Raw genomic sequence first — 115,343 nt, forward strand, 5'->3', positions numbered from 1 at the left:
ACAACGGTGCCGGCGTGCTCCCCGGCGTGCGCTGGCATTACGGCACCCACACCAACGAAAACACCCTGATGTTCGCCCACGGCGCCGGTGCCGAATATTTCTACGACATGGTCATCGGGACGGACGCGGGCCTTCGGGACATCATCGGCTTCAGCGACGGCCGCTACATCGACAATTCAGCCGTACACCGGGTGATCTCCCGCGCCCTGAATCTGGAAATCACCACGCCCTGATGCCGGGCGCGGCCACGGACAGGCCCAAGGGGATGCGGCTTTTGTCGCATCCCCTTTTTTTTCATCTCTTCATGTGGAGGCGGTGCCAGGAGCATGCGAGAAAAATCCTGGAATTAAAACGCGCCTTCCCCTGAACGCGGTCTCACTTGAGTCCCAGGGAAAATCGATCAGCTCGGCGTGATGCAGTCTCTCACCACCTCGATACGATCCCGACCACTGTGCTTGGCCCGATAGAGGGCATCGTCGGCGCAGATGTAGAGCCGATCAAAGGAAGTACCAACCGAGGCAAGGGCAATGCCGAAAGAGGCCGTGACCCGCAGTCCGGGATGACCATCCCTGCGCACGGCACGAATGGCGTCGGCAATGCAGCCGGCGCATCCCAGCGCACTCACGGCAATCCGGTCGGGCAAAATCACCGCAAACTCCTCCCCTCCCAGCCGGCCGCACAGACCATCCTCGGGAGCATGGATGCACATGGCTGCGGCCACGTCCCTCAGGATCTGATCCCCCACCGGATGTCCATAGCGGTCGTTGACCTGCTTGAAATGGTCGATGTCAAGCAGGATCAGGGACATGCCCTGTACCGCCAGCAAGGCCTCGGCTTCGTTGATGAGGGTCTCCCGATTGAGCAGGCCGGTGAGTCCGTCGTGCCGGTTCCGGTAGGCCAGGTTGCGGGTCAGTTCCGTGAGACGCCGGTTGGCGCGGCTCAGCTCCCGCTCAGTGCGATCGGCATGGTTGATGAGACGACGCATGTCCCGGATCACCCGGTCGAACTCCCGGATCAGTTCCCCCAGGGCGTGGCGGTGTTCCTGATGATCTCCGCTGTCCATGGCCCGGCATGCACTCTCCAGGGCCCGAATTTCGGCGTCGAAGAGGTCCGGCTCCGGCAACTGCACGCGCCTTGCCCTGCCGTCATCCGGAAGGTTCGCGGAAGTGAAGGTGCTCATGTGTTTTCGACGGGGATCGCCCGGAAGTGGATCTCCGGAAAGTCATCCGCCAGTTCCTGGCCAAACTCCAGCATGGTGTCGTCCTCCGGGTCGTGGTACCAATCAAGGGTGATCGAGTTGCCGGCCCTGGCGGCAGTGTTGAGTTCGTCCACCAGGTTGAACAGCATCTTGGTGCTGGAACTGTTGAAATACCGGAGTTCAATGACCACGTGTATCTCATCCTCTTCCAGGCCCCCCAGGAAATCCCGGGTACGCTGCAGGATCTCGTGATAGAAACCGACCGCGCTCTCGGGATAGGACTCTCCCCTGAGGCACAGGCGGCGGGCGGCAAAATCGAAGTCCACCTCGGGCGTATTGGGAGAAGGCGGAATATAGAGTCTGGTTTCCATGCGATCGCTCCTGCGAATCGGGACCTTAGAGGGTAGCCTTGAGGGTGAACAGCACATCCCCCCGGGGATCGGGTTCCAGGGCGTACTCGATGGGGCCGCTGCTGTCACGGGCGATGGTCAGAAGCCCAAGTCCCGCGCCCTTGCTGTGCTCTGGTGCCTCCCGACGCAACTGCTCCCGGTAGGACTGCCGTATCTGGTCCACGGACATGACCCTCAGTGCCTCCAGTTCCTGGCGCAGCTGCTGCGCCCACTCGGTGGTCACCGGGTTCTTGCAGATGATCAGAAAGCGTCCCGACTCCTGGGTGATGCACACCGAACCTGCCCGCATCTCATGGTCATGGTCCGTTTCCGGGGTGAGCTGGTCACTGGAGTAGTGGACGATGTTCTGCGCCATTTCGATGAAGATGGAAAAGATTTTCCGGCGCAGGCCACCCGGGGTCTCGGAACATTCCAGCCGCAGGCGCACTGCATCACCGATGGCGTTGATGATGTTCTGGGAAAAGTAGCCGACGTAGTAAAACACCAGTCCCTGGTTGCGGATAATGCAGGCCCGGTGTTCGTCACAGTCCGAGAGATACTGGTTCATGGGGATCATCCGGTCAGGTAGTAGCGGGCCATTGCAGTGCCAGCAGGGTGAGGTCGTCCCGCTGCGCCTGCTGGCCGCGATAATCAGTGAAGCAGCGTGCGAAGGCGTCTTTCTGACCGGCCATGTCCAGAGCCCGGGTATCCAGCAGACACTGGACAAGCCGCGACTTGCCGAAAGCGATCCGCCGAGGACCGCCGATCTGGTCGATCACCCCATCGCTGACCAGATAGAGGCGCTGCCCGGGCATCAGATCCAGCCGCTGGTTTTGCCACCGCTGATCCACCGGTGTAGCTGCGTAACCCACCCCGCGGCGCTCCGAACGAATCACCTGGCCATGGCCCTCGCCTTCCGGGCGAATGTGGATCAGGGGCATCCCGGCTCCCGCATGGATGACATGACCGGCATGGAGGAAACCTCGCAGGATCACCCCCTCCAGGCCGTCGTCGGAGTTGTCCGGAAGCGCCTGAGTCTGGCAGGACGCACCATGCTGGCTGAGGGTCTGCTTGATGTACCGGTTCATGGAGGCCAGTAGTGCCGACGGATCATCATGGCCATGGCGGGCGATGGCCCGTTCCAGGGCGGCACCGGCGATCAGTGTCATGAAGGCCCCGGGCACACCGTGACCGGTGCAGTCAAACACAGCCACAAGAAAGCCATCCGCCAGGTTGATGCACTGGAAGATGTCGCCACCCACCGTGTCCCGCGGCTGCCACAACACCCAGTGGGCATCCGGAAAACCGTGGGCCAGAGCCTGTCGGGAAGACTTGAGCAGGGAGGACTGAATGAGGCTGGCGTAGTCGATGCTGTCCACCAGTTGCCGGTGCTGACGTGCCAGGAGGTCGTTCATGGCCCGCATCAGGTCCATCACCTGCCCCACTCCCTGGTAACGGCCGCCCTCCACCAGAATGAAACCATCGGCGAACACCTTTTCCCCGGTCTGCACCGCCAGCACGGTCAGGGTGTCGATGGGGGTATCCGCTTCCACCACCAGGGGATTCTTGTCCATGAAGGCGATACAGCTCTGGCGGCTGTAAAGCTCCGGGTAGTAGGGCCTGGCCATCATGTTGTGGAACAGGCTGCGGTTGATCAGCCCCATGGGCCGCTCTCCATGGACCACGGGCAGGTTCTGCACTTGGCGTTTGAGGCTGAAAATGCGGGCTATCTGCTCGTTGGTATGGTTTGGGGTCACAGGATCCACAGGGATCAGCAAGTCCCGGGCAGATGCCATGGGTTGACGGGGCAGATCCTCCGGGACAGGGGACCGTAAGGATTGAGTGATCATGACAGAAACACCAGGGGCCGCTTTGTGGTTCTTCGTGGGCCCGTGCCGGTCCAGGCGGGATCCCAGGTGGTGCGCCGGTCCACGAACAGGGCATTCCCTGTCTCGGCCTTGGCCCGGCACTTGACTTCTGAGGCCCGCTGGGAGAGTTCCAGATGGGAGCGGAATACCCCTGGCCGCGCCAGCACGGCGCCGATGGAAAGGCTCAGCAACGGGAAAAATCGGCGGTTTCCCTGGCGATCCACCGACTGGATTCCGCCGGCCCGGCGTTCCGCCTCATCGTAGAATCCAACCACGGACCGGGAGAAGCGTTCCAGGATCTGCCGGCACTGGGTGCGCCAGCCATCACCGGCCAGGACAAGAATGAAGTCATCACCGCCCACATGCCCCAGGAAGTCCTCGGCGTCATCCAGCGCGTCACGCAGTACCTCGCCCAGGGCACAGATCACCTGATCCCCCCTGGCATAGCCGTAGTAGTCGTTGAATGGCTTGAAATGATCCAGATCGCAATAGGCCATGATGAAGGGGCGCTGCAGCTCGATGAGGCGGTCCACGTGTTCATTCACGGGGACACTGCCGGGAAGCTGGGTCAGCGGATTGGCGTAGCGCGCGTAACGCACCTGCAGGGCGGTGATCCGGCGCAACAACTCCAGCAGTCGACCCACCCCCATATAACGCCCCTCCCCATCGATGATGATGAACTCATCATCGATGGTTTCCCGCGCGGTGAGGGTTTCGCTCAGATGCTCCAGCGGCTGGTCCTGATGGACCAGCAAGGGATCCCGTTTCATGAAAAAACGGATGGGGCTGCGATCATGGAGTTCGCGGCTGAACCGCTGTGAATACAATGCGAGCATGTCATGGCGACGGACGATGCCAACGGGACGGCCGTCGTGAATGACCGGCAGACAATACAGACCGGGTTCCATCTGGAAGCGACTGACCGTGTCCCCCAGAGGCTGATCAGGGGGCACGGTCGGATTGGCCTGGGCCAGCACCGCGACAGTCTCTCCCCGATGACGCAATCGGGATACCTCGCCGCGCTGGCGCAGAGCAAGGCGAGGCAGTTCCCTTGGTGGGTTGGCTGCCGGCCTGGCAAAGTGATAACCCTGTCCGAAAGGAATCTCCAGGCCATGCACCACTTCGTACTCGGCCTCGGTTTCAATGCCCTCGGCGATCAGCCGGGTCCCCAGGCTGATCGCCATCTCCTTAATGGAATGAAGGAAGTGTCGCTTGACCGGATCGTTGTGCACATTCTGCACAAAGTGCATGTCAATCTTCACATATTCCGGTCGCAGTTCCGACCAGTGGCGCAGGCTGCTGTAACCGGCCCCCAGATCATCCAGTGCAATGGCAAAGCCCATTTCCCGGTAATGGTGTACCGCCTCCCGCATGATGTCGTATTCATGGATGGGCTGCTGCTCGGTCAGCTCGATCACCACTTGTTCGGGAGCAATCCCGTATTCCTTCAAGAGCTGCAACGTCATGCCGTGAACCGCATTGCGATCCGCCAGCACATCCGGATTGACGTTCAGGAAGAGATGGCCCTGAAGCCCCAGTTCGGCAAAACGCGCCAGGATCACCCGACGACAGAGCAGATCCAGTTCGAACAGGCACCCGGCCCTGGCCGCCTCGGCCAGCAACTTCTGAGGGGCGTGCAAAGGGCTGTCGGAGGGGCCACGGATAAGGCCTTCGTACCCCATGATGCCGCCTTGCCGCAGGGCAACCACCGGCTGGAACAAGGCATGAAGATCACCACGGGCAAGAATGCAGTCTATGGTCTGGCAGGTCGTCACGTTGCAGGTCCGGAACGAAAGTGATTCGCCCGATCCCGGGGCGCTGTGTCCATATCAGCTTAACCCGGCGCTGTGACATGCTGTTGACAGGGATGTTCTAGACCTGCTCCGGAAGTTCGTCCACCTGGCCGGGAAACCGGCCGGCCGACGGCAGGGACAGCGGCCGCTCGATGATGTCGGACAGGGTCGCCGGCCGTCCGAACAGATATCCCTGCATCATGGGGCAACCCAGACTGCGCAGATAATCCATCTGCACCAGGGTTTCCACGCCTTCCGTGACCACGCCCATCTGCAATCCCTTGGCCATGGAAACGATGGCATTCACCAGGCAGGCTTCATCTTCCCGGGCACTGATTCCCTGGGTGAAGCTGCGATCAATTTTCAGTGTATGAACCGGAAGTTTCTGCAGATAACTCAGGGAGGAATAGCCGGTCCCGAAATCGTCAATGGCAAAACGTATCCCGAGGCTACTCAAGGCGCCAAGCTTTTCCACTGTGGCACGACCATCGGACATGAGCAGACTTTCGGTGATTTCCAGCTCCAGCAGATGGGGAGGAAAGCCACTGTCGGCAATGGATTGCTTGACCCGGTCAACGAAATCATCGTGCTCCACCACGATAGGCGAGAGATTCACGGCCAGCCTCATGCCGGCATGTCCGTTGAGATGACACCTGCCCACTTCCTCCAGTGCCGTGCGTAGCGTCAGGTGATCCAGCTCAAGGATCAGGCGGGTCTCTTCGGCAAGCGGGATGAAATCGACAGGTCCGAGCACCCCATGGACCGGATGAGGCCAGCGAACCAGGGCTTCCACGCCTGCCAGACGGCATTGCGCCGTATCCACCTGGGGCTGGTACACCAGCTGGAACTCCCGACGCTCCAGGGCCCGCCGGAAATCCTGCTCCAATTGCAACGGTATGGCATCACTGCCCATCTCGGGGTTGAAAACCCTGAAACCATTCTTTCGTGAGCGTTTTTCCCGGTACATGGCGATATCGGCATGCCTGATCAATTCATCCAGTCCCTGCCCCTGCTCCGGATAGATGGCAATACCGATACTGGCCCCCACATAGAGCTCATGGACACCGATCTGGAAGGGCCGACTCAGACTGTCCAGAAGCTTCTGGGCAACCTGCCCGGCAGCCTCGGCATCCTGTACTTCGGGCAACAACAGGGTGAACTCGTCGCCGCCGAAACGAGACAGGGTGTCACCCTGGCGAATGGTGGCCAGCAGACGCTGGCTCACCGATTGCAGCAGACGGTCCCCGATGGCATGACCCAGGGAATCATTGATGATCTTGAATCGGTTGAGGTCGATGAACATGACGGCCAGCCGGGTCCCCCGGCGGCGTGCATGGGCAATGGCCAGACTGACCCTGTCCTTGAAAAGGGCCCGATTGGGAAGCCGGGTCAGCAGATCATGATAGGCCTGGAAGGTGATGAAGGCTTCGGACTCCTTGCGTTCGGTGATATCCCGTGCCGTCCCGTAAATCGAATGGGTCATGTCGCCGAAGGGGGTCTCCTCATGTTCCTCCTGCTGAGGCCAGACTGCCACCTCGAAATGGCGCCGGCAGTGAACCCGTCCGGAGGGACGCAGAATCAACTCGACCGAACGGACATCCCGGTGACGGCGCATCACCTGCCCCAGGAAATAGGCCGCCTTTTCCCGGTCCTCATCGTCCACCAGCGCCAGCAGTGGGCTACCAAGCAGAGATTCCCGCTCATACCCCAACAGATCAGTGACCCGGGAATTGATGAAGCTGAAATGTCCTGCCTTATCCAGAATGAAAACGATATCGGGAGAATTGTTCACGATCATGCGATGCAGACGCTCGGATCGTTCCAGCCTGCCCCGCATGCAGCAATTCATGTCCTCCAGATGCTTTCGGCGCAGGGCGTTGTTGACGGTTGCCAGGAGTTCTTCCGGGACGTAGGGCTTTCTGAGGTAATCATAGGCGCCATCCCGAAGCGCTGCGGTCATGTCCTGTACCGAGCCGTTGGCACTGACGACCACGGTGATACAGGACATTTGCTCGGTGGCCATGAAACGCAGCACATCCCTGCCCCCCACCTCGGGCATGCCCAGATCAAGCAGTACGAGGTCATAGCTGCGCTCCCTGAGCTTTTCCATGGCCGCACGGCCACCTCCCGCAGTGTCGGCCCTGAAATCATGCAACTCCAGAAGGTGACGCAGACTCTCAAGCAGACGGAGATCATCATCCACCAGCAGGATACGGGCCGTCGCCGGATCTTTCTGTTCAAAACCAGGAAGTTGGGCATTCATCAGTCTGGGTCCGGGAAATATTCATGTCGGAATCATCCCTGACCGCCAAATGGAAACAGAATCTGGAAACGGGTACCTTCGGGTCCACTGGCACAGACGATATTCCCACCCATCCTGTCGATGAGACCCCGTGTAATGCTCAGCCCCAGCCCCGCATGCCCTTCCCCCTTGGTTGAAGCCACGGGAGAAAACAGCTGCGCCTGGATGGCCTCCGGAATGCCGGGGCCGTTGTCCTGAACCGTCAGCTCCACATGCCGACACCCATTGAGATTCACTGGCGCACGAGTGGCAACATGTATCTCTCCTCCCCTGTCCAGCGCCTCGGTGGCATTCTTCAGGAGATTGGTGAGAACCTGCCGCAGGTAATCAGCGTGGCCCAATGTACCCGTACTCCCTGCGGAAAGGCTCAGGGAAAGCCGGATATCGCGGGTCTGGCACAAGGACCCCCTGAAGATCTCGGCCACCTGCCCCACCAGCTCATCCAGCAACAGCCCTTCCGTCTCGCCGGCGGCCGGGGCTTCCCTGAGCCTGAGCAGAATGCGCCCCACCCGCTCGATCTCGTCACGGATCAGGTCCAGATCCTTCCGGGCTTCATGGGTTTCCCCGAGCTTGACGCGCAGCATGGCCAGATAGTTCTGGATGATGGCAAGGGGATTCCCTGCCTCATGCAACGTTTCACTGATACGGCGCTCCAGATCCGGCATGCTGTCCACATCGGGTTGCCGCTGCCGCCCCAAAGCCTGGGCAATCTCCCTGGCCAGGGTCATGACAAAGTCCCGACGGGCCTCCAGCCGCGCCGCCAGCTCTTCGGAGAGCCCCAGGATCAGCACGCCTGACCGGCAGCCTTTTCCCGCAAGGGGCAACACCCATAGCACCCGGGCACGGCAGAGACCGAAAAGCTGGCGGTCCACTACGGGCAGATCCTCCCCTCCGGACAGGGACAACACCTGAAGACGGGCATCCAGAAGGGCATCGATAACAGCACTTCTCCCCCGTTCCAGGGGCAGCATGAAGGCGGGAGCCTCACTGGGGGCATGCCATGCACTGACCAGGCAGTTGGCATCAGTCAGGAAGAGCAGGCTGTGTTCAACGCCCAGGGTCAGAAAAAGCACTTTGCGCAGAACCAGACATCGTTGTTCAAAATCCCCGGCAGATGTCAGTTCCCCCTGTACCTTTTCCAGTTCGGTGACATCGGAGAGGCATTGCGCCAGTCGCCGCTCGGCCCGAAGGTCGGAGACTACCCGGTCCTTGTCCTCGAACTCGATTTCCAGTGCCGCGGCCAGGCGCCGGGTATCTTCCTGGACTCCGAGCCTCAATTCCGTGCTCAGCCCCTCGTTGAGACCGAACAGACTGTCCGCCGCCTCCAGCGCGACCTCGCTGACGTGATCACCATGACCCAGCGCATACGCCAGATTCAGCAATTTCACGAGGTGATGGGCGTCCCTCACGCGGGCCACCTCTGCCTGGTGGTAACGGACCGCATCCGACAGCAGGGAAGACAATCCCCAGTGCTCCATCAGGCGAGCCGCCTCATCGCAATGACTGCCACCATAGGCGCTGATTTCCCGGCGCAATAGATCCTGATCATCTTCGGTTGTGTCCAGCATATCGGGATAGCGGGTATTATCCTGAGCCAGACGTGCCAAGCGTCCGAGATTCACCATCAATCCGCAGAGGTAGGCTTCTTCAGGGCGGGGGTAACGGGTGAGCGTCGCCAGAACCTGAGCCAGCGATGCCGTGATCAGGGTGCTGCGCCAGATATCCTTGAGGTAACGGCGGTGACGCCGCCCCAGTTCATCAAAAACCTGTTGCATCGCGGCCGTCATCACGATGTTCTTTACCGTGCGTTGCCCAAGAACCATGATGGCGCGGACGATGGAATGGCATCCCCCGGATCTGGCAAAGTGAGCGGAATTGGAAACCGCAATCAGACGTGCGGTCATGGCGGGATCCTGCAGGATGATCTCGCCCAGGGTGGGCGGGTCAACCTGATCATCCTGAATGGCAGCCAGAATTTGCAGCAGGATCTGGGGCAAACTGGGCATCCCGTCGGGAAGAGGTTTTGCCTGGCTCATGTTCAAAACATGGCCTGACCGGCATCGTCTTTCATACCATTATTTCCTTTTTTGTTGACTGACCACGGGGATTTCACGGCGGAAAGATTCAATATTCCCACTTACTGAAACCCAAATATAGATTGAATTCTGAGATAAAGTACGCTTATCGGCAAACTCCCGTGAGGGAAAGATATCTCGTACGGTCTATCGGTACACATCCGGATGCCCGGTCACCACGCCATGGCAACCTAGAAAAGCTGAAGTGGACCATGCCCAGCCCTGTCAATCCAGAAACCATCTCCCGAAACTTGCAGGATTCCCCGCCGGAACCCGCCGCGGTCAGGGCGCCCCAGGTCATTGCCATCACCAGCGGCAAGGGCGGTGTCGGGAAATCCAGCATCGCGGTCAACCTGGGGATCTGTCTCTCCATGCGTGGACACAAGGTCTGCATCCTGGATGCGGATACGGGCCTTGCCAACGTCAGCCTGCTGCTGGGCATGAGGCCGGAGTACAGCCTGGAGCACGTGATCTCTGGAGAGCAGTCCATTGAAGCGGTGCTTCAGACCGGACCTCACGGCCTGAAACTGATTCCAGGCGCCAACGGCATCGCCGAGTGCGTGGATCTTGCCCCCCATCAGCGGCAACACCTGGCGAAAGAATTGTCCCGTGTCGAAAGCGAATTTGATTTCCTGCTACTGGATACTTCCGCGGGAATTTCCGATACCACGCTGGCTTTCATCGGCGCTTCCCATCACATGCTTCTGGTGCTGACACCAGAACCCACCTCGCTGACGGACGCTTATTCGCTGCTGCGTCTGGCCCTGCGTCAGGGGACGGTAAATTGCCAGGTTCTGGTCAACATGGTGGGCGACGTACATGAAGCAAGGGACGTGTTTCAGCGTTTCAGCGGGGCGGTGGAAAAGTACCTGAAGGCCCGCGTGCACTTCCTCAGCTTCATCCAGCGGGATGAAAGCCTGCGCAACGCGGTCATGCTGCAATATCCGGTGGTCCTGTTCCCTGAACACGACCCTTCTCACAGGGCATTCCAGCGGGTGGCGGATGCCCTGGAAAACACGCCCCACGAGGCAAATCCCGTGCGCCTTTTCAGTCAGTGCTGGCTCAAGCCGACGGGAGCCGACGAAGGATCCGGCGACGCCAGCCTCCACGCCTCCGGATCCGATGACGGATCACCCGCCGAAACACCACCCTCGCACACTCCGCGCTCGGAAACCCTGTTCAGCCGCGACGACTCCATCAGGACGGACGACCCAGGCCGGGTGCTACCGGCCAGTCATCATGCCTATGATGAAGCCCGTTTCGGCCCTCAACAGCAACTCACCGATCAGCTCAGGCAACTGGGGCGACAAGGAATCAGCCTGATGGACCGCCTGAGGCGACTGCAGAAATCGACTTGAATGAACCCGTGCCGACTTTACCGGCAAGGATCATCTGATGAAATAACCACTCACTTTCCAGGTGCCGTTTTCCCGTCGGGGGGTCACGGTTTCCACCGCCTGCTGCTTGTTTTCGAACCGGGCATGGAAGCTCAGGACGATGTATTCACCATCCGGCGCACCCGGAAGGGATGTCTCTCGCCGGGCGTCCACAAGCTTCCTGTCGATGACCGAACCCATTCCTCCGCGGGCGGCCTGAATGGCCTTCGCCAAGGCATCGGGACTTGCGATCTCCTGCATAAGTGGTGACGACAAGTGCCACGCCTCAAGGATATCTCCCCTGTCAATGGCCTCAATCCATGCAAGCGCCGCTGCCTCGGCATGCTCCACATCCATGTCCGCATGTACCGGCAGGCACAGCAGCAAGACAAGAAACAGTGGGAAAATTCGCATGGTTTTCATCATTGCCTCCTTACACTGGGATTATTCCTTCAAGACATTCTGCATCGTCATTACCAAGTAGTCGAGCATCCCGTCACGGACGGAAAACCCCGGACTCCCGTCTTCGCGGCAGTGACGGCGGGAGCCCGGTCCAGCATTTCAGCCGGCCCTAACGGGTCCGCCCTGCTCACTCAGCCAGCAAACGTCCTTCCAGTGCGTGTGTCACCGGTGAATGCCGTTCAAACTGCTCCACCAGGGCATCCAGCATCAACAGGAAGGTGTCCTCGCAGAAATTACCCTCCCGGGCACATGCCTGCTGTAAAGGCAGATAGAAATCACCGCCGCCGGCCAGAAAATCGTTGGTCACCACCCGGTAGGTGGCATCGTAATCCAGCGGCTCGCCCCCCATCTCCACCGATCGCACCACCCCCCCGCTGCGCAGGGCACCATCACAGTCCCGCGGCGGCAGGGTGCCCGCCTGGATATCCGCCACCGTGCCCTGGCAGAAACGCACCACCATGCCGGCCACATGGGGCCAGGCCCCGCTGGAACGCACGCTGTTGTCGGAAGGGTTGTAGGCCCAGGTGAGTCCGTTGTCCAGAGCCGCCACCAACTCCTCGCCCGTCACGTCCACCACCTGCAGGGTGTTGCCAAAAGGCAATACCGCCAGGACATCCCCGAAGCTCACATCTCCCTGGTTGATGGAGGCGCGGATGCCACCACCATTGGTCAGGGCCACCTGCACATTCAGGCCATCCAGCTGAGGGTAGGAGAGCATGGCATCCGTCACCAGATTCCCCAGGGGCATCTCGGTGGAACGCACTCCGGGAATCCGGGCGCCATCAAAAAACAGCCCGGCGGAACCAATGATGACGTTGGCGAATTCATCCACCGGCGCCCGGTATGCCGCCACCCTCCCCACCAGGTCGGCATCCTCCGCCACCGACAGATCGGCGACAATGGGCCCACCCGACCAGCCGGAAACCCGACCCTCGTCATCGAAGGTCACGTCCAGGCGCCCCAGCACCCGAGTCCACTCCCAGGCACTGACCACCAGGGTAGTGCCCCCGTCCCGATCGGTGACCACCGCCGGATAGGGGCCCCGGATCTGATCATGGCTCCACTCCGGGAGTTCCTGCGGGTCTCCCAGCAGCACATGATCATGCCCGGACACAATGATATCCACCCCGGACAACCGGGCGGCCAGAGCCACATCGAGACTGTGATTCACGTGGGAGAGGAGGATGAAATGTTCAATGCCCTCTTCCTGTCGCAGCCGGTCCACTTCCGCCTGGACGCTGCTCACATAGTCCCGGAAGATCACACCGGGTCCGGGACTGGAGATGTTACTGGTGGTGTCGGTCAGCAGGCCAAGAATACCGAAGCGTACCCCGGCGCGTTCTATGATGGCGGAGGGCTGAACCTGCATGGCCAGCCCCGGCTCCCCGCTCAGATCCAGATTGGTAGCCACCACCGGCAACCGGATGGACTCCGTGGCCCGGTCCACACCGGCGATGGTCACTGGCTGGCCGGTGAAACGGTCGGTCAGATTGTCCGGTCCCAGATTGAACTCGTGGTTACCCAGGGTGATGGCATCGTAGCCGATGGCGTTGAGAAACATCACCGCCTCCGCCCCCTTCCAGGCATTCCAGAAGATGGTGCCCTGGGAATAATCACCGGCGTCCACCAACAGTACATTGTCCGCGCCCCGTTCGGCACGCACCTGCTCCACCAGGGTCTTGATCCTGGCCACGCCGCCCAACTCCGGTGCGCCTCCCGAAGCGGCAATGGGTTCCAGTCGGGCATGGATGTCGTTGGTATGGAGCAAGGTCAGGCTGACCTCGGGAAAACGAGCATCAGGCCTGGCGTTCCCGGAATCCGATCCGGAATTGCAGGCACTGAACAGCAAGGAAACCACGACACTCAGGGCAATCAATGCAGGGCGTTGCATGGGGGGCTCCCGTCAGCATGATATTTCACTCCAAGGTTGCCCCAGCAATATGACCACGGCGTGATGATTCGGACAGTGATCCATGACAGTCCACACCATTGCAGAATGATGCCTGGATTGAATATCTTCATGCATCATTACCCACACACCGAACCATCCCTCACCCTCCCTGGAGGTCCCCATGACCAGCCTGACCCCATCCACATCACGAGGCAACGCCACCCTGACCCTGGACGGGCAGACCATCAGCCTCCCCGTGGTGGAGGGCAGCGAGGGCGAACGCGCCATCGACATCTCCAGCCTGCGCGGCCAGACCAACCACATCACCCTGGACCCCGGCTACGGCAATACCGGCAGTTGCGAAAGCGGCATCACCTTCATCGACGGCGACAAGGGCATCCTGCGTTACCGGGGCATTCCCATCGAGGAATTCGCCGACAGCTCTTCCTTCATCGAAGTGGCCATGCTGCTGATCAACGGCACCCTGCCCACGGCAGAGGAATATGCCTCCTTCTCGGCGGACCTGACCCGCTTTGCCAACATCGACGAAGGCATGAAGTATCACTTCCAGGGTTTCCCCCGGGCCGCGCCGCCCATGGCCATCCTGTCCGCCATGATCAACGCCCTCTCCTGCTTCTATCCGGAACTCCATGAACTGGAGGACGAGCGGCAATTCCGCCAGGCCTCGGCCCGCCTCATCAGCAAGGTTCGCACCATCGCGGCCTACGCCTACCGGCACTCCAAGGGCCTGCCCTACATGTATCCCCATCCGGCGATGCGGTACGTGCCCAATTTCCTGCACATGCTGTTCTCCCAGCCCTATGAACAGTACGTCTGTCCGGAGATCGTCAGCAAGGCCCTGAACCTGATCCTGATCCTGCACGCGGATCATGAGCAGAACTGTTCCACCTCCACCGTGCGCATGGTGGGTTCCAGCGGCGCCAACCTGTTCGCCTCCTGCGCCGCCGGGGTCTGCGCCCTGTGGGGGCCGCTGCACGGCGGCGCCAACGTGGAAGTGCTCAACATGCTGGAACAGATCCATCAGGGCAACATCACGCCCGAGGAATACGTCAAGCTGGCCAAGGACAAGGACAGCAAGGTGCGGCTGATGGGCTTTGGCCACCGGGTCTACAAGAACTTCGATCCCCGCGCCCAGATGCTGCAGAAGATCGCCCAGGAACTGGTGCCGGTACTCAACCGCAACGATCCCCTGCTGGATATTGCCCGCCGGCTGGAGGAGATCGCCCTGTCGGACCCCTACTTCGTGGATCGCAAGCTCTACCCCAACGTGGACTTCTACAGCGGCATCATCCTGCGGGCCATGGGCATTCCCACCAACATGTTCACGGTGATCTTCGCCATCGGACGGCTACCCGGCTGGATCGCCCACTGGTGGGAACAGCACCAGGCGCCGGGTAGCCGGATTGCGCGGCCACGGCAGATCTACACGGGGACCACCGATGCCCATTACCTGCCCATGGAGGAGCGGGTCCGTCAGGGCGAATGATCCGTCCCGCGCTTACTCCGCCCAGGGGAACCGCAGCGCCGCAAGCTTCCAGGAGAAGGTCCCCTGGCGCACCAGCACCAGATCCACTTGCTGCAGGGGATCATGCTCACTTTGCATGGTGACCACGAACCGGTCCAGACCCGAGTACCCCATGCGGGTCCGGGTCTGGCCCTGGGAAGTGAAACTCATGCCACGGCCATCGGGCTCGGGGATATACCCCTCCATGATGGTGGATATCCCGGCAGGAGACACCACCGCATCCACCAGCGGCTTGAGCAGCGCCCCCGCCACGGCCACGCCGAGTCCCCCGAAGGGGTTGTCCCGACGAAAATCAGCCAGTTCCTGGGCAAGAACCTGATTGAGTGTCTGCCGCACGTCTTCCCGCAGGGCCGGGAAATTCACATGACGGGCCAGCTTATCGGCATCCCGGGATTCCACTGCCGCCTGCATCTGGGACACGGTGTGGTAAGGGGCGTAGTAGTACCAGCCACCGAGTGCGAGCAAACCTGCAATGACCAGGGGTTTGATAAGCATTTTCATAGAAGCATGACCGTATGAGCTGAACTGGAATGGCCGGGAATCAGTGCCCGGCCCCCGTCGTCGACGGGTGAAATCGGGAAAATCGCTGATATCCTAGCGGAATGCGCAGCTTTCAGCATGGGGACATGGGGGTGGCGGCAGGCAGGGCTCACTGAAAGACCGGAAATCCCACCGACCTTTTCAGGGGCGACTCCGGACACATCACGAATCCAAAGACACCCGACGGGTTCGACGGGCAGCGCTTCAAGTACCTGTACGATACCGCCGAAGGATTACCCGGTACCTGATGCGGAACCTGCCGACCAGCGGAGATCCTGGTGCACACAACCGCCGGACAGGGCCAGCACACGGGGTGCGACCCTTTCCCGAAAGGCGGCATCGTGGCTGACCAGCAGGATGGTCTGAGGAAGGCTCAGCAGGATATCCACCAGGCGGGCTTCGTTCTCGGGGTCCAGCGCATTCGTCGGCTCATCCAGCAGCAGCACCTCCGGATCCATGGCCAGGACGGAGGCAAGGGCGACCAGCCGCTTTTCGCCGCCGGACAGCCGGTGGGTGACGCGGTCGCGCAAATGCGTGAGGTGCATCGCCTCAAGCACGCGTTGGACGATGGCCAGCGCCTCCGAAGGGGTCTTGCCAAGGTTCAGCGGACCGAAGGCGATGTCTTCGACCACCGTGGGGCAGAAGAGCTGATCGTCGGCATCCTGAAATACGAGACCCACGCGGCGGCGCACCTCGTGGAAGTCCGACTCCTCGCGCCGGACCCGACCGAAAACCGCCACGGTGCCCCGCTGCGGACGCCGCAACCCGAGCACAATCTTCAGCAACGTGGATTTGCCCGAGCCATTCGCCCCCACCAGTGACACGCGTGCACCAGGCTCCAGTGTCAGCGAGGCGCCACACAGCACCGGCGCCTCACCAGGATAGGAGAAATGGATATTTTCCAATTTTATCAATGCCATACAGAATCAAAGCCGAGAAGCCCCCCACAGACCGCCAGGAGGCCCACGGCAAAGGCTGCATCCGCTGCCGTCAGGTGAAAAGGATGGGGTAGTAAAAGACGGCCCGAAAAGCCCCGGCACTTCATCGCCTCAAGGATGCGCTCCGCGCGGTCGATCGCCCGGACCAGCATCATGCCCACCAGATAGCCAAGGCTTCGGTAGCTGTGCCAGTTGCTGGCCGGCCGGAACCCCCGCACCTTCATCGCCTCCCGCAGGCGCAGGTATTCGCCCTGCAGCACATGGATGTAACGAATGGTGAACATGAGCAGATGGATCAATGTTGTCGGGCAACGCAAGGCGTGCAGTGCATGGCCGAGGGTCGCCGGCGCCATCGAGCCCACCAGCGTCATCAGGGCCAGAATCACGGCATTGGCCGTCAACGCGATCTCGACGGCACGGAACACCCCCTCCCGGGACGCCGTCAGCCCCCACAGTTCAAAGGCAGGCTCACCCGGCACGGTGAACGGCAGCAGGACCAGCATGAACAGGATGAATCCGTCCATCATGGCCACGCGCCTCAAGGTTCGCCATGGCGGCTGCCGCGACAGGAACAGGAAGGCCAGAGACACGGCGCACGCAAGACAAAGCGCAACAAGGCTGGAGAGCCCGACCACCGTCACGGCGAAACATAGCGTGGCCACGATGCGCAGGCGTGGATCGAGCCTCCCGATGACGCTGCCGGCGGCGGTGGCGCCGTCCGGCTCCGGCAGGCCGGTAAAACGCAGATGTCCCATCCGTCAGGCGTTGAATCGACGTCGCGCCGCGACGTAGAAGCCCACGCCGAAGATCCCCAGAATGTAGCCGATCCCGCCAAGGATGCTCTGCAGACCATGGTGCTCGCGGAGCGCCGTGATCTCGCGGCGCAGCGGGCGCAACTCGTCACGCACGATCTCGGCGATCAGGGCCCGTTGCGCCTCGCTTGATCCGCAACCGGGCAAGGGCAGCGCATCCACCTCCAGGGGCTGGGAGGTGGCCCCCTGCGCGGTAGCCCCCGGCGTGGGCGTGGGCGTGGCCGCTCCCACGCCGATGACCCTGGCCACCTCCTCGGCGGACATGGTCACCCTGGCGACATGCCCGGCACCAAGATCGGCATGAAAGGTATGTGCGACGGGTTCGGTCGGTGTGAAGACGAAAAAACCCTCCTCGTCGGTGATGACCTCGCCCAATACCCCTCCATCGGGACCGGTGATGATGACCGTCTCGCCCACAGCCATCTTGCCATTGGAGAAGCCGATCTCCCCCTCAATGGCGCCACCGGAGGGAAAGACCGAGGCGAGGACACGGTGGGCGTGGACGGAGGAGGAAATCAGCGACAGGAAAACCAGCAGCAACAGTGCTCTCATGGGCGCACACCTCCCGGGGCAAAGAGTTCGGGCTTGGCCTGCCGCACCAGCAGCACGGCGAAGGCGGTCAGGATGCCTTCGACGACCATGACCGGGATATGGGCAAAAAACACGAATCCGACGGCAGGCAGATATTCCTCTCCCGTCAGGGCCAGTGACAGGCCGACGAAACCCGCCGTCGCGGCGATGGCGAAGGCTCCGCCAATCCCTGCCCAGACGGCGCCTCTGACCACGGAACCGGAAGCGATCAGGCGCCCGAAAATAATGCCTGTAAGGACCGCCGGCATGGCAATGTTGAAAGTGTTGACGCCCAGCACGGTGAGCCCGCCGAAACCGAAAAAGACGGCCTGCAGAACCAGCCCCACGAAAAGGGCCGGAAACGCGGCCCAGCCCAGCAGGAGACCGGCCAGACCGTTGAGGATCAGATGCACCGACGATGGCCCGATGGGGACGTGGATCAGCGACGCCACGAAGAAGGCCGCCGACAGGACTCCCGCCGTTGGAATACGCTCCAGTGTCAGCGTTCGAAGTCCCATGGCGATGCCACCGGCGGTGGCCACGGCACCGGCAATGACGACGGGACTGGACAAGGCACCATCGACGATGTGCATGATTCCAGGCCCTATGGGAGATCGTGAGGACGGCGCCCGTCTTCACGCTGGGGGAGGTTGCCCGGCCCGGTAGCGACCAGGGACCGGAGCCCATCACCGAAGCGCCGACGGAACGCCCGCGGCAGGAAAGAACGGCCAGAGGCCGGCAGAGGATTTTTCATGGCTTTTTTCATTTCCGTCCACGCGCCACACCCGGCACGCTGTCAGTCTGGACGGGGATCGGGGCATGGCCGGGGGCAGGACAAAAGCGCATGAATCTGCCAATCCAGGCCAGACGCCCATCCCGGCATCCGGTGGCACTCCCTGCGGGAGCGTGTCCGGCAGGTCTCCTGGCTCGCGGTTCATCGCCCGTGGCCGGCCTTCCCGGAAGTCTCCAGTGGCATTCCCGGCCCGGCTCGCCGCTTACAGTTGCGGGGGCAGCTGCAGAATGGGTGCCATGCACCGCACTGCATTCCCTCTTTCACCCGACGCCGGAGCGTCAGGACCGGTCACGACCGGCATTAGACATGGGATATCGACGCGGCGTCAACTCTTGGTGATTCGGCGTCGTTCATCGTCGAAGACCTGCAAAGAAAGGCTGGATGCCACCCCGGGTTCAAGGGCTGCCTCATTCGCGCTCGCCGACGAGGGGCCTCTCGCTTGCCCTGCCCCGGAACCGGGGCACCACGACCTCCCATTGCGTACATTGAGTCATGGCACGAAACACCTGTCCGGAATCTTCCCTGTAACGGGTCACAATCCCCGCAACCTCGCAGGCCTCGGGGTCGAACAGGCGATGGAATGCTTTCGCGGTACGACCCACCTGCTGGCCATGGCGATCCAATAGCGCGTAGCGATCACCATCCGGACACCATTGGAGCGGATCACCCGGTTCGAGCCTGCGTATCGCTTCGTGCACCGGCGCATCCGGCCCCTGTCGACCGGCAAAGCCGATGTCGACATCCCCCAGGGCCAGTGTCTGGTAACGGACATCCAGGGTCGGGTCATGGCGCCCCTCGAAGCGGAAGGAACGCACGCACTCGCCAAGGGATGCTGTGAAGGGATTGCCGGGTCCGAAATCGCACAACGTCAGTGTTTGCTCTGCCCGGGTCATGCCCACGTAGTAAAGCCGACGGGCCTCCTCCATCTGTTCGCGCGACACGTCCCAGCATCCATCGAGCAGGACCACATGCCGGAACTCAAGCCCCTTGGCCGAATGGACCGTGCCAAGAAACAGCCCGGGCCGTACTTGCTGCCGGATCTCGCGGGCATAGTTGTAGAGCCAGTCGATCACGGTTGAGGGGGCAAGCTGACAATCCCCGTACTCGCCGACCAATTGCTCGAAAGCCGTATCGAAAAACCTGCCCCAGACCGGATCAAAAGTCAGTGTCCGGACCCGATCCCCCAGCGCCGCGGCAGTCAGCCAGGGCTCGGTGACAGCACGCAAATGGTCCACGAGGGCCACGAACGGGCGCAAGCGTACCAGCGGCAACGCGCCCTGCTTGTCCGCCGCCATGAAACACGCAATTCCATTGCGCTCACACAACGCCTGTACAGGCCACAGGTAACGGTGGCTGCGCGCAAGCACGGCAAGCCCACGCCAATCGCTGCGCCGCTCCAGCGCCTGGAGTCGCGCCAGTTCCGCGATGGCCGCCTGGGCCTGCAGATTGCCGCACAAACGGTCTGACACGGGAAGTGTGATGCGCAGGACGCGGCCGTGCCGCTGCGCATCCATCCCTTCCCATTTCCCTCCTGCGGGCTCATCGGCACGGGCCTGGTTGATGCGGATCGGATGCTCGGCCTTGAGACGGGAAGCATTGGCCCCGATCAAGCGATTGGCTGCAAGAATGATGGCACCGCTGGATCGGTAGTTTTCCACCAGATAGCTGACCTTCGCGCCGTATTCTTTGCAAAAGCTTTCGATATGCCGGTTGCTGCCGCCGCGCCACTGGTAGATGTTCTGATCGTCGTCGCCCACGGCCAGAATACACAAGTCACCGTCATGATCTTCATGCCGCCTGGATAGCGCACTCACCAGCCGGTATTGGCGCTCGTCGATATCCTGATACTCATCCACGAGGATGTAGCGATAGCCCTGCAGCAAGCGTTCGCGCAAATCATCCTCACCCTCAACGCAGGCACACCCCTCCAGCAGGTCCGCCGCGCGATCCAGGATGGCTTCGAGTTCGCCCGCCTCCACCGTGTCCCGCCGGTCAAAGCTTGAACCGGTGAGTCGCATCGCCATGGCGTGATAGGTGAGCACGGTGAGCCCAATGGCATCGTTCCCCACCAGAGCAAGCAGACGCTGGCGAATCTCGTTGGCCGCATGCCGGTTGAAAGTGAGGGCAATGATGGCCGTGGCGGGCACACGCCGCACCCGCAGCAGATAGGCGATACGATGAACAACCAACCGCGTCTTGCCCGAGCCCGGCCCCGCCAGGACCAGCCGGTTGTGATCCTGGTGGTCGGTGACGATGGCCTTCTGGGTGGCGTTGAGCGTATCAGTGATCGCTTTCCAGGAGGACTCGCTGGTGGAAAGCGACAGGATCTCGTCCTTGCCCTCGAAATACTTCCGCAAAAAATCCTCCTTGGTCTGCGTGAAGTAATGCATCACCAGACGCAGTGCATCGGCCATCTCCTTCAGGGCGACCTCGGCATACTCTCGCATCACATGAACCTGGATGCGGCGCTCACGATAGTGTTCGTCCAGCCACCGATAGTCGTCCTTCAGATAGCGCTGCCCCTGTTTTTCCGGATTGATGACAATGGTCATCGCCCTGCGCATCACCGTCATGCCGTGGTTGAGGGTCAGCACTTCCTGGTTGTGCAGGTACAGCAGGACGTGCTCTATGGCCTTGCGACGCTGCTCCGGCTTGATGGTGGCGGCCAGTTCCAGGTCGTCCGTGAACAGCCGCATCAGTTCACCAAAGGTGGTCTGGACCAGTAAATCCTTGCCGCGCTGCCCGGGTGGCAACTTGGCGAGCACAAAAGGCAGCAGTACCGACGCGACGCGGTGACGCCTTTCACCCAGCCCCTCGATCTGTGACCAGCGATATCCTCCGCGGATGCGCAGCTTGAGATGATCACGGTTGAATTGCTTGAGTTCGAAATTGCTACGTTGCTGGCTGTCGCCGTCACGGTCGAGGGCCAGACTGTGCAACAGGCGGGTAACGTGCAACGGTAATAAATCAGGCTGGTCACAGCGCTCGCGCAACATTGTCGTCAGCGAGGGCAGATTCAGATCCTGCCAACTGCCGTCGTCCCCGTCCGGTGCCAGCTCCCGCAGGGCCTTGAACACCCCCTTTTCCAGGGCGAAGGCATTCCTGAGGCGTTCGCTGGACGCCCCCGCGACACCATGGCGTAGATAGAGGGTGAGTTGCGAGTCGTTCTCCAGCAGACCCAGTGCCTCAAGCTGCCTGAGCGCGCCACTCACTTCCTCGTTCGTCTGCCCGGTGAGCATCATCAAACGATCGGTATCGATGCGCTCATCGGCGGCGGCCGAGTACAGATATCGCAGGATCGCGCGAAACTCCGCCAGCCTCCGTTGCGGCAATTGCGCATCGCACAGCCGCTTTTCGGCTTCCTCCTCGGTCAGGCACAGCCTGGCGGGAAAGACCCTCGTATGGTTTTCCTCGCGGCGGAGAAACTGCCTGCGTTCCAGCCAGGCAATGGCGGTGATTACCTTGGTCTCGGCGTCGCGGTCATCGGCCTCGAAGCTGGTATGCACACCTTCGTCCTGCAGAATCTCACCCGCGGTGATCACCACGAGGCCACCCTTGCGCCTGGCCGCCTCATGGCGGAGCTTCTTGAGGATTTGCTGAATGTCCTTGTAGCCGAGCCGCGAGCGCTCACTGAGCCCGAACTGGGTTTCGATATCCCGCGGGTTGTAGAGCAGCACGCAGCGAGCCCTTGCCTGGTCCCGCCCGGCCCGACCGGCCTCCTGCAGATAATTTTCCAGCGAGCCGGGGATGTCTGCATGGATCACCAGCCGCACATCCGATTTGTCGACCCCCATCCCGAAGGCGTTGGTGGCCACGATCACCCGCAGGTGACCCCGGATGAAACTCTCCTGGATGTCCTTCTTTTCATGGGGTTGCAGGCCGGCATGAAAGGATTTGCAGGTCCAGTCCTGTCCAATCAGGAAGTCGGCCAGTGTTTCTGCCCTTTTCCGGCTGGAGACAAAGACCACCGCGCCGCCGTCGTGACCTTCGAGTTCATCGGTGAGCAATTGATGGGTGAGCGCAAACTTTTCACCCGCTTGCACCGGCAAGACCTCGAAATACAGATTGGGGCGCTCGGGCGTGCCGATGAACGACGTGAAGCGCACGCCAAGCTCATCAAGGAAATGCTTGCGGATGTCATCCAGCACATCCAGCTTGGCGGTGGCGGTGAAACACCCGATCGGCGCAAGCTCGCCGTCCCCGGTAAATTCCCGAATGAAGCGCGCCACGTACAGGTAATCCGGCCGAAAGTCATTGCCCCACTTGGAAAAACAGTGTGCCTCGTCGAAAATCCAGGCACCGACCTGCCGATTCGCGATGGCCTTGCGAAAGGCCGTGTTGCGGAATTGCTCGGGTGACACCAGCAACATGCCAACGTCACCCAGCTGGATCTTCTCCAGCACGTCCGAGCGCTCCGGCATGGTCAGCAGCCCGTTCAACGCCGCGGCACACTGCACGTTGCGGCCGAGCAGGCCGTCCACCTGATCCTTCATCAGCGATTGCAACGGTGAGACGATGACCGTCAGGCTGCCGTTGCGATGGTAGCGATTGAGTGCCGGCAGTTGGTAGCAGAGGGACTTCCCACCGCCGGTGGCCAGCACCGCCAGCACCGACTGGCCACGCATGCCGGCCAGTACGATGTCATGTTGCATGCTCTGGCCAGGCGCCTCGTTGCGAAAATCATCGAAACCGAAGTAGTGCCGCAGCACCCGCCGAGGATCATGGGTGGTGCGACAGTAGCTGCAGGCCGGATCATCGCAGGGTTGGTCCCGCAACTGGGCTATCAGCTGCCCCACGGCGGGAAATTGATGCCGCACCCAGGGCGCGAGCACCGAATTGCCACCCGACACCCGCAGCCAGGCCAGCACATAGGCGATCGGACAGTGGCATTCCTGTCGTCGCAGATCCTGCTCCATGAGAGCCGTCAGCCGAACACGACAGACCTTGAGTTCCCGGCCCAGCCCCCCGTCGGTCTCCGCCAGCAGCGACGGCAGACACCTGGCCACCGACTCGATGGACATCGGCGCCTGCCGGGTCAGGGAAAACAGAAAATTGCCCAGACCAGGCCCGGGCTGCGGTGCGATCAGGGCCTGATAGCAACGCAATTCTTCGGCATTGACCTCGTAAAGCCGTTCAAAGGCGACTTTCTGGTCCCCGAAGAGCGTGAGCGTGGAACGGCAATCCGCCAGGGGCGAGTTCAGGCTGTCGCGGATCAGCTTGTAGTCCTTGATCAGCCGGTGGTAGGGGTTCTGCGGGAATGCCAACGGCGACAGGTACAGCGTGTCGATGACCGGTAGCTGCATCAGCCCGGAATCCGGGGCCACCGCCTGCAGCAATGGTATGTCATGGGCCTGGATGTTGTGACCGAGAACGAAACTGGCCCCGTCACACATCGCTTCGAGTTGCGCGAGCGAGGCTTCGAGCCGGGGGCCCGTGTTCACCTCCAGCGTTGCGCCGGTATCGGGTCGCAGGGCACCGATCTTGATGATTTCCGGGCCATCACCGCCCTTGCGCGGAACGGTTTCCAGATCGAAGATCAGGCATTTGGGTTGCGGCGTCTGTGCCATCCGGTGGTCTTTCGCGCGCGCTTCATTCGGGCTTGACGGCCATGGCCACCGTGTATTCCCGCCCCTGCTTGACCTTGTCGTAGTTGCCGAAGACCTCCTTGAAGGCCCGCTCGATGAATCGCCGCAACCCGGTGATGGTCACCACATAGATCCGGCCGCCGGGGTGCATGTGGTTCAGGGCGTCATACAGGTACAGGTACAGCATTTCCTTGCCCACCTTGGCCGGCAGATTGGAGGTCACCAGATGGAAGCGGCGATCGCCGACGGTGGAAAAGCCGTTGCTCAGGAAGGCCTCGGTGTTGGTGATGCCGTTCAGGCGGGCATTCCTTGCCGCATACTCCACCGCGACGAAGTCCTTGTCCACCAGGCAGGTATGCCCCCGGGGCGCCAGGCGGGCCAGGGTCAGGCCGATGGGGCCGTAGCCGCAACCCAGGTCCAGGCAGTCATCGGCCTCGTTCACCTCGATGAAGTCCAGCAGCAGACGGGTGCCGGCATCAATACCCCGGGGCGAAAACAGCCCCCAGGTGGTGTGGAAATTCAGGGGCTGGCCCCGCAGGGTGTCGGCAAAGACGATGTCTTCCCGCAGGGAGCGGATGTAGGTATCACGTTCCATGGGTCAGCACCCCGGTTCCAGCGCGGCAAACAGGATCTCGGCATCGGCGATGGCCTTTTCCGGATCATCGTCCAGCACACAGTAATGGCCCATCTTGCGGCCGGGCCGGGCCTCGTTCTTGCCGTAGAGGTGCAGTTTGACGCCAGGATGGTCCAGCAATTCCGCCCAGCGGGGCTCCCCCCCGGCCCACAGGTCGCCCAGCAGATTCACCATCACCACCGGTGACAGCAACCGGGTACCGCCGAAGGGTAGCCCGCAGACCGCCCTCACCTGCTGCTCGAACTGGGAGGTGACACAGGCGTCCAGGGTGTAATGGCCACTGTTATGGGGACGGGGCGCGATCTCGTTCACCCGCAGCTCGCCGGCCGTGGTGATGAAGAACTCCACCGCCATTACACCGCAGTAATCCAGGGCATCGGCCAGATGGGTGGCGGCGCAGCGGGCCGCCTCGGCCATTTCTTCGGAGATGCGCGCCGGCACGATGCTCATGTGCAGGATGCCGTGCCGGTGGATATTCTCGGCCACGGGGTAGCAGAGGGTTTCGCCCTCGGCACTGCGGGCCAGCACCACGGAGATCTCCCGCTCCAGATCAAGACGGCGCTCCAGCACACAGGGCACCTGCCCCATCTGCTCGAAGGCATCACGGGCCGCCTGCGCCGAATTCACGCCGATCTGGCCCTTGCCGTCATACCCCAGCGCAGCACGCTTGAGGATGGCCGGTCCACCCACGGCCGCAAAGGCCGGCTCGACCTCGTCCAGGGCCGTCACCACCCGGAAAGGGGCCGTATCCAGGCCACAGGACTGGATCATGGTCTTTTCCCGCGCCCGATCCTGGGTACGCTCCAAGGCCTCGGCACCGGGACGCACCGGAATGAAACCGGCCAGGGTGCGCAGGGTGTCCGCCGGGATGTTCTCGAACTCGGTGGTGACGACGGCACAGCGGGTGGCCATCTGCTCCAGCGCCCAGGCATCCCCGTAGGCGGCATGCAGATGCTCGTCGGCCATGCGGCCGGCGGGGCTGCCGGTGTCCGGGTCCAGCACCAGCACCCGGTAACCCAGGGTACGGGCGGCTACGGTGAACATGCGGCCCAACTGGCCGCCTCCCAGCATTCCCAGTGTATTACCCGGCAGGATCATGACGGTTCAGACAGGCTCATGGCCAGCACCGAGTCGCGCTGGCGACAACGGAACTGCTCCAGTTGATCGGCAAGGGCAGGGTTCTGGTTGGCCAGCATGGCCACCGCGAACAGACCCGCGTTGGCGGCCCCGGCCTCGCCGATGGCGAAGGTGGCCACGGGAATGCCCTTGGGCATCTGCACAATGGACAGCAGCGAATCCTGTCCATTGAGATACCGGGACGGCACGGGCACGCCCAGCACCGGCAGGGTAGTCTTGGACGCCAGCATGCCCGGCAGGTGAGCGGCACCGCCGGCGCCGGCGATGATGCAGCGGATACCCCGCGCAGCCGCCTGTTCGGCATACTCGAACAACAGGTCAGGAGTGCGGTGGGCCGAGACCACGCGGGCCTCGAAGGGCACACCGAAGTCTTCCAGTTGCGCGGCGGCGTGCTGCATCACGGGCCAGTCGCTCTGACTGCCCATGACCACGCCTACGAGAGGGGATTGATTTTTCATCGGCGAAGCTTAAGTGAAGCGGCCATGGGGGACAAGTTCACAGGGTGTGAAAGCCCCTGTCTATAGTAGAATGGCCGATTGTTCAGCCATTTTTCGGTAGCCTGCCATGACCGCCGCCCTCTTTGAAAGCCAGATCAAGAGCCTGCCCCTGATCCATCGGGGCAAGGTGCGGGATATCTATGCCGTGGACGAGCAGCACATGCTCATCGTCACCACAGACCGGCTCTCGGCCTTCGACGTGATCCTGCCCACCCCCATCCCGGACAAGGGGCGGGTCCTGACGCAGATCTCCCAGTTCTGGTTCGAGCGGCTGGCCCATGTGGTGCCCAACCAGCTCTGCGACCTGACTCTGGCCGACGTGATCCCCGATCCGGTGGAGCGGGCACCGCTGGAGGGTCGCAGCATCGTGGTCAAACGCCTCAAGGCCCTGCCGGTGGAAGCCGTGGTGCGAGGCTATCTGATCGGCTCCGGCTGGAAGAGCTACCAGGCCGACGGCAGTGTCTGCGGCATCGCCCTGCCCCCGGGCCTGTGCATGGCCGATCGCCTGCCGGAACCCATCTACACCCCCTCCACCAAGGCCGCCGTGGGCGAACACGACGAAAACGTGGACTTTGCCCATACCGAGCGCACGCTGGGTCCGGCGGTGGCGGCTCAGGTCAGGGATACGGCCCTGCGCCTGTACCAGGAGGCCGCCGCCTACGCCCTGGAGCGGGGCATCATCATCGCCGATACCAAGTTCGAGTTCGGCCTGGACGAGCACGGCGTCCTGCACCTGATCGACGAGGCGCTGACCCCGGACTCCTCCCGCTTCTGGCCGGCGGACACCTACGCCCCTGGGATGAGCCCACCCTCCTTCGACAAGCAGTACCTGCGGGATTACCTGGAGACCCTTGACTGGGGCAAGACCGACCCCGGCCCGGAACTGCCGGAAGAGGTGGTCAAGCAAGTGGCGGATAGATACCGTGAGGCCCTGGAACGCCTCACCGGCTCGGGCCTGAACTGATGTCCGCGCCGCTGCCCGGCGGCCTGTTCATCACGGGAACAGACACCGGCGTCGGCAAGACCGTGGTGGCATGCGCCCTGGCCCGCGCCCTGGTGCGGCAGGGCAGAACGGTGATTGCGCGCAAACCTGCCGAATCCGGCTGTGAGCGGCAGGAAGGGTTGCTGTGGCCCGCTGACGGGGCCCGTCTGATGGCGGCGACCGGCCAGCGGGGACTATTGGAACGGATCACACCCTACCGGTTCGAGCACGCGCTGGCCCCGGACCGGGCAGCCCGGCTGGCGGGCAGCCCCCTGTTCCTGGCGGACTTGATCGGAGCCTGCCACGCTCCAGACAGGGATGGGGATGATGGGGGTTTTCTGCTGGTGGAAGGTGCCGGGGGATTCTACTCACCCCTCACCGAGGATGGGCTTAACGCCGACCTGGCACAGGCACTGGGGTTGCCCGTGGTGCTGGTGGCGCCGGATCGTCTCGGGGTAATAAACCATGTACTTCTGATCGCGGAAGCCATCCGGCACAGGCATCTGGCCCTTGCGGCGGTGGTGCTCAACCACTGCGCCGGGGAAATGCCCCCGGCCATGGACAATCCGGCCGATATCGCCAGGCGACTGGAGGTGCCCGTCCTGCGCTTTCCCGAAGAAGGACTGCCGTCGGCCAACACTTCTGCCGACGACATCCTGCAAGCCATCAGTTCATGGGTCCGGAGGTGGTAAACAGCTCTTCAAGGCGCTGACCTAACACCCGGTAAATTTCCAGAGCGGCCTTATCCTGCAGGCAACGGGCGAACCGCGGCACCCACGCGCAAAGATGTGCCCATAAATCCTGCCAGCCATAGGGTGAATTGGGCAGATCCTGCTCCAGATACCAGGCCGCATAGATAAGCTGCATGGCCAGAGAGTCGGGGGGGCGCCCCTGCAGCGCCATCCCCGCCTGACGGTAGAGAACCAGCAGATTGTGGGAACCACCAGCCAACACATGGTCGGACCAGGCAGACTCCCGGGCCGGGCACTCTGCATCGGAAAAAAGACGCTGATACTCCTGCTTGAGCACCGGCAAACCCAACATCCGCAGTTCCGGCAAAGCGGGCTTGAGCCAGGCCCAGCTTTCCGCCATTTCCTCCATGGCCTCCAGGGTATCCATGGTGGGAGGTGACAGAAGACCACTCAATATGCAGAGTTCATCAACGTCCAGCTGATCTCCTGGTAAGGGTTTTTCCATGACGACCCCGATTGAAACACCCGCAAATCGCAATTTCATCGTCCCGATTTCTTCACAGGATGGGACTATGACCTCGGGGTGGATTCACGAAAACGGAAAAACCTCGCTAAGTTGAGCCGAATCAATAAATCCCCAGGCATTACTCCGGCTTCATGGATCCATGATTCAGGGCAGGTGAGGCCACAACTCCACATAGGCATTCCCAAGCCCCTGAATGGCCTTGATGCGGCGATTGCGCTCCCGTTCCCAGGCATCCGGAGGATGTTGCCTGTTCCAGGCATGATAGCGCCGCACATCCCACCAGCTCAGGCGAAATCCGTACGTATCCCTCATGTAAAGCATGGTTCGGGCAATACTGCCCTTGGCGGCATCCGGTGGCTCGGCCCTGCGTAACCAGACACTGATTCGCATTTCACAGGCCCCATACCGTTCACCCAGGATGAACAGGTGCCCCCAGTCATAGTTGGATCGGCGCCCGTTGATGAAGCCCACCGAGGGATACAGGTTGTGAAGGTCATTGTGGGCGGCGAGAAAGGCAGGGTCGGCACGCTGGCAACATTCCCGCCCCGACAGAGTCCGCCCTGAGGCCAGGCGACACGCCTCAAAACTTTCAGGCTCCTGCCAACAACGACGGAACTGACCGAAACGGGAAGCGGGAAAGACATGTTCAGCCTCGATCCGCAGGGCACGGGGCTCCGTGACCAACGCCTGAAGCCCGCAACTGTGCAGATCAACCCTCAGATTCCGGTCATAGTTGCAGCCGCAATAAAAGGTGCTGGCCTGGTCGGAATAGACCCGTTCATAGAGGGCCCTGCGCGCCAGACTCCAGTTGGCCGCCGTCACGGGCAACACCTCCGCCGGGGTCGGCTCGAAGCGATAGCGCCAGAAATCCGGCAACAGGGGCTCAGCCATCTTGCGTGTCTGCACCAGGCCCTGGCGAACTTCCCCGGGCAACAACTCCAGCAACCAGTGAGGAGGCTGGACGGCGGCCAGCATGGCGACACAGCCCATGACCACACCCATCAACCAGAATCTGTAAGGCCTCGGACGAGGCCTGGAGCGCTTGGATGGCAATTTTTGGAGAGATCGGCGAGACATGCGTCACGCGTTGGCGATACGGGCGAGGGCACAGCTTGCACCGGGAACGAGATCCCGGCATCCAAGGAAGCGGCCATGTCAAAGGCTGCCACGACCCTCGCCGGGATCACATCGACACAGTATCCGGATATGCTGCCCCCGGCACAGGCTATGAACGCCGCCCCCTAAGGGTGACCAAACAGGCTACTTGGCGGCCGCCGCCTGCTCGATACCCTCAAGCAGCTGCTCGTCCATGTCGGGCAATGAAGGCACATTCTCCACGGCGGCGGAATTTACCAGCGCCTGCAGCTGCTCGGATACCGTACGAAGATCCCTGTATTGGCTCACCAGCTTGGCGCCGTTTTCCAGGGCGGCCTTGAGGGTGTCCAGCTTTTCTTCCATTTCACGCCGTTCCTTGCGCAGGTTGGTAAGCTGTGTCTCAAGCTGTTTCCGGGCGGTGGCATCGTCATGCTTCTGCTTCTTGAGCTGTCGCAGCTTCTTCATGACGTTTTCGGGAGTATCGGCCAATGCCTTGTTGATGGCCTTGAGGGCCTTGTCCTTCTCGGCCAGCAATTCTTTGGTGGCCTTCATTTCCTTGGCATGGGCCACACGCTCGGCAGCCATGTCCTGCTCCCCACTCTGGAGCTTGGCAAGGGCCTCGTCGCGAGCCGCATCAGCGAGAATCTGTGCCTTCTCACTGGCCTTGACCTTCTTTTCCATGGCCTCGATGGCTTGCTTGGCCTGGTCGTTGGCCTGCTTGATCTTTACATCAGCCTCATTGCCTCTCCGAATGGCAACGTCGAGAGCGGCCTTGAGTTCTTCGGTGCTGCATTCAGGGTCCAGACCCAAGGCATCCGTGGCGCCCTTCATTAACATCTGCTTGCTGACGGCAAGTTCTTTCCAGACCTTCAACTGCAGTTCTGCTTCAGCTTGATTCACATATAACTCCTGCACGGGTATTTCAGTTTTTCGAGGGGGTAGTGATTTTGGGCGCGCATTCTACATGACTTGGGAAACAAATGCTGCCCCCAAAGTCAAGCACCCGCGACACCGGCAGCGGGCTCTTGACAAATGGCCATCAAAGACCTGGGCGCACAAAAAGTTGACTAGAGTACCCGGTAAACGCCACGCCGGGGAGAATCCAGGCGATTCTGCTTCTTGAGGTACCCCAGGGTCTGGCTGATGTTCTTCACGTTCAAGCCGGCCGCCGCAGCCTGCTCCCGGATCTCACCGATGGACATCTCAGGCCTGGACCCCACGATCTCGCAGATTACCTGGCTGGGGCCCGCATCACTGGAAACACGGGAAACACGCGTCCTGGAAGCCTTGCCGCCCAGTTTGCTGATCTCGCGATCCAGTTCCGCCAACTCCTTGCGATGCTGCCGCACCAGCTCCTTGCGCTTTTCACGCAACATCCGGCGCTGCTCGCGAACTGCATCTTCTCTGGCCACCGCCTCCTGCTCTTCCCGGCGCTTCGCCAGCGCATAGAGTTCCTGAGCAGACATCTCCATTGGATTCTTCGTGGTCACCGTCATTCATTTCTCCCGTAGGCATTCATTGCGAGGCAAACCTTTCCGTAACCAAGATCGGCCCATGATAAAACCATTGTCAACGCATCATCCATCCGCCTTGAGATCTTCCATAAACCGCAGATAACACCAAAATGGAGAGAATCCATCTGCCTGATTGGTGGTGGCACAACACAGCCCCGAACTCACAAATGAAGCGTGACCGGACTTGTGCGTTAACAATGATGCTGATTATGACACAGGGCTCATTATTTTTTCACGCCACTATCAAGTTATTTGGATAGCATGGGATGAGAAACCGGCCTTACCAACTGACTCCTGATAATCCATCCCCTGAAATGCCTTATCCGGATCAACATCGCCAGCATGTTACTTCATCCATACCCACACAAGGCTGAGGCAAGCAAGCAATGACCGCGAAAGCGTGAATCCACTCAAGGGCCGACAACTTCTGACGCCCGACCTCGCGGCAGCAACGCCGGGAGAGCTGCCAGGTAATTCTCCCGAATAAAGACATAAATCAATCAAAAACCTGGTGACCTGAACTCAATACATGATCCAAATCCATTCAATATCATCCAAAACCCTGGCGACCTCCCCCGGCCCTGGCTCGCTGAGCCACAAGCCCAATCAGAAAAAAACAGGCCCCTGCCGGATGACTTTGCCATTGAAGCAAACCTCATCCGGCACACCCCGACACAACAAGACCCAGAACCTGGCCAAACCAACTAAAGAAGCAATGGACATCCAAACATCCCTCACCATGTCCCCGTCCACCCAACGATTCATGGCGGCAGCCAATCCATTGAGCACGCGAGCATCATGCCTCCCGCACAAGATACATTTGACAAAGGAAACACTGCCCCGCCGCCAGCATGCCCACAACGAGGGGACCCGAAATTTTCAATCCGCGACAGGACTCCCGCTTACACGGAAGTGACTTATGCAGAACAAACACCCACGACATGAAATCATCGACCGCTTACGTTACAATCCTTGACCAGTCTGAGGAGCGCTGCAACGGACCGTCCGGTCCGCCAGGCTCAGACACCTCCTAAACGGCGCTCGCTGTATCCGCGATGGCGGTCGGCGAGTCACGTCTTTGCACCCCGGCTCCATCGCACCCTCGCCCCAACGTTTTTCTGAGGAGTGTGTTGAATGAATGCTGTAGCAGACACCAAGAACCGGGATTTCTTCGTCAAGGACATGTCCCTGGCCGACTTCGGTCGCAAGGAAATCGCCATCGCCGAGACCGAGATGCCCGGCCTGATGGCCACCCGGGAAGAGTTCGCCAAGTCCCAGCCGCTCAAGGGCGCCCGCATTGCCGGCAGCCTGCACATGACCATCCAGACCGCAGTGCTGATCGAGACCCTGCAGGCCCTGGGTGCCGACGTGCGCTGGGCCTCCTGCAACATCTTCTCCACCCAGGACCACGCCGCCGCCGCCATCGCGGCCACCGGCACGCCCGTGTTCGCCTTCAAGGGTGAAGCCCTGGAAGAGTACTGGGACTTCTGCCACCGGATCTTCGAGTGGTCCGACGGCGGCACCCCCAACATGATTCTGGACGACGGCGGTGACGCCACCCTGCTGATCCACCTGGGCGCACGCGCCGAGCAGGACCTGTCCGTGGTGGAAAACCCCACCAACGAGGAGGAACAGGTACTGTTTGCCCAGATCAAGGAGCGGGTCAAGCAGCAGCCCGGCTGGTACTCCAACATCCTGAAGAACATCAAGGGTGTCACCGAGGAAACCACCACCGGCGTGCATCGCCTCTACCAGATGGCCAAGGAAGGCGCCCTGCCCTTCCCCGCCATCAACGTCAACGACTCGGTCACCAAGTCCAAGTTCGACAACCTCTACGGTTGCCGCGAGTCCCTGGTGGATGCCATCAAGCGGGCCACCGACGTGATGATCGCCGGCAAGACCGCCGTGGTCTGCGGCTATGGCGACGTGGGCAAGGGTTCCGCCCAGTCCCTGCGCGCCCTGTCCGCCGAGGTATGGATCACCGAGATCGACCCCATCTGTGCCCTGCAGGCGGCGATGGAAGGCTACCGGGTGGTCACCATGGACGAGGCCTGCGACAAGGCCGACATCTTCGTCACCGCCACCGGCAACGTGAACGTGATCACCGCCGAGCACATGGCCCGCATGCGTAACCAGGCCATTGTCTGCAACATCGGCCACTTCGATTCCGAGATCGATGTGGCCGGCCTGCGCCAGTATCAGTGGGAAAACATCAAGCCCCAGGTGGATCACGTGATCTTCCCCGACGGTCACCGCATCATCCTGCTGGCCGAAGGGCGCCTGGTGAACCTGGGTTGCGGCACCGGCCATCCCAGCTTCGTCATGTCCAACTCCTTCACCAACCAGGTGATGGCCCAGATCGAGCTGTGGCAGCACGGCGACAAGTACCGGAACGACGTCTACGTGCTGCCCAAGCACCTGGACGAGAAGGTGGCCTCCTTGCACCTGAAAAAGATCGGCGCCCAGCTGACCCGCCTCACCGAGCAGCAGGCCAAATACCTGGGCCTGTCGGTGGACGGACCGTTCAAGCCGGAACATTACCGGTACTAACCGGAAGGGTCTTCCCAGCCCCTCTCCCCATGGAGAGGGGCGCTTGCGGTCGTCCTCCGCCCCTTCTTCCCGCAACCCTTGCGAGGAGTGCACACACTGATGAAATCCCAACTTCGACACGAACGCACCTTCAGCTTCGAGTTCTTCCCGCCCAAGAACGAAGAAGGCGCGGAAAAGCTGCGCAAGACCTGGACCCGGCTGGCCCGGCTGGAGCCGCGCTTCTTCTCCGTCACTTACGGCGCTGGCGGCTCCACTCAGGCCCGAACCCTGGAGACGGTGCTGGATATCCACAAGCACTCGGGCATCGCCGCCGCCCCCCACCTGTCCTGCATCGATTCCACGGCGGAACAGATGCGGTCCATCCTCAAGACCTACATGGACAACGGCCTGCGCCACATCGTGGCCCTGCGTGGCGACCTGCCCTCCGGCATGCGTGAACCCGGCGAATTCCGCTATGCCAACGAGCTGGTGGAATTCATCCGCCGTGAGACCGGCGATCACTTCACCCTGGAAGTCGCCGCCTACCCCGAATGCCATCCCCAGGCCCCCAACGCCTTCAAGGACCTGGAGAACTTCAAGCGCAAGGTGGATGCCGGAGCCGATTCGGCCATCACCCAGTACTTCTACTCGGCGGATGCCTATTTCCGCTTCGTCGACGACTGCGAGCGCATGGGCATCAACATCCCCATCGTGCCGGGCATCATGCCCATCACCAATTACAAGCAACTGGCCCGTTTCTCCGACGCCTGCGGCGCCGAGATCCCCCGCTGGATCCGCAAGCGCCTGGAGGCCTACGGGGATGACCTGGACGCCATCCGTGGCTTCGGCGAAGAGGTGGTGAGCCGCATGTGCGAGCAACTCCTGCATGAAGGTTCGCCGGGACTGCATTTTTACACCATGAATCAGGCCGGGCCGGTGACGGGCATCTGGAAAAACCTGGGGCTGATGCCGCAACCGGAATGACCGCGCACGATTGCATGGGGAGGCATCCTCGGGGAGGCTCCGATAGCGGAATGACCGCGCACGCGGGAACCCGGTCGCGGCCCGGAAATTCCGGATTCCCGCCTTCGCGAAAGTGGCGACAGGGGACTTGTTCGGTACCGGCGCGAATACCGGGGCAGGCCTGCTATCATCTCCTCCATGAGAATCCCCCGTTGCTATCTGGATCATCCCATGGCCACCGGCCAGGAGATCCCACTGGATGAACGCACCCATCGCCATGTGGTGCAGGTACTTCGCCTGCGTGCCGGCGCGCCCCTGATACTGTTCAACGGCCAGGGTGGCGAATACACGGCCACCCTGGTCCAGGCGGAACGCCGGGCTTCCCGGGTCCGGGTTGAGGCCCATGCCCCCCGGGATACCCAACCGCCGCTACCCATCACCCTGGTTCAAGGCATCTCCAAGGGCGACCACATGGATTTTGCCCTGCAGAAGGCAACGGAACTGGGGGTATCAAGGATACAGCCCGTCATCTCCCAGCGTACCGTGGGCGGGGATAACGAACAGCGACTGGCCAAAAAGATGACCCACTGGCTTGGGATCATCATCAGCGCCAGCGAGCAGTGCGGTCGCAACGAAATACCGCATTTGCTGCCCCCTCAACCGCTGGAGGGGTGGCTTTCCGAATATGGCGCAACCCCTGACAACCCTGACCTGGGGCTGGTCCTGGATCCGATGGCACCCAGCAACCTGACCGACATCACGGTCAAACCGGCATCGGTCACACTGCTGATCGGGCCCGAAGGCGGACTGGAGGAAAGGGAAATCGGCCAAGCCATCCATGTGGGCATGAGGCAGGCCCGCCTGGGGCCGAGAATACTCCGCACGGAAACTGCCGGCATGGCAACGCTGGCAGTTCTCCAGGCCCTTTGGGGAGACCTGGGGAGCTGCCGACACACCATCAAAGAACCTTGAGTTCTTCCTGCAGCATCTGTTCGATGCGCTCGAAGGCGGGGATCACGCAAAGAACACCACTGGCTCTCACCCGGGCCGCAACTGCGGGGGGATCACCCTCCCGCAGCGGCAGTGGCTGAATGTCCGAGGCGGTCAGCTTGACCGGATGGGGAATCCCACGAACCTGCAGTGCGTAGTATTCAAGACCGGGCAAACGCTCCAGTCCGTGCATGATCACAAAGCGATTGACACGGGTCTGGCGCTCGAACGGTACTCCCAGCATGGTGTCCAGGGAGACAATCGGCAACTGGGACTGTTGCCAGTCAAACACGCCCCGCAACCAGGAAGGCGCACTCACCACCTCGCGCAGCACCTGCTGTGTCACCACCTCCAGCACGGCCGACTGAGGCAGCAGCAGGTTCTGGTCCTGCAGGGAAATGATGAACGCATGGACTGTATCGGAAGGCATCCGGCTCATGCCTGCCCGCCTCCGGCCCCACGCGTGTCCGCCAATACTTCACGAATCTGTGTCAACAGGTCCATCTCCTGATAAGGCTTGCCCAGGTAACGGTTGACGCCGATTTCCATGGCTCTCTGGCGATGCTTGTCGCCGGTACGGGAAGTGATCATGATGATAGGCATGTGTCGAAGGCGGGCGTCATTGCGGATATGGGTCGCCAACTCGAAGCCATCCATGCGGGGCATTTCAATATCCAGCAACATCAGATCCGGCACCAACTCCTGGAGCTGGGCCACGGCATCCACGCCGTCCCTTGCAGTATGAACCTGATAGCCCTGCCGCTCCAGTGCGCGGGCAGTGACCTTCCGGATTGTAATAGAGTCATCCACGACCATGATCGTGGCAACCTGCTGATCCGTAACACCCTCCGAATGGGTGTCGTAGTAGGCCAGCCGCACACCGGCGCCCACCCGCACCAACGCGGGTATGTCCAGGATCATTACCACACGACCATCGCCCAGGATGGTGGCGCCGGCTATACCCTTCACCCTGGAGACCTGGGGCCCCACCTGCTTGATCACAATCTCGCGACTACCCAGCAACAAGTCCACATGCAGGGCAATACGATGATCCCCGGAGCGCACAAGCAGTACCGGATACATGGCATCCGGAATCTGCTGGGGGCCACGGGAGACTTTCAGAAGGGCGCCCAGATGCTTCACTTCATAACTATTACCCGCATATTCATAGGTGGGATCCTCAGCGGCATGGTAATCGGCCAAGTCGCTTCCCTGCATCCGCATGATGCCTTCGATGCTGGACAAGGGAATGGCAAATAACTCATCGCCAGCCTGCACCAGCAAGGCCTGACTGATGGCCAGGGTAAAAGGCAGACGAATCGTGAAAACCGTGCCCTTGCCTCTGGTACTGTCGATGGCCAGGATGCCCCCGAGCTGCTTGATCTCGCTGTTGACCACATCCAGCCCTACACCACGGCCGGAAATCTGGCTGATCTGGCTGGCAGTGGAAAAACCCGATTCAAGTATGAACTGCATCAGATCCTGCTCAGTGAGCAGGGAGGGATCACCGGCAAGCCCCAACCGTTCCACCCGGGCACGCACCGCATCCAGATCAATACCGGCGCCGTCATCCGACACCTCCAGAACCACTTCCGAACCTTCACGGCGCGTGCTCAACCTGACATGGCCGGTTTCATTCTTACCAAGCGTGCGGCGCTCATCGGGAGACTCGATACCATGGGAAATGGCATTGCGCAGCATGTGTTCCATGGGCGCCATCATCCGCTCCAGTACCGAGCGATCCAGTTCGCTGCCTTCACCCTCCACATCCAGCTCAACCCGTTTACCTAGCTCCGAGGCCGTCTGCCGAATGATCCTGCGCAAACGGGGAACGATGGTGGCAAACTGCACCATGCGGGTGCGCATGAGTCCTTCCTGAAGGTCAGTAGACACACGACTCTGCTGCAGCAACAGGGTTTCCGTATCCTTGACCTGATCGGACAGCAATCCCTGAATACTGGTAAGGTCGCTGATGCTCTCGGCCAAAGCCCGTGAAAGCTGCTGAATATTGGAATAGCGGTCCAATTCCAGGGGATCAAAATCCTCCTGCCATTTGGCCTCGCCCTGTTCCTGCTCATGGCGGAACAGGATCTGGGCTTCGGTTTCCAATTCAAGCTTGCGCAACTGCTCCCGAAGACGCTGGATGGTCTGCTCCAGTTCGCCCAGATTGAACCCGAAACCGGTAATCTGCTGCTCCATGCGGGCATGGAAGATATTGACTTCACCGGCGTGGTTCACCAGATTGTCCAAAACGTCGGAACGGAGTCGAACCACGTCCTGGCCCAACGCAGGGGCTGTACGTGCAGACGGGATCACCCCCTGGGCCGCTTCCGTATCCGATCGCAGAGGGATGACTGGCTCGGGCTGTCGCTCAAGCCCTGCTCTGGCGGAATGCTCCTCCCCCCCTTCAGAGGCGAGCTCAACGGACGAGGAGGCCTCTGTGCCCGCACCGGCATCCCCATCACCGATAAAGGCATTCAGACGATCCACAAGTTGCGGAACCTCTACCACGGTCTCGCCCTGGCCGGCCTGCTCGACCATGGTATTGAGCTGGTCAAGCGCCTGTCGGGCCACCTCGATCATGGGGGCTTCCGGCTCACGTCCACCTTCAGTCAAGGCGATCATGAGGCTTTCCAGGGCATGACTCAGATCACCGATGGCGGTAATCCCCGTCATGCGGGCCCCACCCTTCAAGGTGTGGAGTTGACGCTGGAAGGCCTGGACATGCTCCTGGTCGCTGAGTGACCCGGCCCAGAGATCCAGCGTGGCGTCGGCGGCATGGAGAATATCCACAGCCTCCTCCAGGAACAGAGAGATCAGCTCCTGGTCCGGCTCATCGGAGACGAAGGCAGGGAAAACATCATGGTCGGGTGACGGCGCCGTGGCTTCGGATAGCCCGAAATCATCCATCCCCGGCATCGTGGGCTCAAAGCTCGACATGGGTGCGGAATTCTCGGCATCCCGTGCCTGCTGAAGTGCCTCCTCCGCCTCCAGCCTCGTCTTTTCCTGGGCATGAAGATCCTGAAAGCGTGCCTCCAGGGCATCCGCCGTGGGCAACTCCGCCCCAGGCCGCCCCAAGGCGGAGAGCACTTCGAGCAGATGGGCACTCAGTGCACGCAAGTCAGGCAGCACCTCGGCAGGAACCGCTAGCCCAGACTCCTCAAGCAGACCCAGATATCTCTCACAGACACCACAGACCGAGGATATTTCCGGAATCTCGGCGGTACGGGCACTGCCATTGAGCGTATGGATGGCCCGCAAAAGCTCGGGGGTAATCTCAAGGCTGCGACCAGGCGACACCTGATCCAGCAGATTGTCCAGTGTACGAAGGTGCTGGCGGGTTTCCGCACCGTAAATCCCCATCAACTCACGATCAATGCGCGGCATCGCTTCGGGTTGATCGGAAAGCTCGGCTTCGGACGGAAGCGTCTCCTGCTCCGACGCGTCGTCCGGCGGCTCATTCCCCAGGTCCCGCAAGCGCTGCATCAGGGACTGGATTTCGGTGTGAGGGAATGCTTCTCCACGTATCTGAGCCACCAGATGAGGCAGCATGGCGCTGGATTCATCAAGCAGGGCCTTTAACTTCGCACTCGGCTGAATCTGCCCCTCGATCAACCGATTCAGCAGGTTCTCGTTGACCCAGGCAAATTCACCCAGCAGCTGCGCACCCACCAACCGTCCACTGCCCTTGATGGTATGGAAGGAACGCCGGAGCGTTGACAGCGCGTCCTCGTCCTCAGGGTTCTTCTGCCAGCGTGGCAGACACTCGGCAATGCGGGCCGCTTCCTCATCCGCCTCTTCCAGAAACACGTCGAGGATTTCCTGATCGGCCTCGTCGGTAAGAATGACCAGACCCAAAGGCTCACCCCCATCCGACCCGGATGATCCCGGATCCGCCACGGCAGGTGTATCAGGATGAGACGACGCATCGCCCGCTTCGGACTCGAGCCGGGGAATCACCAGCGTACTGTCGTCATCCCTGGGAAATACTTCATCACCCCCGGACTCAAGGGCAGGCGGAGACGCATCCAGAGGCGGCGCGGCAGGCTCCTCATCCTGAGGGGGGACCATCTGCTGCCCCTCCATCAGGAGGGTAAGATCCTGCTCCACCCCATCGTCCACCGCCTCCGAAGCCGGTTCCAGTCCCGGGAGGGGTTCCCACTTGACATCACCAGAGAGTTCGGACGGGAAGTCAAGTTCAGGCAGATCGCCCAGCGAAAACGGCGGCTCGGACTCGCCCGCTTCCGGCGCCGGATCCTCCGGCAAAGGGATCTCCGGCAACCCATCAGGGGCTGGCAGATCATGGTCGGGAACAGGGGCCGTATTGCCACCAGCCATCTCCTGCAGACACGCCAATGCCAACCGGCCACTCTCAAGAAAGGCTTCCGGGTTGCCCTGAGCGCTGTTCCTGACCTCAAGGGAACATTCCACAGCGGTCAGAACATCGGCCAGCAAGGCATCCTCTTCGGATCTCCGCCCATGCGAAGCACCCGAACACTGATCCTGGATATAGCCCCGCATCCCCTGAAGCAGGAAAACCTCATCGTCCAGCGACAGCCAGGACAAGGCGCCGATGAGCCCGTCCAGGATCTCGGGAACGCCATCAAGGGAAACGGCGCCATCACCCCCGTCCACATAAGCATTGATCGCATCCTTGACCCGCGCAAGATCGACCAACCCCTCAGTCAGCACCGCGGACAACAGGGCGCGTGATTCAGCCGTCGACCAGTCCTCCATGACTTCTGACAAGTCTTTTCTTCCCTCGACCTCCCCAGGCGTGGAAACCGCCGCGCTGATCGCCCCTTCCATGTTCAGCAAATTCGCAGCGGCATGCATCAACACCGCCTCGTCCGGGGCGGTTTGTCCTGCCATGATGGACTCTAGAATATCCGCTTCATGCAGCGCGATTTCACGGGGAGCCGCCATGCCGACCATCGCCATGGTATCAGCCATGCTGCGAAGCTTGTTCGCCAGGGGCCGCAACTCCTCCACCCGATGGCCACCGGTATGCATGAATACATCCAGGCTATCCTTGACATCCGCCAGATCTTCACGAATGACGTTGGATACAGTCAGCATGAGCTCCTGATTGGGGGCGCTGAGGCCTTCCTGGGCTGCGCGGAGCTCGGCTTCACCAGGCAGCAGCTCCTTCAGACGATAGGCTTCCTGAACGGAGCTAACCAGCACCCCCGGGGACGTGGCACGCCCCACGTAGTAAAGGAGATTGCGCTGCAGTTCTTCGGGAATCCGCGCCGCCATGGCGGCCTCACCATGCTCGATGAGATCACGGATCTGGCGATCCACCTGCCCCAGCAGCTGCTTGACGGTCACTCCAGCTTCCAGGCCACCCGACCGAAGCGCCTCGGCCAGGGCGCCGACGATCCAGAAAAACCGCTGCGCCTTCGCAACCCGGGCTCGACGACGCAAGCCGGCCACCGCCTCTTCAAGACGCTTTGCGCCCGCGGCCGCCGCGTTCCCCCTGATCAGGCTGATCAACCCCCGCTGGTATTGATGGCGACAAACCCGGGCGATGTCCTGAATATCCCCTTCAGACTCATCGGCACCCAGTGAGTCGGCCAGGGAAGCTCCACTGATTCCCGCCAGATCGGGAAAGAAAAAGACACCTTCGCTCAGGAGTGGAGCCTTGCGGACAGTACGCAGGTCATTGAGCAAGGGCAGAAGAACCAGGGGGACATCACGATGACCGACACGAAGATGCTCAAGATAATCCGGCAGCTGGAGGATGGTACGCATCAGGACTTCATAGGCATCTTCCCGCCCGGTGACATCACCGGACTCCAGCGATCGAGTCAGGGCGGACATCTCCCGAGCCAACATGGAGGCACCCTGCAGCTCCAGCAGTTGCAGTGTCCCCTCCACCTGGTCAAGCAGTCTCCGGGCTTCTTCCAGCTTTGCCGTCTGCCCGGCATCCTCGACATAGACTTCAAGGGCGGCCCGGGTTTCCGTCAACAGGATGTCCAGTTCCTTCTTGACCCAGCGCAGCGGGGAAAATTGTTGGCTTTCTAAAGTCATGATCTACCCTGTGCGCATGAACATGGGGCCTGTGCCGTTTACCCGACACGCTTGTTACGACCGTCTGCCCGCAGAAGAATCCGTTGCTTCGAGCACAACCGTTTCAAGCTGCTCGGACTGAGGCAACTTGAAACCGGAAACCGATTTACGCAGTTCCGAGGCGAGATTGGCCAGATTACCGATGGAAACGGCCGTCTCGTTGGTGCCATCGGAAGTCTGCATGGTGATTTCCTGAATGACGTTCATGGTATTGGAGATGTTCTGGGAGGCTTCGGCCTGCTGCCGGGCCGCCTTGGAGATGGTGGCGATCAGATCCGCGAGCTGATGGGACACCCCCTCGATTTCGGCCAGGGCATCCCCTGCATCAAAGGCAAGCTTGGCGCCACTGACGACGTTGGAAGTGGAATGCTCCATGGAGATGACGGCTTCATTGGTGTCGGCCTGAATGGTCTTGACCAGGGCCTCGATCTGCCGGGAAGCATTGGATGAGCGTTCGGCAAGCCTCTGGACCTCGTCCGCCACCACCGCGAAACCCCGTCCCGCCTCTCCGGCGGACGAAGCCTGGATGGCGGCATTCAGGGCCAGAATATTGGTCTGATCCGCGATGTCGGTAATCAGGCTCACGATATCCCCGATCTCCTGGGAAGATTCGCCCAGACGCTTGATTCGCTTGGATGTCTCCTGGATCTGTTCGCGAATGGTGTCCATGCCGTCAATGGTCTTGCGTACCGTCAGGGCACCCTTGGAGGCGATCTCCACAGACTTCTTGGCCACATCGGCCGATGTTTCCGCCGAGCGTGATACCTGCTCGATGGAGTCGGCCATTTCGGTCACCGCACCGGAAGCGGAGGCGATCTCCCTGGCCTGATGATTCGAGGCTTCCGCAAGACGAAGAGCCGTGGCCTGGGTTTTGACGGCAGACGTCGAAACCTGCATGGCGGTCTGGTTGATGGTGGTTACCAGGCTTCTCAGGGCGTCAATGGCGTAGTTGACCGAATCCGCGATGGCCCCGGTGATATCCTCCGTCACCGTGGCGTGGACGGTCAGATCACCTTCCGCAAGGTTGGTCATTTCGTCAAGCAAACGCAGGATGGCGCGCTGATTGCGGCGATTTTGTTCCGTGGTAACGGCAAGACGGCGCTGGGCATCCTGATAGAAGAGATAGGCCAGCAGACCCAGCACGCCCACGGTAGCGATGGCAAAAAGGTAACCCGCAAAGATCCAGACACTACCGCCTCCGGCGTGCTGGTCCAGGGCCTGCTGAAGCACCGTGACAACATTCAACAGACTGGAGGCCTGATCCTGGATGCGGCCGGATGCCTCGGCCAGCTGCACCATGTTTTCGATCTGGACCACCAGACCTTCAACATCGGCGCGAAGCTCGGAATGGATGGCACCAAGCTCACGCAGGACTTCCGCCTCCCCCGCAGGGATGGCGGCAATGGACTGCAGGCGAAGGAGTGCGTCTTGCAGATCGGCAGCATCCTGCTCAAGCCGGCCACCGGCCACCGGCAGATCAACACCCCGAAGGATGAGCGCCAGGTCAAGCTCCATGCGCTGAGTCAGGACGGGTAAACGGGAAACCATGTAGACCGTACGCAAATCCGCCCCCGCATCCACCATTCTGGCGGCGAGGGCATCGGCACGCGCCTGCAGATTTGACAGCGATCGTTGCAGATTAGCGGTATGACCCAATGCGGCCGCCAGGGCCGGCTCGTTGTCCAGTACGGTCGTGATGTGCCTTCGATAGTTGCCCCAGGCAGATTCGACGCTCAGTAATGAGTCAACGATCACGCCCGGCACCGGTGGCAATCCCCGACCCGGATCTCCTTCACGCAAATGTGTCAAGGTCTGATCAAAGCGATCCCTCTGACGGCGCAGCTCATTGAATACCGTGGGCTGTCCGGACATGGCGTCCCTGGACAGGGCGGCGAGACGCTGGCTCACCACACGCTGCTCCGACGCGAGGGCGGCGTGGTCCCGGGTGTTGGCCACCTGACCGGTGTGAAGCACGAAAGAGATGGCGGTCAGCAGCATCAGGACAACCAGCAGCCCGGCCAGCAGCAGCATCCCCCTACTGATACCCAGTCTGCCTGCTGCGTCACTTGAAGACGATTTCATCAATTAGATTCCTCTGACCCATTGCGCCGTGAAAAACGGCTCAACATCCCATATGTGCCCGCGGCTCACGCCGAGATATTCATGAACTCCGGTTCATTCACCAGCTTCCAGGGACTGAACACGGCCAGATGCTCCGCTCCCCTGCGGAATGCCCCGGATAAAAATGGCCTGAATTGTTCATCCACCGCCGGCAGGTCATCCGTTCGCTCCTGCTTCCAGTAATGTTTCATGCCTACTACCGCCTCGACCATCAGCCCTGCGTAGACACCTTGATAATTCATTACCAGTAAACGGTGACGTCTCGCCTCACCGGACAGGTTATCGCCGAAAAGGTAGCCATGCAGATCCATCATGGGCAGCAGGTTGCCACGCATGTTGGCGATGCCAAGTGCCCAGTGTTTGACACCGGGTATGCGAGAAAAGGGTGGGGGCGTCAGGATTTCCGCCACTTGCTCCATGGGGGCCAGGAGTTGTTGGCCGTGCAACTTGAACAAAACCCCTTTCCAGGCGCCACGAAGTTCATCCTGAATCGGCAACTGTCCACCGAGGGAACGCCCCTTATGCTCGACTTCAAGCAGGTAAGAGAAGGGATCTTCCATCGCATTCGTGGTCACGGAGGCCCCCTTCAGGACAGAATCTCCTTAAGGCTCTTGATCAGTTCCTTTTCCCGCACCGGCTTGACGATGTAGTCACGCGCGCCCTGCCTCATGGCCCAGACCCTGTCGGTTTCCTGGTCCTTGGTGGTCACCATGATGACAGGGATGCTGGCCGTCTCGGGATCCTGGGAAAGCTGGCGGGTCGCCTGGAAACCATTCAACCCCGGCATGACCACATCCATCAGAACCACATCGGGCTTGGCCTCCCGGGCCCTGGTCATCCCTTCCTCGCCGGAGGAAGCCGTGATGACCGAATAACCATTTTTTTCCAGCATGGTGCAAATCACGTGAAGCTCGGTGGGTGAGTCATCGACCACCAGGATACGCGTCATGACAACTTCTCCGAATTGAATTTTCTGCCCAGAAGGGAATTCCGAAAGCAGAATTGCATTAATGACCGACGACGGCTGGAACGGACAGCAGTCGCCGGGGTGTAACAGCCCAAACTGCGAAGTCCCTGCTACTGCTTGCGAACGTGCTGGCGTATCGCCCCCAGCAGATCATCGCGAGTAAAGGGTTTGGTCAGGTACTGCTCGGAGCCCACGATCCTCCCGCGGGCCTTGTCGAAAATACTGTCCTTGCTGGAAAGCATGATCACGGGTGTCTGCCTGAATACCCGGTTATGCTTGATCAAGGCACATGTCTGGTAACCATCAAGCCGCGGCATCATGATATCCACGAAAATGATGTCCGGCTTGTGCTCGGCGATCTTGGCCAACGCCTCGAAACCGTCGGTGGCTGTCACCACTTCGCATCCATATTTCTTGAGTAAAGTCTCTGCAGTGCGACGAATCGTCTTACTATCGTCGATCACCAACACCTTGAGACCGGAAAGATCCTCTTGGCCTTCATTGCCATCCTGGGTGTATTCGTTCACACCGCCCCCGATGCAGCTGCTGTTTGCGTACGGAATGTGAATTTACTCCATGGTCTGCATCGGTATCAAACACTACCGCCGGATTCTGACGGTACCCGGATGGTGAGAAATCTCCGCCACTCCATTATCTTGTGCATAGATTGAATAAATTGCACCCACTTGACCCCAGATCGTACGAGGTTGCCCGATGAACGGCACTCAGATCCGCCTGGGCGTGGTCATGGACCCCATCCAGACCATCCAGCCCAAGAAGGATTCCACCCTGGCCATGTTGCTGGCAGCCCAGGAAAGAGGCTGGCAGATCCATTATATGGAGCAACATGATCTTTGGATGATGGAAGGACGTGTCCATGCCGCGACACGCCCGCTGGCGGTGCGTGACGACCCCGGCCGGTGGTTTGAACTGGGCCGGCCCGAGGAACACCTCCTGGCGGATATGGATGTGGTGCTGATGCGCAAGGACCCGCCGTTTGACATGGAATACATCTACAGCACCTACCTGCTGGAGCTGGCCGCCGCGGAAGGCTGCCTGGTGGTGAACCGTCCCGCCAGCCTCAGGGACGCCAACGAAAAGCTCTTCACCGCCTGGTTTCCACAATGCTGCCCACCCAGTCTGGTCACCCGCAACCAGGCGCGTATCCGGCAGTTCATGGCCAGCCAGGGTGAGATCGTGGTCAAGCCCTTGGACGGAATGGGAGGGGCCTCCGTATTCCGCCTGGCCCCTGGGGACACCAACGTGGGCGTGATCCTGGAAACCGTCACCGACCACGGTCGGCGCTGCGTCATGGCCCAACGCTTCCTGCCGGAATACCGTCAGGGCGACAAGCGCATCCTGCTGGTGGACGGTGAGCCAGTCCCTTACGCCCTGGCCCGCATCCCGGCGGAAGGGGAAGGTCGTGCCAACCTGGCCGCCGGCGGTCGCGGAGAAGGCGTGCCGCTGACGGAAAGGGACCGCTGGATCTGCGCCCAGGTGGGGCCGACTCTTCGGGAAAAGGGGCTGATCTTTGTCGGCCTGGACGTGATTGGCGACTACCTGACTGAAATCAACGTCACCAGCCCCACCTGCATCCGGGAACTGGATGCCCAGTTCGGTCTCGACATCGGCGGACAACTGATGGAGGCCATCTCCCGTCACCTGAGAGACAAGTCATGACGCTGTCCCGCAAGACCCGACACCCCATCCCGGCGCTTGCTCTGCTCCTGTGCCTGACACTGCTCCTCGGCGCCTGCGAACGCCCGGAGATCCATCGGGATCGCTTTCTCGCCTTCGGCACCCTGGTGGAACTCAATATCTATACCGCGGATCGTGAACTGGCTGCCCGGGCCTCGGAGTCGGTGCGGGCCGACCTGGATTACATGCATCGCGCCTGGCACGCCTGGGAACCGGGCCCCATGGGCAGGACCAACGAACTCCTTGCCACCGGCCTGCCTTTTTCAGCCAACCCCTCCGTGCTGCCCCTGATTCTGGATGCCCAGCGCCTGCATGAAGCCAGCGAGGGCCTGTTCAACCCGGCCATGGGCGCCCTGTTCGCCCTATGGGGATTCCAGTCGGACGACCCCCGGGGGCCCCCGCCGCAGCCGGAACAGATCAGAGCCATCCTGGAGCAGATGCCCAGCATGGCCGATATCGAGATCGACGGTATCCGCATGCGTAGCCACAATCCCGCCGTGAGGCTGGATCTCGGCGCCTATGCCAAGGGATACGGCATCCGCGAAGCCATGACGCACCTGCGGGACATGGGCGTGGAAAACGCCATTCTCAATGCCGGCGGAGACCTGATTGCCATCGGCCGCCCCGGCAACCGCCCCTGGCGAATCGGTGTCCGCAATCCCGACGGCAATGGCGTCCTGGCATCCATCGAGATCAAGGGGGATGAGGCCATATTCACCTCCGGGGATTACGAGCGATACTATCTTCATGAAGGCGAGCGCTATCACCATATCCTGGACCCTCGCACCGGACAGCCGGCCCGCGGCACCCGTTCAGTGACCGTGATTCACTCCGATGCCGCCGAGGCCGACGCCGCCAGCACCGCACTCTTTATCGCCGGCCCCGAAGACTGGCCCCGCATCGCCGCCGGACTGGGTATCGACAAGGTCATGCTGATCGACGACAACGGGCTTGCGCACATGACACCCGCCATGGAAAGGCGGGTGAAATTCGAAGGCAGCGCGCCGGAGATTCGCATTACCCCGCTTCCATGATGATGACTCGCGCCGACGCCCTGGTGATTCTGCTGTGCTCCCTGCTGGTGGCGGGCAGCTATGCCTGGCTGTGGACCCCTGCGGCCCCGGCCACCCAGGTGCGGGTGGTTGCCGGTGACCGGGAAGTAGCCCGTCTGCCGCTGGATCAGCCCCGACAACTGGAAGTCGCCGGCCCCGCCGGCATCACGCTGGTGGAGATCCGTGATGGCGCGGTACGCTGCGCGGCCTCACCGGGTTCCCAGGGCATCTGCCAGCAGGCCGGCTGGCTGCGCCAGGCGGGCGACATGGCCGTCAGCCTGCCCAACCGGATCATCATCGAGGTACTGGGAGACGAATGGGTGTTCGACAGCGTGAACTACTGATGATGCTGCCGACAACACGCGAAGACCATCGCATCGCCTGGCTGGCCGCCCTGGCCATTGCCATACATATCCTTGAAGCCGCGATACCCAGCCCGCTGCCCGGCGTGAAACCCGGGCTGGCCAACGTCATCACCGTCCTGGTGCTGATGCTGTTCGGCTGGCGAATGGCTGTGTGGGTCACCGTGCTCCGGGTGCTTGCGGGCAGCCTGGTGATCGGCACCTTCCTCAGCCCCACCTTCCTGCTCAGCGCCGCCGGTGCCGCCTGCAGCCTGGCCACCCTGGGCCTCGCCCATCGGTTTGCCGGGGCACGACTGAGCCCCCTGGGGTTGTGCGTCCTGGCGGCCCTGGCGCACATGTCAGGCCAGTTTCTGCTGGCCTGGTGGTTGTTCATACCCCATCCCGCCCTGCTCAAGCTACTGCCGGTCCTGCTGAGCTTTTCCCTGGTGTTCGGACTGGTGAGCGGTACAATAGCCGCCATGATGTATCAGCAGGTTTCCCGATCTCCATGAACGCCATGATGGCCACCCAACCCCGCGTCACCGCCAACGACCGACTGAGCCTGACCCTGTTCGTGGCCGCCGCCGTGCATGGCATCGTGATCCTCGGTCTCGGCTTTGAATACTCATACTCCCGGGCGAAGGCACCCAATCCCACCGTGGATGTCGTCCTTGTCCAGACCCGGGCGGATACAACCCCGGAAAAGGCCGAACTGATCGCCCAGGCTGACCAGATCGCCAGCGGACGGGACGATCCGGAGGGGCGTCCCAGCAGCCCATTGACGTCCCCCATGCCTCTGCCCACCGATGGGCTGGCCCAGGAGCAGGTGATGGCCGCATCCCCCGACCCGGTCCCCAGCGAAGCCGTGGAGCTGATCACCTCGGTTTCGCCCGATACGCCATCAGCCCCGGAACAGATTCACCAGACCCCCACGCCTCAACGGGACCTCAGCGCCAGAGAGCTGGTTGAACGCAGCCTGGAAATGGCCCGCCTCAGTTCAGAACTGGCGGAAGTGGACCGGTATCTGGCCCCGCGCGCGCGCACGCACTATGTGGATGCCCTGAGCGCGAAATCCGCGGTGGAGGCGGCCTATGTGGATGCCTGGGTTCGCAAGGTGGAGCAGGTGGGCAATCTCAACTATCCGGACGAGGCCCGCCGCCGGCGGCTCAACGGCTCCCTCATCCTGAGTGTGCTCATAGGCCAGGAAGGTCAGGTGATCAGCATCGAGATAGGTGCCAGTTCCGGGGAGAGGGTTCTGGATGATGCCGCCCGCCGCATCGTGGAGCTGGCTGGACCTTACGCCCCGTTTCCCGCCGAAATGCGCAGATCCTATGACCAGCTCATGATCACCCGCACCTGGGTATTCCAGGGCAATCAGGGTGTAAGAACCCGGTAGGGACTGGGATGGGCCAATCACTCCCACGCTCGCGGGAGTGATTCAAAGGGAACGTTTTCAGTGCGTTCCCAGCCTGAATTCCCACAAACAAGACTCCGGGTGCAGCGGGAACACTAGACCCGGAAGCGGCCAACCCGGCTCTGCAGATCCGCGGCAAGCCGTGACAGCTCGTCACTGGCCGCGGCAATCTGGGTTGAACCGTCCGCTGCCTGCTCCACTCCCCTGTTGATGCGGACCAGAGAGCGGTTCACCTCCTCCGCCACGACGGATTGCTCTTCGGCGGCACTGGCGATCTGGGTATTCATGTCGTTGATGGAACCAATGGCATGGGTGATGCTCACCAGGGCCTCGGCGGCCTGCTCCGCGGAACGAACACCTTCGCTGGCCTTGGCACCGCCTGAATCCATCACCCGGACCGCATCCCGGGCAGCGGACTGAAGCTTCTCGATCATCCCCTGGATCTCCTGGGTGGAAGACTGGGTTCGGGTGGCCAGGCTGCGCACCTCATCGGCCACCACAGCAAACCCCCTCCCCTGTTCCCCCGCCCGCGCCGCTTCGATGGCGGCATTCAACGCCAGCAGATTGGTCTGCTCGGCAATGCCACGTATCACATCCAGCACGGTACCAATGGATTCAGCATCCTTCTGCAGATGCTGAATCACCGCAACGGCCCGCTGCACCTCGTTGGCCAGTTCCGCCACTTCCTTCGCCGTTCGCTGAACCACTTGCGCGCCCTCCCGCGCGGCCTGATCGGAGGAAGCGGCCGAATCGGCGGCCAGGGAGGCATTCCCGGCCACCTGGGTGACGGTGGCGGCCATCTCGGTCATGGCAGTGGCCACCTGCTCCGCCTCGGACTGCTGCTGCCGCACCTGCTCACTGGCCTGACGACTGGATACCGCCAACTGCTCGGCCGCCGCGCCCAACTGGCTTGCTGCCATGGACACCTGCTTCACCAGGCCATGCACCCCGCCCACGAAGACGTTGAAGCTGCGGGCCAGATCACCAAATTCATCGTGACGACCCTCATCAAGCCGTTGGGTGAGATCGCCATCCCCTTCGGCAATGCGGTCCAGGGCCATGCGGGTATCCGTCACGGAACTCACGATCATCCGTGCCACCAGCAGGATGATACCGGCCAGAAGCAGCAGGGTGACGCCGAACACCAGCGCCATGGTCAGGGTCAGCTCGCGGGCCGTGGCCATCAGAAGATCGGAGGGAATGGCCACGGCCATGGACCATCCCGGGGTATGGGGAACAGGATGGAAGGCCACCTTGTAGGCCCGCCCATCCTCCAGCACCTGATCCGCCAGACCAGTTTCTCCGCCCACCATGCGGCGAGCCAGGCCGGCATAATCCTGCCGACCGGACTCCAGGGCATTGGAGGTCATGCGCTGAGCGGCGTCCGGGTGGGCGATATAAACCCCCTGGGACCCCAAGGCCCAGGCAATGGCGCCGGGCTGATCCACCGCGTCGGCGACGATGTCCGTCAGGGTATCCAGCGTCACCGTCACCGCCAGCAGGCCAATGACATTGCCGCGGACATCCTGGACGGCATGGGCAAATACGGTAATGGCATTACCCGTACTGCGGGAGAACACGGGATCGGTCACCATGGACTGGCGGGACCGGTCGCGCACGATCTGCTGGAAATAGCCCCGGTCGGCCAGATTCGAGCGGTGACGATTGTGGTAATAGGCCTCCCCGTCCGTATCCACAAAAAACAACACTTCGTACTCGTCGCTCATGTGCGCGCCGAAATGCTCCAGCACCCCCGAAATCGCATCCGTATCCCCCGAGCTCAGGGTAGGGGTCCGGGCAAGTGTCCGCACCACGGACATGTGGGATTCCACCCACCAGCCCACGGCTTCTGCACCACCCGTGGCCATGCTGGCGGCAGAATCCTCCATGATACCGACAACCCGGTGATTCACCTGGGAGATGACGATCACCGCCACCACCCCCAGGGCCAGGGCCATCGGGGCACCGAAAAAAATCAGCATCTTCGGGAGAAGCCGGAGTCGGTCAAGCATGTTTCCTCCTTGAGGCAAGCACGGCACAACCACTGGTGAATCAGGTGAATAAAGGGTGGCTGTACGATCTGTCGGACACGCCCTCAACTATATCGCGCACAATCTCGAATGCTTGAGATTTATTCCACCTCCAGAACAAGGATGTTCTGGATGCGCCATTCCCGCACGGCGGGAATCCGGCCACACAGCGGAAATTCCGCACGCCCGGTTTTGGTGACGCTACGACGAGGCAGGGGGACAGTGTACACTAGACACCGGATTCAGCCGCGACACCCGACCCATGCGTAGCGCGAACTTCACAGACCAGTTCCTGATCGCCATGCCCACCCTGGCGGACCCCAACTTCCACCATGCCGTCACCTACCTGTGCGAGCACACGGACGAGGGGGCCATGGGCATCGTCATCAACCACCCCACGGACCTCACCCTGGAGATGGTGCTGGACCACATGGGCATCAGCGCCAAGGTGCCCACCGGGCGGATTCCGGTCTACAACGGTGGCCCGGTACAGCCGGACCGGGGATTCATCCTGCACCCGGCCGATCGTCACTGGACCTCCACCATGCAGGTGAGTGAACACATCGCCGTCACCACCTCCCGGGACATCCTGGAGGCCATGGCCGAGGGCGGCGGTCCCGACACCTATCTGATCGCCCTGGGCTATGCCGGCTGGGGGCCGGGACAACTGGAACAGGAGATCGGCGACAATGCCTGGCTCACCTGTCAGGCGGACGTGGATGTCCTGTTCCGGCAACCAGCGGAAAAACGCTGGCAGGCCGCCGCCGGCCAGTTGGGGGTGGACCTGTCCCTCATGAGCGGCCAGGCAGGTCATGCCTGATACCCGCACCCGGCGCGTCAAAAGGGAGCGGGACATCGGCATACCGGACACGGTCCTGGCCCTGGACTACGGGGAAAAGCGGATCGGCGTGGCCGTGGGCAACGGTATTACCCGCACCAGCACCCCCCTGGAGACCCTGACCGCCAGCAACGGCATCCCCGATTGGCAGCGTCTGGACGCCCTGATCCGGGAATGGCAACCGGCCCTGCTGGTGGTGGGCCTGCCCGGCACCCCGGACGACAGTGAGCACCCCCTGGCCCGCCGCATCCAGGCCTTCTGCGATCGCCTGCGGGCCCGCTATGCCCTGCCGGTGCGGCAGGTGGATGAACAATTCAGCTCCGCCGAAGCGGAGTCCCATCTCAAGTCCCGGCGCCGGGAAGGCCGGCGGGGGCGCATTCGCAAGGAAGACATCGACGCCGTCGCGGCGGCCGTCTTCCTGGAACACTGGCTTGCCCAAGAGATCGCTTCATGACCGAACCTGTCAGCACCCTTCTGGACCGCATGGCCGACGCCCTGCGCCGCCACCTGTCGGAGCAGCACATCACCGACCCCGCCCTGGTGGGTATCCATACCGGGGGCGTCTGGGTGGCCGAGCAACTGCACCAGCGCCTGGGCCTGAACGAACCCCTTGGCAAACTGGACATCTCCTTCTATCGGGATGACTTCAGCCGCATGGGCATGCATCCCCAGGTGCGTCCGTCTTCCCTGCCCTTCGCCGTGGACGAGCGCCACATTCTGCTGGTGGACGATGTGCTGTTCACCGGCCGCACCATCCGCGCCGCCATGAACGAACTGTTCGACTACGGCCGCCCGGCCTCCGTGATGCTGGCCGTACTGGTGGAACGGGACGGACGGGAGCTGCCCATCCAGGCCCAGGTGGTGGGCCAGCATCTCAAGCTGCGCGCCGACGAACAGGTGAAGCTGCGAGGACCCGATCCACTGCGTCTGGATATCGTCCAACTGGAGCCCGCGTCATGATCAACCAGGACAATCCGGCCGGATCCCGGCCCGCCGCCGGTCCCCTGCCCCCCTCCCTGCAGTTCAATGCCCAGGGACGGTTGCGGCATCTGCTCACCATCGAGGGACTCTCCGGCGCCCTGATCACCGAGATCCTGGACACCGCAGAGTCCTTTGCCGGCATGAATGCCCAGGCGGTGAAGAAGGTACCCCTGCTGCGGGGCAAGACGGTGATGAACCTGTTCTTCGAGGCCAGCACCCGGACCCGCACCACGTTCGAACTGGCAGCCAAGCGCCTGTCCGCGGACGTGCTGAACATCAACATCAGCACCTCGGCCACGGTCAAGGGCGAGAGCCTGCTGGATACCCTCCGAAACCTCCAGGCCATGTATGTGGACATGTTCGTGGTGCGCCACGCGGACAGCGGCGCGGCCCACTTCATCGCCCGCCACGTGGCGCCCCATGTGAGCGTACTCAACGCCGGTGACGGCCGTCACGCCCACCCCACCCAGGCCCTGCTGGACATGTTCACCATTCGCCGCCACAAGGGGGATTTCACCCGTCTTAAAGTGGCCATCGTGGGCGATATCCTGCATTCCCGGGTGGCCCGATCCCAGATCCACGCCCTCAACCTGCTCAATACCGGCGAAGTCCGGGTGATCGGACCCAAGACCCTGTTGCCCGCCCATGTGGAGGATCTTGGGGTGCATGTATTTCACGATATCCGCGCCGGCCTCAGGGACGTGGACGTGATCATCATGCTTCGGCTGCAGAAGGAACGGATGGAAAGCGGCCTGCTGCCCTCCGAGCACGAGTTCTTCCAGCTCTGGGGTCTGACCGAGGAACGGCTGGCCCTGGCGGCACCGGGCTGTATCGTCATGCATCCCGGCCCCGCCAATCGCGGGGTGGAAATCGACTCCCGGGTGGCGGACGGTCCTCAGTCAGTCATTCTGGAACAGGTCAGCAACGGTATCGCCGTGCGCATGGCAGTGATGTCCACCATCATGGGCGGCAGCGTGAATCAGGGGGCGGGAGCATGAAACTGCTGATCGAACAAGGCCGGGTGATCGACCCGGAAAACGGCGTGGATCAGGTCACGGATCTCTACATCCAGGGGGAGGAAATCGTCGCCCTGGGCGCCCCTCCCAGCGAGGATTACAGCCCGGACCGGCGCATCAACGCCCGTGGCCGCTGGGTGCTGCCCGGTCTGGTGGACCTTTCCGCCCGCCTGGGGGAGCCGGGGCACGAACAGAAGGCCACCATCGCCTCGGAAACCCGTGCCGCCGCCAGCGCCGGCATCACCACACTGGTATGTCCACCGGACACCAGCCCGGTGGTGGACTCCCCGGCCCAGATCGAGTTGATCAACCGCCGTGCCCGTCAGGCCTGCGGCGTCCGGGTCCATGCCCTGGGCGCCCTGACGGCGGGCCTCAAAGGGCAGCAGCTGTCCGACATGGCGGCCCTGAAACGGGCCGGCGCCCTGGGCATGAGCCAGGCCCTGCGGCCCATGGGCAGCCACCTGCTGCTGCGCCGGGCCCTGGAATACGCCGCCAGCCACGACATCACGGTGTACCTGCATCCCATCGACTGGTCCCTGGCGGGCCAGGGTTGTGCCCATGAGGGCGCCGTGGCGACCCGTCTGGGCCTGCCGGGCATCCCGGAGGCTGCGGAAACCGCTGCCCTGGGCGTACTGCTGGCCCTGGCGGCCCAGACCGAGGCCCGCATCCATGTCTGCCGGCTGTCCACGGCGCGGGGAGCCGCCATGGTGGCCCGGGCTGTGGAGGACGGCCTGCCGGTCAGCGCCGATGTCTGCGCCCATCAACTGTTCCTGACCGAAATGGACGTGGCGGATTTCAACAGCCTGTGTCATGTGATCCCCCCGTTGCGCACCCTGCGGGACCGGGACGGGCTGCGCAAGGCAGTGGCCGAAGGGAGCATTGAGGCGATCTGCTCGGACCACCAGCCCCATGAGGCGGACGCCAAGCTGGCGCCCTTCCCGGCCACCCTGCCGGGCATGTCCACCCTGGAGACCCTGCTACCCCTGGTATTGCGACTGGCGGAAGAGGGGGTGCTGCCCCTGCCCGAAGCGGTGCGCCGGGTCACCGCCGGCCCGGCCCGCATCCTGGGCCTGAAGGTGGGCACCCTGGGCGTGGGCACTCGGGCAGACATCGCCATCGTGGACCCGGAGCGGGGCCATGGGCCGGGCCCGGACAACTGGCTCAGCGCCGGACGCAACAGCGCCTTCTTCGGCTGGGAGTTCAGGCCCCGGGTGACTCACACCCTGGTGGCGGGACGGGTGATCTTTGAATTGCAGGCCCGGCAGGTATAGACAGGGCCTTTTGCGGAGAAATAAATAATGAACAAACCCCATCGCGGCACCATCTTCGTGGAAGATGCCCCGATCCTGTCCCATACCGCTCACCCGGGCGATCAGTACGTCCTGCGGGTGAAGGCCCCCCAGTGTGCCGCTCACGCCCGAGCGGGCTGCTTTGCCCACCTGCAGTGCGACCCCCAGCTGCCCATGCGCCGCCCCCTGTCCATCATGCGGGTGGATCCCCAGGAGGGGTGGGTGGAATTCCTCTACAAGGCCGTGGGCAAGGGGACACGCCTGCTGGCCCAGCGTCAGGTGGGCGAGAAGATCAATCTGATGGGCCCCATCGGCAAACCCTTTACCCTGCCCCACGGGGATCGCCCCCGCGCCCTGCTGCTGGGCGGCGGCGTGGGGATCCCGCCCATGGTGTTCCTGGCGGATGCCATGCGCAGGGACCCGGTGAGCGAGCCGTTCGTGATCATGGGGTCGGAAGTGCCCTTTCCCTTCAAGGCCTCGCCTTCCCGCATCCTGGTACCGGGCATGCCGAACGGGGTGATTGCCGCCATGCCGCTGCTGGAAGACTGGGGCGTGGCGTCACGACTCACCAGTCTGGCGGGCTTTCCCGGTTGCCATGAGGGCTATGTGACGGATCTTGCCCGTCACTGGCTGGACGCCCTGTCACCGGAACAGCGGCGCCAGGTCCAGGTCTATGCCTGCGGCCCCCACGCCATGCTGGAGGCCTGCGCTGCTCTTGCCCGGGAATACCATCTGCCCTGCCAGGTCTCCCTGGAGGAGTACATGGCCTGTGCCGTGGGCGGCTGCGCGGGCTGCGTGGTCAAGGTGGAAACGGAGCAGGGCCCCGGAATGAAGCGGGTCTGTGTGGACGGGCCCGTCTTCGAGGCCAAATCCGTGTTTGGCTAAGCCGGAACCGTTTTCGGGGCGCGGCATGGCCTGTCAAGGCCACTATTCCTTGATCCTGCTTTCTGAAACCGGCCGCAAGGTCTCGTCAAAGCCCTTGCGGCCATCGTTCCTGCCACGGATGGCGGGATCAGTGTCTCCAGGCAATGACAGGTCGTCATCGTCCTTTTTCAGGCTCTTCACCCCGCCACCAAAATGGATGCGCCATTCCAGATCGCCCCGTGAATCCGCCTTGGCCAGGGCCTCGGGCAACGTCACCTGCCCGGCCTTGTAGAGTTCGAACAGGGCCTGATCGAACGTCTGCATACCCACCGAAGCACCCTTTTCCATGACGCCCTTGATGGCATTGATCTCGCCCTTGCGAATCAGCTCGGCGATATAGGGGGTGTTCAACATCACCTCCACCGCCGGCAGACGGCTCCCATCCTTCCCCAGCAGCAGGCGCTGGGAGACGATACCCCGCAGATTCAGCGACAGATCCATGAGGATCTGCTGCTTGGATTCCGGGGGAAAGAAGTTGATGATGCGATCCAGGGCCTGATTGGCATTCACGGCATGCAGCGTGGACAGGGCCAGATGGCCGGTATCCGCATAGGCAATGGCGGCTTTCATGGTATTGAGATCCCGGACTTCACCGATCATGATCATGTCCGGGGCCTCGCGCATGGCCTCCCGCAGGGCATTGTCGTAGGACAGGGTATCCAGTCCCACTTCCCGCTGACCGATGATGGACTTCTTGTGGGTGAAGCTGTACTCGATGGGATCCTCAATGGTCAGGATATGACCGGCGGCCATGCCATTGCGGTAGTCGATCATTGAGGCCAGGGTGGTGGACTTGCCCGAGCCGGTGGCTCCCACCACCAGAATCAGGCCGTTGTCATGCATCACCAGTTCCTTGAGCACCGGTGGCAGCATGAGTTGTTCGATCGTGGGAATCTCGCTCTTGATGAAGCGGATCACCATGGAGACCTCACCCCTCTGCACATAGATATTCACCCGGAAACGGCCCAGCCCGTCCAGGGAAATCCCGAGATTCATCTCCTTGTCCCGTTCAAAAGTCTCGATCTGGCGCTCGTCCATGATGTCATAGGCCATCTCCTTGACGACCCCGGGCTGCAGCGGCTGACGACTGATGGGACGGATATCGCCTTCGATCTTCACACAGGCGGAAGCACCCGTGGTAAAGAACAGGTCGGAGGCATTCTTCTGGGCCATCAGCTTCAGGTAAGGCTCGATCAACATGGTCTTTCAGACCCCGGTCATTTGAGTAATCCGGATTCTTCCGGGGTTGCCTGCACTTCCAGGCCATCCGCCTCGTCCAGCAGGTTCTGACTGCGGGCACGCTTGCTGTCCAGCTTGATACGAAGGCGCAGATCGTTGACGGAATCGGCGTTGCGCAGCGCATCCTCATAGCTGATCTTGCCGGACTCGAACAGCAGGAACAGGGCCTGATCGAAGGTCTGCATGCCAGCCTCGTTGGACTTGGCCATCAGCGCCTTCATCTCGTGGATCTCCCCCTTGAAGATCAGGTCCGACATCAGCGGACTGTTGATCATGATTTCCACTGCCGGTACGCGGCCCTTGCCGGTGGACAGGGGGATCAGGCGCTGGGACACCACCGCCTTGAGGTTCAGGGACAGGTCCATCAGTAATTGCTGACGACGTTCCTCGGGGAAGAAGTTGATGATGCGATCCAGGGCCTGGTTGGTGCTGTTGGCGTGCAGGGTACTCAAACACAGGTGACCGGTCTCGGCGAAGGCAATGGCATAGTCCATGGTCTCGCGGTCCCGTATCTCGCCAATGAGAATCACGTCCGGGGCCTGGCGCAGGGTGTTCTTCAGGGCGATTTCATAGTTCTCCGTATCCACCCCCACCTCTCGCTGGGTTACCAGGCAATTGACATGGGAGTGAACAAACTCGATGGGGTCCTCGATGGTGACGATATGCCCGTAACTGTTATGGTTACGATAACCCACCATGGCGGCCAGGGAAGTGGACTTGCCCGAGCCCGTCCCCCCCACGAAGATCACCAGACCGCGGCGGGTCATGGAGATGTCCTTGAGCTGCATGGGCAACCCCAGGTCCTCCAGGGCCGGTACCTCGGAGGTGATGACCCGCAACACCATGCCCGAGGACCCACGCTGGGTGAAGGCATTCACCCGAAACCGGGAAATTCCGGGCAGGCTGATGGCGAAGTTGCACTCCTGGGTGCGCTCGAACTCCGCCGCCTGACGGTCGTTCATGATGGAGCGGACCAGCACCTGGGTATGGGACGGTGACAACGGCTGGTTGGTGATGGGCGTCATCCTGCCGTCGATCTTCATGGACGGCGGCGCACCCACGGTAATGAACAGGTCGGAGCCCTTCTTGCTCAGGAGGGTCCTGAGCAGATCGTGCATGAAACGTATGGCCTTGTCGCGATCCATGGAAAAGTGCCTCGTGCGATCAGTGGCAAATGGCTGGCGGCCAGCCGGTAAAGGCTACAGGCTGTCAGGGCTGGCCGCCTTGCGGCGGGCCTCTTCCTTGCTGATGAGGCCCCGCTGCAGGAGCTCCTTGAGACTCTGGTCCAGGGTCTGCATGCCCACGCCCTGGCTGGTCTGAATGGCGGAGTACATCTGCGCGATCTTGTTCTCGCGAATGAGGTTGCGCACCGCCGGAGTACCCAGCATGATCTCGTGGGCGGCACAGCGACCACCGCCGATCTTCTTCATCAGGGTCTGGGAGATGACCGCCCGCAGGGACTCGGACAGCATCGCCCGCACCATGTCCTTTTCCGCGGCCGGGAAGACATCCACGATACGGTCGATGGTCTTGGCGGCGGAACTGGTGTGCAGGGTACCGAAGACCAGATGGCCGGTCTCCGCCGCCGTCAGGGCCAGACGGATGGTCTCCAGGTCACGCATTTCCCCCACCAGAATGGTGTCAGGGTCCTCGCGCAGCGCGGAGCGCAGGGCCTCATTGAAACCCAGGGTATCCCGGTGCACCTCGCGCTGGTTCACCAGACACTTCTTGGACTCGTGGACGAATTCGATGGGGTCTTCCACCGTGAGGATATGGCCGTACTCGGTCTCGTTCTTGTGATTGAGCATGGCCGCCAGGGTGGTGGACTTGCCGGAGCCGGTAGGCCCCGTGACCAGCACGATTCCCCGGGGATACTCGGAGATCTTCTCGAAGATCTTGGGACAACCCAGCTCCTCCAGGGTGAGGATCTTGGTGGGGATGGTGCGAAACACGGCCCCGGCGCCCCGGTTATGATTGAAGGCATTGACACGAAAGCGGGCCAGACCGGGGATCTCGAACGAAAAGTCGGTCTCCAGAAACTCCTCGAAATCCTTGCGCTGCTTGTCGTTCATGATGTCATACACCATGCCGTGAACCTGCTTGTGCTCCATCGCGGGAACATTGATGCGGCGAACATCGCCATCCACGCGGATCATGGGCGGCAGACCCGATGACAAGTGCAGGTCGGAAGCGCCATTCTTGACGCTGAACGCCAGCAGTTGGGTGATATCCATCCAGCCCCCTTGTATTGGATTCAAGACCCTGTCTTGCATGGAATGCGCGGGATTCGGCCTCGGCCTTCCGGAGACAGGCACGCACGGCGCAACAGGTGACGCATTTTGCTTGCGAATATAGCATAGCCGCATGAACGACATTTGCGAACGAATTCAGGCCATGCATCGCCGCATCCAGACAGCCGCGGAGCGGTTCGGGAGACCCGCCGCGGACATTGAGTTGCTGGCGGTGAGCAAAACTCACCCGGCCCAGGTGGTCGCCACGGCGCTGGACTGCGGGCAACGGGCCTACGGTGAAAATTATGTCTCCGAACTGACGGACAAGGCCCGCGCCCTGGCAGGCCGGGGGGTGACCTGGCATTTCATCGGCCCGGTCCAGGGCAACAAGACCCGGCCCATCGCGGAAACCGCCCAGTGGGTCCACTCCGTGGACCGGGAGCGGATCGCCCGGCGCCTCAGCGATCAACGCCCCGAGTCACTCCCCCCGCTGCAGGTCTGCATCCAGGTGAACGTCAGCGGCGAGGCCACCAAGTCCGGCATCGACATGGAGGCCCTGCCGGCGCTGGCCGAGACGGTGGCCGCCCTGCCCCGCCTGCGGCTACGCGGCCTGATGGCCATCCCCGCCCCCAGCGATGACTTCGACACCCAGCGCCGGGCATTTGCCCGCTTGCGACAGGCCCGGGAAGACCTGATACGACGTGGCCACACCCTGGATACGCTGTCCATGGGAATGAGTGACGACCTGGAGGCCGCCATTGCCGAAGGCGCCACGCTGGTGCGCGTGGGAACGGCGATCTTCGGCGGCCGTTCGGGTTAACATTGCCTCACACCCATCCCGCAGACCAAAGAAACTGATGAACGAGAACATCGCCTTTATCGGGGCCGGCAACATGGCCCGCAGCCTGATCGGCGGACTGGTGGCGGACGGCTGGAGCCCCAGCACACTATGGGCAGCCGATCCCAACGAGGATCAGCGCGCCCTCGTCAGCCGACACTGGCCGGCCATCCACGTCACGGACGCCAATGCCGAGGCCATCGCCCACTGCGAAGTGCTGGTGCTGGCGGTCAAGCCCCAGGTCATGGCCGAGGTGACCCGGGCCATTGCCCCTCAGGTTCAGGCCCGCAAACCGTTGGTGGTCTCCATTGCAGCCGGTGTGCGCAGCGAGGATATCGAACGCTGGCTGGGCGGCGACCTGGCCGTGGTTCGCTGCATGCCCAACACCCCGGCGCTGGTGGGCTGCGGTGCCACCGGGCTGTCGGCCAACCCCCGCGTGGATGCCCGGCAGCGGGATCTGGCGGAATCGCTGCTGCGTGCCGTGGGCATGACCGTATGGCTGGAGAATGAAGCCCAGCTGGATGCCGTCACCGCCCTTTCCGGCAGTGGACCGGCCTATTGCTTTCTGTTCATCGAGGCCCTGGAAGACGCCGGCACCGCCCTGGGCTTGCCCCGGGAAACGGCTCGCCTGCTGGCCCTGCAAACTGCCTTCGGCGCCGCCAAACTGGCGCTGGAATCCGATGAGGACGCCGCCACCCTGCGCGCCCGGGTGACATCCAGGGGAGGCACCACAGAACAGGCCTTGGCGGCGCTGGAGGCCGGCGGACTGCGGGAACTCATGCAACGCGCCCTCACCGCCGCCCGGGACCGTTCCCACGAACTGGCCGACCAGCTGGGTCGGGACTGAGGATCATCCATGTCACACGCCTTTCAAAACGCCGCCGTCTTTCTGATCGGCACCCTGTTCAGCCTCTACATCCTGGCCCTGATGCTGCGCACCCTGCTGGCACTGTCACGGGCGGATTTCTACAATCCCATCTCCCAGTTCCTGGTGACCATCACCAATCCGCCACTGCGCATCCTGCGCCGGTTCATCCCCCCCATCGGCCCGGTGGACAGTGCGGCCCTGGTGCTGATCCTGGCCCTGAAAATGCTGGAACTGTTCATCGTCGGCGTCATCCTCGGCGTGATGATTCATCCTCTCACCCTGTTCATTGCCAGTATTCTGGCCATCGTGCGGCTGGTGATCTGGATCTACATCATCAGCATCATCATCCAGGCGGTGATGAGCTGGTTCCAGGCCGGCGGCATGAGTCAGAACCCGGTGGCTGGCCTGGTCTACAGCCTGAACCGTCCCCTGCTCAACCCCATCCGCAAGGTGATGCCGCAAACGGGCATGGTGGATCTTTCCCCCCTGGTAGCCATCATCGGCCTGAACGTACTGCTGATTTTCATCAGTGCACTCTGAAGACGCAGGCAACGATCGCTGGTGGCATTGGCGACACGACACCCTGGTGCTGCGGCTGAGGCTGCAGCCCCGGGCATCCAGGGAAAAGCTGGGGGAACCCCTGGGTGACCGGCTCAAGGTCTACGTCACCGCCCCGCCGGTGGAGGGGGCCGCCAACGAGCGGCTGCTGAAGCTGATCGCCCGCCACTGCGGCGTGGCCCGGTCCCGGGTCATGCTGGAGGCAGGCGCGACGAGCCGGGAAAAGACCGTCGCCGTGGATACCCCCGGGCGCCTGCCGCCACCGCTGGATGTCTGTCGCCCCCCGGTTACCAGGTAACCAGCAGCATGTAGACCCCGTAACCGGCCACGGCCGCCCCCGCCAGCCCCCGCACCCAGGCCTTTTGCACCAGCGTCGCCAGACGGGCCGCAAACACACCCATCAACAAAAGGTTGGGCAGGGTGCCCACGCCAAAGGCCAGCATCAGGGCCGCCCCCTGGGCGGCGCCACCGGCGGCCAGGGACCAGAACAGCACGCTGTAGACCAGACCGCAAGGCAGCCAGCCCCAGACCAGCCCCAGGCCCAGGGCCTGAGCCGGGGAACGCACCGGCATCACCCGTCGCCCCAGGGGTTCCAGTCGCCGCCATAGCAGGCCGCCGGCCCGCTCCAGGTACACCAGCCCGTGCCACCAACCGGCGAGATACAACCCCAGCGCGATCATGAACAGACCCGCCAGGACCTGCAGCACCTGCTGGGCCTGGTTCACGTCGGCAAGGTGAGCAGCAAACCAGCCCACGCCGCCGGCCAGGGCACCGGCCAAGGTATAGCTTGTCATCCGCCCCAGGTTATAGGCCAGCAAAAAGGCTGCGGGCCGGGTCCGCCCACCGGGCGCTGGACCACGAATCCCCAGGGTGAGCGCGCCCACGATGCCGCCGCACATCCCCATGCAATGCACCCCGCCCAGCAGGCCGATGACAAAGGCGGCAAGCAGTGTCCCTGGCTCCATGACACCCTACTCCGGCATCAGGTCACGAAAATCCCGGATGGCGGCGAATTCCCCGGTATCCACCTCCGCGGCCCGCGTATCAGGACGACGTACCGCCCGCAGGTGGGCAATCCCATGGCGCTCGGCGGATCTGAGGACATCCAGGTTGTCGTCCACGAACAGGGTACGACGGGGATCAAAGGGTTCCCGCCCCTGCAGGCAATCCCAGAAACGGGAGTCCTCCTTGGGGCGTCCCAGCTCGTGGGCGCAGACCACACGATGAAAATGCCCTTCCAGGGCGGTCAGGGTCAGTTTCAGATCCAGTCCGCCCCGGTGGGCATTGGTCACCAGCACCAGCCGCCGTCCCAGACGCCGCACGGCGGCCAGAAAATCCGGCACATGCTCGTGGACGGCGATCAGATGGGCCATTTCCCGCTTCAGGGCAATGATGTCCATGTCCAGCTCCTGCCGCCAGTAATCCAGACAGTACCAGTCAAGGGTGCCGCGGACACCGGCATAGCGGGCCATCAGCTCGGACCTTGCCTGGGCGGGGTCAAGCCCACGGGCCTCCCCATAACGCCGGGGCAGGTATTCCAGCCAGAAATGATTGTCGAAATGCAGATCCAGCAGCGTTCCGTCCATGTCCAGGAAAACGCTGTCCACCGACGCCCACGGCAGGGGAGCGGCTGAAGGTGATGTACTCATGATGCCTCGATGTCCATCGTGTCTGAAACAACCTGACATTGGGTGATTCTTCCCAAGCCGGACTTAGATAGTACAATCCCCAGGATATCCCGTTCCCGACGGAGGGCGACAGCATGCCGATCCACCCCCGCCAACCCCGGCTCGCCCGATCCCCGAGTCTGCCCAGCCGGTATTGTCGTCATGCCTGAAAAACCCAGCATCCTCACCCGCCGCACCGTGGCCCGCAGCCGACTCTTCCACGTGGAGGAAATGGAACTGCTGTTCGCCAATGGCGCCCGGCGCTGCTTTGAGCGGCTGGTGGGCTCCGGCCATGGGGCGGTGCTGATCGTGCCCATGCTGGACCCGGACACGGTACTGATGATCCGTGAATATGCCGCTGGCACCCAACGCTATGAACTGGCCTTGCCCAAGGGGCTGGTGGAACCGGGAGAGGACCTGCTCGACGCCGCCAATCGGGAGATCATGGAGGAAGTGGGCCATGGCGCCCATCGACTTACCCACCTGACGTCCTTCAGCATTGCACCGGGCTACCTGAGCCACACCACCCACATCATCCTGGCTCAGGATCTCTATCCGGAACGCCGGCCGGGAGATGAACCCGAGGATATCGAAGTCGTGCCCTGGCGCCTGAGCGATCTGGATAGTCTCATCGGCCAGGAAGACTGCACCGAAGCCCGTTCCATCGCCGCCCTGTACCTGGTGCGCGACCGACTCAAGAGATAAGCCATGTCCCTGGATGACCTGAACCTGGAATACCTGCTCATCAATGCCTGCCGCATCGCCCGGGAAGCGGGCGACCGCATCATGGAGATCTACGACGAAGGGTTCCAGGTGGAGCAGAAGTCCGACCGCACCCCCCTGACCGCCGCCGACACGGCCGCCCATCACCACATCGTCACCGGCCTGCGGGAGCTGAATCCCGCGCTGCCCATCCTGTCGGAGGAATCGGACCGGATTCCCTTCTCCGAGCGCACCCACTGGCAGACCTACTGGCTGGTGGACCCGCTGGACGGCACCCGGGAGTTCATCAAGCGCAACGGCGAGTTCACCGTGAACATCGCCCTGATCCACGACCATGAACCTGTCCTCGGCGTGGTGGCTGCGCCGGCCCTGGACCGGCTTTACAGCGCCGCCCGGGGCCTGGGGGCCCATCGCCATGAACCGGCGGCGGCCGTGGGAGAACGGATCGAGGTCAACCGGGACCGGCGTACAAAGCCCATCATCGCCGGCAGCCGTTCCCACGGGACCGAGCGCATGCAGCAATTCCTGGAACGGGTGGGCGATCATGCACTCATCAGCATGGGCAGTTCGCTCAAGTTCTGCCTGGTGGCGGAAGGCAAGGCCGATCTCTATCCCCGGCTGGGCCCCACCAGCGAGTGGGACACGGCCGCAGCCCAATGCGTGGTCTGCGAGGCCGGCGGGGTGGTGACGGATCTGGGACTGAGCCCCCTGCGCTACAACACCCATGACGGGATACTGAACCCGGAATTCCTGGTCATCGCCGATCCGACACGGGGCTGGGAAAGATATCTTCCGGACTGAGCGGCCCGCCCTCAGATGCGCCGCATCAGCGCCGCCTGCTGCATCAACTGGGCGGCGATCTCCTCCACGGACATCTGGGTGATGTTCAGACAGGGGATCCCCTCCCGCTTGAGCATCCGCTCCACCGCCCTCAGTTCCCGGGTGCACTGATCCACACTGGCATACTGACTGTTGGGACGACGCTCGGTACGGATCTGATGCAGCCGTTCCGCGTCCACGGTCAGTCCGAACAGCTTTTTGCGATAGGGCTCCAGCGAAGCGGGTAGCGTACCCCGATCAAAGTCATCGTCCGCCAGGGGATAATTGGCCGCGCGGACACCGTAATTGAGCGCCAGGTACATGCAGGTCGGGGTCTTGCCGGTCCGGGAGACACCCATCACCACCACATCGGCGTTGGGGTAGTCCCGGGTGGTCGCACCGTCATCGTTCTGGATGGCGAAATGCAGGGCATCCATGCGCTCGGCGTAGGTGCGCATGTTGCCCATGCCATGGGAACGGCCCGCCACATGCTGGGCGGTCACACCCAGCACCTGCTCCAGGCGGGGAGTGAAGGTATCGAAGAAATCGAAGATTACCCCCCGGCAACTGGCCAGTTCTTCCCTGCGCTGGACATCCACCAGAGTCGAAAAAACCAGCGGTGGCTCGCCGTCGCCCTGGGCGGCCCGATTGATGCGCTGCACTGCCCAGTCCATTTTTTCCTTCGAGTTGATGAAGGGCAGACTGACGGTATTGAAGTGAATCTGCTCGAACTGGGTCAGCAGGGTGTGACCCAGGGTTTCGGCAGTGATGCCGGTCCCATCGGAGACATAGAAGACAGAGCGGGTCATGGAACGAAACGGGCCTCCTGATGGGATCACGACCATGGGAAAACCGGCGGCCCACCGGGGATACGACCCGAGGGAACCCGGCTCCAGGCGAAGGCCGGGCCAAAGGCCCGGCCCGGAAAGATGGGGGCATCCGGCGCCCGGGAGTCATCACCCGAAACCGGATGCCCGAAAGAATACCTCAGGCGTCCTGACGGCCGTTGGTATCACCGGCCAGACGCAGCCAGGTCTCCACCACGGTGTCCGGGTTCAGGGAAATGGACTCGATTCCCTGTTCCATCAGCCACTCGGCCAGATCCGGGTAGTCGGATGGCCCCTGGCCGCAGATACCCACATACTTGCCTGCCTTGCGGGCCGCCTGGATGGCCAGGGCCAGCAGTTTCTTCACCGCCGGGTCCCGCTCGTCGAAGGTGGCCGCCACCAGACCGGAATCCCGGTCCAGGCCCAGGGTGAGCTGGGTCAGGTCATTGGAGCCGATGGAGAAACCGTCGAAGAACTGCAGGAACTCGTCGGCCATCACCGCATTGGAGGGGATCTCGCACATCATGTAGACCTTGAGTCCGTTCTCGCCCCGCTTCAGTCCCATCTCGGCCAGCAGATTGATCACGCCCTCGGCCTCGGCCAGAGTACGCACGAAGGGCACCATGACCACCACGTTGGTCAGGCCCATTTCGTCACGCACCCGGCGCACGGCGCGGCATTCCAGCTCGAAGCAGTCGCGGAAGTCATCGGACAGGTAACGGGAGGTGCCCCGGTAACCGATCATGGGGTTCTCTTCATCCGGCTCGTAGCGCTCGCCCGCCAGCAGGTTGGCATACTCGTTGGACTTGAAGTCGGACAGGCGCACGATCACCGGCTCGGGATGGAAGGAAGCCCCCAGGGTGGCGATACCTTCCGCCAGCTTGTCCACATAGAAGCTGACCGGGTCCGCATAGCCGGCAAAGCGCCGGGCCACCTCATCCTTCAGGTCCGCCGGCAGGGTGTCGAAATTGAGCAGCGCCTTGGGGTGCACGCCGATCATGCTGTTGATGATGAACTCCAGACGGGCCAGACCCACCCCGGCATTGGGGATATTGCGGAAGTGGAAGGCACGGCCCGGGTTGCCCACGTTCATCATCACCTTCACCGGCACCTCGGGCATGGAGTCGGTACGGGTACGCAGCACCTCGAACTCCAGTTCGCCCTTGTAGATGCGGCCTTCGTCGCCCTCGGCACAGCACACGGTCACGGCATCGCCTTCCTTGAGGCGGGCCGAACCGTCACCGCAACCCACCACCGCCGGGATACCCAGTTCACGGGCGATGATGGCGGCATGACAGGTACGGCCGCCGCGGTCGGTGACGATGGCGGCGGCCCGCTTCATCACCGGCTCCCAGTCGGGGTCGGTCATATCGGTCACCAGCACATCGCCGGGCTGCACCCGTTCCATCTCGTCCAGGTTCATCACCACGCGCACCTTGCCGGCGCCGATCTTCTGGCCGATGGCACGGCCGCGCACCAGCACTTCGGTACGGGGAGAGCGGATGCGATAGCGCTCGATCACCTGGCCGTCGGCCCGGCTCTCCACTGTCTCGGGACGGGCCTGCACGATGTAGAGCTGACCATCCACGCCGTCCAGGGCCCACTCGATGTCCATGGGACGGCCATAGTGCTTCTCGATGATCATGGCCTGACGGCTCAGCTCTTCCAGCTGTTCGTCGTTGATACAGAAACGCAGGCGGTCGTCTTCGCCGACCTGCACGGTGCGGGTGGACTGCCCGTTCTCGCCGAAGACCATCTTGATGGCCTTACTGCCCAGGTGACGACGCAGCACGGCGGGGCGCCCCGCCTCCAGGGCCGGCTTGTAGAGATGGAATTCGTCCGGGTTGACGGAGCCCTGCACCACGGTCTCGCCCAGCCCCCAGGAGGCGGTGACGAACACCACGTCACGGAAACCGGACTCGGTGTCCAGGGTGAACATCACACCGCTGGCGCCGATGTCCGAGCGGACCATGCGCTGAATGCCGGCGGAAAGGGCCACCTCGGCATGGTCAAAGCCCTGGTGAACCCGGTAGGAAATGGCGCGGTCGTTGTAGAGGGAGGCAAACACTTCATGGATGGCCTTGAGGACGCCGTCCAGGCCGCTGACATTGAGGAAGGTTTCCTGCTGTCCCGCAAAGGAGGCATCCGGCAGGTCTTCCGCGGTGGCGGAGGAACGCACGGCCACGGTGAACTCACCCTCGGTCTCGGCCACCATCTTGTTCCAGGCCTCGGTGATGGCCTCATTCAGGGCCGGCGGGAATGGCGTTTCCACCACCCAGCGGCGGATCAGGGCACCGGCTTCGCGCAGGGCGCTGATGTTGTCCACGTCCAGATCGGTCAGCAGGCCGTTGATGCGATCTGCCAGCCCCTCATGCTGGAGGAACTCACGGAAGGCGTGGGCGGTGGTGGCAAAACCACCGGGGACGCGAACCCCGGCTTCGGACAGGCCATGAATCATCTCGCCCAGCGAGGCATTCTTGCCTCCCACGCGGGGGACGTCGTTCATTCCCAGTTCCTGAAACCAGATAACGTACTTATCCATACTCCAGCCCTTTGCATGCGTGAAACGGCAATTGTAGCCGGGACCATGGCCTCAAGACGAGTATTCAGCGAAGCTATTGGCTCGACAACAAGCCTTGCAGCCTTTAATACTGACAACGGACCGGTGAGGATTCATGGGATCAGTCCCGAATCTCTATTACAAGCAGAACCGCCTCAAGCAACTCCGCGCTTTTTGCCGGGCCGCCCGACTGGGCAGTATCTCGATGGCCGCGGAATCCCTGTGCCTGAGCCAACCTGCCGTCTCCCTGCAGATTCAGGCACTGGAACGGGAATTCGAGACCATCTTTTTCGAACGGCGCGGCCCCCAGATCAAGCTCACACCGGAAGGCGTGGCGCTCTACAAGCTTGCCGATCCACTGGTGGAAGGCATCGACAAGCTACATGAAACCTTCGCCGCCAGTTTTGGCCGGCTGGAATCCGGAGAGTTGAACGTGGCAGCCGGGGAGTCCACCATCCTGTACGTGCTGCCGGAACCCCTGCGCCGTTTCGCGGAGGTCTATCCGCACATCCGCATCAAGCTGCATAATGTAACGGGACGTGATGGCCTGGCCATGCTGCATCGGGATGAGGTGGACTTTGCCGTGGGCTCCATGCTGGAGGTCCCGGAGGGCATCACCTACCGCCCCATCGTGACCTATCATCCCAAGCTCATCACCCCGAAGAACCATCCTCTGGCGGCGCTGGGCGAGCAGATCAGGCTGGAGGACATCACCCCCTACGGCCTCATCCTGCCACCCAGACATCTGTCCACCTGGCGCATCGTGGACCTGGTGTTCCGGCAGCATGATGTTGACTACCACGTCTCCCTGGAGGCCGGTGGCTGGGAGGTGATCAAGAAATATGTGGAGCTGGGGCTGGGCATTTCCATCGTCACTGACGTCTGCCTGACGGGCAGGGAACAGCTGGCGGCCATTCCGCTGGACCGTTTCTTCCCGGCCCGCAGCTACGGGATCGTACAGCGCATCGGCCGGCATCTCTCGCCACAGGCCAAGCGCTTCATCACCATGATGGAAACCGCCTATGCCGGCCCGAAAATGGGGCCCCCGTCAACGTCCGGGTCCGAACAAGGCGTTTAAAATTGTGAACCATTACCGAAACTTGCCGGAGACAACCATGCACTATCCCTGGATCGCCGCTCTCGTCATCGCCTTGCTCCTCCTGCCGGGACAGGCCATGGCGGATCAAGAGCAGCCTTCCCCGGAACAGCTTCATATCATGGGCTGGGTGGAGCGCGTGGAGATACAGCCCGAAGGCATCCAGCTCAAGGCGAAGATGGATACCGGCGCCACCACGTCATCTCTCAATGCCCTCAACAAGGAAATCTTCGAACGAGATGGCAGGGAATGGATCGCCTTTGACATCATCGATCCGGAAAACGCGCAAAACACCGTGCGCATCGAGCGGGAGATCAGCCGTTACGTGCGCATCCTCAGGCACGACGGCAATCATCAGCGTCGCCCCGTGGTCCGCATCGGCCTGTGCATGGGCGAGATCTACCGCGAGGCGGAGATGAGCCTGATCGATCGCACCCAGCTCACCTACCAGGCCCTGGTGGGACGCAATCACATGAAGGGGCTGATCCTGGTGGACTCCTCCCGCACCCGCACCCAGACACCTGCCTGCGTGCCGCCGGATTTACCGATCACGGACGGCAAACCATCGGACGAGGACATGCCGGACATGGACAGCGAGCAGGACGAAGAAGACCCTGAAGACCGCTGATCACATCAAGGACCGCCCATGTTGAAGCGTTTCCACCTCCCACTGGTGATACTGGTGCTCTGCAGCGCCAGCCTGGGAATGTTTTTCCACAAGGTCTATAACCTGGGCTTCCCGTTGCTGCCGGCACAGACCGCCGACAACTGGATCGTGGAAGCACGCGTGAGCTTTGAGCCCACCGGCGGCGCCGTGACCGCGAGGGTCTTCATCCCCAACGATCCCAAGCGTTTTGCCCTGCTGGACGAGAACTTCATCTCCCGGGGCTACGGCCTCACCACGGATCTCTCCGGTGAGAACCGGGAGGCCATCTGGACCACCCGCCAGCCCAGCGGCCGCCAGACCTTGTACTACCGCACCACGGTGTCCCAAATGGAACGTGAACGCCGGGCGGAAGCCCCCTACCCCGGCCCGGTCAGCATGCCCAACCTGGAAGAACCCTATCGCTCCGCCGCCGATGCCGTGGTCCAGCGGGTGAGGGAGCGCTCCGCCGACATCACCAGCTTTGCCACGGTACTGATCCGGGACATGAACAACACCCCGGACGAGAACATGGCCCTGTTCGTCTCCCGTACCGACACCGACCGGGACAAGGTCCGGACCGCCATCCAGCTGCTGGCGGGTGCACGCATTCCCGCCCGCATGGTCCATGGCATCCCCCTCACCGACCGCGCCCGCGACCTCCAACCCCAGGTCTGGCTGGAAGTCCACAACACCCGGCAGTGGGTGGCCATCAATCCCAATACCGGTGCCGTGGGCTATCCCGCCAACTTCCTGGTCTGGTGGTATGGAGATCAGGACCCGGTCCGCCTGCAACGGGCCCGCAATCCCCATATCAGTTTTGCGGTGACACAGAACTTCCAGGATGCCGTGGACGTGGCCCAGCAACGGGCCCAGATGATGGATTCCCGACTGGTGGACTTTTCCCTGTTCGGCCTGCCGATCCAGACCCAGAACATGTATCGGGTGCTGCTGCTGGTACCCGTCGGCGCCATGCTCATCGTGCTGTTGCGCAATATCGTCGGCATACAGACCTTCGGCACCTTCATGCCCATCCTCATCGCCCTCTCCTTCCGGGAGACCGAGCTGCTGGGGGGGGTGATCCTGTTCACCCTCATCGTCTCCCTGGGACTGGCCATCCGCTTCTACCTGGAGCGGCTCAAGCTGCTCCTGGTGCCACGGCTGGCGGCGGTGGTGATCGTGGTCATCATGATCATGCTCACCCTCAGCATCCTCAGCCATAACCTGGGCATCGAGCATGGCCTGTCCATCGCCCTGTTCCCCATGGTCATCCTGGCCATGACCATTGAGCGCATGTCCCTGGTGTGGGAAGAACACGGCCCCTCGGATGCCATCCGGCAGGGCATCGGCAGCCTGGCAGTGGCGGTAGCCGGCTACCTGCTGATGATCAACCCCTACATTGATCACCTGTTCTTCGTCTTCCCCGAACTGCTGTTGATCGTGCTGGCCGTCACCCTGCTGCTGGGCCGCTACACCGGCTACCGACTCTCCGAACTGCTGCGCTTCCGGGCCCTGTCCGGCAAGGGTAACCCATGAAGTGGTTCATCAGCCCCAAGGAACTGCGGCGGCGTGGCGTCGTCGGCATGAACCAGCGCAATGCCTGGTTCATCGCCGAACTCAACCCACGCCGCAACTACCCCCTGGTGGACGACAAGCTCGTCACCAAGAAGCTGGCACTGGATGCAGGCATCGCGGTACCCGAGCTCTACGGCGTGATCGAAGCCAACCACGACATCCGCAACCTGGCCAGGATCGTGGGCAAGCATGACGACTTCGTCATCAAGCCGGCCCACGGCTCCGGCGGCAACGGCATCATGGTGATCGTCGGCCGCATGCGCGGGCATTTCCGCAAGGCCAGCGGCCAGATCGTGGATCAGGCCAGCATGGCCCACCATGTCTCCAACATCCTCAGCGGCATGCACAGCCTGGGGGGGCAGCCGGACAAGGCGATGATCGAGTATCGGGTGCACTTTCACCCCATGTTCGAGGAAGTGAGCTTCCAGGGCGTGCCCGACATCCGCACCGTGGTCTACAAGGGCTATCCGGTGATGGCCATGGTGCGCCTGCCCACCCGGGACTCGGACGGCAAGGCCAACCTGCACCAGGGCGCCGTGGGGGCCGGCATCGACATGGGTAGCGGGCGCACCGAACACGGGGTCTGGCACAACCAGATCATCGACCTGCACCCGGATACCGGCGCCCCCATCGGCGGCCTGGAAATTCCGGGCTGGGACCGTCTGCTGGAACTGGCCGCCGGCTGCTTCGAACTGACCGGACTGGGGTATCTGGGCGTGGATCTGGTACTGGACCGGGATCGCGGACCGCTGATGCTGGAACTCAACGCCCGCCCCGGCCTGGCGGTCCAACTGGCCAACGGCATCGGCCTGGGCCACCGCATTGCCATGATCGATGCCGCCATCGGCAAGGCCGGCAAGCCGGCCGCCTCGCCGGCGGAGCGGGCTACATTTGCCCAGACCCGCTTCAGCGCCGAAGCCGCCCGGCACTTCACGCCCTGAACAGGATCACGGGGTCCCGACATCCCCACCGCCCCAGGCTGGATCCAAAATTCACCCTGACTCAAGACCGGAGTCGCCCGGCAGGCTATCATGTGCCCATCCGGTAGCCTGCGTGTCATCGCGGGCGATGCGTTGACAGCGCCCGAAAGACTTGTACCTGACAGCAATGCTCAAGTATGTTATGGCCGTGTTCCCACGCAGCAAGGCTCATGCCCGCAGATACCGCGGCCACTTGAAGGTGAATCCATGCCCTCGACAAACGTGATGAACATCAAGGAACTCAAACAGGCCTGCAAGGCCTGCAGCCTGCGTGATCTGTGCCTGCCTCTGGGTGTCTCTGTGGAAGAGCTGTCCATGCTGGAAGGCATCATCAGTCGCAAGCGCCCCGTGCAGCGCCGGGATGTGATCTATCAGGCCGGAGACCCGCTGAACTGCCTCTATGCCGTGCGCACCGGTTCGGTCAAGACCTTCGTGCTGACCAACGACGGTGAGGAGCAGGTTACCGGCTTCCATCTACCCGGCGAATTGCTGGGCCTGGATGCCATCAATGACGGATTCCACCCCTGCACGGCACTGGCCCTGGAGACCGCCAGTGTCTGCGAGATCCCCTTCGATCGCCTCGAAGAACTGGCCAGCCGGACTCCAGGCCTCCAGCATCAGCTACTGCGCATCATGAGCCGGGAAATCCAGACCGATGAACACGTGGTGACCCTGCTTGGCCACCGCGCCTCCGACGCCCGGCTGGCGGCCTTCCTGCTGAACCTGTCCCGGCGCTTCGGCGCGCGGGGGTTCTCCCGCCACGAATTCAATCTCACCATGTCCCGCTGCGAGATCGGCAACTACCTGGGGCTGGCGGTGGAGACGGTGAGCCGGATGCTCAGCCGCTTCCAGGAGCAGGGACTGATCCAGGTGCAACGAAAATTCATCACCATTCTCGATGCAGACGGGCTCCGTGATATTGCCGGCGTCCATGGCCATGAGTCCCGCCACGCGGAGAAGGCCGCGGGCAGCTGACCGCCGGCTCACTCCAGGGCGGAAGCAAGCACCCGCCAGTCGATGGTGCCGAAGGCGACTTCATATTCCAGCAGCATGCGTCCCCGGATGTGGCCATCCTCGAAGGTGGCCATCACCCAGCGGTCACTGAGGACATGGATTTCCTCCGGCACGAAGTGCATGCGCCCTCCGAGCACGGCCCCGTGACCAATCAGCTCCGGCTGGCCGGCCAGATCCTCCACCAACTCCACCCGGGGATCATTCAATCCCAGGCGCTGCAAACGCCTGACCTCCCCTTGCGTCAGCCCCGCTGGCACGGGATCAAGCACCTGCCCGGCGGAGAGGGAGGCCAGCTGCATCTGTAGCGCCAGCACCTCCTGATTGGCGGCAGACACATCACGCTCCAGACCGAAGCCCCGGTAGATGTGGATCATGGCAACGATGAGCAGGAACAGCATGAAGCCGAACCAGACCAGGCGTTCGGCATGGGGCAGAAAGCGAGAGGACGGTGTCATGGGCATCTCTCCGGCAAGGGACTGTTCAGCATTGACCTATGGCGTCATCTCCCGATCGGGAAAGCGGACTTCAAGCTGACGCCGGGCACGGTCGGCCGCATCGGATTGACCCAGTGCCCGATGGGCTTCCACCATCACGGCAAGGGCATCGGCCAGGGCCTGCGTACTCCCGAAATGCTCGCGCACATACTCCGCCCGCGCCAGGGCCTGGCGGGGATTACCCTGGTCCAGCTGGGCCCGGGCCTGCAGGATCTCCGCCGCCGCCATGCCTTCGCGCAGGGCCATCAGATGGATGGCCACTTCATCCCGGTAGCGGGTATCAGGGAAACGCTGCACCAGCTCCCGGAACAGGATGAAGGACTCCCGCGCCAGCGCAATATCCCGCCTGGGCTCCGGCACGGCGCCATCCGAGTGCAACGCCTTCCAGCTGCCGTAACGGGCCATGGCGCGCAGGTAGAAACCATAATCCAGATCCGGATGGGACGGAAATGCCTGAATGAATCGAAGACTTTGCTCGAAGGCAGGATTCGGCGCATCGGACACCAGACACAGGAATGCTGTTTCCAGGCGGGCCTGAGCAGGCACCGGGTTCGACCGCTCCCACGCCTCCAGGGCATTGACCGCCGCCGGGCAGTCCCGTGCATCAAGGGCCTGATTCAAGGCAACATGGACTTTCGGGGCGGAATCCACGGGGGTCGTGGCGCACCCGGACAACCATGGCGCAAGGACAACGAGAAGGAGCAGGACCGACCCGCAGGGGGAAAACGCCAGTTTCATGGGGGGAGAAACGGTAATGGAACACACGCGTCACATTACCATGCCTCTGCAAAAAAGCCCCGACACTTTCGTGTCGGGGCTTTCTCGATACTGGTCGGAGTGAAAGGATTCGAACCTTCGACCCCCGCCTCCCGAAGACGGTGCTCTACCAGGCTGAGCTACACTCCGCAAACCGATTGTTGGGCCGATGGCCCCGGGAAGCTGCGTATTCTGCTACGAGACGCGTAAAAAGTCCAACATCTCATTCGACGCTAGAACACCCGCCCCACGGAAAAATGAGCCAGGGCCGCCATGGCATCCCGATGGGGGCTGGGGGGCAGCACCGACAGGCTCTCCACGGCCCGTCGGGCCTCGGCCTCCGCCACCTGGCGGGTGTAGTCGATGGAGCCGGTGGACTGGATGACCTTCAGCACCCGGTCCGCATGCTCCCGCCCGCCCTGCTCGATGGCCTCGCGGATCACCGCGGCGTCCTCGGCATTGCCCACCCGCATGGCGTGGATCAGCGGCAGGGTGGGCTTGCCTTCGGCCAGATCGTCCCCCATGTTCTTGCCCATCTCCTCACTGCTGCTGCTGTAATCCATCACGTCGTCGATGAGCTGGAAGGCGGTGCCCAGATGCATGCCGTAGGCCGCCAGGGAGGCTTCCGCCGGATCCGGCAACTCTGCCAGCACCGGACCCAGACGGCTGGCGGCATCGAACAGCTTGGCCGTCTTGGACTGGATCACGTGCATGTAGCGCGCTTCCGTGGTATCCGCGTCGTGGCAGTTGATGAGCTGCATCACCTCGCCCTCGGCGATGGTGCTGGTGGTATGGGAGAGGATCTGCATGGCGCGCATGTTGCCGATGGCCACCAGGCGCTCGAAGGAGCGGGAATAGAGATAATCCCCCACCAGAACGCTGGCCTCGTTGCCGAACAGGGCATTGGCCGTTTCACGACCACGCCGCAGTTCCGAGGCGTCCACCACGTCATCGTGCAGCAGCGTGGCGGTATGGATGAATTCGATCACCGCCGCCAACTCGATGTGGTGCCGCCCCTGGTAGCCGCAGGCACCGGCGGAAAGCAGCACCATCATGGGCCGCAGTCGCTTGCCGCCGCCACTGATGATGTAGTGGCCCAGCTGGTTGATGAGCACCACCGGAGAGGACAGCAGCTCCAGGATGCAGGCATCCACCGCCTTCATGTCATCGGCGATCAGGTCGCGAATCTGGTTAAGGTCCATGGGTGGCAATCGTTCGCTCGGGGAGGAAACCTCGGGCATGCTAGGAAGCGAGCTGTTCAGTGTCAAGGCGTGTCCTGGGGTTTTGGTGTTTTCAGTATTTGACCACTGCCCGCGCTCAAGGTAAACTTCCGCGTCTTTGGATTCGACCCTTTCTGGAGATCAACAAGATGTACGCGGTTATCGCTACCGGTGGCAAGCAGTACCGGGTTGCCCAAGGTGACGTGATCCGGGTCGAGAAGCTCGACGCGGAATCCGGCGCCTCAGTGGAATTCGACAACGTCCTGCTGGTCGGCAGCGGCGAAGACGTCAAGATTGGCGCGCCCTTCGTGGAAGGTGGCAAGGTGACCGCGTCCGTCAAGTCCCATGGACGTGCCGACAAGGTGGAAATCGTCAAGTTCCGCCGTCGCAAGCACTCCCGCAAGCACATGGGGCATCGCCAGCATTTCACCGAGGTGGAGATCACTTCCATCTCCGGTTGATGAAGAGGTAACTTGAAATGGCACATAAGAAGGCAGGCGGCAGCACCCGTAACGGCCGCGACTCAGAAAGCAAACGCCTTGGCGTCAAGCGCTTTGGCGGCCAGATCGTGCTCGCGGGCAATATCCTGGTCCGTCAGCGCGGCACCCAGTTCCACCCCGGGCTGAACGTGGGCTGCGGCAAGGACCACACCCTGTTCGCCAAGGCGGACGGTAAGGTGGTGTTCGAGACCAAGGGCCCCAAGAGCCGCAAGTTCGTGAGCGTGGTGCCGGCCTGATCGGCCACCCGCAGGGTCGAGCATACACCCTCGAAAAGCCCCGGTTTCCGGGGCTTTTTTCGTACCGGACCCCGACCACCGACCTGACAGACCCGGCGGACGGGACTATCATTCCGAATCATCACCCGCCTTAAACCACCCACTCTACCGGTCATCCCATGAAATTCGTCGACGAAGCCACCATCAAGGTCAAAGCCGGTGACGGCGGTAACGGCTGCGTCAGCTTTCGCCGTGAAAAATACGTGCCCTTCGGCGGCCCGGACGGCGGCGACGGCGGCGACGGCGGCTCCGTCTACCTGGTGGCCAGCCACGACCTGAACACCCTGGCGGATTTCCGCTTCCAGCGCTTTTATGAAGCCCAGCGGGGCGAGAACGGCCGCAGCCGCAACATGACCGGCCAGTCCGGCGCCGACCTGGAGGTATCCGTCCCCGTGGGCACCCTGTGCTACGACGCGGAAACCGAAGAACTCATCGGCGACATGACGGAACACGGCCAGCGCCTGCTGGTGGCCCAGGGCGGCTTTCACGGCCTGGGCAACGCCCGCTACAAAAGCTCGGTGAACCGCGCCCCGCGCCAGTCCAAGCCCGGCACTCCCGGGGAACTGCGCCAGCTGCACCTGGAGCTGAAGGTGCTGGCGGACGTGGGCCTGCTGGGCCTGCCCAACGCGGGCAAGTCCACCCTCATCTCGCAAGTCTCCGGTGCGCGCCCCAAGGTGGCCGACTATCCCTTCACCACCCTGCACCCCAACCTGGGCGTGGTGCGAGTGGGCCCCCTGCAAAGCTTTGTCATGGCCGACATCCCCGGCCTGATCGAAGGCGCCGCGGACGGGGCCGGCCTGGGCATCCAGTTCCTCAAGCACCTGTCCCGCAACCGGCTGCTGCTGCACCTGGTGGATATCGACCCGCCGAACCCCGACGACATCCCGGCAGAGGCGGTCCGCATCATCGAGCACGAGATGGAGCAATACGACCCGGACCTGCTGGAACGCCCCCGCTGGCTGGTAATCAACAAGGTGGACCTGATTTCCACCGAAGAGCGGGAGGCCCGCTGCCGGGCGCTGACGGAAGCCCTGGAATGGAGCGGCCCGGTGTTCTCCATCTCCGCGGCCACCGGCGAGGGCACCGAGACCCTGGCACAACATGTCATGAGATACCTGGAAGAACATGGCACCGACACGTCAACAACTGGGTAAGGCCCGCCGCTGGGTCGTCAAGATCGGCTCGGCCCTGATCACCGATGAAGGCCGCGGCCTGGACCTGCCGGCCCTGGAAGACTGGGCCGAACAGGTGGCCCGACTGACCCAGGCCGGCCACGAGGTCGTACTGGTGTCCTCCGGCGCCGTGGCCGAAGGGATGAGCCGCCTGGGCTGGACCGAGCGCCCCCATGCCCTGCATGAACTGCAGGCCGCCGCCGCCGTGGGCCAGATGGGTCTGGTGCAGGCCTATGAAAGTCGCTTCCAGCGCCACGGCCTGCATGCCGCCCAGGTGCTGCTCACCCACGAAGACCTGGCGGACCGGCGCCGCTACCTCAATGCCCGCAGCACCCTGCGCACCCTGCTGCGCCTGGGGGCCATTCCCGTGGTAAATGAAAACGACACCGTGGCCACGGAAGAGATCCGCTTCGGCGACAACGACACCCTGGCGGCACTGGTGTGCAACCTGGTGGAGGCCTCGCTGCTGGTGATCCTCACCGATCAGCAGGGCCTGTTCGACCGTGACCCCCGCACCCGGCCCGACGCCCAGCTGGTTTCCGAAGGACTGGCCTCCGACCCGGAACTGCTCAAACTGGTGGCCCCCACCTTCGGCCGCCTGGGTCGGGGCGGGATGGCCACCAAGCTCACCGCCGCCTCCCGCGCCGCCCGCTCCGGAACCCACACCCTGATCACCTCCGGCCGCAACCCGGCGGTACTGGAGCGGATCGCCGCCGGCGAGGAACTGGGCACCCTGCTGCGCCCGGACCGGGAACCCATGGCGGCCCGCAAGCAGTGGATTGCCGGCCAGCTCGTCTCCAGGGGTGAACTGATCCTGGATGCCGGCGCCGCCCGGGTGATCCGCGAGGCGGGCCGCAGCCTGCTGCCGGTGGGGGTGACCCATGTGAAGGGTCGCTTCTCCCGGGGAGATGTGGTGACCTGCCTGGACCCGGACGGGCGGGCGGTGGCGCGCGGCCTGGTGAACTACGCCACGGACGAGGCCCGTCGGATCATGCGCCGCAAGGCGGAAGAGATCGAGTCCATCCTGGGCTATGTGGACGAGCCGGAGCTGATCCACCGGGATAACCTGGTCCTGGTTTAGGGCAAGCCCTTCATCCCCGTCCCTCCCCCACGAGGGAGAGGGACGGGGGGATGAAAAAAGAAGGCAAGAACAAAGAAAAAGCCCGGCTGATGCCGGGCTTTTTCCGAGAGACCCATCGTGACGGCCGGTAGAAACCGGCCCGCCGGCATCACATCTGGCGGATGCGGGCGTTCAGGCGGCTCTTGTGACGAGCAGCCTTGTTGGCATGAATGATACCCTTGGTGACGGTTTTGTCGATCACCGGCACGGCGGCCTGGTAGGCGGATGCCGCACCTTCCTTGTCGCCGGCACGCACGGCCTTCAGCACCTTCTTGACGGCGGTGCGGAAGCGCGAACGCGTAGCCATGTTGCGCTGGCGATTGGTCTCGGCCTGGCGGGCACGCTTGCGAGCGGAGGCGATGTTAGCCAAGGTGAATCTCCTGAAAAATCGGGTCAGTTCCGGAAAAGGACGGAAGTTTGCATGGAATGCAAGGGGATGTCAACCGCGAGCCATGCTGGGCGGGGTTATCCCGGCAGCATAACGCAATCAAGGCCGGCATGGCTATCGTCCCGATGCCCGCAAGCCGACATGACCCGAACCTGAACCAGGGACAACAACACCCGTGGAAGGTCATCACCACCAGAGGAGCACATACATGTCATACACCCTGTCATCCCCGGCCACCCGGCGCCGGCGCGCCATCCCGGCCTGGCTGCTGCTCGGCCTGCTGGTCATTCCCCTGGCATTACCGACCTGGCAGGCCCGGGCGGCGGAGCCGGAGGCCCGCGTGGTCTATCACGCGGATTTTGCCGATCCGCGCCGCTTCAGCGCCATGCTCACCAGCATCAACAACATGGCGGTACATTATGAAAACCAACTAACCGATCACGACATCCGCATTGTCTTCGTCGCCCACGGCATCCGCTTTCTCACCGACGATCCCATGACCGACACCCCGTTTGCCGAGGACGAGGCCCTGGCCGCCCAACGGGAAAACCTGAAGGGACGGCTGGGCAGCCTGGTGGCGGTGCATGGGGTCAGACTGGAACTGTGCGACATCACCCGATCCTCGGTGAACCTGCATCGTGACGCGCTCCACGAAGGCGTCACCCTGGTGCCTTCCGGCGTGGTGCGCATCGTCGAACTGCAGAACCGCGAGGGATTTGCCTACCTCAAGATCGAATGACCGGCTGACCGGGTGTGCCCCGCGTCCCGCGGGCGCACCCGACACACCGAACCCGTGATCCTGTATCGTATCGCCCCGGTCCCAGCCACCCTCCACCCCGATGAGCCGACTCCTCAAATCCACCGCCGTGGTCAGCGGCATGACCCTGATCTCCCGCCTGTTCGGCTATCTGCGGGACATGGTGCTGGCGGTGAATTTTGGCGCCAGCGGGGCCACCGATGCCTTCTTCGTCGCCTTTCGCATCCCCAATTTTCTGCGCCGCCTGTTCGCGGAAGGGGCGTTTTCCCAGGCCTTCGTGCCGGTGTTCGCCGAATACCGGGAAAAGCGCGGGGCCAGGGAACTCAAGGATCTGCTCGATCACGTCAGTGGCGCCCTCACCCTGGTGCTGTTCCTGGTCACCCTGCTGGGCGTGCTGGCGGCACCCTTGCTGATCAGCCTGTTCGCCCCGGGGTTTCACGGCGAAGACGGACGCCATGCCCTGGCCTCGGAGATGCTGCGCATCACCTTCCCCTACCTGCTGTTCATTTCCCTCACCGCCATGGCCGGCGGCATTCTGAACAGCGTGGGTCGCTTTGCCGTGCCCGCCTTCACCCCCGTGTTCCTGAACCTCTCCCTCATCGCCGCCGCCATCTGGGGCGCCCCCCTGTTCGCGGAACCGGTGGTCGCCCTGGCCTGGGGGGTGTTCATCGCCGGCGCGGTGCAGCTGGCCTTCCAGATCCCGTTCCTGATGCGTGTGGGCCTGCTGCCCCGCCCTCGCCTGAAACGGGCCCATGACGGGGTCCGGCGTATCGGCCGGCTCATGTTGCCGGCCATCTTCGGCACTTCGGTGGTGCAGATCAACCTGCTGGTGGACACCCTGATCGCATCCTTCCTGGCGGCCGGTTCCATCACCTGGCTGTATTTCTCGGACCGGTTCGTGGAACTGCCCCTGGCCCTGTTCGGCATCGCCATCGCCACGGTGATCCTGCCCCGCCTGTCCCGGGAGCATGCCGGCGAGGACCCCATGGCCTTCAGCCGCACCCTGGACTGGGCACTGCGGCTGTCGCTGCTCATCGCCATCCCCTGTGCCCTGGGCCTGATCCTGCTGGCGGCGCCGATCCTGTCCAGCCTGATCCAGTACCAGGAATTCCTCGAGAGCGACACCCGCATGGCGGCCATGTCCCTGATGGCCTACGCCGCGGGTCTGCCGGCCTTCATCCTCATCAAGATCCTGGCCCCGGGCTATTTTTCCCGACAGGACACGAAGACACCGGTGAAGGTGGGCATCATTGCCATGGTGGCCAACATGGTGCTGAACCTCGTCATCGTGGTGCCCTGGGTCTGGATGGACTGGCCGGGTCCCCATGCCGGCCTGGCCCTGGCCACCGCTCTGTCGGCTTACCTGAACGCCGCCCTGCTCTATCGGGGCCTGCGGCGGGACCAGGTGCTGCACATCCTGCCGGGCTGGACGGGGCTGTGGTGGCGGTTGCTGCTGGCGACAGGACTGATGACGGGGCTGCTGCTGATGTTCACCCCGGAGCTGTCCCAGTGGAGTGCCTGGATCGCCCGGGAACGGGTGCTGATGCTGCTGGGCCTGATCGGCCTGGGTGCGGCCACCTATGGCGCGGCATTGCTCGCCATGGGGGTCCGACCCAGGGCCTTCCTGCTGAAATGACCCCGCAAACCTGTCAAAGCCCGGCCGCTCCTGAGTATACTCAGCACTTTTGCGACCAACTCCCATGGAACTGATTCGCGGTGCCCACAACCTGAGGCCCCGCCACCGGGGCTCGGTAGTCACCATCGGCAATTTCGACGGCGTCCACCTGGGGCACCAGGCCGTGCTCGGGCAACTGGCCGAGAAGGGGGCGGAACTGGGCCTACCCACCACGGTGGTGAGCTTTGAACCCCTGCCCCGGGAATATTTCACGGGCGGCAGCGCGCCGCCCCGGCTGCAGCGTTTTCGGGACAAGCTCCTGGCCATGCGGCGCTTCTCCGTGGACCGTCTGCTGTGCCTGCGCTTCAATGCCGCCCTGGCGCAGATGTCCCCGGAGGATTTCATCCGCATCCTGCTGGTGGAAAAACTGGGGGTGCGCTACCTGGTGGTGGGAGACGATTTCCGCTTCGGCAGGCATCGCGGCGGAGATTTCCAGACCCTGAAGGATGCCGGTGGGGTCCATGGATTCGAAGTGGCCCACATGCACACCTTTCACATCGACGGCGAACGGGTCAGCAGCACCCGCATCCGGCGGGCGCTGGAACTGGGCCGGATGGCGGAGGCGGAAAAACTGCTGGGACGCCCCTACCGCATCAACGGCCGGGTGATCCACGGCGACAAGCGAGGCAGACCCCTGGGCTTTCCCACCGCCAACCTGCGCCTGGGACCAAGCCCCATGGCGGTGCGTGGGGTCTACGCGGTCGAGGTCTTCGGCCTGCCGGGGGAACCCCTGCAGGGGGTGGCCAACGCGGGCACCCGCCCCACCCTGGGCGGGGTACAGAACCGGCTGGAGGTCCATCTGTTCGATTTCGACGGAGATCTCTACGGCCGTCACCTGCACGTGGATCTGCTGCACCGCCTGCGGGACGAACAACGCTTTCCTTCACTGGATGCCCTGCGCGCGCAGATCACCCTGGACGCGGCACGGGCCCGGCAATTCTTCGCGGCCCCCACATCACCGGCGCCACGCGGGACCGACTGAGGTAATACGACATTGGCTGACTACAAAGACACCCTGAACCTGCCGCAGACCGACTTCCCCATGCGGGGCAACCTGGCCCAGCGGGAACCCAAGATGCTGGCGGACTGGCAGCAGCAGGATCTGTACCGGCAGATCCGCCAGGTCAGCGCGGGGCGTCCCCGCTTTGTCCTGGCGGACGGCCCGCCCTACGCCAACGGCGACATCCACATCGGCCACGCGGTCAACAAGATCCTCAAGGACATCATCGTCAAGAGCCGCACCCTGGCGGGTTTCGACGCCCCATACGTCCCCGGCTGGGACTGCCACGGCCTGCCCATCGAACTGCAGGTGGAACGCAAGCTGGGCAAGGCCGCCCGCGGCACCGATGCCGCCGGCTTCCGTCAGGCCTGCCGCGCCTATGCCCATGAGCAGGTGAATCGCCAGCGGGAGGATTTCAAGCGCCTGGGCGTACTGGGCGACTGGGACAACCCCTACCTGACCATGGACTATCAGGTGGAGGCCGACATCATCCGTGCCCTGGGGACAATCATCGAGCGGGGTCACCTGCTCAAGGGCGACAAGCCGGTGCACTGGTGCGTGGACTGCGGCTCCGCCCTGGCCGAGGCGGAAGTGGAATACGAGGACAAGACCTCCCCCGCCATCGACGTGCGGTTCCGTACCCTGGACGACGAGGACGTCCTGCGGCGCCTCACCGTGCTGGACGACGCCGCCACCGGCCCTGTCTCGGTGGTGATCTGGACCACCACCCCCTGGACCCTGCCCGCCAACCAGGCGGTGGCCCTGCACCCGGAACTGGAATACGCCCTGGTGGCGGTCAACGGCGAGCGCCTGCTGCTGGCCAGAGACCTGGTGGAAACCGCCATGGGGCGCTACGGCTTCGAGGACTGGCGCATCGTCGGCCATGCCCGGGGCGCCCTGTTCGAGGGGATGCTGCTGCAGCACCCCTTCTATGACCGCCAGGTACCGGTGATCCTGGGCGAGCACGTCACCCTTGAAGCGGGGACCGGCGCCGTTCACACCGCCCCCGGCCATGGTCAGGACGACTACGTGGTGGGCAGTCGCTACAACCTGCCGGTGGACAACCCGGTGGGCGGTGACGGCCGCTTCCTGCCCGGCACCGAGCTGTTCGCCGGTCAATCCGTGAACGAGGCCAACGGCCATATCCTCCAGCTGCTGGAAGACCGGGGCATGCTGGTAAAGACGGAGAAAATCCGCCACAGCTACCCCCATTGCTGGCGCCACAAGACCCCCATCATCTTCCGCGCCACCCCCCAGTGGTTCATCAGCATGGACAAGGCGGAGCTGCGGGAAACCGCCCTGACCGCCATCGACAAGGTGCGCTGGGTGCCCGACTGGGGCCGCGCCCGCATCGAGGGCATGGTGGCCAACCGCCCCGACTGGTGCATCTCCCGTCAGCGCAACTGGGGCGTGCCCATCCCCCTGTTCGTCAACAAGGAAACCGGCGCCCTGCACCCGGATACCCCCGCCCTGATCGAGGCCGTGGCCCGGCGGGTGGAACAGGCCGGCATCGAGGCCTGGTTCAGTCTGGACCCGCGAGAGCTGCTGGGCGAGGACGCGGACCGCTTCGACAAGCTCGGCGACACCCTGGACGTGTGGTTCGACTCCGGCGTCACCCACGCCACCGTCACCGAGCGCCGGGCCGGGCTGGGACTGCCGGCGGACCTCTACCTGGAAGGCTCCGACCAGCACCGGGGCTGGTTCCAGTCCTCCCTGCTCACCGCCGTGGCCATGCGGGGCGAAGCCCCCTACAAGGCGGTGCTGACCCATGGCTTCACGGTGGACGCCCAGGGCCAGAAGATGTCCAAGTCCAAGGGCAACGTGGTGGCGCCGCAGAAGGTGATGGACACCCTGGGGGCGGACATCCTGCGCCTGTGGGTGGCGGCCACCGACTACAGCGGCGAGATGGCGGTGTCCGACGAGATCCTCAAGCGTACCGCCGACGCCTACCGGCGCATGCGCAATACCGCCCGCTTCCTGCTGGCCAACCTCAACGGCTTTGATCCGGCCCGGGATCTGCTGCCGCCGGAACAGATGCTGCCGCTGGATCGCTGGGCGGTGGACCAGGCCCTCAAGGTGCAGCGGCACGTGACCCAGGCCTACGAGCGTTACCAGTTCCACCAGATCTACCAGCGGGTCCACAATTTCTGCTCGGTGGAGATGGGCAGCTTCTACCTGGACGTGATCAAGGACCGCCAGTACACCACCCAGGCGGACAGCCGCGCCCGCCGTTCGGCCCAGACCGCCATGTACCACGTGGTGGAGGCCATGACCCGCTGGCTGGCCCCCATCCTGAGCTTCACCGCCGAGGAGATCTGGCGGCACATCCCCGGGGAGCGTCCGGCCTCGGTGCTGCTCACCACCTGGTATGAACACCTCTCCCCGCTGCCGGAGGACGGCCCCCTGAGCGCCACCGACTGGCACCGGGTGCTGGAAGTGCGCCAGCTCGTCAGCCGGGAACTGGAGAAGCTGCGGGCCGATGGCGGCATCGGCGCCTCCCTGGATGCCGAGGTGGACCTGTACTGTGACGGTCCCCTGGGGGAGATCCTGTCCCGCCTGGGCGATGAACTTCGGTTCGTGCTGATCACCTCCTATGCCCGGGTACAGGGCCGCAAACAGGCCCCGACGGATGCCGTGACCACCACCCTCCCGGAGGGAGACGACCTGGCCATCCGGGTATCCCGGTGCGAACATCCCAAGTGCCCCCGCTGCTGGCATCACCGGGCAGATGTGGGAGCCGATGCCGGGCATCCCGAACTGTGCGGACGCTGCGTGGAGAATGTCGCGGGCGCAGGGGAACGCCGGACCTTTGCCTGATCGACACATCAGCCCTCACCCCACCCCCTCTCCCGCCCGCGTGAGAGGGGCGCCAACGGAAAGCGGAAAAAAACATGATCAAATGGCTATGGCTGTCTTTTGCCGTGATCGTCCTGGACCAGATCACCAAGCGGATCGCGGAATACCAGCTGGTGCAGTTCGCACCCATGGAGATCCTGCCGTTTTTGAACTTCACCCTGGTCTACAACCAGGGGGCGGCGTTCAGCTTCCTTAGTGACGCCGGCGGCTGGCAACGCTGGTTCTTCACCGTGCTTGCCATCAGCGTCAGCGTGATCCTGGTGTGGTGGATGGCCAAACTCAAGCGGGAGGAAGTCGGCACCGCCGTGGGCCTGGCCCTGGTGGTCGGCGGCGCCATCGGCAATGTCATCGACCGGATCTGGCATGGTCATGTGATCGACTTCATCGACATGCACTATGCCGGCTACCACTGGCCCGTGTTCAACATCGCCGACAGCGCCATCACCGTGGGCGCCGTCTGGCTGATTGCCGCCAACCTGCTGCAGGGGGTCAAGCCTCCGCCCAAGGCCTCATGATCCGCCCCGGCAGCCGGGTCCGCATGCATATCCGCCTCTGCCTGGACGACGGCACCGTGGCGGACGATACCCGCGCCGACGGGGATGAACCGGTCTCCTTCACCGTGGGCACGGGCGAACTGCTGCCGGGCCTGGAGGCCGTGGTCACGGGCCTGGCCGCCGGCGACCGTCGCACGGTCACCCTGCCCCCGGAACAGGCCTACGGCTTTGCATCGCCCCGGGCGGTGCAGACCCTGCCCCACGATGATTTCCCCCGGGACCTGCCCCTCAAAGAAGGCTTGGTGCTGGGTTTCGATACCCCCACCGGGGAGCAGATCCCGGGACTGATCCGCCGGATCGGGGAAGACGGCGTGACGGTGGACTTCAATCACCCGCTGGCGGGACAGACCGTGACGGTGACGGTGGAGATCCTGGCCGTGGACCCGCCATAGCCATTTCCCCGAGGGGAATGGGGCCATTCGAAGCCCATGGGGCAATGTTGTACACTCATCCCCCCTGCCAACACACCCACCGGGTCTGACCATGCACATCCTCCTCGCCAATCCCCGCGGATTCTGCGCCGGCGTCGACCGGGCCATCGAGATCGTCGAACGGGCCCTGGATCTGTTCGGCACCCCCATCTACGTTCGTCACGAAGTGGTCCACAACCGCTACGTGGTCAATGAACTGCGGGAAAAGGGCGCCATCTTCGTCGAGGAACTGGATCAGGTCCCGGATGGGGCCACCGTCATCTTCAGCGCCCACGGCGTACCCCGCACCGTGCGCGACGAGGCCCGTCGCCGGGGCCTGCGGGTCTTCGACGCCACCTGTCCGCTGGTGACCAAGGTCCACATGCAGGTGGCCCGTCATGCCGCCCGGGGCGAGGAAGTGGTCCTCATCGGCCATGCCGGTCATCCCGAGGTGGACGGTACCCTGGGCCAGTATGACCGCAGCCAGGGCGGCGAGATCTATCTGGTGGAAAACGTCGAGGCCGCCTCCCGGCTGGACGTGAAACACCCCGAAACCCTGGCCTACGTGACCCAGACCACCCTGTCCATGGACGACACCCAGGGCATCGTGGACGCCCTGCGGGCGCGCTTTCCCCACATCCAGGGCCAGCGCCGGGACGACATCTGCTACGCCACCCAGAACCGGCAGGATGCCATCAAGGCCCTGGCCGCCGAATGCGACCTGATCCTGGTGGTGGGCTCTCCCAACAGCTCCAACTCCAACCGGCTGCGGGAGATCGCCGAAAAGCTGGGAGTGGAGGCCTATCTGATCGACGGTGCCGAAGACATCCGGCAACAGTGGCTGGAAGGCCGTCGGCGGATCGGCGTCAGTGCCGGCGCCTCCGCGCCGGAGCTGCTGGTGCAGCAGGTACTGGACCACCTGCGGCCCCTGGGCGTGGAGACCATCGTGGAACACGAGGGCCGGCCGGAAAAGGTGACTTTCTCCCTTCCCAGGGAGCTGCGTCTCAAGGAGGGCTGAAGGCAGGCCACCTGCCGATGCCCGGCCCGACACCATGAAAAAAAGCGGGCGCCGATGGCGCCCGCGATCACTACACTGCTTGCAGGGAAGGGACGGTTACTTGCGTCCGGCGGTGAATTCCGGATAGGCCTCCAGACCGCACTCGGCAATGTCCACGCCCTTCAGTTCGTCTTCCTCGCTCACACGGATGCCCATGGTGTACTTGAGAATCAGCCAGAAGATGATGCTCATGATGAAGACGAAGGTGAAGATGGACAGGATGCCCACCAGCTGAGCCACGAAGCTGGCATCCGGGTTGGACAGCAGCACCGCGAACACACCCCAGATACCCGCCGTGCCGTGGGCAGAGATGGCACCGGCCGGATCGTCGATGCGGATCTTGTCCAGCAGCACGATGGAGAACACCACCAGCACGCCACCGATGAAGCCGATGGTGGTGGCCAGCAGCGGATGGGGCATCAGCGGTTCCGCCGTGATGGCCACCAGGCCGGCCAGGGCGCCGTTCAGACCCATGGTGAGGTCGGTCTTGCCGAACAGCAGACGGGAGGTGATCAGGGCCGCCACCACGCCGCCGGCGGCGGAGAGGTTGGTGTTGGTAAAGACACGGGCCACGGCGTTGGCGGATTCCACGTCGGACACCTTCAGCTCGGAGCCGCCGTTGAAACCGAACCAGCCCAGCCAGAGGATGAAGATACCCAGGGTGGCCAGGGGCATGTTGGCACCCGGCAGGGCATTGATCTGTCCCTTGGGACCATACTTGCCCTTACGAGCACCGAGGAGCAGCACACCGGCCAGGGCCGCCACCGCACCGGTCATGTGCACGATGCCGGAACCGGCGTAATCCATGTAACCCAGTTCGTCCAGGAAGCCGCCGCCCCAGCTCCAAAAACCCTGGAAGGGATAGATGAAACCGGTAAGGATCACGGCGAAGATGAGGAACGCCCAGAGCTTCATGCGCTCGGCCACGGCACCGGAGACGATGGACATGGCGGTGGCGACGAAGACCACCTGGAAGAAGAAGTCCGACAGATTGGAGTAGTAGATCTCCCCGTCGCTCAGCAGCACCTCTTCGACAGAGTTATCCACGCTGCTCAGGATCGGCATGAAGCTCGGGATGAGGGAATTGAAGCCATCCCCGTACATGATGTTGTAGCCGATCAGCATGTACATGATACAGGCGATGGAATACAGCGCGATGTTCTTGGTAAGAATCTCCACGGTGCTCTTGGAGCGGACCAGACCCGCCTCCAGCATCGTGAACCCTGCGGCCATCCACATGACCAGTGCGCCGGATACGAGGAAATAGAACGTATCCAGGGCGTATGCGATTTCTATGACTTGGCTTTCCACGGTATGTCCCCCGCCGACATTGATCGGCTTATGGTTTTACAGTGCGTCGGAACCGGTCTCTCCGGTACGGATGCGGATGGCCTGCTCCAGCGGGAAGACGAAGATCTTGCCGTCCCCGATCTTGCCCGTGTTGGCCGACTTGCTGATGGCCTCGATGACCTGGTCCACCAGGGCATTGTCCACGGCCACTTCCAGCTTGACCTTGGGCAGGAAGTCCACCACGTACTCGGCCCCCCGATACAGTTCCGTATGACCCTTCTGACGCCCGAAGCCCTTGACCTCCGTGACGGTGATGCCCTGCACCCCGATCTCGGAGAGCGCCTCGCGCACGTCGTCCAGCTTGAACGGCTTGATGATGGCAGTGACTAGTTTCATGTCGGGTGCTCCCGGGAAACGGCCCGCGTCCGGCGGGCCGTGTCCTGATGTGATTGAGAGGTTCCTGGTTCTCAGAAGCTCATGACGAAGGAGACATTGAAACGCGGGTCGTCATCCTCATCGGTATCGTTCTGGGTGTAGGCGAAGGTGAAGTCACCCATGGAGGTGGCCTTGGTGAGATAGAGGGACCACCAGGTATAGTCTTCCCAGTCGCTCTCATCCCAGTTGACATGGCCGAGAGTGGCGCCCAGGGTGATGTCAGGGGCCGCGTCGAAGCTGTAACCGATTTCATAGGCAAGAGAACTTTCCAGGTCGCTGTCGTCGGCATTGGTGACAAAATTCACCATGCCGTACAGTCCCATGAAATCCAGAGCGCCATAGATTTCACCAAAGTTGGCATCGTCGGCGCTTTCGGCGCCCGGATAGGCGTAATAGATATAACCCACATCAAAGCCCACACCGGAAGCACCCACTTCACCGGTGACACCAAAATAGACGTCCACTTCATAGCCGCCCCGATCCTCGGAGCCATCCAGGCTGGAAGTCCAGGTGCCGATGTAGAAGCCACCCTCATGTTCAAAATCAATACCACCCTGAACAGCGGCCCGGTCATCACTTTCGCTCAAGCCACGGAACAGATAGTTGCTGGTGAAGCCGATGTTGGCGCTGATCTCGGCGGAGGCGGTGGACGTCACCACCCCACCGGCCAGCAGGGCGGCGGTCACGGCACTGGTGATGGCGGCCTTCTTGAACGTGCTGTGCATGTGTCGATCTCCTGATCAAGGGTTTTGCTGTGGTTGAAAAACTGCTTCAACGGAGCATTAGCAGGGAACATGCCAGTTTTTTTTATCAAATATTTCAATGGATTGGCCACATGAGACAGAAAACAGCCCCGGAAGGCGCGCCGTTTTGGGCAAATGCACCACACGAGCGCACCAAAATAGGGCGCCCATCCACCACTCGCCCATCCCCTGCCGGGACGACTAGAATAGGGTTCAATACACAAAAGACCACGGAGGAAACGGCCATGATCGACAGCAAGAGCCTGGATGAGATGGCGCGCAAGCTGAGCAGCATGATGCCCGAGTCGGTGCAGCACGTTCAGGCGGACATCGAGAAGAACCTCAAGGCGGGTCTGTCCGGTGCCCTGCAGCGCATGGATCTGGTGACCCGGGAGGAGTTCGAGGTGCAGGCCGCCCTGCTGGAGCGCACCCGCGAGCGCCTCTCCGCCATGGAGGCCAGGGTCAAGGCCCTGGAGAAGGAATTCCTGGTCCCCCGCACCCGGGGGGACGACAACGTGGGCGAGGTGTAGCGGCGGCGTTTTCCCCTCACCCCCACGAGGATGAGGGGAAACACCCACAACTCATTTACGCTCCTCCTGATACCCGGTCACCATGGACTTGAGATAGGCATACCAGGGATGACCGGTGGTGGAGGCCATGTAGATATGGCCGATCAGGAACACCATCAGGGCAAAGGTGGCCGCCACGTGGGCGTAGGCCACCCAGGCCAGGGGCAACAGATCGCCCATGAAAGTCCCTTTCCAGGCGACGTAGGTCAGCAGCAGCAGACCGGACACCCACAACGCCGGCGCAATCGCCGCCTTGAAACCGAAATAGGCCAGTCGCTGCAGCGGATTATGCTTGCTGGACGGTGACGTCACGAACGGCTTGGCTTCGCCGGAGAAGATTCCGTAGGCGTAGTACATCATCACCGCCGGCAATCCCCGGTGGGTGGGCACATACTGGCGCCACTCCCCCGTCACCACATGCCAGAAGATGGCAAAGGCCCACAGACCGATCAGGCTCAGGGCCATGACGATATGGACCTGGAGGGCCGTGTCATAGGCCATCAGGCCATGACTGCCGTGCAGTGCCAGCCCGGTGAACAACAGGCCGAAGATCAGGATCGTCTGCGCCCAGTGCCAGAAACGCTCGAACAGCGTGAAGATGCGTACCTTGCTCATGCAGCCCCCCTCATCCGGCGACGGTGGATCAGATAGCGTCCCAGGCCGTGAGCCACCACCGACAGCAGGGTCAGCCATACCGCGAGCCAGCCGAAGGGTTCCCAGGGATGCCGGTCACGACCGGGAATGTAAACCCCTGGCAGATCCGCCAGCCGACCGTCCACGCCGTGGCAGGATTCACAGTTCAGGGCATCCTCCCTGGGCGCCACCATGTGATTGACCGGCCAGTACATGCGGGTGTCCACAAATCCGTACTCGCCGCTGAACCCGGCCTCGGTCTGACCCGTCCGGCGGGCGGTGGCCATGCCCGATGCCAACGCCGCATCCCAGTCGTAACCCCGCCAGAAGGCGTTTTCGTCCCGCCCGAACAGGTGCGCCACCAACAGGGTGTTGTAGTGGGTATCGTAGGGTTGACGCCCCGCCATGATCTTGAAAGGCCAGATCCGGGCGCCGGGCTGCCCCGGTTCCCCCAGGGGCCGGTTCACGGGCACCGGCACGGCGGGATCAATGGGATCCCCCAACAGGGTGTAGTGCATGTTGCCATCGAACCAGCGGTACTCCGGCACCAGATTTTCCTCCCACTGGAAGGCGCCCTTCATGCCGTCATAGACCACCAGACCGTCCTCCATTTCCACCACGGGGCGCCCCTGTTCGTCCCGGCGCCCGGCCACGGACCAGTCCCAGAGGGTCTTGGTGGGCAGCCCGCCCCGGGCAATGGCCGGTACATGGCAGGTCTGACAGGCAATGAATTCGGCATGCTGGTTGAGCTTGTTATGGATGCCGGTGTCATGGGGCGCGGTGCCGTGGCAGGACTGACAGGCCGGTCGGTCGCTCTCCCGCCCCGGCACCGCAACACCCGCTTCCGGGGCAGCCTTGAGCTGGTAGCGGCTACCCTGCTGGATATGGCCGGTAAATTCATGGCAGGTGGCACAGGAAAAATTCAGGCCGTCGGGGTCCATGTGAACATCCACATGGCGGGGTGGCGCCAGCAGGGAGCTGTCCAGATCGCCGTGCTTGACCGCGTCGCCCCCGCCCCCTTCAAAGTGGCAGGTGCCACAGGTTTCCCGGCTGGATCGACCCACATGGCGGGCCACATGGGCCAGATCCGGGGCCTTGAACAGTCGACCCCGGAACGGGGTATCCTCGTAGGGGGGATGACCGGCCCCGGTGGGAAATTTCACATAGGTGCCCGTGGTGTCATGACAGACCAGGCAGTCCACCCGATCCTGGGCGGTGAAATCGAAATGCTCGTCCTCCCAACCGTAGCCCACGTGGCAACTGCTGCAGCGCTCATAACTGCCGGCAATGCCCTGGCACAGATTGTTCAGGGCAAACCGCTTGCCCAGGGTCTGGCCGGTTTCCGGCTGCTCGAAGCGCCAGGTCCAGTGGATGCTGCGGTGAACCTGCAGCGCGGCTTCCGTGTGGCATTCCAGACAGGCCCGGGTGACTTCCGGGCCACTATGGAACGGACCGGCCAGTTGCTCGAACTTGCGGTGATCCGCCGTGGAGGACAAGGATGTCTCCGCGGGCAGGGCGGGGATCTCGTCGGCCGGTATCTGCAAGGGGAGCAGTACCAGCGAAAGAATGAGAAGACCTGAGCGTATCGACACGTGTCACTCCGGGACGTGAATGGCAAACCGGAGACCATTAGCAGGCACTAATAATCTAAAGTGAGTGTGACACAACCTCCACGCCTGCGTCCTTGATAATCATCAGGACGCCCTCAGCCGGGCCGGCACCAGTCATCGCCGGCGGCATCCTCGCGGTTGCGTTCACGCACCACATAGGAGCGGATCCGCCCCGACTCGAAATAGGTCCGCGCCATCAGTTCGCTCAGCACCCCGGTGGTGAGCAGCTGCACCGAGACCAGCACACACATCACCCCCACGAACAACAGCGGCCGGGTGCCGATATCCGCCTGCAACAGCACCTTGATCAGCAGCAAGTAGCCCAGAATGGCCGAGCCCAGGGCGCCAAAGAACAGGCCGATGGAACCGAAGAAGTGTCCCGGGCGCGCCTTGTAGCGCATGAAGAAGTACACCGACAAAAGGTCCAGGATCACCCGGAAGGTGCGGGAGATCCCGTACTTGGAGTCGCCGTGGGCACGGGGGTGGTGGGTCACCACGTGCTCGCGGATGCGCCGCGGCGAGGTCTGGGTGGCGAACCAGGCGGGGATGAAGCGATGCATCTCGCCGTAGAGACGGACCCCCTTGAGAACCTGAGCCCGGAACACCTTGAGGCTGCAGCCGTAGTCGTGCAGGTTCACCTTGGTGGTCCAGCGGATCAGCTTGTTGGCGATGCGGGACGGTACCTTGCGTTTCCACAGATCGTCATGGCGGTCCTTGCGCCAGCCCGCCACCATGTCCAGATCCTCGTCCAGCAGTCGCCGCACCATGACGGGGATATCCGCCGGATCGTTCTGCAGGTCGCCGTCCAGGGTGGCGATGACGCTGCCGCGGGCATGGTCGATCCCCGCCTGCATGGCCGCGGTCTGGCCGAAATTGCGCTGCAACGTGAGTACCCGCACATGGCGTCCATACTGTTCCCGGGCCGCCAGCATGTGGTCAGGCGTGGTGTCGGCACTGCCGTCATCCACCAGCACCACCTCCCAGGGCATGGACAGGTCACCCAGGGCCTCATGGATACGGGCTACCAGAGGGGCCACGTTATCCTCTTCGTTGTACATGGGAATGACCAGGGACAGACTCAGGGTCTCCTCGGTGCGGTAGACGGCGTAGCCCTGATCATCGGTGACGGCCTGCGCCGTCGCGGCATCGCCTTCGGGTTTGACGGACATGATGGTCTATTTCTCTTTGTTGGCCGCCGGCAGCCAGGGCAACAACAGCCCGCCGGCAAGCGTGGATCCAAGCAGGAAAAGGTGCAGATTGACGGCGCCCACCAGGGCCTGTTCCGCCGATACGCCGAAAGGCAGCAGGGCCGCCATCACACCGGCTTCGTAGGTACCGGCCCCGCCGACCCCGTGTACCGGCAGGACACTGGTCAGATCACCGGCGATGACCGCCAGCCACAGGGCGGCGGCGGGGGCCTCCAGGAACAGGGCCAGCACCCAGACAAAGACGGCCAGTTTGACGCCCCAGTTCAGTGCCGTCCAGGCCCAGGCACGCCAGAAGTCCCGGGGAGAGGACGGCAAGGCCTCCAGGGCCCGCAGGACCCACTCCCCCCATCGCCCCCGGACACGGGGCGCCAGCCAGTGCCGCAGCAGGGGTGAGGCGCGGCGCACCAGCGGCAGACCGGACAGCCACAGGATCGTAGCCGCCAAGGCCGCCGGCCATCCCACCAGCCAGGTGCCGACCGCCGCCAGGCCGAAGGCGGCGAGCACATGCAGGTCCATGAGGCGAAACCAGAGCAGCACCGGCACGGAATGCACCGCCGGTACCTGGAAATAGCGCGCCATCAACACCGGAAAGCTCAGCTCGCCGGTACGCATGGGCAGCAGATTATTGAGCAGATTATGAATCAGTGTCAGGCGCAGACAGGCCGGAAAACGGCCTCGCATCACCGACCGGTAAAAGTCATAGACCCGCCAGGCACGCAGGACATAGGTGAGCAGGGTGAGCAGACCGGCCACCAGCAGGGCCGCCGGCGATAGATCCCGCCAGGGTGTCAGGATGGCTCCCCACCCGTAGAAGACTTCCACCAGCCCGACAAAGGCCAGGAAGATGGCGATGGAAACGAGGGTTCTGGCGCGAGGCCTCAACATCCGGAAATATCCCAACACACCCGCCACCCGTCGACAAAGCGAAACCCTGCCGCCGACACCACGACCGGGTTACACTGCGCACATTCCATCCAAGCCCCGCAAGCCGACATCGTGCCACGCATCCATACCTATTACCCGACGGACCTGCAGGAACTGTCACCCCGCATCCTCTGGGCCTTCCTGACGGCGGCCCTGTTCACGGCCTTCTTCTACAACCTGCACGGCGTGCCGCTGTTCGACCTGGACGAAGGGGCGTTCAGTGAAGCGACCCGGGACATGCTGGCCCGGGGTGACTTCATCGCCACTTACCTCTATGGCGAGCCGCGGTATGATAAGCCCATCCTGATTTACTGGCTACAGGCCCTGAGCGTGAGCGCCTTCGGGCTCAACGAACTGGCCCTGCGACTGCCCTCGGCCCTCGCCGCCACCGGCTGGATGCTGCTGATATTCGCCTTCGTGCGGCGGGTCTGTGACCGTCATACCGCCCTGGCGGCCGCCATCATCGGCGCCACGTCCCTGGGGGTGATCGTCATCGGCAAGGCGGCCATCGCCGATGCCGCCCTGCATCTGTTCATCGTCGGCGCCATGTTCGCCATCTACCTGCATTTCAAGGAAGGCGGGGTTCGCTGGGTCTATCTGGCGTTCCTGTGCATGGGCCTGGGCTTCCTGACCAAGGGTCCGGTGGCGGTGGTGATCCCGCTGGCGGTCAGCCTGATCTTCTATGGTCTCAAGGGCGAGTGGCGATCCTGGCTGCGGGCGGCCTTCAATCCCCTGGGGATCATGCTGTTCCTGCTCATCGTGCTGCCCTGGTATCTGGCCATCACCTGGCGGGAAGGGCCGGGGTTCCTGATGGGCTTTTTCCTGGAGCACAACCTGGGCCGTTTCCAGGCCCCCATGCATGGCCATGCCGGTCCCTTCTATTTTTATCTGCCGGTGCTGCTGGTGGCCCTGCTGCCCTATACCACGGTACTGATCCGGACCCTGTGGGAAGTGCGGGAGAGCTTCCGCGAGGACCTGCACGGGTATCTGCTGACCTGGTTCCTGTTCGTGCTGGTGCTGTTCTCGGCGGCCGGCACCAAGCTGCCCCATTACATCTTCTACGGCATCACCCCCCTGTTCATCCTGATGGCCCTGCACCTGGACCGGGTCCGCGGCCGGTTCTGGCTGTTCCTGCCCCCGGCCCTGCTGTTTGCCGGGCTGCTGGCCCTGCCCCATCTGGTGGACCTGATCAAGCCCCATCTGGACGACCCCTTCATTCTCGCCCTGCTGACGGACCACCATGTGCATTTCGGCCCCCTCTGGCATGCCTTCTTCGTCATCGCCCTGGCGGCCTGCCTGTTCTTCATGCTGGATCGCCGCATCCAGCGCGGCTATCGCCTGTTCCTGATCGGCCTGACCCTGAACGTGGGCGTGGCGGGACTCCTGCTCCCGGCGGTGGCCGGTGTACAGCAGTCCCCCATCCGCGATGCCGGCCTGGCGGCCAGGGATCTGCCGGAGACGGTGGTGATGTGGCGCCTGAACAACCCCAGTTTCAGCATCTATGCCAACCGGGGCGTGGAGCGGCGCATGCCGGAGCCGGGAGAAGTGGCGGTCACCAAGGAGGATTCCCTGGACAGGCTGGCGCACCTCCCCCATGAAGTGCTGCACGCGCGCAACGGGGTGATCCTGGTGCGGATACTCGAAGCCCCGTAGGGAAGTTCGCTCGGGTGCCGGCTTTGGGTTATAGTCCGGGCATCAGGGACGAGCCCCATGGAAGGAGCCATGCAACTTGCCGTCATCCGCAGCCGTGCCCAACTGGGCATCCAGGCCCCGCCGGTTCACATCGAGGTCCATCTGGCCAACGGGCTGCCCAGCTTTGCCATGGTGGGCCTGCCGGAAGTGGCCGTGAAGGAAAGCCGCGACCGGGTCCGGGCCGCCATCCAGACCAGTGGCTTCGAATTCCCCGCCCGCCGCATCACCGTCAATCTGGCACCGGCGGATCTGCCCAAGGAAGGCGGGCGCTTCGACCTGGGTATCGCCCTGGGCATCCTGGCGGCCTCGGGACAGATCCCCCTCAAAGCCTGCAACGGCCTGGAGTTCCTGGGAGAACTGGGCCTGACCGGTGAGCTGCGCCCGGTGCGCGGCGTACTGCCCGCGGCCATGGCGGCGGTGCAAACCGGACATACCCTGATGCTGTCCCGGGGCGATGCGGACGAGGCGGTGCTGGTGAACGGCGTGAACGTGATACCGGCGGACCATCTGCTGGAAGTCTGCGCCCACCTGCGCGACGCAGCCCCCCTCTCTCCCCATGTGCGGCCCCCGGCCGCCAAGGATGACCCGACAACGCAACCGGATCTGGCGGACGTGCGTGGCCAGCCCCAGGCCCGCCGTGCCCTGGAGGCCGCCGCCACCGGCGGCCATCACCTGCTGATGATAGGGCCACCCGGCACCGGCAAGACCATGCTGGCCAGCCGCCTACCGGGGCTGCTGCCGCCCATGAGCGAAACCGAGGCCCTGGAAACCGCGGCCCTGCATGCCATCAGTCACCACGGCATCGACCCCGCCCGGTGGCGTACCCGTCCCTTCCGTACCCCCCATCACACCTGTTCGGGAATTGCGCTGGTGGGAGGCGGTTCACGCCCCAAACCCGGAGAGATCTCCCTGGCCCATAACGGAATCCTGTTCCTGGACGAACTGGCGGAGTTCGACCGCAAGGCTTTGGACGTGCTGCGTGAACCCCTGGAGACCGGCCGCATCTCCATTTCCCGCGCCGCCCGGCAGGCGGAGTTTCCGGCCCGCTTCCAGCTGGTGGCGGCGATGAATCCCTGCCCCCAGGGCTATGACTGCGACCTGGGACCCCACTGCCGCTGCACGCCGGAACAGCGTCGGCGGCACCGGGGGCGCATCTCGGCCCCGCTGCTGGACCGGATCGATCTGTCCATCGAGGTGCCCCGGCTGCCGCGGGATGTGCTGATGGACCCTGGGCCGCCCCCGGAATCCACCGAGCAGGTCAGGTCGAGGGTGGCCGCCTGCCGGGACCGGCAGCTGGCGCGGCAGGGGAAACTGAACGCGGCCCTGTCCGGGCGGGAGACGGAAGGGATCTGTACGCTGGCCCCGGCCCACCAACAGCTGCTGGAAACGGCCATGGACCGTTTCAGGCTCTCGGCTCGGGCCTATCACCGCATCCTGAGGGTCGCCCGCACCCTGGCGGACATGGATGGCGCGCCCCGGATCGAGGCGCACCACCTGATGGAAGCCCTGAGCTACCGGGCCATGGACCGCTGGCGGGCCAGCGAAGCCTGAGCACTCACGGCCGGGGCCGGACGGATCAGCCGCCGCTGGAGCGGGAGGCACGCTTGCGCTCGTGCTCCAGCAACAGCTTCTTGCGCACCCGGATCGCCTTGGGGGTGACTTCCACCAATTCATCGTCCTCGATGAATTCCAGGGCCTGCTCCAGGGACAGGCGCAGGGGCGGCGTCAGGATAATGTTCTCGTCGGAACCGGCGGCGCGGATGTTGGTGAGCTGCTTGGCCTTGAGAGGGTTCACCACCAGATCGTTGTCCCGGGTGTGGATGCCGATGACCATGCCCTCATAGACCTCTTCACCGGGGCCGATGAACATGCGGCCACGCTCCTGCAGGTTGAACAGGGCAAAGCCCAGGGCCTTGCCGTTGCCGTTGGCGATCAGTACCCCGTTGTTGCGGGGGGCCACCGCGCCGGCGCGGAACTCGCCGTAACTGTCGAACACATGATGCAGGATGCCGGTGCCGGAGGTGGCGGTCAGGAATTCGGTCTGAAAACCGATCAGGCCGCGGGAAGGCACCCGGTAGTCCAGACGCACCCGGCCCTTGCCGTCGGGGATCATGTCCAACAGCTCGCCGCGGCGGCTGCCCAGCTTTTCCATGATGCCCCCCTGGTGCTGCTCCTCCACGTCCACCGTCACCATCTCATAGGGTTCTTCCTTGACCCCGTCGCGGGTGCGCACGATAACTTCCGGGCGGGACACGCCCAGTTCGTAGCCCTCGCGGCGCATGTTCTCGATCAGGATGGACAGGTGCAGCTCACCCCGGCCGGACACGCGGAACTTGTCCGGATCGTCGGTCTCTTCCACCCGCAGGGCCACGTTGTGCTTGAGTTCTTCCATCAGGCGCTCGCGCAGGTTGCGGGAGGTGACGTACTTGCCGTCACGCCCGGCGAAGGGCGAGGTGTTGACCTGGAAGGTCATGCTCACGGTGGGCTCGTCCACCGTCAGGGCCTTGAGGGGTTCCACCGCGGCCGGGTCGCAAATGGTATCGGAGATGTAAAGCTCATCCATGCCGGTGAAGGCGATGATGTCACCGGCACGGGCCTCGGGGACTTCCATGCGATCCAGCCCCCGGAAGCCCAGAATCTGGAGCACGCGCCCGTTGCGCACATTGCCTTCCCGATCCATGACCTTGACGGAGGTATTGGTCCTGACCTTGCCCCGGCTGATGCGGCCGATCCCGATCAGACCCTGATAAGTGTTGTAGTCCAGGGAGGATACCTGCATCTGGAACGGACCTTCCGGGTCCACGGTGGGAGGCGGCACCTTGTCGACAACGGTCTGGAACAGGGGGTCCATGTTGCCGTCGGTCACACTTGGCTCCAGACCGGCAAAACCCTTGAGGGCGGAACAATACACCACGGGGAAATCGAGCTGTTCCTCGCTGGCGCCCAGGCGGTCGAAGAGGTCAAAGATCTGGTCCACCACCCAATCGGGACGGGCACCAGGACGGTCGATCTTGTTCACCACCACGATGGGGCGAAAGCCCATGGCGAAGGCCTTGGCGGTAACAAAGCGGGTCTGGGGCATGGGACCGTCGACCGCATCCACCAGCAACAATACGGAATCCACCATGGACAGCACCCGCTCCACCTCGCCGCCGAAATCGGCGTGGCCGGGGGTATCCACCACGTTGATCCGGTAGCCGTTCCACTCCAGGGCGGTGTTCTTGGCCAGGATGGTGATGCCCCGCTCCTTTTCCAGCGCGTTGGAGTCCATCATCCGCTCCACCACCTGCGCCCGGGCGTCCAGGGTTCCCGACTGCTGCAGCAGCTTGTCCACGAGGGTGGTCTTGCCATGGTCCACGTGGGCGATGATGGCGATGTTGCGAAGCTTGTCGGTCATGGAGAAAACGGCCTGCCGCCGGGCGATTGTTGGGCAAAGGGGGCGAGGATTATACAGCCCGCGGGGTTACGCGGATACGGCGGGGCCGGTAAATCTCGCCACTGTGAGCGCATTCCCTGTTGGAATTGGGCATCATGGAGCCTGAAGACATGCCACCTGAGGAGGCCTTCCCATGAAGACCCGCTACCAGGACATTGATCCTTACCAGACACTGGATGGATCGGAAATCCGGGAACTCATGCATCCCCGACTGCACGGTGAAGGTGCCCTGAGCCTGGCAGAGGCCCTGGTGCAACCCGGCGCCAGCACCCGACTGCACCGCCACCTGCAGACCGAGGAACATTATCACTTCACCCAGGGCGAAGGGATGATGTCCCTGGGGGACCAGGTCTTCCCGGTGAATACGGGAGACACGGTCAGGATACCGCCGGGGACCGCCCACAAGGTCATGAATACCGGTAATGTGCCGCTGCGCATCCTCTGCGCCTGCGCGCCCGCCTACCGCCATGAAGACACGCAGATCCTGGACTGATCAGACAGGTGCCTCGTTCTCCGCCGGCATCTGCAGATGAAACCCCCGACTTTTGAGGTTTGCCATCACCTGGGCGGCATCCTCCCGGGCCAGTCTGCGTTCGGGGGTCAGCTCAAACTCCAGGGCGAACACCGGGCCACCGAACACATCCAGCAACGTTTTCGGCAAGGACGAAAAGTCATCCTTTTTTGGCAGATAAAGATAAGTATCCTGCTTGCGACTGCTGCGATAAACGTAGCATGGCATGCCTTCGGCGTCGTGACTCAAACCGTCTTCTCCTTCGTTCAAGAATCAATACGTTGACGCGGAAACCTCGACAAGGCTCAATCCGCATCGAAAAACACGCCGGATTCATCGGGCGGGGGCGGTAATTCAGCTGGCGGCGGGACTCGCGGGACCGCACCCACCCGGTCCCACACCTCCATGCGCTGGATGTCGCGGCGCAAATACTCGAAAGCCACATGCCCGCCCAAAATGACCTGCTGAAGATAAAGACTGGTGGAAGTGACGCCGATCAGATTGCCTTCTCGCACCACCCCGTCGGTCAATACCACGCGCATTCGCTCCCCTTCGAGCTGACGCAACTCCTCCGGAATTGCCGTGCGATAGGCCCTGGACGCAGGACGCGCCGTTTCCGGCCGGAAGCTGGACGCCGGCGGCAAGGGCGTAACCGGCGCAAAAGGATCATGCTCCGCGATTTCAAGGGGCCGCCCGATCTCCTGCTCGATCTGACGGATCAGCGCCTGATTGGGCAACTCCACATCCCAGGGGCGGGTTACCGGCATGTGGATATCCACCCCCACGCCCAATCGATCCAGCGTCTCCTCAACGACACGGTCAGCCCCTCCGTAAAGTGCGCCGCCGAGGACCAGCAACCCCATTATCGATAGCAGAAAACCGGTTCGGGCCCTTCGCCAGTACAACAAGACAAAGGCCAGCGACACCACAGGGACAAGGTTGATCACCCCCCAGATGAACTCCCGACGAAAACCTGCCACAACCACCAGCAGGTACCCCAGCAAGACCATTACCGCACCCGTCAGCAAAGCGACATCCAACAAGGCCATGCGCGGACCCTCGATCCTTAAATCGGCTGGAAAAGTATAACAGGCCTACACTGTTTCACCTTGGCTTGTCCATACCATATACCCGCGGTAAGCTGCCAGACAGCGGTCAACACCTCAGGGAGAGAGGCGCATGCGCAGGGATACTGGCCTGACGATCACCGAACTGCTCGTCACGGTTGCCGTTTTTGCCTTACTTGCCACCATCGGCATCCCCAGTTTTGCCGGAATGGCGCGGGAACAGCAACTGATCACCACCACCAACACCTTCATCAACGCACTGTACGCTGCTCGCTGGGAAGCCGTGAAACGCGGCCATCACACCGTGCTGTGCCCATCCATGGATGGCCTCCAATGCGCGCCGGTTTCCTATGCGGAAGGGTGGATCATCGGCGTGGTGGAAAATACCGCCACGGGATCGCTCATTCAGCCCGACGAGGTCATTCGACACTTCGGCGCCGCACCCACTTCAGTGACCATCCATACCAACGGCACGATGGGCGAATACATCGCCTATCGCAACGACGGGCAGACTCGCCGCCTGAACGGTGCGCTGCAGATGGGCTCGGTATGGCTATGCCATGGGGAGACGGGACGACGGGTCGTCATCAGCCGGACAGGACGGGCGAGAGTGGAGATCACGTCCTGCTGACCGGAGGCAGAATTGCCGAAACCGCCCGGGCATCGACCGGGCGGTTTCTTGTCAGGGACTAGCGGGCCACCCAGGCGGTGCACCAGCCGTTGGCGGATACCAGCTTGCCGGGGAATACGGAGCAGGGGCCCCAGTCCTGGGCACTGGCATCGCTGTACAGAAGGCAGTTCAGGCAGGTCTGCCCATCCTCATAGGCGGGGTGCTGCACGCTTGAGGCATCGTGCCGATATTCCAGAGCCTGAGCCGCGGGGTCATCCTCGCTCAGGCGTTCCATGGCCTTGGCCGTCGTGGTCCAGCCCAGTCCAGCCACGGGTACGGCCAACAGGCCATAACTGCCGAACTTCAGAAAACGGCGCCGACTCAGGGTATTGTCGCGATCGTTCATCGTCTCTTCTCCTGTGTGTTCGTCGTGACAGTCTCGCGGTATGCCCCTGGCATTCGAGTCCTGCGCCGGTCCCTGATATTCTGTCGTCCCGCCTTGGCAACGCAGGCTTGACCTACAAAAGCTGGGGGCACCGGATTCACCCTAGCGAACCCCGGCCATGGGCGCAAGTATCCTGGAGACCGCCTTCACGACCCTTATAATGAATCGATTTCGCTCCCCGGACCGTCACCCCGCCCCTGCCCTCGCCGAAGATTCACAGAACATGCCCTTGCTGCTCCAGATCCAACAGCTTCGCACCCCCCGGATCGGTCCGCTGGACCTGGGCCTGGGCGCCGGAGAACTGGCCCAGGTGGCCGGCCCGTCCGGTGCCGGCAAGTCTCTGCTGCTGCGCGCCATCGCTGACCTTGACCGCAATGAGGGCCTGATCCGACTGGAAGGACAACCCCGACAGGCATGGACCGGCGCGGGTTGGCGCCGTCAGGTGGGTTACCTGCCGGCGGACCCGGCCTGGTGGGCGGATACGGTGGGTGAACACCTGCGGACAGGTGATGAGCGCTGGCTCGAAACCCTGGGCTTTGGCAAGGATGTGCGTGACTGGACCGTAGACCGTCTCTCCAGTGGTGAACGGCAACGGCTGGCCCTGGTACGGGTGCTGCAAAACCGGCCCCGGGCCCTGCTGCTGGACGAACCCACTGCCAATCTTGACCCGGACAACACCCGGATCATGGAAGGCCTGATCCGGGATTATCTGCGTGAAAGCAACGCCGCAGCCCTGTGGGTCAGCCATGACGCAGACCAGCGCAAACGCCTGGGCGGCCGCCTCTTCCTGATGGAAAACGGTCGACTGACGGAGTCAAATCCATGAGTGTCATCGCCCTGTCACCCGTGGACCTTACTCTGGCGGCCCTGCTGGTGATCGCCCTGGCGGTGCTGACCAGCCGGGTGGGCATGGGGTTGTCGAAGAGCCTGCTGGTCTCGGCCACGCGCACCGTGGTGCAGCTGCTGCTGATCGGCCTGGTGCTCAAGACCCTGTTCGAGCATGCCGCCCTGCACTGGGTGGCCATCATGGCTCTGGTGATGCTGCTGGTGGCAGGCCGGGAAGTGGTGGCCCGGCAGGGGCGACGATTCACTGGCTGGCGGGCCTACGGCATCGGCACCCTGGCCATGTTCGTGTCCGCCTTCACCGCCACGGTGTTCGCCCTGACCGTCATCATCGGCCCGGCCCCCTGGTGGGAACCCCAGTATGCCATCCCCCTGCTGGGCATGATGCTGGGCAACACCATGACCGGGATCGCCCTGGGCCTGGATCGACTGACTCAGTCCGCCTGGCAACAGCGCCGGGTGATCGAGGGGCGCCTGATCCTGGGACAAACCTGGGCTGAGGCGATCCAGGACATTCGCCGGGATGCCGCCCGCAGCGGCCTGATGCCCATCATCAATGCCATGGCGGCGGCGGGCATCGTCAGCCTGCCCGGCATGATGACCGGTCAGATCCTGGCGGGCACGCCGCCCATGGAGGCAGTGAAATACCAGATTCTGGTGATGTTTCTCATCACCGCGGGCACCGGATTCGGTACCCTGGGGGCCATCTGGCTGGGATCCCGACGACTGTTCGACGAGCGGGAGCGACTGCGGCTGGACCGTCTGAAGGCGGGATGAACCGCATTACGGCTCCAGCTGTCGAAAAGCCCGTTGCAGGCTCCCCGGGGGCATGGCATAGGGAGTATCATACGCCCGCTTTACCGGGGCGGCGGTCCCAATGACACCGCCCCTCCATTCGCGCTGATCGACAAGGCCCATCATGACAGATTGGACGACGGATAACGCCCGCCAGACCTACAACATCCCCCACTGGAACGGCGACTACTTCCACATCAATGAACAGGGCCGCGTGATCGTCCGGCCACCCGCCCATGCCCGGCATCCGGGCGTGGACCTGTTCGAACTGGTGAACCATGTGTCCGGCCTGAACATCGATGTGCCGGTGCTGGTGCGTTTTCCGGACATCCTCTGCGATCGCGTGAAGCGACTCACCGAGGCCTTCGATCAGGCCATCGAGGACAACGAGTTCCCCGGCCGCTACACCGCCGTCTATCCCATCAAGGTGAATCAGCAGCGCAGCGTGGTGGAACGCATCCTCACCTGCGGCGGCGAGCGGGTGGGCCTGGAGGCAGGCAGCAAGCCGGAACTGATGGCGGTGCTGGCCCTGGCCCGCCCCGGCGGGGTGATCGTCTGCAACGGCTACAAGGACCGGGAATACCTGCGTCTGGCCATGATCGGCCAGCTGCTGGGACACCGGGTCTACATCGTCATCGAAAAACCCTCGGAGCTGAACGGCGTCATCGAGGCCGCCCGTGACCTGGGGGTCCGCCCCTCCCTGGGCATGCGGGTGCGGCTGGCCTCCATGGGCAAGGGCAAATGGCAGAACACCGGTGGCGAAAAGGCCAAGTTCGGCCTCTCCGCCGCCCAGGCCCTGAAGCTGCTGGACCAGCTGCGGGACCACGACATGCTGGACTGCATGCAGCTGCTGCATTTCCACATGGGTTCCCAGATCGCCAACATCCGCGATATCCAGTCGGGCATGTACGAGGCCTCCCGCTTCTTCGCCGAGCTGCATCGCCTGGGTGCCCCCATCCAGGTGGTAGACGCCGGCGGCGGCCTGGGGGTGGACTACGAGGGTACCCGCTCCCGCAACCTGTGTTCCATCAACTACAGCCTGCAGGACTATGCCGACAGCCTGGTGCGCATCCTGGCCAACACCTGCCGGGAATACGACCTGCCGCCACCGGAGATCTTCACCGAGTCCGGTCGTGCCATGACCGCCCATCACGCGGTGCTGATCACCAACGTGATCGACACCGAGCGTGCGCCGGTGGCCGCCGACATCCAGCCCCCCGACGAGGAGGCCCCGGCGGTACTGCTGGACATGTGGAGCCTGTTTGAACGCACCGCCGAGAGTGCCCCCACCGAGGTCTTCCACACCATGGTGGACTGGCTGCGGGAAGTGCAGTCCATGTTCACCCACGGCCTGCTGGACCTGGAGCACCGGGCCCTGGCGGAGCAGATCTATTTCGCCACCTGCCGACGCCTGCTGGCCCGGCATGCCCAGCGCCTGCCCCGGGATATCGCCGACGAACTCACGGAAAAGCTCTCGGACAAGTATTTCTGCAACTTCTCCGTGTTTCAGTCCATCCCGGACGTCTGGGCCATCGACCAGATATTCCCCATCATGCCCCTGCACCGGCTGGACGAGCGCCCCACCCGACTGGGAGTACTGCAGGATCTCACCTGCGACTCCGACGGCCACGTGGACCGCTACGTGGACGGCGAGACCATCGTCCCCAGTCTGCCCCTGCACGAATTCCGCCCCGGGGAACAGTATCTGCTGGGGATCTTCATGGTCGGGGCCTACCAGGAGATCCTGGGGGATCTGCACAACCTGTTCGGCGACACCGACGCCATCAACGTGGTGCTGACCCGGGACGGCGGCTACGAAGTGGTGGAACCGGAACAGGGGGACACGGTGGAGGAGCTGCTGCGCTACGTGCACTTCGACACCGAGCTGTTGGCAGGCGCCTATCGCACCAAGGTGGCGGCCGCGGGCCTGGACGAGGCCATGCAGCGTCAGATCCTCAAGGAACTGGACAACGGCCTGTCCGGGTACACTTACCTGGAAGACTGATCCATCATGGGACATGCCCCTGTTCTCCCGCCCAAGGCGGCGGGAAGACAGGGGCGGCCACATCGATGAAGGTCATGCCCATCCAGTCAGATAACGGGCGCTGGTGACGACGAGGGTCTTATGGTTGAACTGACCAGTGACCATCCCTCATCAACTGGAATCGTCCTGTTGAGTCCTGGGCCCGCATGCTCTAGAATTTGCAATCTTTACGCCCCCATATCGTGGCCTGTCCCTTGATGGCATCAACAGGGCCACAAGCGTTTTTCGGTTCTTGCCGGCATAGCTCAGTTGGTAGAGCAGCGCATTCGTAATGCGAAGGTCGTAGGTTCGACTCCTATTGCCGGCACCACATGCTCCGGGCAACCCACGGAATGGGTTGCCCTGCTCTTTCGGGCCATCCTTATCCGCCGACATGAACCACGGTGATCACCCATGACGGTCTCGATCACCGCGATGGGTTCGGCACACACCCAACAGCCGCCTCCGGTCATCGCTCCCGAACCCGCCGGATTCCCAGTCCTCTGCTGTCAAGCGATGCCCGAAGACCGGGCGCAGCACATAAGTGAAAGCCGGCAGGGTTCGGCCACCCCGCAATTCCACCCGAACCCTGCGGCGTTCATAGAAATCACCTTCGAAACGGTCCAGTCGTCGCCAGTCCCTGGATGTCAGGCCACGATAGAGCCATCCTTCGACAACGCCCTCCCGGCCAGGGACAATTGCCGGAAAACATTCACCCTGGACCTTGCCGCGCCGAAACCCGCGTAGCCGCGCAGGCTCACCGGGGGGAACCGAGCCGGAAACCTTGCCCATGACATCGTCGAACATGAGGGTACCGTAGGCGAAAAGTGTGTTCATGGGATGATCTTACGTCCCGCAGGCGTCAAATGCAGGGGAATCAGTGGTCGAATCACTGTCTAACGTGTATCGGCCTCGAATCCTGGCAGCAGGCTTTGTGGCCTTCATGGAACCCATGGCAAAGAGGTGGCACGACCGCCATGAGCAACGCCCCATCCACGCGCCTCGCCGGCCGGATCATGCTGGGCCTCTTCTGGCTTCTGGTCCTGGTGACCGGCACCTGGTTCTATCAGGGCGTGCTGGAACGACAGCACAACCCCAACCTGCACCTGATCAATGGCGCCGATGAACACAGCGCGGAGATCGTGCTGCATCGGAACCGGGCCGGGCATTATCTGGCTACCGGACGCATCAACGGGGAGCGGGTGGAATTTCTTCTGGATACCGGCGCCACCTATCTGGCCATACCGGCCCCCATGGCGCATCGCCTGGGGCTGGAATCCACCGGCAAGGCCTGGTTTGAAACCGCCAATGGCCGTGTCCAGGGAGACCTGACCATACTGGACGAGGTACGTCTGGGGCATGTCGTGGTACGTTCGGTACGGGCGGCCGTCATCCCGGGCATGAGCGGCGACATGGCCCTGCTGGGCATGAGTTTCCTGAACCACTTCGACATCCGTATCCGCGACGGGCGAATGGAACTCATGCCCATGGGAAGGTGACATTGCTGTCATTTCCTCCAATACCGCCCCTTGCCCATCTCAAATGCCCCAGACTTCTCGGCAAGCTTCATTCTCTTCTGCAATGCCTATACTCGTTGCCTACGCATAAGGAAATGGAAAGGTCCTGCTCATGCCCGGATCGTTCAAACTGACTGCAGCCGGCATCACCCTGGGCTACGCCTTCTTCGCGACCATCTGGATCATCGCCTCGGGCCTGATGCTCGGCAGCGCCCTTGCCGAGCCACTTCCCCAGATTCGCATCGAAATAATCAAGGGATTGACATTTGTGGCCATTACCAGCGGGTTACTTTTCCTGCTGCTCAGGTCCTGGGACACGCGGCAACCGCCCAATCGACCGGACTCACCCACCCAAAGGGCCTTGCGCAACAGCAGCACCCTGCAGCTGGGGCTTGTCCTGCTGATGCTTGCCTTGCTGGCGCCGGGATTCGGGCTGCTGATTGCCGGCCTGCAGAAACCTCAGCTGGAGCAAAAGGCGTTCGATAATCTCACCACCATTGCACACCTCAAGGCCCAGCAAATAGCGGTCTGGCTGAAGGAACGCGAGGCTGACGGTCTGGTGCTTGCGGGGCAGGCACATTTCCTTGAGGACGTAAGGTTGCTTTCCCTGCCCGATGACAACCCACTCTTGCAACAAAGAATTCTTGATCGCCTCAGGACGCTGAAAGATCATCACGACGATCAAAACATCCTGTTGCTGGATCACGCAGGCTCCCTGCTGCTTGGCACGGACACAACGGCCCGGATCCATCCCGATACCCTGTCCCTGCTGGACAAGACCGGCCCGCCGGGACGGGCGCTTCATAATCAGATGGCTTACGATGATGAAGGGCAGGTCAGCCTGGATTTTGTCATCCCGTTGCCAGCATCTCCCCACATCCAACAGGATGAAACACGGCTCGGATTTATTGTGATCCAGATAAATCCCGAAACATATCTTTTCCCACTCTTGAGATCCTGGCCCTCTGCCGGCAAAAGCGGTGAAAGCACCCTGGTTCGGAATCGGAACCATCAATTCATTGTGCTGCACCCCACCAGCCACGACAATTCGCCCGCAGAGAGCCTCCATTTCCCGACCATTCCCGCCATGGTTGCAGCGCAAGGAAAGGATACCGGGATCATCCGCAGCCTGGATGGCCAGGGCAACCGGATACTGGCCGCGTTCACCCCTGTCACTGGGAGCGAATGGATCATGATCGCCAGCATGGATCAGGCGGAAGCACTGGCGCCACTTGAAAATCTTCTTTTCTGGACCCGCATCCTCTCCCTGCTGGCCGTGGCGGTCATCAGTACGCTGTTGCTGCTGTTATGGCATCAACAGCAACGGCTGCAGGTGTTGGCATTGACGGCAGAGCAGATGCGTTCAAACCGCATCCTTGACCACTTCTACCTGCAGCCATCCATCGGTATGGCCATCATCACACCGTCGGGCATGTGTGAACGCTGCAACGACAGGCTCTGCGAGATTCTGGGCCGGCGCCGCGAGACCATGCATGCCACACCCTGGCAAACGCTGGTACATCCGGAAGACCAATCGGCCTGGCGGAAACAACTGGAGGCCATTGCGGCGGGCACACTGGGTACCTGCACCTTGGAGCAACGCCTGCAACGCACTGACGGCACCATCGCATACGCATCCATCAACGTGAAGGGCATTCGTGACCCCGGCGAAACGACTCACTCCCTGCTTGTCACGGTGGAAGACATCTCGGAACGCAAGCAGGCCCAGACGACCCTGCAGGACAGCGAGGAACGCTACCGCAGCCTGTTTGAAAACAACCATACGGTCATGCTGCTGATTGACCCTGGTGATGGCGCAATCATCGACGCCAATCCCGCCGCCTGCCAATTCTACGGCTGGGATCGCGAGCAGATGCAGCGCATGAAAATCAGCCAGATCAACCCGCTTTCCGCCGATGAAATCCGGGTGGAAATGGAGATGGCCCGCCATCAGAAGCGCAAGTATTTTCAGTTCCGGCACCGGCTGGCAGATGGCCGCGTCACCCACGTGGAAGTGTACAGCGGTCCCATCAGCATGCGGGGACGCCCACTTCTGTATTCCATCATTCACGACACTACTGAAAAAGTCCTGACTCAAAAGAAACTGGGAGAGACGGAAAGCCTGATGCGCATGGCCTCGACCCTGGCCAGGCTGGGAGGCTGGCAGGCAGACCTTGCCAATGGCATGGTCTATTGGTCGGATGAGGTATGCAGGATTCATGACATGCCGCATGGCACCACCGTTTCCCTGGAAGACGGCATCCGTTTCTATACACCGGAATCACGCCCAAGGATCATTGAGGTTTTTCGTGCCTGCGCGGAGACCGGCACACCCTACGACGAGGAACTGCAGATCCAGACGGCCAAGGGACGGCGGCTCTGGATCCGGACCATCGGTACACCGATCAGGGATGAAAACGGAGACATCGTCAGGGTGAGAGGCGCTTTCCAGGACATCACGGAACGCAAGCAGGCGGAAGAGCGCTTGCAGCAATCCGCTACCGTCTTTGATGCCACCAGTGAAGGTATCATCATCACGGATGCCAATGCGCGCATCCTGGCCGTAAACAGGGCCTTTACCCAGATCACCGGCTACAGGGATGACGAAGCCATGGGACGGAATCCTAATCTGCTCAATTCCAGGCGCCACCACCGACTGTTTTATGAGCAAATGTGGACAAGCCTGGGCAATTCCGGACACTGGCGGGGAGAAATCTGGAATCGGCGCAAAAACGGCGAGGTGTACCCCCAGTGGACCAGCATCAACGCGGTGCGTAGCCGCGACGGTACCATCACCCATTACGTGGGTGTTTTTTCCGATATCAGCGACATCAAGCGGACACAGGAAGAGATCCAACGTCTGGCTTACCGCGACCCGCTGACCGACCTGCCGAACCGATTACTGTTCCGCACACGCCTGGAACAGGCCCTGCTCCGCGCAGAATCCCGGCAATCGGATGTGGCGGTACTTCAACTGGATCTGGATGAATTCAAGCACATCAACGACAGCCTGGGGCACAGTGAAGGCGACCAGATTCTGACCGAAGTGGCCAATCGCCTGGAGGCAGTGCTGCAAAAGGATGAAACCCTGGCACGCATGGGAGGAGACGAATTCGCGATTCTGGTGGAGGATTCCAGCAACAGTCGTACACGCCCGGAGATCGTGGCCGAATCAGTCCTGCAGGCCCTGCAGGACCCGATCAAGCTGGGGGGACAGGATATCTTCATCACCGCCAGCATCGGCATCGCCACCTATCCCCACGATGGTCAGGATGTGGAGCAACTGCTTCAGCACAGCGATGCCGCCACCTATCGGGCCAAACATTCCGGTGGAAACTCTTACTGCTACTATGCCCGGAACCTGACCGAATATGCGCGAGATCGGGTGGTGATGGCGACTGAGCTGCGGCACGCCATCCAGCGAAATGAACTGATTCTCCATTACCAGCCACAGATAGACCTGTCCACCGGAAAGCTCCATGGATTGGAGGTGCTGGTGCGGTGGGAGCACCCCATCCAGGGCCTGATCCCCCCCAACCGGTTCATCCCCATGGCCGAGGATACCGGCCTTATCCTGCCCCTGGGGCGCTGGGTGCTGGAGCAGGCCTGCCGGCAGGCCCTGCGCTGGGACCAGGAGGGACTGGTATTCGGACGTATCGCCGTCAATGTCTCGGGCATCCAGATTCAGCGCAGCGACATGGTGGAAACCGTGGCCACAGTGCTGCGGGATACAGGACTGGATTCCAGATTGCTGGAACTGGGGGTCACCGAGAGCTTCATCATGGACCGGCGACAGGGTGCTCATGAACTGCTCATCGCCCTCAAGGCCCTGGGGGTCACGCTGGCAGTGGATGACTTCGGGACTGGCTACTCGTCCCTGTCCTACCTGAAATCCCTGCCCTTTGACTGCCTGAAAATCGACCAGAGCTTTGTCAGGGGCATTCCGGACGACACCCATGACCTGGCAATAGCCAAAGCCATCATCACGCTGGGCACAAATCTGGGATTTCAGGTACTGGCCGAGGGCGTGGAAACCGACAGCCAGCGGGATCTGCTGACCGACCTGGGATGTCATCAGGCCCAGGGCTATCTCTATAGCCGCCCTCTCCCGGCCCATCAACTTCAAGAGTTCCTGCGGCGAACAGGGGCCGGCACAACCTGAGATACCATGCACTCTCGCCGCAAAAACCGGTCATGCCATGGAGCAATACAGAACTAACAGAACTACTTGCTCGGAACATCCCCTAAAATGAATGCCTCCCCCACCTGGATTTCAATCCCATGCCCACCCAAGCCACCGGTTCCGGATCTTCCAGAATCATCATCCTGACAGCCACCGTCGCCCTGCTGCTGGGCGGCTCCCTCGTCGGACTGAACCAATGGGTGCATAAGGTGGCGGCAGACCGTATCGAGGCCAGCCTGGACAGCCTCGGGCAGACGGACAGCACACAGCCCGGCCTTCACCTGCTATGGGCCGAATATGATCGCAAGCAAGGCTTCATCCAGTACCGGCTGCGCTTCATACCCGCACCCGAGAACCCGCTGTATCCGTTACTCAGCGAATGGCAGGAAACCGAACAACCTCACCTGGAGTTATCGGGCAACGCCGAAGTCACCACCCATGGGCTGTCGGGACTGCTGGGCAAGATTGCCGATGTGCAAGGACAACTGCTGCTGTCGGATACCTGGAAGCAGATGCTGCCGGATTATCGAGGCGAAGACTGGGCGCGCTACGACATTGAATTCCACACCCGACACCAGCACCGCGTCAGAATCGACGGCGACGGTTATCAGGGCAGAATCATGGATGGCCTGGGCCGGAGACAGGGGCAGGCCGACTGGTCCCCATGGCAACTGGTCAGCCACTGGCAACAGGACGGTCGGCTCGACGGGCTTTCCCTGGATCTGCCACGGGCATGGATCAAGGTGCAGGATGACAGCTTCGAATTCCTGCTGGAGTCACTGGCCTTCGTCCTGGAAGACGCCTTGGTTGAAGAAGGCATCCTGACGCAGGCCCGATCCGAAACCCGGATCAAACGCTGGCGACTGGAAGATGCCCAGGAGTCCCTGGAAATGCGGGACCTGAGTCTCCACTGGCACAATCAGCGGGAAGCAGACCGGCTCAAGGGCAACATGGATCTGGCCTGGGGGCCCATCGTCCTTGACGGGATCAAACTGTTGGAAAGTGGACAGGTGGGCATGCGTTCCGAACTGGGCTTTGCGGGCCTGGTTGCACTCAGAGCCATGACGGATGCCGGAGCCGATGAAGATCCGGATGTCCTTGAAGCGGGCCTGCAAGCCCTGCTCGGCCAGGGCGCCATGGTCGCCGTCGATCCACTGTCGCTGCGGCATGCTCAAGCCGGCTCATTTGAAGGCAAGCTGACCCTTGGGGTCAGGGAAAACCCCGCGCTGGACCTGAACCGCGGCCTTGAGGAACTGGACGCCCTGCACGGTTCCGCCAGTGTCGAGGTTCAGCCTGCCCTGATCCGGACCTTCATCCGATACTACCTGCTGGAGCAGTTCCCGGGCTCGGAAGGCCCCCATCTGGACCGCCTGGTGGAACAGCAATGGCTGGAATGGTCCTTTTTCCTGCGCATGATGCCTTTCGTGACCCACTGGGACGACGATCTGATCCGCATGGCCCTGGAACTGGACGCCGGCATGCTCTCGGTGGATGGTCGAGAGGTCATGAACCTGCGGGAAATCATGCGGCTATTCTAGATTACGGGGCTGACCGGGTCCTGGGCTGCCTCGGCGTTGATGAGTACCGCATGCAATGCCTCATGGGCATCCAGATCCTTCCCTGGTCACAGGGGGATCCACGACGCCCATTGATGCGCTGGACCCGCCCCCTCCGCGCTCAGCCCTCTCCAGCAGGCCAAGCAACAACAAACGGGCCAAATCATTCACGGGCCTCCACCGTGGGCACGGCCGATGGCCGCAAGGGATTGTCGGACGAGAGCAGGACGCGGGCGGCGGGCTTGAGGTAATCCGCGTCGATGTGGACGGTTCCGCCGCTGCGGTAGACGTTGACAATGGTATCCATGTGCTCGCTCATGAGTCCGTACTTTTCGTCTGGGGCAGCCAGGATAACCTGAAGCCCCAGCTCATCGAGAAAGCCCAGGGCGCTGACGGCGTTCTGGACGTCCAGCTTGCTGAAGGCCTCGTCAAAGACCGCCAGGGCCATGCCCCCCCGAAGCGCTCCGTCCTGTTCGTCGCGGTGCAGGCGATAGGCCGCCGCCAGGGCCGCGCCGATGGCCACATAGAAGGGTGACTGATGTTCACCACCGGACCCCTTGCCCAAGCGGCGGGACAGCATTTCCGGGTTGCGACCGTCGGCATCGGTCATCTTCACGTCAAAACTGTAGTAATGGCGGTAATCTGCCAGCCGCTCATCCAGACCGGCCTGCTCCCCTGCCTCCATCAGCAGGGTCTGCACCCGTTGGATCGCCTCCCGGTGGGGGTGGGACGGGTCATGGATGGTGTCGAACAGGCCGCCCACATTGTCCGCCTGCTCCGGAGTCCAGCTCTCCACCCAGCGCAGGATGGCGTCGAATTCCGGCGCAGGCTTCTTGATGAAACTGTAGTACTGTCCGTGGAAGGGACGAGATCGAAGATTGCGACGCAATTCCGCCAACTGCTCATCCAGCCGGGTCAGATTTTCCTTGAGACGGCTCATG

Annotated in this window: 104 protein-coding genes, 2 tRNA genes, 1 pseudogene and 2 riboswitches (2 of these 109 running past the window's edge); of the genes and pseudogenes, 53 read left to right on the forward strand and 54 right to left on the reverse strand. The window is 62.7% G+C overall.

What is annotated here, in order from left to right; genetic code table 11:
* A protein-coding gene (locus CKO35_RS01790) for an alkaline phosphatase (protein ID WP_200171967.1) crosses the window boundary here: on the forward strand, positions 1–233 show its end. It extends 1,273 nt beyond the left edge of the window; the window shows 233 of its 1,506 coding nt (coding positions 1,274–1,506); its start codon lies beyond the left edge, outside the window; it ends in the stop codon at positions 231–233.
* A gap of 167 nt (positions 234–400) precedes the next feature.
* On the opposite strand, the gene CKO35_RS01795 is transcribed toward CKO35_RS01790, so the two are convergent.
* The 7 genes from CKO35_RS01795 to CKO35_RS01825 all read right to left on the reverse strand — a co-directional run bounded on the left by CKO35_RS01795 (position 401) and on the right by CKO35_RS01825 (position 9,586).
* Complete coding sequence (locus CKO35_RS01795; protein WP_200171969.1) at positions 401–1,180, reverse strand: GGDEF domain-containing protein; 780 nt, start codon at positions 1,178–1,180, stop codon at positions 401–403.
* Complete coding sequence (locus CKO35_RS01800; protein WP_200171971.1) at positions 1,177–1,569, reverse strand: DUF1987 domain-containing protein; 393 nt, start codon at positions 1,567–1,569, stop codon at positions 1,177–1,179. The genes CKO35_RS01795 and CKO35_RS01800 overlap by 4 nt, the downstream gene beginning before the upstream one ends.
* Before the next feature lie 25 nt (positions 1,570–1,594).
* The gene (locus CKO35_RS01805) at positions 1,595–2,155 is read right to left on the reverse strand and encodes a SiaB family protein kinase (RefSeq protein WP_200171973.1); all 561 of its coding nucleotides are present in this window, start codon (positions 2,153–2,155) and stop codon (positions 1,595–1,597) included.
* 13 nt (positions 2,156–2,168) lie between these two features.
* The gene (locus CKO35_RS01810; RefSeq protein WP_242466956.1) at positions 2,169–3,383 is read right to left on the reverse strand and encodes a SpoIIE family protein phosphatase; all 1,215 of its coding nucleotides are present in this window, start codon (positions 3,381–3,383) and stop codon (positions 2,169–2,171) included.
* A 50-nt stretch (positions 3,384–3,433) separates the two neighbouring features.
* On the reverse strand, positions 3,434–5,230 hold the full coding sequence (locus CKO35_RS18305; protein ID WP_200171977.1) for an EAL domain-containing protein: 1,797 nt from the start codon (positions 5,228–5,230) through the stop codon (positions 3,434–3,436).
* A 97-nt stretch (positions 5,231–5,327) separates the two neighbouring features.
* Positions 5,328–7,511 carry a putative bifunctional diguanylate cyclase/phosphodiesterase gene (locus tag CKO35_RS01820; protein ID WP_200171979.1) on the reverse strand — a complete coding sequence of 728 codons (2,184 nt, stop codon included), beginning with the start codon at positions 7,509–7,511 and terminating at the stop codon, positions 5,328–5,330.
* Between the two features lie 32 nt (positions 7,512–7,543).
* Positions 7,544–9,586, reverse strand: coding sequence for an HDOD domain-containing protein (locus CKO35_RS01825; protein ID WP_200171981.1), 2,043 nt, complete (start codon positions 9,584–9,586; stop codon positions 7,544–7,546).
* Positions 9,587–9,837: 251 nt separating this feature from the next.
* On the opposite strand from CKO35_RS01825, the pseudogene CKO35_RS01830 reads away from it, so the two are divergent.
* Positions 9,838–10,773: pseudogene (locus CKO35_RS01830) on the forward strand (MinD/ParA family protein); the annotation flags it as partial.
* 240 nt (positions 10,774–11,013) lie between these two features.
* Here the strand turns inward: CKO35_RS01830 and CKO35_RS01835 are convergent.
* Positions 11,014–11,415 (reverse strand): DUF4019 domain-containing protein, encoded by a 402-nt coding sequence (locus CKO35_RS01835; protein WP_200171985.1) that lies wholly within the window; start codon positions 11,413–11,415, stop codon positions 11,014–11,016.
* Positions 11,416–11,590: 175 nt separating this feature from the next.
* A complete protein-coding gene (locus CKO35_RS01840) occupies positions 11,591–13,354 on the reverse strand; it encodes a bifunctional metallophosphatase/5'-nucleotidase (RefSeq protein ID WP_200171987.1) in 1,764 nt (587 codons plus the stop codon).
* Between the two features lie 181 nt (positions 13,355–13,535).
* On the opposite strand from CKO35_RS01840, the gene CKO35_RS01845 reads away from it, so the two are divergent.
* Complete coding sequence (locus CKO35_RS01845) at positions 13,536–14,861, forward strand: citrate synthase (protein ID WP_200171994.1); 1,326 nt, start codon at positions 13,536–13,538, stop codon at positions 14,859–14,861.
* Between the two features lie 12 nt (positions 14,862–14,873).
* On the opposite strand, the gene CKO35_RS01850 is transcribed toward CKO35_RS01845, so the two are convergent.
* The 9 genes from CKO35_RS01850 to purE all read right to left on the reverse strand — a co-directional run bounded on the left by CKO35_RS01850 (position 14,874) and on the right by purE (position 26,367).
* Entirely contained in the window at positions 14,874–15,401 is a 528-nt protein-coding gene (locus tag CKO35_RS01850; RefSeq protein ID WP_200171996.1) for a DUF2939 domain-containing protein, read from the reverse strand.
* 272 nt (positions 15,402–15,673) lie between these two features.
* The gene (locus CKO35_RS01855; protein ID WP_200171998.1) at positions 15,674–16,360 is read right to left on the reverse strand and encodes an energy-coupling factor ABC transporter ATP-binding protein; all 687 of its coding nucleotides are present in this window, start codon (positions 16,358–16,360) and stop codon (positions 15,674–15,676) included.
* Positions 16,351–17,133, reverse strand: a complete 783-nt coding sequence (gene cbiQ / locus CKO35_RS01860; protein ID WP_200172000.1) for a cobalt ECF transporter T component CbiQ — start codon at positions 17,131–17,133, stop codon at positions 16,351–16,353. The genes CKO35_RS01855 and cbiQ overlap by 10 nt, the downstream gene beginning before the upstream one ends.
* A gap of 3 nt (positions 17,134–17,136) precedes the next feature.
* Positions 17,137–17,742, reverse strand: coding sequence for a hypothetical protein (locus CKO35_RS01865; protein WP_200172002.1), 606 nt, complete (start codon positions 17,740–17,742; stop codon positions 17,137–17,139).
* Positions 17,739–18,353, reverse strand: coding sequence for a cobalt transporter CbiM (cbiM, locus tag CKO35_RS01870; RefSeq protein ID WP_200172003.1), 615 nt, complete (start codon positions 18,351–18,353; stop codon positions 17,739–17,741). Before cbiM ends, CKO35_RS01865 begins: the two co-directional genes overlap by 4 nt.
* A gap of 302 nt (positions 18,354–18,655) precedes the next feature.
* A riboswitch (cobalamin riboswitch) is annotated at positions 18,656–18,857 on the reverse strand.
* A gap of 103 nt (positions 18,858–18,960) precedes the next feature.
* On the reverse strand, positions 18,961–24,120 hold the full coding sequence (locus CKO35_RS01875; protein WP_200172005.1) for a RecQ family ATP-dependent DNA helicase: 5,160 nt from the start codon (positions 24,118–24,120) through the stop codon (positions 18,961–18,963).
* Between the two features lie 22 nt (positions 24,121–24,142).
* Positions 24,143–24,733, reverse strand: coding sequence for a class I SAM-dependent methyltransferase (locus tag CKO35_RS01880; RefSeq protein WP_200172007.1), 591 nt, complete (start codon positions 24,731–24,733; stop codon positions 24,143–24,145).
* Positions 24,734–24,736: 3 nt separating this feature from the next.
* Positions 24,737–25,870, reverse strand: coding sequence for a 5-(carboxyamino)imidazole ribonucleotide synthase (locus CKO35_RS01885; protein WP_200172009.1), 1,134 nt, complete (start codon positions 25,868–25,870; stop codon positions 24,737–24,739).
* Positions 25,867–26,367, reverse strand: coding sequence for a 5-(carboxyamino)imidazole ribonucleotide mutase (gene purE, locus CKO35_RS01890; RefSeq protein WP_200172011.1), 501 nt, complete (start codon positions 26,365–26,367; stop codon positions 25,867–25,869). The genes CKO35_RS01885 and purE overlap by 4 nt, the downstream gene beginning before the upstream one ends.
* A gap of 106 nt (positions 26,368–26,473) precedes the next feature.
* Here purE and CKO35_RS01895 point away from each other — a divergent pair, with 106 nt between their 5' ends.
* Together CKO35_RS01895 and bioD are read left to right on the forward strand one after the other, a co-directional pair.
* Positions 26,474–27,370 (forward strand): phosphoribosylaminoimidazolesuccinocarboxamide synthase, encoded by an 897-nt coding sequence (locus CKO35_RS01895; RefSeq protein WP_200172013.1) that lies wholly within the window; start codon positions 26,474–26,476, stop codon positions 27,368–27,370.
* Positions 27,370–28,080: a dethiobiotin synthase gene (gene bioD / locus CKO35_RS01900; RefSeq protein ID WP_200172015.1), complete on the forward strand. Its 711-nt coding sequence runs from the start codon at positions 27,370–27,372 to the stop codon at positions 28,078–28,080. The genes CKO35_RS01895 and bioD overlap by 1 nt, the downstream gene beginning before the upstream one ends.
* Here the strand turns inward: bioD and CKO35_RS01905 are convergent.
* From CKO35_RS01905 to CKO35_RS01920, 4 genes are all read right to left on the reverse strand, one after another.
* Entirely contained in the window at positions 28,055–28,585 is a 531-nt protein-coding gene (locus CKO35_RS01905) for a TorD/DmsD family molecular chaperone (RefSeq protein ID WP_200172016.1), read from the reverse strand. The two genes, bioD and CKO35_RS01905, sit on opposite strands and share 26 nt — an antisense overlap.
* Positions 28,586–28,750: 165 nt before the next feature.
* Positions 28,751–29,608, reverse strand: a complete 858-nt coding sequence (locus tag CKO35_RS01910; protein WP_242466957.1) for an endonuclease — start codon at positions 29,606–29,608, stop codon at positions 28,751–28,753.
* A 258-nt stretch (positions 29,609–29,866) separates the two neighbouring features.
* The gene (locus CKO35_RS01915) at positions 29,867–30,601 is read right to left on the reverse strand and encodes a hypothetical protein (protein ID WP_200172021.1); all 735 of its coding nucleotides are present in this window, start codon (positions 30,599–30,601) and stop codon (positions 29,867–29,869) included.
* Between the two features lie 167 nt (positions 30,602–30,768).
* Positions 30,769–31,197, reverse strand: coding sequence for a hypothetical protein (locus CKO35_RS01920; protein ID WP_200172023.1), 429 nt, complete (start codon positions 31,195–31,197; stop codon positions 30,769–30,771).
* A 995-nt stretch (positions 31,198–32,192) separates the two neighbouring features.
* A riboswitch (S-adenosyl-L-homocysteine riboswitch) is annotated at positions 32,193–32,265 on the forward strand.
* 84 nt (positions 32,266–32,349) lie between these two features.
* On the opposite strand from CKO35_RS01920, the gene ahcY reads away from it, so the two are divergent.
* From ahcY to CKO35_RS01935, 3 genes are all read left to right on the forward strand, one after another.
* Positions 32,350–33,765 (forward strand): adenosylhomocysteinase, encoded by a 1,416-nt coding sequence (gene ahcY / locus CKO35_RS01925; RefSeq protein ID WP_200172025.1) that lies wholly within the window; start codon positions 32,350–32,352, stop codon positions 33,763–33,765.
* A 99-nt stretch (positions 33,766–33,864) separates the two neighbouring features.
* A complete protein-coding gene (gene metF, locus CKO35_RS01930) occupies positions 33,865–34,728 on the forward strand; it encodes a methylenetetrahydrofolate reductase [NAD(P)H] (protein WP_200172027.1) in 864 nt (287 codons plus the stop codon).
* Between the two features lie 177 nt (positions 34,729–34,905).
* Complete coding sequence (locus CKO35_RS01935) at positions 34,906–35,679, forward strand: 16S rRNA (uracil(1498)-N(3))-methyltransferase (RefSeq protein WP_200172028.1); 774 nt, start codon at positions 34,906–34,908, stop codon at positions 35,677–35,679.
* On the opposite strand, the gene CKO35_RS01940 is transcribed toward CKO35_RS01935, so the two are convergent.
* The 6 genes from CKO35_RS01940 to CKO35_RS01965 form a co-directional block, all read right to left on the reverse strand.
* Positions 35,666–36,127 (reverse strand): chemotaxis protein CheW, encoded by a 462-nt coding sequence (locus CKO35_RS01940; RefSeq protein ID WP_242466958.1) that lies wholly within the window; start codon positions 36,125–36,127, stop codon positions 35,666–35,668. The genes CKO35_RS01935 and CKO35_RS01940 overlap by 14 nt on opposite strands.
* Before the next feature lie 5 nt (positions 36,128–36,132).
* Positions 36,133–41,730, reverse strand: coding sequence for a FimL-related protein (locus tag CKO35_RS01945; protein ID WP_242466959.1), 5,598 nt, complete (start codon positions 41,728–41,730; stop codon positions 36,133–36,135).
* Between the two features lie 54 nt (positions 41,731–41,784).
* Complete coding sequence (locus tag CKO35_RS01950) at positions 41,785–43,851, reverse strand: methyl-accepting chemotaxis protein (protein WP_200172032.1); 2,067 nt, start codon at positions 43,849–43,851, stop codon at positions 41,785–41,787.
* Between the two features lie 65 nt (positions 43,852–43,916).
* Positions 43,917–44,450 carry a chemotaxis protein CheW gene (locus tag CKO35_RS01955; RefSeq protein ID WP_200172034.1) on the reverse strand — a complete coding sequence of 178 codons (534 nt, stop codon included), beginning with the start codon at positions 44,448–44,450 and terminating at the stop codon, positions 43,917–43,919.
* Positions 44,451–44,476: 26 nt separating this feature from the next.
* Positions 44,477–44,839 carry a response regulator gene (locus tag CKO35_RS01960; protein WP_200172035.1) on the reverse strand — a complete coding sequence of 121 codons (363 nt, stop codon included), beginning with the start codon at positions 44,837–44,839 and terminating at the stop codon, positions 44,477–44,479.
* 128 nt (positions 44,840–44,967) lie between these two features.
* Complete coding sequence (locus tag CKO35_RS01965; protein WP_200172037.1) at positions 44,968–45,384, reverse strand: response regulator; 417 nt, start codon at positions 45,382–45,384, stop codon at positions 44,968–44,970.
* A gap of 187 nt (positions 45,385–45,571) precedes the next feature.
* Here CKO35_RS01965 and gshB point away from each other — a divergent pair, with 187 nt between their 5' ends.
* From gshB to CKO35_RS01990, 5 genes are read left to right on the forward strand one after another with little or no spacing between them, the layout of a single operon-like run.
* The gene (gene gshB / locus CKO35_RS01970) at positions 45,572–46,537 is read left to right on the forward strand and encodes a glutathione synthase (protein ID WP_200172038.1); all 966 of its coding nucleotides are present in this window, start codon (positions 45,572–45,574) and stop codon (positions 46,535–46,537) included.
* A complete protein-coding gene (locus CKO35_RS01975) occupies positions 46,534–47,589 on the forward strand; it encodes an FAD:protein FMN transferase (protein ID WP_200172040.1) in 1,056 nt (351 codons plus the stop codon). Before gshB ends, CKO35_RS01975 begins: the two co-directional genes overlap by 4 nt.
* A complete protein-coding gene (locus CKO35_RS01980; protein WP_338031740.1) occupies positions 47,586–47,951 on the forward strand; it encodes a NusG domain II-containing protein in 366 nt (121 codons plus the stop codon). The genes CKO35_RS01975 and CKO35_RS01980 overlap by 4 nt, the downstream gene beginning before the upstream one ends.
* Positions 47,951–48,460 carry a Gx transporter family protein gene (locus CKO35_RS01985; RefSeq protein ID WP_200172205.1) on the forward strand — a complete coding sequence of 170 codons (510 nt, stop codon included), beginning with the start codon at positions 47,951–47,953 and terminating at the stop codon, positions 48,458–48,460. Before CKO35_RS01980 ends, CKO35_RS01985 begins: the two co-directional genes overlap by 1 nt.
* A complete protein-coding gene (locus tag CKO35_RS01990; protein ID WP_200172042.1) occupies positions 48,457–49,344 on the forward strand; it encodes an energy transducer TonB in 888 nt (295 codons plus the stop codon). The genes CKO35_RS01985 and CKO35_RS01990 overlap by 4 nt, the downstream gene beginning before the upstream one ends.
* A 113-nt stretch (positions 49,345–49,457) precedes the next feature.
* On the opposite strand, the gene CKO35_RS01995 is transcribed toward CKO35_RS01990, so the two are convergent.
* Complete coding sequence (locus CKO35_RS01995; protein WP_200172044.1) at positions 49,458–51,374, reverse strand: methyl-accepting chemotaxis protein; 1,917 nt, start codon at positions 51,372–51,374, stop codon at positions 49,458–49,460.
* A 280-nt stretch (positions 51,375–51,654) separates the two neighbouring features.
* On the opposite strand from CKO35_RS01995, the gene CKO35_RS02000 reads away from it, so the two are divergent.
* Genes CKO35_RS02000 through CKO35_RS02025 form a run of 6 tightly spaced genes read left to right on the forward strand, consistent with a single transcriptional unit; the run spans position 51,655 to position 56,401 of the window.
* Complete coding sequence (locus tag CKO35_RS02000; protein WP_200172046.1) at positions 51,655–52,212, forward strand: YqgE/AlgH family protein; 558 nt, start codon at positions 51,655–51,657, stop codon at positions 52,210–52,212.
* Complete coding sequence (ruvX, locus tag CKO35_RS02005) at positions 52,205–52,684, forward strand: Holliday junction resolvase RuvX (protein WP_200172048.1); 480 nt, start codon at positions 52,205–52,207, stop codon at positions 52,682–52,684. The genes CKO35_RS02000 and ruvX overlap by 8 nt, the downstream gene beginning before the upstream one ends.
* Positions 52,681–53,190, forward strand: coding sequence for a bifunctional pyr operon transcriptional regulator/uracil phosphoribosyltransferase PyrR (gene pyrR, locus CKO35_RS02010; protein WP_200172050.1), 510 nt, complete (start codon positions 52,681–52,683; stop codon positions 53,188–53,190). Before ruvX ends, pyrR begins: the two co-directional genes overlap by 4 nt.
* Complete coding sequence (locus CKO35_RS02015) at positions 53,187–54,209, forward strand: aspartate carbamoyltransferase catalytic subunit (RefSeq protein WP_200172052.1); 1,023 nt, start codon at positions 53,187–53,189, stop codon at positions 54,207–54,209. Before pyrR ends, CKO35_RS02015 begins: the two co-directional genes overlap by 4 nt.
* Positions 54,206–55,498 carry a dihydroorotase gene (locus CKO35_RS02020; protein ID WP_200172054.1) on the forward strand — a complete coding sequence of 431 codons (1,293 nt, stop codon included), beginning with the start codon at positions 54,206–54,208 and terminating at the stop codon, positions 55,496–55,498. Before CKO35_RS02015 ends, CKO35_RS02020 begins: the two co-directional genes overlap by 4 nt.
* A gap of 27 nt (positions 55,499–55,525) precedes the next feature.
* Positions 55,526–56,401 (forward strand): dihydroorotate dehydrogenase electron transfer subunit, encoded by an 876-nt coding sequence (locus CKO35_RS02025; RefSeq protein WP_200172057.1) that lies wholly within the window; start codon positions 55,526–55,528, stop codon positions 56,399–56,401.
* 42 nt (positions 56,402–56,443) lie between these two features.
* Here the strand turns inward: CKO35_RS02025 and CKO35_RS02030 are convergent, their stop codons facing one another.
* From CKO35_RS02030 to CKO35_RS02040, 3 genes are read right to left on the reverse strand one after another with little or no spacing between them, the layout of a single operon-like run.
* A complete protein-coding gene (locus CKO35_RS02030) occupies positions 56,444–57,640 on the reverse strand; it encodes a PilT/PilU family type 4a pilus ATPase (protein WP_200172059.1) in 1,197 nt (398 codons plus the stop codon).
* Between the two features lie 17 nt (positions 57,641–57,657).
* Complete coding sequence (locus CKO35_RS02035) at positions 57,658–58,824, reverse strand: PilT/PilU family type 4a pilus ATPase (protein WP_200172061.1); 1,167 nt, start codon at positions 58,822–58,824, stop codon at positions 57,658–57,660.
* A 54-nt stretch (positions 58,825–58,878) separates the two neighbouring features.
* Positions 58,879–59,913, reverse strand: coding sequence for a type IV pilus twitching motility protein PilT (locus tag CKO35_RS02040; RefSeq protein ID WP_200172063.1), 1,035 nt, complete (start codon positions 59,911–59,913; stop codon positions 58,879–58,881).
* A 130-nt stretch (positions 59,914–60,043) separates the two neighbouring features.
* Here CKO35_RS02040 and CKO35_RS02045 point away from each other — a divergent pair, with 130 nt between their 5' ends.
* From CKO35_RS02045 to CKO35_RS02060, 4 genes are read left to right on the forward strand one after another with little or no spacing between them, the layout of a single operon-like run.
* Complete coding sequence (locus CKO35_RS02045) at positions 60,044–60,730, forward strand: YggS family pyridoxal phosphate-dependent enzyme (RefSeq protein WP_200172065.1); 687 nt, start codon at positions 60,044–60,046, stop codon at positions 60,728–60,730.
* Positions 60,731–60,767: 37 nt separating this feature from the next.
* On the forward strand, positions 60,768–61,595 hold the full coding sequence (gene proC / locus CKO35_RS02050) for a pyrroline-5-carboxylate reductase (protein ID WP_200172067.1): 828 nt from the start codon (positions 60,768–60,770) through the stop codon (positions 61,593–61,595).
* A 9-nt stretch (positions 61,596–61,604) separates the two neighbouring features.
* Positions 61,605–62,156 carry a YggT family protein gene (locus CKO35_RS02055; protein WP_200172069.1) on the forward strand — a complete coding sequence of 184 codons (552 nt, stop codon included), beginning with the start codon at positions 61,605–61,607 and terminating at the stop codon, positions 62,154–62,156.
* Complete coding sequence (locus tag CKO35_RS02060; RefSeq protein ID WP_200172071.1) at positions 62,146–62,472, forward strand: DUF167 family protein; 327 nt, start codon at positions 62,146–62,148, stop codon at positions 62,470–62,472. The genes CKO35_RS02055 and CKO35_RS02060 overlap by 11 nt, the downstream gene beginning before the upstream one ends.
* Here the strand turns inward: CKO35_RS02060 and CKO35_RS02065 are convergent.
* Positions 62,462–63,139 carry a sulfite exporter TauE/SafE family protein gene (locus CKO35_RS02065; protein WP_200172073.1) on the reverse strand — a complete coding sequence of 226 codons (678 nt, stop codon included), beginning with the start codon at positions 63,137–63,139 and terminating at the stop codon, positions 62,462–62,464. The two genes, CKO35_RS02060 and CKO35_RS02065, sit on opposite strands and share 11 nt — an antisense overlap.
* A gap of 6 nt (positions 63,140–63,145) precedes the next feature.
* Complete coding sequence (gene yrfG / locus CKO35_RS02070) at positions 63,146–63,823, reverse strand: GMP/IMP nucleotidase (RefSeq protein ID WP_200172075.1); 678 nt, start codon at positions 63,821–63,823, stop codon at positions 63,146–63,148.
* A 180-nt stretch (positions 63,824–64,003) separates the two neighbouring features.
* Here yrfG and nudE point away from each other — a divergent pair, with 180 nt between their 5' ends.
* Both nudE and cysQ read left to right on the forward strand, forming a co-directional pair.
* On the forward strand, positions 64,004–64,546 hold the full coding sequence (gene nudE, locus CKO35_RS02075) for an ADP compounds hydrolase NudE (RefSeq protein ID WP_200172076.1): 543 nt from the start codon (positions 64,004–64,006) through the stop codon (positions 64,544–64,546).
* Between the two features lie 3 nt (positions 64,547–64,549).
* The gene (gene cysQ / locus CKO35_RS02080; protein ID WP_200172079.1) at positions 64,550–65,365 is read left to right on the forward strand and encodes a 3'(2'),5'-bisphosphate nucleotidase CysQ; all 816 of its coding nucleotides are present in this window, start codon (positions 64,550–64,552) and stop codon (positions 65,363–65,365) included.
* Positions 65,366–65,376: 11 nt separating this feature from the next.
* Here cysQ and ppsR read toward each other — a convergent pair whose 3' ends face one another.
* Together ppsR and ppsA are read right to left on the reverse strand one after the other, a co-directional pair.
* Positions 65,377–66,192 (reverse strand): posphoenolpyruvate synthetase regulatory kinase/phosphorylase PpsR, encoded by an 816-nt coding sequence (ppsR, locus tag CKO35_RS02085; protein WP_200172081.1) that lies wholly within the window; start codon positions 66,190–66,192, stop codon positions 65,377–65,379.
* Between the two features lie 178 nt (positions 66,193–66,370).
* Positions 66,371–68,752 (reverse strand): phosphoenolpyruvate synthase, encoded by a 2,382-nt coding sequence (ppsA, locus tag CKO35_RS02090; protein WP_200172083.1) that lies wholly within the window; start codon positions 68,750–68,752, stop codon positions 66,371–66,373.
* Between the two features lie 133 nt (positions 68,753–68,885).
* Here ppsA and CKO35_RS02095 point away from each other — a divergent pair, with 133 nt between their 5' ends.
* The 5 genes from CKO35_RS02095 to fnr all read left to right on the forward strand — a co-directional run bounded on the left by CKO35_RS02095 (position 68,886) and on the right by fnr (position 74,039).
* A complete protein-coding gene (locus tag CKO35_RS02095; protein ID WP_200172085.1) occupies positions 68,886–69,848 on the forward strand; it encodes a LysR family transcriptional regulator in 963 nt (320 codons plus the stop codon).
* 37 nt (positions 69,849–69,885) lie between these two features.
* Positions 69,886–70,494, forward strand: a complete 609-nt coding sequence (locus CKO35_RS02100) for an ATP-dependent zinc protease family protein (protein WP_420870729.1) — start codon at positions 69,886–69,888, stop codon at positions 70,492–70,494.
* 21 nt (positions 70,495–70,515) lie between these two features.
* A complete protein-coding gene (locus tag CKO35_RS02105; protein ID WP_200172209.1) occupies positions 70,516–72,045 on the forward strand; it encodes an inactive transglutaminase family protein in 1,530 nt (509 codons plus the stop codon).
* The gene (locus CKO35_RS02110; protein ID WP_200172087.1) at positions 72,042–73,025 is read left to right on the forward strand and encodes an alpha-L-glutamate ligase-like protein; all 984 of its coding nucleotides are present in this window, start codon (positions 72,042–72,044) and stop codon (positions 73,023–73,025) included. Before CKO35_RS02105 ends, CKO35_RS02110 begins: the two co-directional genes overlap by 4 nt.
* A 246-nt stretch (positions 73,026–73,271) precedes the next feature.
* On the forward strand, positions 73,272–74,039 hold the full coding sequence (fnr, locus tag CKO35_RS02115) for a fumarate/nitrate reduction transcriptional regulator Fnr (protein ID WP_200172089.1): 768 nt from the start codon (positions 73,272–73,274) through the stop codon (positions 74,037–74,039).
* Positions 74,040–74,047: 8 nt separating this feature from the next.
* On the opposite strand, the gene CKO35_RS02120 is transcribed toward fnr, so the two are convergent.
* The 4 genes from CKO35_RS02120 to ispB form a co-directional block, all read right to left on the reverse strand.
* Entirely contained in the window at positions 74,048–74,533 is a 486-nt protein-coding gene (locus CKO35_RS02120) for a hypothetical protein (protein WP_200172091.1), read from the reverse strand.
* 36 nt (positions 74,534–74,569) lie between these two features.
* Complete coding sequence (bamD, locus tag CKO35_RS02125) at positions 74,570–75,310, reverse strand: outer membrane protein assembly factor BamD (protein ID WP_200172093.1); 741 nt, start codon at positions 75,308–75,310, stop codon at positions 74,570–74,572.
* Positions 75,311–75,401: 91 nt separating this feature from the next.
* Positions 75,402–75,478 (reverse strand) — tRNA-Pro (locus CKO35_RS02130).
* A gap of 83 nt (positions 75,479–75,561) precedes the next feature.
* Complete coding sequence (ispB, locus tag CKO35_RS02135; protein WP_200172095.1) at positions 75,562–76,530, reverse strand: octaprenyl diphosphate synthase; 969 nt, start codon at positions 76,528–76,530, stop codon at positions 75,562–75,564.
* 167 nt (positions 76,531–76,697) lie between these two features.
* On the opposite strand from ispB, the gene rplU reads away from it, so the two are divergent.
* The 4 genes from rplU to proB all read left to right on the forward strand — a co-directional run bounded on the left by rplU (position 76,698) and on the right by proB (position 79,576).
* Complete coding sequence (rplU, locus tag CKO35_RS02140; protein WP_200172096.1) at positions 76,698–77,009, forward strand: 50S ribosomal protein L21; 312 nt, start codon at positions 76,698–76,700, stop codon at positions 77,007–77,009.
* A gap of 17 nt (positions 77,010–77,026) precedes the next feature.
* Positions 77,027–77,284 (forward strand): 50S ribosomal protein L27, encoded by a 258-nt coding sequence (rpmA, locus tag CKO35_RS02145; protein ID WP_200172098.1) that lies wholly within the window; start codon positions 77,027–77,029, stop codon positions 77,282–77,284.
* Between the two features lie 158 nt (positions 77,285–77,442).
* On the forward strand, positions 77,443–78,477 hold the full coding sequence (cgtA, locus tag CKO35_RS02150) for an Obg family GTPase CgtA (RefSeq protein ID WP_200172100.1): 1,035 nt from the start codon (positions 77,443–77,445) through the stop codon (positions 78,475–78,477).
* Positions 78,449–79,576, forward strand: coding sequence for a glutamate 5-kinase (gene proB, locus CKO35_RS02155; RefSeq protein WP_200172102.1), 1,128 nt, complete (start codon positions 78,449–78,451; stop codon positions 79,574–79,576). Before cgtA ends, proB begins: the two co-directional genes overlap by 29 nt.
* Positions 79,577–79,724: 148 nt before the next feature.
* Here the strand turns inward: proB and rpsT are convergent, their stop codons facing one another.
* Positions 79,725–79,985 carry a 30S ribosomal protein S20 gene (gene rpsT, locus CKO35_RS02160; protein ID WP_200172104.1) on the reverse strand — a complete coding sequence of 87 codons (261 nt, stop codon included), beginning with the start codon at positions 79,983–79,985 and terminating at the stop codon, positions 79,725–79,727.
* Positions 79,986–80,211: 226 nt separating this feature from the next.
* On the opposite strand from rpsT, the gene CKO35_RS02165 reads away from it, so the two are divergent.
* The 7 genes from CKO35_RS02165 (at position 80,212) to ispH (ending at position 88,273) form a co-directional block, all read left to right on the forward strand.
* Positions 80,212–80,742, forward strand: coding sequence for a DsrE family protein (locus CKO35_RS02165; protein ID WP_200172106.1), 531 nt, complete (start codon positions 80,212–80,214; stop codon positions 80,740–80,742).
* Positions 80,743–80,842: 100 nt separating this feature from the next.
* On the forward strand, positions 80,843–82,396 hold the full coding sequence (gene murJ, locus CKO35_RS02170) for a murein biosynthesis integral membrane protein MurJ (RefSeq protein WP_200172108.1): 1,554 nt from the start codon (positions 80,843–80,845) through the stop codon (positions 82,394–82,396).
* A 64-nt stretch (positions 82,397–82,460) separates the two neighbouring features.
* A complete protein-coding gene (gene ribF / locus CKO35_RS02175; RefSeq protein WP_200172110.1) occupies positions 82,461–83,417 on the forward strand; it encodes a bifunctional riboflavin kinase/FAD synthetase in 957 nt (318 codons plus the stop codon).
* A 12-nt stretch (positions 83,418–83,429) separates the two neighbouring features.
* Positions 83,430–86,252 (forward strand): isoleucine--tRNA ligase, encoded by a 2,823-nt coding sequence (gene ileS, locus CKO35_RS02180; RefSeq protein WP_200172112.1) that lies wholly within the window; start codon positions 83,430–83,432, stop codon positions 86,250–86,252.
* 74 nt (positions 86,253–86,326) lie between these two features.
* A complete protein-coding gene (lspA, locus tag CKO35_RS02185) occupies positions 86,327–86,806 on the forward strand; it encodes a signal peptidase II (protein ID WP_200172114.1) in 480 nt (159 codons plus the stop codon).
* The gene (locus CKO35_RS02190) at positions 86,803–87,237 is read left to right on the forward strand and encodes an FKBP-type peptidyl-prolyl cis-trans isomerase (protein ID WP_200172116.1); all 435 of its coding nucleotides are present in this window, start codon (positions 86,803–86,805) and stop codon (positions 87,235–87,237) included. The genes lspA and CKO35_RS02190 overlap by 4 nt, the downstream gene beginning before the upstream one ends.
* Positions 87,238–87,328: 91 nt before the next feature.
* Positions 87,329–88,273, forward strand: coding sequence for a 4-hydroxy-3-methylbut-2-enyl diphosphate reductase (ispH, locus tag CKO35_RS02195; protein ID WP_200172118.1), 945 nt, complete (start codon positions 87,329–87,331; stop codon positions 88,271–88,273).
* Between the two features lie 96 nt (positions 88,274–88,369).
* Here the strand turns inward: ispH and CKO35_RS02200 are convergent, their stop codons facing one another.
* The 3 genes from CKO35_RS02200 to CKO35_RS02210 form a co-directional block, all read right to left on the reverse strand.
* Positions 88,370–89,623, reverse strand: a complete 1,254-nt coding sequence (locus tag CKO35_RS02200) for an ammonium transporter (RefSeq protein WP_200172120.1) — start codon at positions 89,621–89,623, stop codon at positions 88,370–88,372.
* Between the two features lie 36 nt (positions 89,624–89,659).
* The gene (glnK, locus tag CKO35_RS02205) at positions 89,660–89,998 is read right to left on the reverse strand and encodes a P-II family nitrogen regulator (protein WP_008931418.1); all 339 of its coding nucleotides are present in this window, start codon (positions 89,996–89,998) and stop codon (positions 89,660–89,662) included.
* A gap of 71 nt (positions 89,999–90,069) precedes the next feature.
* Positions 90,070–90,762 carry a TorF family putative porin gene (locus CKO35_RS02210; RefSeq protein ID WP_200172122.1) on the reverse strand — a complete coding sequence of 231 codons (693 nt, stop codon included), beginning with the start codon at positions 90,760–90,762 and terminating at the stop codon, positions 90,070–90,072.
* Between the two features lie 263 nt (positions 90,763–91,025).
* On the opposite strand from CKO35_RS02210, the gene CKO35_RS02215 reads away from it, so the two are divergent.
* Complete coding sequence (locus CKO35_RS02215; RefSeq protein WP_200172124.1) at positions 91,026–91,310, forward strand: accessory factor UbiK family protein; 285 nt, start codon at positions 91,026–91,028, stop codon at positions 91,308–91,310.
* Positions 91,311–91,361: 51 nt separating this feature from the next.
* Here CKO35_RS02215 and CKO35_RS02220 read toward each other — a convergent pair whose 3' ends face one another.
* From CKO35_RS02220 to CKO35_RS02235, 4 genes are all read right to left on the reverse strand, one after another.
* On the reverse strand, positions 91,362–91,964 hold the full coding sequence (locus CKO35_RS02220; protein WP_200172126.1) for a cytochrome b/b6 domain-containing protein: 603 nt from the start codon (positions 91,962–91,964) through the stop codon (positions 91,362–91,364).
* The gene (locus CKO35_RS02225) at positions 91,961–93,574 is read right to left on the reverse strand and encodes a tetrathionate reductase family octaheme c-type cytochrome (RefSeq protein WP_338031741.1); all 1,614 of its coding nucleotides are present in this window, start codon (positions 93,572–93,574) and stop codon (positions 91,961–91,963) included. The genes CKO35_RS02220 and CKO35_RS02225 overlap by 4 nt, the downstream gene beginning before the upstream one ends.
* A 113-nt stretch (positions 93,575–93,687) precedes the next feature.
* The gene (locus CKO35_RS02230; protein WP_200172127.1) at positions 93,688–94,761 is read right to left on the reverse strand and encodes a glycosyltransferase; all 1,074 of its coding nucleotides are present in this window, start codon (positions 94,759–94,761) and stop codon (positions 93,688–93,690) included.
* A 6-nt stretch (positions 94,762–94,767) separates the two neighbouring features.
* Positions 94,768–95,685, reverse strand: a complete 918-nt coding sequence (locus tag CKO35_RS02235; RefSeq protein ID WP_200172129.1) for a lysylphosphatidylglycerol synthase transmembrane domain-containing protein — start codon at positions 95,683–95,685, stop codon at positions 94,768–94,770.
* 111 nt (positions 95,686–95,796) lie between these two features.
* Here CKO35_RS02235 and CKO35_RS02240 point away from each other — a divergent pair, with 111 nt between their 5' ends.
* Complete coding sequence (locus CKO35_RS02240; RefSeq protein WP_200172131.1) at positions 95,797–97,377, forward strand: glycosyltransferase family 39 protein; 1,581 nt, start codon at positions 95,797–95,799, stop codon at positions 97,375–97,377.
* A 69-nt stretch (positions 97,378–97,446) separates the two neighbouring features.
* The gene (locus tag CKO35_RS02245) at positions 97,447–98,967 is read left to right on the forward strand and encodes a YifB family Mg chelatase-like AAA ATPase (protein ID WP_200172133.1); all 1,521 of its coding nucleotides are present in this window, start codon (positions 97,447–97,449) and stop codon (positions 98,965–98,967) included.
* Between the two features lie 25 nt (positions 98,968–98,992).
* Here CKO35_RS02245 and typA read toward each other — a convergent pair whose 3' ends face one another.
* Positions 98,993–100,813: a translational GTPase TypA gene (gene typA / locus CKO35_RS02250; protein WP_200172134.1), complete on the reverse strand. Its 1,821-nt coding sequence runs from the start codon at positions 100,811–100,813 to the stop codon at positions 98,993–98,995.
* 172 nt (positions 100,814–100,985) lie between these two features.
* Between typA and CKO35_RS02255 the strand changes: the two genes are divergently transcribed.
* On the forward strand, positions 100,986–101,345 hold the full coding sequence (locus CKO35_RS02255) for a cupin domain-containing protein (protein WP_200172135.1): 360 nt from the start codon (positions 100,986–100,988) through the stop codon (positions 101,343–101,345).
* On the opposite strand, the gene CKO35_RS02260 is transcribed toward CKO35_RS02255, so the two are convergent.
* Together CKO35_RS02260 and CKO35_RS02265 are read right to left on the reverse strand one after the other, a co-directional pair.
* The gene (locus tag CKO35_RS02260) at positions 101,346–101,591 is read right to left on the reverse strand and encodes a YcgL domain-containing protein (RefSeq protein WP_200172213.1); all 246 of its coding nucleotides are present in this window, start codon (positions 101,589–101,591) and stop codon (positions 101,346–101,348) included.
* Positions 101,592–101,668: 77 nt separating this feature from the next.
* Entirely contained in the window at positions 101,669–102,412 is a 744-nt protein-coding gene (locus CKO35_RS02265; protein ID WP_200172136.1) for a hypothetical protein, read from the reverse strand.
* Positions 102,413–102,542: 130 nt separating this feature from the next.
* Here CKO35_RS02265 and CKO35_RS02270 point away from each other — a divergent pair, with 130 nt between their 5' ends.
* The gene (locus CKO35_RS02270) at positions 102,543–103,061 is read left to right on the forward strand and encodes a GspH/FimT family pseudopilin (RefSeq protein WP_200172137.1); all 519 of its coding nucleotides are present in this window, start codon (positions 102,543–102,545) and stop codon (positions 103,059–103,061) included.
* Positions 103,062–103,119: 58 nt separating this feature from the next.
* Here the strand turns inward: CKO35_RS02270 and CKO35_RS02275 are convergent, their stop codons facing one another.
* Complete coding sequence (locus CKO35_RS02275) at positions 103,120–103,446, reverse strand: high-potential iron-sulfur protein (protein ID WP_200172138.1); 327 nt, start codon at positions 103,444–103,446, stop codon at positions 103,120–103,122.
* A gap of 262 nt (positions 103,447–103,708) precedes the next feature.
* Between CKO35_RS02275 and CKO35_RS02280 the strand changes: the two genes are divergently transcribed.
* From CKO35_RS02280 to CKO35_RS02295, 4 genes are all read left to right on the forward strand, one after another.
* Positions 103,709–104,311 carry an ABC transporter ATP-binding protein gene (locus tag CKO35_RS02280; protein WP_200172144.1) on the forward strand — a complete coding sequence of 201 codons (603 nt, stop codon included), beginning with the start codon at positions 103,709–103,711 and terminating at the stop codon, positions 104,309–104,311.
* Positions 104,308–105,105 (forward strand): ABC transporter permease, encoded by a 798-nt coding sequence (locus CKO35_RS02285; protein WP_200172146.1) that lies wholly within the window; start codon positions 104,308–104,310, stop codon positions 105,103–105,105. The genes CKO35_RS02280 and CKO35_RS02285 overlap by 4 nt, the downstream gene beginning before the upstream one ends.
* A 142-nt stretch (positions 105,106–105,247) precedes the next feature.
* Entirely contained in the window at positions 105,248–107,128 is a 1,881-nt protein-coding gene (speA, locus tag CKO35_RS02290) for a biosynthetic arginine decarboxylase (protein ID WP_200172155.1), read from the forward strand.
* 273 nt (positions 107,129–107,401) lie between these two features.
* Positions 107,402–107,477: transfer RNA gene (locus CKO35_RS02295), tRNA-Thr, on the forward strand.
* Positions 107,478–107,554: 77 nt separating this feature from the next.
* On the opposite strand, the gene CKO35_RS02300 is transcribed toward CKO35_RS02295, so the two are convergent.
* Entirely contained in the window at positions 107,555–107,983 is a 429-nt protein-coding gene (locus CKO35_RS02300) for a gamma-glutamylcyclotransferase family protein (protein ID WP_200172157.1), read from the reverse strand.
* 140 nt (positions 107,984–108,123) lie between these two features.
* On the opposite strand from CKO35_RS02300, the gene CKO35_RS02305 reads away from it, so the two are divergent.
* The 3 genes from CKO35_RS02305 (at position 108,124) to CKO35_RS02315 (ending at position 114,384) form a co-directional block, all read left to right on the forward strand.
* Positions 108,124–108,645 carry a retropepsin-like aspartic protease family protein gene (locus CKO35_RS02305; RefSeq protein WP_200172159.1) on the forward strand — a complete coding sequence of 174 codons (522 nt, stop codon included), beginning with the start codon at positions 108,124–108,126 and terminating at the stop codon, positions 108,643–108,645.
* A 130-nt stretch (positions 108,646–108,775) separates the two neighbouring features.
* Positions 108,776–112,825, forward strand: a complete 4,050-nt coding sequence (locus CKO35_RS02310) for a bifunctional diguanylate cyclase/phosphodiesterase (RefSeq protein WP_200172161.1) — start codon at positions 108,776–108,778, stop codon at positions 112,823–112,825.
* Between the two features lie 119 nt (positions 112,826–112,944).
* Positions 112,945–114,384 (forward strand): DUF945 family protein, encoded by a 1,440-nt coding sequence (locus CKO35_RS02315; protein WP_200172163.1) that lies wholly within the window; start codon positions 112,945–112,947, stop codon positions 114,382–114,384.
* A 181-nt stretch (positions 114,385–114,565) separates the two neighbouring features.
* On the opposite strand, the gene CKO35_RS02320 is transcribed toward CKO35_RS02315, so the two are convergent.
* On the reverse strand, positions 114,566–115,343 hold the final stretch of the coding sequence (locus CKO35_RS02320; RefSeq protein WP_200172165.1) for an SbcC/MukB-like Walker B domain-containing protein. 2,678 nt of this gene lie beyond the right edge of the window; the window shows 778 of its 3,456 coding nt (coding positions 2,679–3,456); its start codon lies beyond the right edge, outside the window; it ends in the stop codon at positions 114,566–114,568.

Source organism: Ectothiorhodospira shaposhnikovii, assembly GCF_016584105.1.
GTDB lineage: Bacteria > Pseudomonadota > Gammaproteobacteria > Ectothiorhodospirales > Ectothiorhodospiraceae > Ectothiorhodospira > Ectothiorhodospira shaposhnikovii.

Coding starts and splice junctions, on each gene's coding strand:
- bamD (WP_200172093.1), bottom strand. CDS start 75,310: ATGAAACTGGCGTTTTCCCCCTGCGGGTCGGTCCTGCTCCTTCTCGTT.
- CKO35_RS01995 (WP_200172044.1), bottom strand. CDS start 51,374: ATGCTTGACCGACTCCGGCTTCTCCCGAAGATGCTGATTTTTTTCGGT.
- proB (WP_200172102.1), top strand. CDS start 78,449: ATGGCACCGACACGTCAACAACTGGGTAAGGCCCGCCGCTGGGTCGTC.
- CKO35_RS02190 (WP_200172116.1), top strand. CDS start 86,803: ATGATCCGCCCCGGCAGCCGGGTCCGCATGCATATCCGCCTCTGCCTG.
- CKO35_RS01795 (WP_200171969.1), bottom strand. CDS start 1,180: ATGAGCACCTTCACTTCCGCGAACCTTCCGGATGACGGCAGGGCAAGG.
- CKO35_RS02260 (WP_200172213.1), bottom strand. CDS start 101,591: ATGCCATGCTACGTTTATCGCAGCAGTCGCAAGCAGGATACTTATCTT.
- CKO35_RS01810 (WP_242466956.1), bottom strand. CDS start 3,383: ATGGCATCTGCCCGGGACTTGCTGATCCCTGTGGATCCTGTGACCCCA.
- CKO35_RS02095 (WP_200172085.1), top strand. CDS start 68,886: ATGGGATCAGTCCCGAATCTCTATTACAAGCAGAACCGCCTCAAGCAA.
- murJ (WP_200172108.1), top strand. CDS start 80,843: ATGAGCCGACTCCTCAAATCCACCGCCGTGGTCAGCGGCATGACCCTG.
- CKO35_RS02025 (WP_200172057.1), top strand. CDS start 55,526: ATGAACAAACCCCATCGCGGCACCATCTTCGTGGAAGATGCCCCGATC.
- CKO35_RS02035 (WP_200172061.1), bottom strand. CDS start 58,824: ATGGATCGCGACAAGGCCATACGTTTCATGCACGATCTGCTCAGGACC.
- CKO35_RS01885 (WP_200172009.1), bottom strand. CDS start 25,870: ATGATCCTGCCGGGTAATACACTGGGAATGCTGGGAGGCGGCCAGTTG.
- glnK (WP_008931418.1), bottom strand. CDS start 89,998: ATGAAACTAGTCACTGCCATCATCAAGCCGTTCAAGCTGGACGACGTG.
- CKO35_RS01880 (WP_200172007.1), bottom strand. CDS start 24,733: ATGGAACGTGATACCTACATCCGCTCCCTGCGGGAAGACATCGTCTTT.
- ppsA (WP_200172083.1), bottom strand. CDS start 68,752: ATGGATAAGTACGTTATCTGGTTTCAGGAACTGGGAATGAACGACGTC.
- CKO35_RS02315 (WP_200172163.1), top strand. CDS start 112,945: ATGCCCACCCAAGCCACCGGTTCCGGATCTTCCAGAATCATCATCCTG.
- typA (WP_200172134.1), bottom strand. CDS start 100,813: ATGACCGACAAGCTTCGCAACATCGCCATCATCGCCCACGTGGACCAT.
- CKO35_RS01940 (WP_242466958.1), bottom strand. CDS start 36,127: ATGCCTTCCGATACAGTCCATGCGTTCATCATTTCCCTGCAGGACCAG.
- CKO35_RS02120 (WP_200172091.1), bottom strand. CDS start 74,533: ATGACACCGTCCTCTCGCTTTCTGCCCCATGCCGAACGCCTGGTCTGG.
- speA (WP_200172155.1), top strand. CDS start 105,248: ATGACAGATTGGACGACGGATAACGCCCGCCAGACCTACAACATCCCC.
- CKO35_RS02310 (WP_200172161.1), top strand. CDS start 108,776: ATGCCCGGATCGTTCAAACTGACTGCAGCCGGCATCACCCTGGGCTAC.
- CKO35_RS02215 (WP_200172124.1), top strand. CDS start 91,026: ATGATCGACAGCAAGAGCCTGGATGAGATGGCGCGCAAGCTGAGCAGC.
- CKO35_RS01800 (WP_200171971.1), bottom strand. CDS start 1,569: ATGGAAACCAGACTCTATATTCCGCCTTCTCCCAATACGCCCGAGGTG.
- cgtA (WP_200172100.1), top strand. CDS start 77,443: ATGAAATTCGTCGACGAAGCCACCATCAAGGTCAAAGCCGGTGACGGC.
- CKO35_RS02210 (WP_200172122.1), bottom strand. CDS start 90,762: ATGCACAGCACGTTCAAGAAGGCCGCCATCACCAGTGCCGTGACCGCC.
- CKO35_RS01895 (WP_200172013.1), top strand. CDS start 26,474: ATGACCGCCGCCCTCTTTGAAAGCCAGATCAAGAGCCTGCCCCTGATC.
- cbiM (WP_200172003.1), bottom strand. CDS start 18,353: ATGCACATCGTCGATGGTGCCTTGTCCAGTCCCGTCGTCATTGCCGGT.
- CKO35_RS01910 (WP_242466957.1), bottom strand. CDS start 29,608: ATGGGTGTGGTCATGGGCTGTGTCGCCATGCTGGCCGCCGTCCAGCCT.
- cysQ (WP_200172079.1), top strand. CDS start 64,550: ATGTCCCTGGATGACCTGAACCTGGAATACCTGCTCATCAATGCCTGC.
- CKO35_RS01805 (WP_200171973.1), bottom strand. CDS start 2,155: ATGAACCAGTATCTCTCGGACTGTGACGAACACCGGGCCTGCATTATC.
- rplU (WP_200172096.1), top strand. CDS start 76,698: ATGTACGCGGTTATCGCTACCGGTGGCAAGCAGTACCGGGTTGCCCAA.
- CKO35_RS02030 (WP_200172059.1), bottom strand. CDS start 57,640: ATGTTGATCGAGCCTTACCTGAAGCTGATGGCCCAGAAGAATGCCTCC.
- CKO35_RS02235 (WP_200172129.1), bottom strand. CDS start 95,685: ATGTTGAGGCCTCGCGCCAGAACCCTCGTTTCCATCGCCATCTTCCTG.
- CKO35_RS02110 (WP_200172087.1), top strand. CDS start 72,042: ATGAAGTGGTTCATCAGCCCCAAGGAACTGCGGCGGCGTGGCGTCGTC.
- fnr (WP_200172089.1), top strand. CDS start 73,272: ATGCCCTCGACAAACGTGATGAACATCAAGGAACTCAAACAGGCCTGC.
- ispH (WP_200172118.1), top strand. CDS start 87,329: ATGCACATCCTCCTCGCCAATCCCCGCGGATTCTGCGCCGGCGTCGAC.
- CKO35_RS01950 (WP_200172032.1), bottom strand. CDS start 43,851: ATGAAATCGTCTTCAAGTGACGCAGCAGGCAGACTGGGTATCAGTAGG.
- CKO35_RS02280 (WP_200172144.1), top strand. CDS start 103,709: ATGCCCTTGCTGCTCCAGATCCAACAGCTTCGCACCCCCCGGATCGGT.
- CKO35_RS01955 (WP_200172034.1), bottom strand. CDS start 44,450: ATGGAAGATCCCTTCTCTTACCTGCTTGAAGTCGAGCATAAGGGGCGT.
- CKO35_RS02040 (WP_200172063.1), bottom strand. CDS start 59,913: ATGGATATCACCCAACTGCTGGCGTTCAGCGTCAAGAATGGCGCTTCC.
- CKO35_RS01875 (WP_200172005.1), bottom strand. CDS start 24,120: ATGGCACAGACGCCGCAACCCAAATGCCTGATCTTCGATCTGGAAACC.
- lspA (WP_200172114.1), top strand. CDS start 86,327: ATGATCAAATGGCTATGGCTGTCTTTTGCCGTGATCGTCCTGGACCAG.
- rpmA (WP_200172098.1), top strand. CDS start 77,027: ATGGCACATAAGAAGGCAGGCGGCAGCACCCGTAACGGCCGCGACTCA.
- bioD (WP_200172015.1), top strand. CDS start 27,370: ATGTCCGCGCCGCTGCCCGGCGGCCTGTTCATCACGGGAACAGACACC.
- CKO35_RS02100 (WP_420870729.1), top strand. CDS start 69,886: ATGCACTATCCCTGGATCGCCGCTCTCGTCATCGCCTTGCTCCTCCTG.
- CKO35_RS02255 (WP_200172135.1), top strand. CDS start 100,986: ATGAAGACCCGCTACCAGGACATTGATCCTTACCAGACACTGGATGGA.
- CKO35_RS01980 (WP_338031740.1), top strand. CDS start 47,586: ATGATGATGACTCGCGCCGACGCCCTGGTGATTCTGCTGTGCTCCCTG.
- ppsR (WP_200172081.1), bottom strand. CDS start 66,192: ATGACCCGCTCTGTCTTCTATGTCTCCGATGGGACCGGCATCACTGCC.
- CKO35_RS01835 (WP_200171985.1), bottom strand. CDS start 11,415: ATGCGAATTTTCCCACTGTTTCTTGTCTTGCTGCTGTGCCTGCCGGTA.
- yrfG (WP_200172075.1), bottom strand. CDS start 63,823: ATGAGTACATCACCTTCAGCCGCTCCCCTGCCGTGGGCGTCGGTGGAC.
- CKO35_RS02270 (WP_200172137.1), top strand. CDS start 102,543: ATGCGCAGGGATACTGGCCTGACGATCACCGAACTGCTCGTCACGGTT.
- CKO35_RS02000 (WP_200172046.1), top strand. CDS start 51,655: ATGCGTAGCGCGAACTTCACAGACCAGTTCCTGATCGCCATGCCCACC.
- CKO35_RS02065 (WP_200172073.1), bottom strand. CDS start 63,139: ATGGAGCCAGGGACACTGCTTGCCGCCTTTGTCATCGGCCTGCTGGGC.
- cbiQ (WP_200172000.1), bottom strand. CDS start 17,133: ATGGGACATCTGCGTTTTACCGGCCTGCCGGAGCCGGACGGCGCCACC.
- CKO35_RS01905 (WP_200172016.1), bottom strand. CDS start 28,585: ATGGAAAAACCCTTACCAGGAGATCAGCTGGACGTTGATGAACTCTGC.
- CKO35_RS02305 (WP_200172159.1), top strand. CDS start 108,124: ATGAGCAACGCCCCATCCACGCGCCTCGCCGGCCGGATCATGCTGGGC.
- CKO35_RS01825 (WP_200171981.1), bottom strand. CDS start 9,586: ATGAGCCAGGCAAAACCTCTTCCCGACGGGATGCCCAGTTTGCCCCAG.
- CKO35_RS02285 (WP_200172146.1), top strand. CDS start 104,308: ATGAGTGTCATCGCCCTGTCACCCGTGGACCTTACTCTGGCGGCCCTG.
- CKO35_RS01990 (WP_200172042.1), top strand. CDS start 48,457: ATGAACGCCATGATGGCCACCCAACCCCGCGTCACCGCCAACGACCGA.
- ribF (WP_200172110.1), top strand. CDS start 82,461: ATGGAACTGATTCGCGGTGCCCACAACCTGAGGCCCCGCCACCGGGGC.
- metF (WP_200172027.1), top strand. CDS start 33,865: ATGAAATCCCAACTTCGACACGAACGCACCTTCAGCTTCGAGTTCTTC.
- CKO35_RS02045 (WP_200172065.1), top strand. CDS start 60,044: ATGAACGACATTTGCGAACGAATTCAGGCCATGCATCGCCGCATCCAG.
- ispB (WP_200172095.1), bottom strand. CDS start 76,530: ATGGACCTTAACCAGATTCGCGACCTGATCGCCGATGACATGAAGGCG.
- CKO35_RS01960 (WP_200172035.1), bottom strand. CDS start 44,839: ATGACGCGTATCCTGGTGGTCGATGACTCACCCACCGAGCTTCACGTG.
- CKO35_RS02165 (WP_200172106.1), top strand. CDS start 80,212: ATGTCATACACCCTGTCATCCCCGGCCACCCGGCGCCGGCGCGCCATC.
- CKO35_RS01945 (WP_242466959.1), bottom strand. CDS start 41,730: ATGACTTTAGAAAGCCAACAATTTTCCCCGCTGCGCTGGGTCAAGAAG.
- purE (WP_200172011.1), bottom strand. CDS start 26,367: ATGAAAAATCAATCCCCTCTCGTAGGCGTGGTCATGGGCAGTCAGAGC.
- ahcY (WP_200172025.1), top strand. CDS start 32,350: ATGAATGCTGTAGCAGACACCAAGAACCGGGATTTCTTCGTCAAGGAC.
- CKO35_RS01845 (WP_200171994.1), top strand. CDS start 13,536: ATGACCAGCCTGACCCCATCCACATCACGAGGCAACGCCACCCTGACC.
- gshB (WP_200172038.1), top strand. CDS start 45,572: ATGAACGGCACTCAGATCCGCCTGGGCGTGGTCATGGACCCCATCCAG.
- CKO35_RS01820 (WP_200171979.1), bottom strand. CDS start 7,511: ATGAATGCCCAACTTCCTGGTTTTGAACAGAAAGATCCGGCGACGGCC.
- CKO35_RS02265 (WP_200172136.1), bottom strand. CDS start 102,412: ATGGCCTTGTTGGATGTCGCTTTGCTGACGGGTGCGGTAATGGTCTTG.
- CKO35_RS01985 (WP_200172205.1), top strand. CDS start 47,951: ATGATGCTGCCGACAACACGCGAAGACCATCGCATCGCCTGGCTGGCC.
- CKO35_RS01975 (WP_200172040.1), top strand. CDS start 46,534: ATGACGCTGTCCCGCAAGACCCGACACCCCATCCCGGCGCTTGCTCTG.
- CKO35_RS02055 (WP_200172069.1), top strand. CDS start 61,605: ATGTCACACGCCTTTCAAAACGCCGCCGTCTTTCTGATCGGCACCCTG.
- pyrR (WP_200172050.1), top strand. CDS start 52,681: ATGACCGAACCTGTCAGCACCCTTCTGGACCGCATGGCCGACGCCCTG.
- nudE (WP_200172076.1), top strand. CDS start 64,004: ATGCCTGAAAAACCCAGCATCCTCACCCGCCGCACCGTGGCCCGCAGC.
- CKO35_RS02300 (WP_200172157.1), bottom strand. CDS start 107,983: ATGAACACACTTTTCGCCTACGGTACCCTCATGTTCGACGATGTCATG.
- proC (WP_200172067.1), top strand. CDS start 60,768: ATGAACGAGAACATCGCCTTTATCGGGGCCGGCAACATGGCCCGCAGC.
- CKO35_RS01840 (WP_200171987.1), bottom strand. CDS start 13,354: ATGCAACGCCCTGCATTGATTGCCCTGAGTGTCGTGGTTTCCTTGCTG.
- CKO35_RS01850 (WP_200171996.1), bottom strand. CDS start 15,401: ATGAAAATGCTTATCAAACCCCTGGTCATTGCAGGTTTGCTCGCACTC.
- CKO35_RS02015 (WP_200172052.1), top strand. CDS start 53,187: ATGATCAACCAGGACAATCCGGCCGGATCCCGGCCCGCCGCCGGTCCC.
- CKO35_RS02275 (WP_200172138.1), bottom strand. CDS start 103,446: ATGAACGATCGCGACAATACCCTGAGTCGGCGCCGTTTTCTGAAGTTC.
- CKO35_RS02220 (WP_200172126.1), bottom strand. CDS start 91,964: ATGAGCAAGGTACGCATCTTCACGCTGTTCGAGCGTTTCTGGCACTGG.
- CKO35_RS01935 (WP_200172028.1), top strand. CDS start 34,906: ATGAGAATCCCCCGTTGCTATCTGGATCATCCCATGGCCACCGGCCAG.
- CKO35_RS02020 (WP_200172054.1), top strand. CDS start 54,206: ATGAAACTGCTGATCGAACAAGGCCGGGTGATCGACCCGGAAAACGGC.
- CKO35_RS01855 (WP_200171998.1), bottom strand. CDS start 16,360: ATGGCATTGATAAAATTGGAAAATATCCATTTCTCCTATCCTGGTGAG.
- ruvX (WP_200172048.1), top strand. CDS start 52,205: ATGCCTGATACCCGCACCCGGCGCGTCAAAAGGGAGCGGGACATCGGC.
- CKO35_RS01920 (WP_200172023.1), bottom strand. CDS start 31,197: ATGACGGTGACCACGAAGAATCCAATGGAGATGTCTGCTCAGGAACTC.
- CKO35_RS02230 (WP_200172127.1), bottom strand. CDS start 94,761: ATGTCCGTCAAACCCGAAGGCGATGCCGCGACGGCGCAGGCCGTCACC.
- CKO35_RS01865 (WP_200172002.1), bottom strand. CDS start 17,742: ATGAGAGCACTGTTGCTGCTGGTTTTCCTGTCGCTGATTTCCTCCTCC.
- CKO35_RS02245 (WP_200172133.1), top strand. CDS start 97,447: ATGCAACTTGCCGTCATCCGCAGCCGTGCCCAACTGGGCATCCAGGCC.